Genomic DNA, 113144 nt, shown 5'->3' on the forward strand with positions numbered 1-113144 from the left:
CCGTAGCGAATTGCTTCTGGTTATATTAGGGCACGACGTTGACCATCGGTTTGGCCGTCATCTGCACATAGCGAGCGCCAAAGCCAATTAGTGAAGATTTGATCCCCCATACCGCCCCCGTCGTAATCGCCGTTTCCGGCGCATCCCCGAGCCCTACTTGCGTTACCCAACGAAGTCTTGTGCACTCCAATCGCGCGAGGGTTTGCTTCAGCCAACTGTGCCAATTCAGCGTGTGCACCAATAAATCCTTCGCTTCCTTGTAGAACTCGATAATTTTATCCTTTGTGATATGGTCCTTCCGCTTGTCTTTCAAGTCCACCTTTGCTTCGTTCACCGTCTCGGCTTGAAAGAAGATGCCGCGCGTAAAACCTCGAAATTGAATAATCGGGATGACAAAACGGTAGCGCACCAGCCCGAACAAAGCGCGTACCTCAATAGACAGCGTATCGTTATCCTTCACTCTTGAAAAATAAAATTCCCCGCGGATCCAGCTGAGTAAAGCCAGTACTATTGCGGCCGCGACAACGATACAGACGATTCCAACCCACAGCAAAGCCACAATCTCCTCCCTAAATTAAAAAACTCCATTATGAGAAACCATTCTCATCCATGGAGTTAGTATAGCCTGCAATAGGAAATGAGATGCATGACTGGAAGTGCCGCATTATACTTCGTCGCTCTCCAGTTCGTTCAAATCTTCCATCGTTAGCTGCTTCTGATCGTTCATCCGATCAAACAGCATGCGCGTCTCTTCTTCCAAATCGAAGTCGCCCTGGAAATTCGCCGAATCCGGCAATTCCTGAATCGAGTTCAATCCGAAATATTCTAAAAACTGCTTGGATGTTCCGTACAAGATCGGTCTTCCCACCGCATCTGCCCGGCCGACTTCTTCGATCAGATCTTTGCTGACCAGCGTGGCGAGCGCACGGTCGCATTTGACCCCGCGGATCTCTTCGATTTCCACGCGCGTTATTGGCTGCTTGTACGCTACAATGGACAGCGTTTCAAGCGCAGCCTGGGACAGTGTAGAACGGGCAGGCGTATACGCGAGCCGCTCAAAATAAGGCGCATGTTCGGCCAGCGTCGTGAGCTGATAGCTGCCTGCAACCTCCACGATTTTGATGCCGCGACCTTTGCGTTTCCAATCCGTCCGCATATCTTTGAGCAGATCCTTCACGATATAGGCGTCGATCTCCATCACTTCCGCGAGCTGTTTGGCATCCAAGCCTTCATCGCCCGCCGCGAAGAGCAGGCCTTCAATAATCGATTTCATCTGTTGTATACTCAGTGTCAATGTTCCCTGCAACCTCCTCTTTCGCTTGAATGACAATATCATCAAACAACCGATGCTGATGGCACATAATCACTTTCATTTTCATTAGCTCAAGTATCGCCAAAAACGTCACGACGATTTCCTCGCGTGTCATTTCATAGTCGAACAGCTTGGAAAACAGCAGCTTTCCGCCGCGTTCTTTCAACAGGCCGACGACTTCTTTAATCCGATCCTTAACGGAAATCTCGTCTCTGCGAATCCGGGTCACCACATTGCGGTTCACCAGCTTGCGCAGTGTGCGGCGAAAGGCATAGAGCAAATCCGCAACATCCAGCCCCTCGACGGGATTTTCCTGCAAAACCTGCATGAACGGCGTCAAATCCTCCGGTTCACGCGTGAAAACGAGACTGCGTTCCACTTCCTTCTCCCGAAGCATATCCGCAATCGATTTATATTTCCGGTACTCAATCAGCTTGGCTACAAGCTCTGCACGCGGGTCATAGTCGTCATCCATATCGTAAAAATCTTCATCAAATTCAATGACAGGCGGCTTCGGCAGCAGCATCTTGCTCTTGATCGACAAAAGCGTCGCGGCCATCACGAGAAACTCACTCGCCACTTCCAGCTCAAGTTCCTGCATCGCTTGAACGTAGTCCATGTACTGCTCGGTAATCTCTTTAATCGGAATGTTATAAATATCGAGTTCGTTCTTATCAATAAGATGAAGCAAGAGATCAAGGGGCCCTTCAAATGCTTCCAGCTTATACGTAACTTTCATGTCGTTCTACCCCTTGTCAAAGTGAATAAAGGTACATAATGACCTGTGCAACATACGGATAGCCATGGCTTAGCAGCCATTGTCCAACCGGGGTAATCATGAGAAACAGCACAAGCACAAGCGCATGCCGCTCGTACTGCGCCAGTTTACGCTGTTTGCCTGGAGACAAAAAGCCTTTCCAAATCGCCCAGCCATCGAGCGGGTACAACGGCAAGAAATGGATAAGACCGAGCATCACATTGACAATAACGGCGTACTGCAAGTAGACGCGCCACATTTCCACGTCCAGCGTTTCCATCCTGGCGCCGAACGTTTCGGGAAGCGTAAAATTCAGCCACCAAAAGACGATGCCAAGAAACACATTCATAAGCGGACCGGCCGCATAGACAAGTGTGTTCGCCAGCCTTGGCCAACGGAGAAATTGGCTCGCCTCAATCGGCAGAGGCTTGGACCAACCGTAAGGACCGAACAGCGTCATCGCAAGCCCCAGAGTGTCAAGACGCCCCAAGGGATTGATAGCGGCTGCCATGCCGCGCTTGAAAGCGCGATTCCCAAGAAGCCATGCGGCCCCTAGATGTGCGGCGTCATGCAGCGCCATCGCCACAAGAAAGGCACACAGCCGGGGCAGCAAGGTTTCGAGATGGAAATACAATAACATTAGGACTGGAATTGTTTCGACAAATTCGCCATTTCAATCGCGGTTGCCGCAGCTTCCCAGCCTTTGTTGCCCGCTTTCGTGCCTGCACGCTCAACAGCTTGTTCAATGGAATCCGTCGTCAATACACCGAAAATCGTCGGCACACCGGTTTTCAAATTGATCGCTGCCACGCCTTTGGCAACTTCGCCGCACACGTAGTCAAAATGAGGCGTTGACCCCCGAATGACGGCTCCAAGCGTAATGACAGCGTCATATTTGCCGCTTTCCGCCATTTTTTGCGCGATCAGCGGGATTTCGAATGCGCCCGGTACCCAGGCGATGTCGATTTCGTCTTCTTGCACGCCGTGGCGCTTCAAAGCGTCCTGCGCGCCGCCGAGCAGCCTGGATGTAATAAACTCGTTAAACCGGCCTACGACGATCCCATATTTTAAATTCTGCGATACTAAATGTCCTTCAAAAATCGTTGCCATGTTCGTTCGTCTCCTTTTCCGGTTAAAAAAATCTTCTATGGTTTAGATGCCGCTGCCAGAATCGATGAAAGTCAGCATGTGGCCCAGCTTTTGCTTTTTCGTTTTGAGATAGTTCAGGTTGTGCTTCTTGCTTTCCATTTGGATCGGCACCCGTTCCGCTACTTCCAGACCGTAGCCTTCAAGGCCTTTGATTTTGCGCGGATTGTTCGTTAACAAACGAAGCTGGGTAATTCCGAGATCTTTCAAAATTTGCGCGCCGATGCCGTAATCCCGAAGATCCGGAGCAAACCCAAGCTTAATATTCGCTTCCACGGTATCCAATCCCTGCTCCTGCAGGGCATACGCCTTCAATTTATTGATTAATCCGATGCCGCGGCCTTCCTGACGCATATATAATAATACACCATTGCCCTCTTCATCAATCTGTTTTAACGCCGCTTCGAGCTGCGGACCGCAATCACAACGGTGAGAATGGAAAATATCGCCAGTCAGACATTCCGAATGCACGCGCACGAGTGTCGGCTTGGAGGGATCAATGTCTCCTTTGACCAAAGCGACATGCTCTTTGTTATCAAGCTGATTCGTATAGGCAATCGCCCGGAACGTGCCAAAATCGGTCGGAAGCTGAATCTCTACTTCCCGCTGTACGAGCTTCTCCCGCTGGTTGCGGTAGTGGATCAAATCCTGAATCGTAATGATGCACAGCCCGTGCTTCGAGGCAATGTCCATTAAGTCAGGCACGCGAGCCATGGTGCCGTCCTCTTTGATGACTTCACAAATGACGCCGGCCGGATAGGAGCCGCAGAGCACGGCTAGATCAACCGCTGCTTCCGTATGTCCAGCTCTGCGCAGGACGCCGCCTTTTTTCGCAATCAGTGGAAAAATATGACCCGGTCTGCGGTAATCCTGCGCCTTTGTTGCAGGGTCGATCAGGCTGAGCACCGTTTTGGCCCGCTCGTGTGCGGAAATGCCCGTGCTTGTCGTCACGTGGTCGACAGATACGGTAAACGCAGTCCCGTGGTAATCCGTGTTCCGCACCACCATCGGAGGCAGATCCAGCTCCTGCGCACGTTCCTCGGTAATGGGAGCGCAGACCAGCCCGCGGCCAACTTTAATCATAAAATTGATAACGTCCGGCGTCGTTTTGTCGGCCAGCGCGATAAAATCGCCTTCATTCTCGCGATCCTCATCATCGACGACGATAATCACTTTGCCTTCGGACAGTGCCGCCAGTGCTTCGTCAATCGTATTAAACGTATAGGTTTGTTCCATGGTATCCACCTCATCTGCGCGTTAACCACACGCGAAAGTTCATTTGCCTGATTGAGGGCTTACAAGAAGCCGTTGTCTGCCAGAAAAGAAGATGTTAGTCCGCCGCCCTGCCGCTTGCCGCTCGCTGCTTCGGGCCCCGCTGAACCGAACTTCAGCAGTCTCTCCATATATTTGCCCAGGACATCGCATTCAATGTTAACCGAGTCTCCCGGTTTTTTATCTTGCAGCACAGTCTGTGCCAGCGTATGCGGAATGATAGAGACCGCCACATCCTGGTCGGTCACGTCGACAACCGTCAAGGAAATGCCATCGATCGTAATGGATCCACCCGGTATGATATAGCGGAAAATCGCGGCTTTGGCCGGTTCGAACCGGTAGACGACCGCATTTTCCTCGGGGACGCGGGACGTGATCATGGCTGTCGTATCGACATGCCCCTGCACGATATGACCGCCGAAACGGCCGTTCGCCGCCATCGCCCGCTCCAGATTGACGCGCGCCCCGGTTTGCAGCGAGCGCAAGTTCGTTTTGCGGTACGTTTCCGGCATCACGTCCACCGCGAACGACTCCTTGTCGTAGGCGATGACCGTCAAGCAAACGCCGTTGACGGCGATGCTGTCGCCGAGATGCACGTCTTCGAGCACTTTCTTGGCCGCGATGGTCAGCACCATCGCCTGCCCTGCGCTATGAATGCGGCGCATCTGGCCGATTTCTTCAATGATGCCCGTGAACATGCGGCACCTCCTCCTTGTACATCGGATAGCCTGTTAGGCATACATCCGGTCCGAACTGCTCAACCTTCAGCCGATCCAGCTCGATGGCGTCCGCCATCTTCGCGAAGCCGGCGAAATCGATGTTCACCGGTGCTGCCGGTCCGCCGCCGATAATTTTCGGCGCAAACATCAGCACCATCTTGTCGATCAGGCGCTGCTCCAGCATCGCGCCGTTGAGCCGGCCTCCACCCTCGAGGAGGATGGAGCCGATCTCGCGCTCGCCGAGCTGCCGCATGGCGAGCCTGAGGTCCACCTGCGGCCCGTCGCCGCAGGTGAGCACCGTGACGCCGCGCGCTTCGAGCGCGGCTCGCCGCTCTGCGGGCGCCTGTTCGCTCGCGAGCAGGATCGTCGGTTGACGATCCTGCTCCGAGAGCACGCGGGCGCCCGGCGGGATGCGCAGCTGCGAGTCCGCGACGATCCGTACCGGCTGCACAGCCGGTACGTCGCCGCGCGCGCTCAGCTGCGGGTCGTCGGCGATGACGGTGTCAACGCCGACCATGATCCCCTGGTGCCGATGGCGCAGGGTATGCACAAAGGCGCGCGACGCCGGTGACGTGATCCACTTGCTGTCGCCGGTCTTGGCGGCGATCCGGCCGTCCAGCGTGCTCGCGGTTTTCATCGTCACGAACGGCAGCCGCGTGACGATGTACTTCACGAACGCCTCGTTCAGGCGTTCGGATTCCTCGGCGAGCAGCCCGGTCGTGACATCCACGCCGTGCTCGCGCAAGCGCGCAATCCCGCTGCCCGCGACGAGCGGGTTCGGGTCCGTCGCCGCCACGACGACGCGGCGCACGCCGGCTTCGATCAGCCGGTTGCTACACGGCGGCGTCTTGCCGTGATGGCTGCACGGCTCAAGTGTGACATAGGCTGTGCTGCCCCGCGCTTCTTCGCCCGCCATCTGCAGCGCAAGCACCTCCGCGTGGCCCTGTCCGCGCTTCAGATGCGCTCCCATGCCCACGATGCGGCCGTCGTTGACCAGCACACAGCCGACGACCGGGTTGATGCCGGTTTGGCCGAGCGCGCTTTGCGCGAGCTGCAGCGCGAGTCGCATGTAAGCTTCATCATTCAACACGTCCATGGTGATCACCGTTCCTTCTCTGCAATACATGCAAAAAGACCCCCATTCCGAATACCGGACGGGGGCCAGAGTTGTTAGAATACACGAATAAGCTTCAGCCATCATGCCTGCTGCATTTTTAAACATCTCAAACAAGACCGGTGGACATGCCTAAATAGACAGGTCTGCCGAATTTCAGGTGAATGTGAAAAAATGAACAAGCATGCAAAGCGAATCAACCATTCGCATCTTCCTTCTCCCATCCAGACTATACTGTCGGTCCCAGAGTTGCACTGGGTCAGCCGTAGCGAAGCTGTTGTCAGGTACCGCTAGCTTCACAACGGGTCACGGACTGATCGTACCCTGCCAGGTGGCATAGGCCGAATCACCGCCGGTGTGGAATTTCACCACGCCCCGAAGGTTTTGCATACTGGTAAAGAAATCGACAGTTTGAACTGTACATTTCTTTATTACTGAAAAATTTAACACTCACGTCTCGAAAATGCAAGGCCTTTTTTCATCCACCTGGCCACCTCGAAGAATATACGTTCCTCTATACGACAAAAAAACTGCCCGAACACCAGTGTCCAGGCAGCTCTTGAATGCAGCTTATGCTTCCACAACTTCGACTTTCGCCATTTTGTCTCTGCCTTTGAATGCGTCGACGTGCTCCATGCCTTTTGCCACTTTGCCGAATACGGTGTGTTGACCGTCCAGGTGAGGCTGCGGCTGGTAGCAGATGTAGAATTGGCTTCCGCCTGTGTTGCGGCCGGCGTGTGCCATTGCAAGTGTACCGCGCTCGTGCTTGTTCGGGTTGATTTCGCAGTTGATTTGGTAGCCAGGACCGCCAGTACCTGTCCCGGACGGACAGCCGCCTTGTGCTACGAAGCCAGGGATGACGCGATGGAAAACAAGTCCGTTATAGAAGCCGGAGTTTGCCAGTTTCTCAAAGTTTGCAACCGTGTTAGGCGCATCTTGGTCGAACAGGTCGATCAGGACCTCGCCGCCGTTTTCAAGTGTGATTTTTGCTTGTTTTGCCATGTGTTGTCACTCCTTTAGGAAATAATATCTTATTCTACTAAAAATGCCGCCAATACACAAACTTGGGGAGACGCCTACGAAAGAAGAAAGTGAGGATACGAGAACGGAGAGCTTCTGCTGTTTGAGAAAAAGTAGAGAAGCGGAACGTAATGACGCTATTTTCAAAAATCCGACGAATTTGTTTCATTTGGGGAGCGAGAGGCCCTTATTTGGGCTATTTTAAGCAAAATGGACGGCTAAAAGGCCGAATAAGGGCTCCTCGTTCCGCTTCCCGGCAGAATATTGTGAAAAACATCGAAATAGTTGCGTGTAGTTCCGTTATTCTGGCTGTCGGGGAAAAACTGGCTGCGACATGGCGGCGGCGGTGGCGGTGGCTCCCCCTGCGCTTCCCCAGGCACTCCCTACGTGCGGCACTCGCACCCTGCATGCTCCCCATGGTCTCACGCTGCCCCGTGCACGCTCTCCATGGTCTCACGCTGCCCCCTGCACGCTCCCCCATGGCCTCACGCTGCACCCTGCGCGCTCCTTCACCTCACTCGGGCACATTGCCACGCCTCCTAGCTTGGTCCCGTGTCCGCCCCGCGCCCTTCTATAAAAAAACACCCCTTCGCCACAACGCGGCTTCAGGGGCGCTCCTCTTTATGTTAGCACGTCTTCGACACTTGCTTCATCCGGTTCGGGATCACATCGTTGCCGACGATTTGCTCGAACGATTCGCGTTGGACGACGAGGTCGCTCTCGCCGTCTTTGACAAACACGACGCCCGGTCTGCGAATCCGGTTATAGTTGCTCGCCATCGCATAGTTATATGCGCCCGTGCAGGACACGGCCAAAATATCGCCAGCCTTCACCTTCGGCAGGTTCACGTCCCAAATGAGCATGTCGCCGCTCTCACAGCATTTGCCCGCGATGGAGACGACCTCTTCCGGCGCTTCGGCAGCGCGGTTCGCGAGCCCAGCTTCATAGACCGCCTCATACAGCGCAGGGCGTGGATTGTCGGTCATGCCGCCGTCGACCGCGACGTATTTGCGGACGCCCGGAATGTCTTTAGCGGAGCCGACGGTGTAGAGCGTCGTGCCGGCATCGCCGACGATGCTGCGGCCCGGCTCGACCCAAATTTCCGGCAGCGGATAATCATTCTGTCCGAAGTTCGATTTGATCGCGTCCGTAATCGCCTTGACGTAGACCGCAACCGGCAGCGGCGTATCCTCGGATACGTAGCGGATGCCAAAGCCGCCGCCCAAGTTGATGACGCGGAACGTCACATCTAGCTCGTCGCGCACTTGCACCGCGAACGACGCCATTTTCTCTGCTGCCATCGCGAAGCCTTCGACCTCGAAAATTTGCGAGCCAATGTGCGAGTGGATGCCGAGCAGATCAAGATTCGGCAACGCGGAAGCCTGCTGAATCGCTTTGTACGCCGAGCCGTTGCCCAGATCGAAGCCGAACTTGGAATCCGTCTGCCCCGTGGAGATATATTCATGCGTATGCGCCTCAACACCAGGCGTAATCCGCAGCAAAATGTTGACCTTTTGACGCTTCTCGCCGGCAATCACGTTCAGCAGCTCCAGCTCCGTGAAATTGTCCACGACGAAGCAGCCGATCTTCGCATCGATCGCCATCTCCATCTCCGAGATCGTCTTGTTGTTGCCGTGAAAATGGATGCGCTCCGCCGGAAAACCCGCTTGCAGCGCTGTGTATAATTCGCCGTCCGAGACGACGTCCAGAGACATACCTTCATCTTCGACGATCCGGCACATCGCCATGACGCAGAAGGCTTTGCTGGCATACGCAACTTGGAATTTCAGACCGGACGCCCGAAACGCTTCCACAAATTCGCGGCAGCGCTGGCGAACGAGCGCCTCGTCGAATACGTACAGCGGCGTGCCATACTCTGCGACGAGCTCGAGTGTATCGACACCGCCGATCTCGAGGTGGCCTTGATCGTTGATTTTACTGGTTCCATGTAAGTACATTGCTGGATGTTCCCCTCTCGCTTACCCATTGTCATGCCGTCATTCGCCTGATTGGATACATGCATTTCTATTTAAAGTATCATAGGGGACGACGTTTTGACAATACATGTACGGACCTTCACATACAAAAAGGGCTGGCGTCTACCAGCCCCGGAACAGCGCTTATTCCGGCTGCCTTGTTCCGTCGATCGGTTTCGTGATGCTGAGCCTCGTTTTGGATGCAAGTACCGGTTTGCGCATGATGATGGAGAAAAAGCTTTTGGCGTTGAACGGCAGGAAGGGCCACATATAGGGAGCTCCGTACGATTTACGACTCGCCAGGAAAATCAGCCAAATCGTGCTGCCGATTACCATGCCCGGCACGCCAAATATGGCGACGGTAACGAGCAGGCCAAGCCGGATAATCCGGTTCGCTAACCCCAGCTCATAGCTCGGCGTTGCGAACATCCCGATCGAAGCCAATGCGAGATACAGGATGACTTCATTAATGAATAATCCGGTCTTCACCGCGATGTCCCCGACCAGAATGGCAGCGACGAGTCCCATCGCTGTAGCAAGCGGCGAAGGGGTATGAACGGCGGCCATCCGCATCAGGTCGATTCCGATATCGGCAAGCAGGAACTGCGTCAGCAAGGGCAGGTGTCCTTCTTTTTGCGGTCCCAAAAACTCTAGGCCTGCCGGCTTCAATTCCGGATGCGCCACGATCAAATACCAGAGCGGCAGCAGGAAGATCGACATCAGGATGCCGGCAAACCGTACCCACCGCAAATACGTCCCGATAAATGGCGTTTGACGATACTCCTCCGCATGCTGAACATGGTGGAAAAACGTCGTCGGCAAAATCATGACCGAAGGCGACGTATCCACGAATACGCAGACGTGGCCCTCCAGCAAATGCGCGGAGACGACGTCCGGCCGCTCCGAATACCGCACCATCGGATACGGGTTCCACCCTTTATTCACAATGGCTTCCTCCAACTGCTTCTCACCCAGCGGAAGTCCGTCAATCTGCACCTGTTTCATGCGATCCTTGATTTCCTGCACTAGTTCGCTGTTGGCGATATCGCTGATGTATGCGACGCAGATGTCCGTCTTGGTTCGTTTCCCGATCTGCGAAATTTCCAGCTTGAGCCGTTCATCGCGAATGCGCCGCCGGACAAGCGTCACGTTCTGTAGCAGCGTTTCGGCAAAACCATCGCGCGAGCCCCGCACGACGCGCTCCAAATCCGGCTCGCCGATCGAGCGAACCGGATATGTTTTGGCATCGACGGCAATCGCTTCAGATTCGCCTTCGATAAAGAATCCGGAGCCGCCCATCAGCACCTGGCCGACGATCTCGGACATTTTCGCATACTTCTTGACCTGAACGTGCGGAATCAGTTCAGCAAAGAACGCCTCCAACGTGTGATGTTCAACCGCCTCTTCGCCGGCATACGATAACCGGGTAATAATATCCGTCAACACGGTATCTTTCACAAAGCCGTTACAATAGAAAATACCGACACGCTTGCCGCCGAACACCATCTCCCGCATCACCAGATCAAAGCTGCGATTCAGCCCGACGCGCTCCTCGAGCACACGCTGCACGTCGTACAGGTTCTGCGGGATGTGCTCCTGTTCTTTCAGCGCCTTCTCCTTCTCCGTCACCTGTGTTATCGGATTGTACGGAGACAAGTTGCCTTCGGCGTCGATGGCGAGCTTGTCCTGCTGCGCCTGCCCCTCGCCAGCCTTCTTCTCATCAGCTCCGCCTTCGGGCGCCGGTTTCAAAATAAATTTCATCTTCTCGCCTCCCTCGTTAATGCAATTAGTAGAACAACCATTCAAATAACGAACCGAACACTTTGCCAAAAATCATCGCCATCAGCAGTACGATGCGATACGAATCCAACCCCACCCGCTTGGCGAGAATCGGAAGAACATTGATAATCTCTGTCAGTGCCGCCGCCAGCATGCCAACGAAACAGCCGGCAAACAACCCTACGAACGCCGAGCCAAGTGGAAACAAATGAAAATGCGCATCGCTGAAATCGACCCAGGTAAACAGTAAGGAGCCGAGCACAACTGCGCCTTCGTACAGATGAATGCTGGTGAAAGATCGGGTGAGCTGCGCAAGCCTGGGGATAATGTCCAGTACGACGAGAAAAGCCACCATCCCGCTCCCGATAGAAATGCCGCCCGCCAAACCGATGAATGCGATCAAGCAGGCTTCCCCTACGGCCGCAATCACTGATTGTCACCTTTTTCATGAATTTTGCTGTACTCTTCGGTAATGACGTAATGGTTGACGCTTTCCTGGTACATGAACATTTCCACTTCCAGCGGACTCGGCTCTTCATTAAATTTCTTTTTAAACAAATGGTTGAAAAAGAGGACCATCCCCACGCCGATGCCGAGCGAATACGGGATTTGCAGTATAAGCGGATGCTCGACTTTCTTACCTGTCATAAGCTCATAGATACGTTGATGCACGTCCAGCATGGACACATCCGCGTGGAAATTCATAATGGTAAGGCCAGAACCGATAAACAGCAGCAGCCATACCAACGCAATTAGCAGCGGATTCGCCTTTCGATTATCCGTCGTAATTTCCAGCAGCACATGCGGCTCTCCATAATGCTCAATTTGCAGGTCGGGGAATCGCTCTCTAATTTTACCGATAATCAGCATCATGTCGAGCAGTACGCGATTGCCGTCCTCCTGCTGCGGCTGGTGAATAATCAGTTCATGCAGATCCTTTTCATACACCGGGTCCACGATCAATTGGGCAATCTGCCCCAGCTTGACGACTTGGCCTTTGCGCACGCAAGCCTTCCGCTGAAGGCGAATGTACATCACTTTGCTTGTCGGAAACACCATCGCTTCACAACTCCTTTCAGGAAGCCCGGAACGACCGTCGGCCGCCTCAATGGAAATCATCCAGCTATGATCGTAGTATGCAAAATGTTTCCTTGGCATAAACAATTTCCCCGGTGGTAAATTCTCCATGCATAATCCGCTTTCGCTCTTGGCATAGTAACGTTGAGCACCGCCAACTTCATCCAAATAAAGAAGGTGATAACATGGCAAAATTCGCGTTGACGCTCGTCATTATCGGCGCGCTGAACTGGCTTCTCGTCGGATTGTTTGAATGGGACCTCGTTTCAGCGATCTTCGGCGGCGATTCGCACCGGGAATCCTCCTGGCTCAGCCGCGTGGTGTATACGCTCGTCGGTCTTTGCGGCTTGGTGTGCATCAGATTTTATTCCACAAACCGCTACGCCCGCTAAGATCAAGCAGTTTGTGTAGGCTGACAAGCCGCTTCACCCCGCCACACCGGGCAACAAGCGGCTGCGGACTTATTCTCCCTACCGAGTAAACAACGAAAAACCGTCCTCCTTGCGGAGCACGGCTTGTTCGCATATACGTATTATTGAGCGATTTGATCTTTGATCGACTGCAAAATTTTCTTCTCCAGACGCGAAACCTGCACTTGGGAGATGCCTAACCTGCTCGCAACCTCCGATTGGGTCTGATCCCGGAAATAGCGCAGATAGACAATCAAGCGTTCCCGTTCGGATAGTGTACCGATGGCTTCGTTTAGCGCCAGCTTCTCAAACCATTTCTCGCCGGTCTCGTCTGAAATTTGATCCATCAACGTAATCGGATCCCCGTCATTCTCAAACACCGTCTCATGAATAGACGAAAGCGGTTTATTCGCCTCTTGCGCGAAGACAACCTCCTCCGCGGTAATCATCAGTTCTTCAGCGACTTCCTTAATCGTCGGAAGCCTGCCAAGCCTCTTCGAAAGCTCGTCTTTCGTTTTCCGAATCTTATTCGCCAATTCCTTCAGCGAGCGGCTCACCTTCAAGGTGCCGTCATCCCGCAGAAAGCGTTGGATTTCACCGATAATCATCGGAACCGCATATGTCGAAAACTTCACATCGTAGGATAAATCGAATTTATCCACGGACTTTAGCAGCCCAATACAACCGATTTGGAACAAGTCTTCGGCTTCGTATCCCCGGTTCAAAAACCTCTGAACCACGGACCACACCAATCGGATATTGCAGCTGACAAGTGTTTCTCTGGCGAGTCCATCTCCGGATTGGCTGAGCGCGATGAGCCGTTTGACTTCCGAATCGTCTAAATAACTATGAGAAGCATGCTTCAGATCAACATCCATAGATCCTACTCCTAATTGTATAAAGCTTTTTTAGATTCAATTCGCTTCAACATGTTTATTTTCGTTCCGATGCCAACAGCCGTCACAATATCCACTTCGTCCATGAAATTTTCCATGATCGTAAAGCCCATGCCCGAGCGCTCCAGCTCCGGCTTCGACGTGTACAGCGGCTCTTTTGCCTGCTCCAAATCCGCAATGCCCGCACCCTTGTCCTCGATCGTCAAGCGAACCAAATCCCCCTCGATCTCGGCCGAAATCGTCACAATGCCATCCGGCTTACTATCATAACCGTGAATGATCGCATTCGTCACGGCTTCCGAAATGACCGTCTTGATATCCGTCAATTCATCCAGAGTCGGGTCAAGCTGGGAAATAAAAGCAGCGACAGCCACACGCGCAAAGGCTTCATTCTCCGAACGAGCGGCAAACTGAAGTTGCATAAAATTACGTTCGCTCATAGCGCAACCTCCAGACTGGACATTGCATTACGTTCATTTTCATGAATCGCGACAATTTTGAACATGCCGGAAAGCTCAAACAATCGATAGACGGCCGGAGAAACGTCACAGACGACCATTTTACCGCCTTTGCTCGTAATTTGCTTATAACGGCCTAGAATCACGCCGAGACCTGAGCTGTCCATGAAGGAAAGATCTTTCAAACTGAGGATGACGTGCTGCGTCTGCTCTTTGGCAATCGCTTCCTCCATCCGCGCTTTCACACTTTCCGCCGTGTGATGATCCAACTCGCCTCTTAATCTAACAATTAGCGCTCTTCGGCCTTGCTCGAATTCAATTTGCAGGCTCAACCAGTCCACTCCCTTCACAGTCATGAACATAGGTTTCTACAGTCGGGGAGACATTTCCTGCCCCCCGACAAAACTAGAAGAAAAGCGCTAAAAGTAGGTAAAATACGCGAGATTTCGCCGTCAGTCAGTATGGAAGAGTGAAGACGTCGTCCGTTTGAAGAGCTTCCACCAGGACGCTTTGGCCACGTCGGCCGGCGATTCCAGCGGGTATTCCGCAATGACGGCGTCGCCGTTGTAGACAACGATTTTACCAATCGGCTGACCTGTGCGAACCGGCGCTTTGATAGACGTATCCAGCACCAGCTCATGTCGGATATTCGCAGTATCGGTGCCTTTTTTCATCAACATGCTGTAATTTTGCTTCGCAGTGAGCGGCAAGGAGGAAACCTCGCCTTTATTGATCATAAATTCGCCGAGCTGATCGCCGGTTTTAAAGATCGGGTAGTTCATATATTGCGCAAACGCATAATCAAAAAGCTTCGTGACTTCTGCATTCCGTGTTTTCGTGTTCGGCTCGCCGAGCACCACGGCGATAACGCGCAGATTGTCGCGTTTGGCTGTGGCGGACAGGCAGAACTTGGCTTCGCTCGTGTAGCCGGTTTTGAGGCCGTCTGCGCCGCTGTAGAAGCGTACGAGCTTGTTCGTATTGACCAGCCAGAACGGCTTCGGCGAGTCTTTGCGCAAATAGTCCTGATACGCGCCTGTAAAGCTCGTAATACCTTCATGCTTGAGCAGCTCCCGCGACATAATGGCGATGTCATTCGCCGTTGTATAGTGATTCGCCACCGGCAAGCCGTTGCAATTGGAGAAATGCGTATTTTTCATGCCGAGCTGTTGCGCGCGTTCGTTCATCATGCTGACAAAATTTTCTTCCGAACCTGCGATTTTCTCCGCCATCGCAACCGACGCATCGTTGCCGGAAGCCATCGCAATGCCTTTGAGCATCTCTTGTACGGTCATCTGCTCGCCAGGCTCCAGGAAGATTTGCGAGCCTCCCATAGAAGCTGCATACTCGCTGACTGACACTTTCTCGTCCATTTTGAGCGAGCCTTTGTCGATCGCTTCCATGATGAGCAGCATCGTCATAATTTTCGTGATGCTGGCCGGCGGCAGCTTGACATCCTTGTTTTTCTCGGCGATGACCGTCCCCGTATCCGCATCCATGAGCACGGCGGATTGGGCGTTCGGCGTCAAATCGACAGGTTGCGGCTTACTTTCCGCAGCGAAGACAGACGGCAGCACCAGCATCGCACACAATTGGAAACAAATGAAACTTAACAGCCCTTTTTTACGCATAGCAATTGTACCCCTCCTGAGATGTATCACATGTTAGTTTTGGCAGTTGCATCAAGAATGACTGCTATTCAGTTTGGACGATTTTCCTGCAAAATATTCCAAAACATGCAAAAAACCTTCCGGTTTCCCGGAAGGCTTCTGCTCTGGCTAAACAATCACATCATAAATCAATTGCAGCGGAGCCGGCTTCGCCTCCGCGATTGCATAGGCGCCTCGAATCATCGCCTCGACTTCCCGCACATCCTCCCGATTCGCATGAATGGTGCAGATCGACTCACCTGGCGCGACCTTGTCGCCGATCTTCTTATTCAGCGTCAGCCCGACCGCGTAATCGATACTGTCTTCCTTCTTGGCACGCCCCGCGCCAAGAAGCATAGCGGCAATACCGATCTGCTCGGCATTAATACGAGAAACGTAGCCGGTCTCAACCGCAGCCACTTCGAAGCTATAGCGCGCCGTCGGCAGCAGCTCCGGGTGATCGACCACCCGTGCATCGCCGCCCTGGCTCGCGACGAATCGCCGGAACGCCTCCACAGCTTGACCGCTGAGAATGACGTCCTTCACCTTATTCCGAGCCGCTTCATAGTCCGTGTCGCCGGTGCCCAGCATGATCATATAGGCGGCGACCGCGACCGCGACTTCCGTCAGCTCCGCATCGCCGGTGCCGCGCAGCACCTCCAAAGCCTCGCGAATTTCATTCGCATTGCCGATTTCACGGCCGAGCGGCTGCTCCATGTCCGTAATCATCGCAATCGTCTTCCGATTCAATCGGTTGCCGATGTCCACCATCGTCCGCGCAAGCACCCGCGCATCCTCGACCGTCTTCATGAACGCGCCCGAACCGATCTTTACGTCAAGCACGATGGCGTCTGCGCCAGAGGCGATTTTCTTGCTCATGATGGAACTCGCGATCAGCGGAATCGAATCCACGGTTGCGGTGACGTCGCGCAGTGCGTACATTTTTTTGTCCGCCGGAGCGAGGTTGCCGCTCTGCCCGACGATAGCAATTTTGTTCGTATTGACCGCCTGAATAAAGGCTTCGCTCGACAGCTCGATCTGGAATCCGGGAATCGACTCCAGCTTATCGACCGTGCCGCCTGTGTGGCCAAGGCCGCGGCCGGACATTTTCGCCACGGGAATGCCAAGCGAGGCCACAACCGGCCCGACGATCAGCGATATTTTATCTCCGACGCCCCCGGTAGAATGCTTATCGACCTTGACTCCTTCAATAGCCGACAAATCCACTCGATCCCCGGATTCCACCATCGCCGACGTCAAATATGAAATCTCTTCATTTGTCATACCATTTAAAAAGGTCGCCATCAGGAACGCCGACATCTGATAATCCGGCGCGCCGCCGTGAGTATATTCCTGGATCACAAACGCGATTTCTTCCTGGGTAAGCGCTTCGCCTTCGCGCTTTTTATGTATGACATCCACCATCCGCATGTCGATTCCTCCTTCTATAACTGACCCTTGTATTATAACCTGCGAAAAAGAAAAAAGGGAGCTGCAGGAGCCCCCCCTTTAATTTCTCTTATTGTACGACCAGCTTTGTTTTCATCGTCGCGTGACCTTCGCCGCATGGAAGCACGCACTCGATTTCATATGTACCCGGTTTATCGAATTTTACTTCTTTGGAAGGATTCTCTTTGTCCAAGTGGATGTCCAGACCTTTAATTTCAACTGCATGGACGCCTTCTTTCAGTGACAAGGAAACCTTGGTTGTTTCTCCGGATTTCACTGTGTAATTCGCATTATCAAATTGCCAGTTCGATGCTACAATCTTGAGTTGTGGCAATTTGCTAGCTGCAGCCTCTGCTTCCTGTGCCTCTTGGCGTTCGGAAATATCTTGAAAGAGGACCCCAAGCCCTAACACGCCCGCAAGTATAAATAGTACGAAGAAAATCCACTTTTGCATGCTTATCCCCCTCATAGGTTGTTCACTTCATCTATTCTACCTAACATCCGCGTAGAATCCCATAGCCAGTTCGTGGCAAAATGTTGACTGTTTTGTGACAGAATTGTGAAACCTCACTGGCTATAGGGTTGCCTAATCTTGACGAATATACACGGATTCGCTTGTCCGATTTTAGGAAGAAGTGAGCGGTACTTCCCGTACGAAGGCTTTGACAAGCGCAATAAACTTCGGTTTCGTGCGATTTGCAACCGCAACGACCTGCTCGTGCGTTAATGGCTCGAGTTCTTCGCCAATCGCCATGTCGGTGATGCAGGAGATGCCGAGCACCTTGAGGCCTGCATGACGCGCGGCGATCACTTCACCGACCGTCGACATGCCGATGGCGTCACCGCCGATGCGCGCGAGCATCGTCAGTTCGGCCGGCGTGCAATACGTCGGCCCGGTAATGCCCGCGTAGACGCCTTCCTGCAGTTTGAGCGGCACGCCGTCTTCGCCCACGACCGAAGCAGCCAGTTCATGCGCCAGCTTGCGGTAGAACTTGTCATACGCCTCGGACATGTCCGGGAACCGTACGCCGAGCTCATTGTGGTTCGGCCCGATCAGCGGGTTGGCGCCCGTCATATTCAAGTGGTCGCTGATCACCATCAGATCCCCCGCTTGAAAAGAACGGTTCATCCCGCCGGCGGCGTTCGTCATCACGACCGTCTGCACGCCGATCGCTCTCATGACGTAGACGGGGAATACCACCTTTTGCATGTCGTACCCTTCGTAAAAATGAAAACGGCCCTGCATCACGATGACCGATTTGCCTTCGAGCGTACCCGCAACGAAACGGCCCGCATGGCCTTCCACAGTCGATACCGGGAAATGCGGCACCTCGTTGTAATCAATGGCAATCGGATGTTCCACCTGCTCGGCCATGTCGCCGAGACCGGAACCGAGCACGAGCCCGATCGCCGGTTTAACACCGCCCAGTTTCGATTGGATAAACTGCGCCGCTTCTTGAATTTGTTCTATGTAAGTTGGTGCCATGATTGTTGAACTCCTTTTCTATAACGCACTGATAATACCGAGTACGAGCTTCAGGAACTTCGGCTTCACCCGCTCCGTCGTCTCCATCACTTCCGCATGGGACAGCGGTTGGTCGAGTATGCCCGAGGCCATATTGGAAATGCAGGAGAAGCCCAGCACTTCAATGCCGGCATGGCGCGCAACGATCACTTCCGGCACGGTCGACATGCCGACGGCGTCGCCGCCAAGCGTACGGAACATGCGAATTTCGGCCGGCGTCTCGTAGTTCGGCCCGAGCAAGCCGACATACACTCCCTCTTGCAATTTAAAATCCTGCGAAGCCGCCACATCATGCGCCAATTTGCGCAGACGCTTGCTGTACGCTTCCGACATATCCGGGAAGCGCACGCCGAGTGCCGGATCGTTCGGGCCGATGAGCGGATTTTTAAACGTCAGATTCAAATGATCCGCAATGACCATCAGATCGCCGACTTGATACGATTCGTTGATGCCGCCTGCCGCATTGGTTACGATCAGCGTCTGAACGCCGAGCGCCTTCATGACGCGCACAGGGAACGAAACCGTCTCAGGGCCGTAGCCTTCATAGGCGTGAAAGCGGCCTTTCATGATAATGACCTGCTTGCCTTCGATCTCGCCGACTACAAGCTCGCCGGCATGTCCTTCAACGGTAGACACCGGGAAATGCGGGATGCGGGCGTAGTCAATAACGATCGGCTGCTGGATCAAATCAGCCAGTACGCCGAGGCCCGAACCAAGAATTAGTCCGATTTGCGGAGTGATTTTTGTTTCTCGGGAAATAAAATCCGCCGCTTCTTGAATTTGCGCGATCAAAGATGATGGGGTTGTCATCGTCGTGGTTCCTCCTCAATATGTAAATTGCGCCTCCCGCGATTCGGGGGCTACTTTAATACATGCAAAAAGCTTTCACCATGTCCCGTATACGTCACGATGAAATTGTCGGCGATCGTCGCGCCCAAATCCGCAAATGTCGCGCGAATGCCTAGCGAAGCCGGCTCACCCAGGCTTGGACTGTAAATCAGAATCGGCACATACTCTCGCGTATGGTCGGTACCCGGATGAATCGGATCATTGCCGTGATCAGCGGTAAAAATCAGCAAATCGTTCGGACCGATGCCCGCCTTTAGCTGTGGCACGGCGTTATCGAATTCGATCAAAGCTTGACCGTAACCCTCCGGATCGCGGCGATGGCCATAAAGCGAATCGAAATCAACGAGATTCGTAAACGCGAGCCCTTTGAACGGGGAGGCTATCACTTCAATCGTGCGCTGAATGCCGTCCATATTACTTTTCGTCGTATAGGACTTCGTTACGCCCTCGCCATCGAAGATGTCGTTGATTTTACCGATCGCAATGACATCCAGGCCGGCATCTTTCAAGTGATTCATCACCGTTGGCTCCGGCGGCTTCACCGCATAGTCATGCCGGTTCGGCGTCCGCTTGAACGCGCCGGGCTTGCCGACATAAGGCCGTGCGATGACCCGCCCGACGGAGAATTCGTCCTGCATTGTCAGCCTTCTGGCGATTTCGCAAGCCTTGTACAGCTCTTCGAGCGGAATGACGTCCTCATGAGCCGCCAACTGAAACACGCTGTCCGCGGACGTGTACACGATCCAGCTGCCGGTCTTCATTTGCTCCTCGCCGAGCTCATCCAGAATCTCCGTTCCGGATGCCGGCTTGTTGCCAAGCACCTTGCGGCCGGTCTCCTGCTCGAACTGCGTGATAAGCGCCTCCGGAAACCCGTTCGGAAACACGTTGAACGGCGTGGTCATTTTGAGGCCCATCAGCTCCCAGTGGCCGGTCATCGTGTCCTTGCCGACGGACACCTCCGCCATTTTGCCAAAGTAAGCTTCCGGTGTATCCGTCTGCGGCACGCCTTGCAGCGGAGCAATGTTGCCGAGCCCCATCTTCGCCAGATTCGGCAGTGCGAAGCCGTTCACCCGCTCGGCGATATGTCCAAGCGTGTGGGCGCCGACATCGCCAAATTCCCCGGCGTCCGGCAGTTCGCCAATGCCCACACTATCTAAAACGATGAGACTGATTCGTTCAAAACGCATATGCTTTCCTCCAAATCTTACCGAATCGTATAAGTGTAGCAGCACTCTACATTATCGCATTTCCGCCCCCTGAATGCAAAACAGCAGCCTTCCGTAGGAAGCGCCGCTGCTGGGGACTATAAATGCGCTCTCGGATGAGCGTTTGTATAGACGTCCTTCATTTTCTGCTTCGACATTTGCAGATAGCGTTGCGTTGACGAAATGTCGGCATGGCCGAGCATTTCCTGCACGCTTCGCAAATCCGCGCCGTTCTCGATCAGGTGCGCGGCAAACGAATGCCGGAGCGTATGCGGCGTGATCTCCTGCGTGAGCTGAAGCTGCTGGGCGTACTGCTTCACAATTTTCCAGAACCCCTGCCGCGTCATGCGCGTGCCCAAGTGCCCTGGGAAAAGCGCCTGCACACTGCGCTCTCCCTTCGTCAGCTTCGGCCGTCCCTCGTCCAGATAGGCGCGAAGAACTCGAATGGCGATCGGGCTGAGCGGGATCATCCGCTCCTTCTCTCCCTTGCCCGTGCAGCGGACGAAGCCGAGCGGCAGGTACAGGTCGTCCACATCGAGCGAGACGAGCTCGGTTACCCGAATACCGGTCGCGTAGAGCAGCTCCAGCATCGCTCGGTCCCTGAGGCCTGCTGCATGCTCGTCCGACGGCGCCGCCAACAGCCGCTCCATATCGGCAATAGGAAGCACGGCAGGGGCCCGCTTGTCCGGCTTTGGCGCTTCGATAAACACCGTAGGATCGATATCCGCCAAACGCTCGCGCACAAGAAATTGATAGAACGCACGCAACGACACGCGGACCCGGGAGAGCGTCGCCGCTGCTCTGCCGGCTTTTCGCAAGCCGCCAATATAACCGGTCAACTGCGCTTTGCCCACGGCTCGCCAGCCAGCTACGCCCTGCTCATTCAAATACTGTTTAAATTGCACAATGTCCCGTTCGTACGATTCCAGCGTACTCGGGGACAATCTCTTCTCTGTCGTCAAATAATGAACGAAAGCGTTCAGTTCCTCCGTCATGCCGTCTAAACTCCTTCATGCTAGCTAGCAATTCCTGCCTACCTTACTAGCATTCCACGAGCACGCAACGATCTCCTCTATTTTTATTCCCCGTACCAGTAAAAGAAGCGCAGGCGCTCACTCATCGACCCGGTGTCAAACTTGGTGGTGATCTCTTCATGACCAAACGCCTTCACCGATTTACCTGTCGGCGTCTTGTATTTGTTTACAGGCTGTATCCAGTCCGTCACAACGGACATGACTTGATACAGCACGATTGTAAGGGCGATAAACAGCAGGATATATTGCAAACGAACGATCAATTTGCGATAGGAGAAGATCATGGGGGCCCGCCTCATTTCCATTCCGTTTTAGAGGTGGTTCAAAAAGTCGTCTTTTGATCACGATGTACCCCATGAAGCGGACTCGACATCGAATCTTGCGTTCACCTTCGAAGTCCGGTACTCATGTAGGTTTTGCCTACACTCCGCTCCTCCTTCTTCAGGTTCTCGCAATCTTCTCGGTGCTGAAAACCCGACTTTTTGAACTCGCACTTGTAGAAACAGAATATGAGGCTTGCCCGCCAATTATGACAACTCGGACAATGCGGTATACGGCTTGCCCAGCGCTTCCGCCACCGCAGGATGCGTGATGTGGCCCTGGTACGTATTGACGCCCAGGGAGAGCGGCACACTTTGGCTCACGGCCTGTTTGAAGCCTTTGTTCGCCAGATCGACGGCGTACGGCAGCGTCACGTTCGTCAGCGCCAATGTCGACGTGCGCGGCACCGCGCCCGGCATGTTCGCGACGGCGTAATGCAGCACGCCGTACATCTCATACGTCGGATCGCTGTGCGTCGTGATGCGGTCGATCGTCTCGATCGAGCCGCCCTGATCGACTGCGACATCGACGATGACCGCTCCCGGCTTCATGCTTTGCACCATGGAAGCCGTCACCAACCGCGGCGCCCGCGCACCCGGGATGAGCACGGCGCCAATAAGCAGATCTGCCTTCGCCACGGCGCTGGCGATATTGTAAGGGTTCGACATGAGCGTGCGCAGCCGGCCGTCGAAAATATCGTCGAGCTGCCGCATGCGGTCGGCGCTCCGCTCAATAACGACGACGTTGGCGCCCAGCCCCAACGCCATCTTGGCGGCGTTCGTGCCGACGATACCGCCGCCGAGAATAATGACGTCGGCCGGCGGCACGCCCGGCACGCCACCCAGCAAAATGCCGCGCCCGCCGTACATTTTCTCGAGATATTGCGCGCCGATCTGCACCGACATACGACCGGCCACCTCGCTCATCGGCGTGAGCAGCGGCAGTGAGCCGTTTGCAAGCTGGATCGTTTCGTAGGCGATGCCCGTCACCTTTTTATCCAGCAGATGGTTCGCCAAATCCCCTGCCGCCGCCAAATGCAAGTACGTAAACAGCATGAGGCCTTCTTTGAAAAAGCTGTACTCCTCCGGAATCGGCTCCTTGACCTTCATAATCATGTCGCTGCCCGCCCAGACTTCCGCTGCGCCGGCGACAATCGTCGCGCCTTCCTGGCGGTAATCCTCGTCCGTAAATCCGCTGCCAAGGCCCGCTCCGGCTTGCACGAGCACTTGATGGCCATGCATGCGCAGCATGCCTGCACCTCCCGGCGTAAGCGCGACGCGGTTTTCGTTATTCTTAATCTCTTTGGGAACGCCGACAATGATGGCTTCTTGTGTCATAGGCTCTACCCGCTTCCTTTACAAGGTAACTCAAAAAGTCGTCTTTTAATCACGAAGCAAATCAGGAAGCAAATTCGGCATCGAATCTTGCGTTCAGCTTCGAAGGAAGGTAGCCATGTAGGTTTTGCCTACACTCCGCTCCTCCTTCTTCAGCTTCTCGCAACCTTCTCGGTGCTGAAAAGCCAACTTTTTGAGCTTTCATTTGAACTCTACTCATAATGTACCCCAGCTTCCAAAGCAATTATGTGCTGCGCTGCCGATCCTTGGTTCTCCTTCAGTATATGAAGGCGGACGCAAAAATGCCTGTATGCACAAGGGGTGCTTACAGGCATTCGGGCATATAAACCGCTTCTAGCCAGCGATTTTAGTGGGATTTGTCGGATTTGTCCAATGCATCCGGTTTTCCTCGTTCATTGCAGCGATAGCAGATGCCTTGGAAATCCAGCCGATGATCAAGGACTTGAAAGTGGAACAGCTGATCCAGTCGTTCTTCAAACGGCCCCAGCCAATCCTCCATAATCTCGTCGACAGCGCCGCATTGGACGCAAATGAGATGGTGATGATGGTGACTGGAATTGTCGTCGCGGAGGTCGTAACGGGCAACGCCGTCGCCGAAATTCATTTTTTCCAAAACATGAAGTTCGCTCAGGAGCTCTAGTGTACGATAGACAGTCGCAAGACCGATCTCCGGCGCTTTATCTTTAACCAGCATGAACACTTCTTCCGCGCTCAGGTGATCCTGTTCATTCTCTAGCAAAACACGCACTGTCGCTTCCCGTTGAGGTGTCAGCTTGTACCCCTGGGACTGCAGCTGCTGTTTAATTTTCTCGATTCTTGCTTCCATATGCCTCCCCCTCAGAGAGTGGGCGTTACCGCCCATTTTCGCCACTCTTTTTATTATAGGGGGAGCTTGCTGACAAAGTCAAACATATTCATACATCATTTGGCTATCCAATCGTTACAGCGCCAGCGCGACCAACATGGGGGTGACCCATTTCATCATGATTTGCGACACATAACCTTCGAGCAGCGCCGCACCGAACAAACAAACAGCCATCGCCAGTGTAATCGTTGTGTACCGCATAAAAGGCTGGTAAATCGCCCCGCTGCGGCTCATGATGCGGTGCTTGATCATATAAATGGAGAAGGACATCGCCGCCACGCTGCACAGGAGAATCGCCGGAATGACGATCAAGTTCTGGGGCGCGACCGCCACCAGTGCGAACAGCATGCCTTTCCAGGACATTTGCCCGACGAGATAGCCGACGGTAAAGCCGATCAGCACCCCTTTCAGAAAATCCAAGACAAGGATCAGCGGCAATCCGATAATGGAAAGCCCGAAAAGCCAGATCAGCAGAATCCACTTCATATGCATGCTGAACGCCTGCGAGAACGACTGCTGGCTGTCCATGTCGGCCCCTTCGTTAATCTCGTGAAAAAAACTGCTCAAGTGGCGCGTCAGCTCCGTCTTCTGATCCATCGAAAGCGCATTGACCATCACAGCCCCGAACACAACCCCGATGACAAAGAGCACAGAGACGAAAATGAATAAGGGTACGTTGTCTTTTAAAAATTGTTTCATCGTCAGGTTCCGGTTCACGCTCGCCGCTCCTTCCTTGTAAAGCCTCTACAAAGACAAGCTTATGAGCTTTCCGCCGAAACTATGAATGATTTTTCACCCGGCCGTACTTTCCGCCGCCGCCGACTTCGAGTTCAAGTTGACCTGCCCTGGCAGCAAGGAGATAGGCGGCAATGTCCGCTCCGACCGCTTCCTCAAGCGCCTCCGGCGCAGCATGATGCAGTACGTTCATCTCCGTCCCGAACCTATCCAAGAGCAGCGTGAGTTTCTTCGGACCGAGTCCCGGAATATATTCCATTGGCACCTGAAAATGATACGGAGGCCGATACGGTGGATAGAACGGTTCCGTCCGGTCGGCGATCGCAAGGATGCGGTCCATGACCCCGCGCACCATTTTAGGGCTGCCGCATTCCGGGCAGCGATCGATGACGATCGTCTCGTCCTCCAGCACCTCGTGGCAAACGCTGCAGTACGTGCGGTGGTACTTGCCGAGACGGGGATTCAGCCCGTAATTGGCTTCCACAGCGCGGCCCTCTTCGCGTTTCAACGCCTTGACGACCTCTTGAAAGGTCGGCTCCTCCAGTTTCAGCTTGTTGTACTCACGGCCGATTTTGGGAAGTGAATGGGCGTCGGAGTTCGTGACGAATGTGAACGGGTCGAGTTCGGCAATGAGGCCCGCCATCGCCGAATCGGCGCTTAAGCCGAGTTCAACGCCGGCAAGCTGCGAGAGATCGAGCAGCTCCGCCATATGCCGCGTGGCGCTGCCGTAAACGCTCTTATGCGGCGTAAAAATATGCGCAGGGATCATGACGCCTCCCCGGCCGATGACTTCCTCCTGAAGATTGCTAGCCGTCACATAAATACGCTGCGAGCTGAGCTCCACATTTTTCATATGGCGCTTCATCCAGCCCGTAAAATCCTGCATCGCCGCTAGCGTCGGCAAATAGGCGAGCAGGTGTGCCGGGCCCATGCCCGGATCGCGCACCTCGATTTCGCTGCCGAGCAGAATCGTCGTATTGCGGTAACGGATGCCGCCGCCTTCAAGCTCGACCATCTCGCCCCGTGAGAGATTGTCCATAATCTCCTCCTGCACGGATGGCGAATGGCAGTCGATAATCCCGACCACGTCCATCCCCTTGCGGACAGCCGACTCGTGCGCGATGTTGCGGAACGTCAAATTGTTCGCAGCACTAATTTTTACAGCTTGACCCTTTTCCGTCCTTCCGATATGGATGTGCAGATCGACGAAGAACGATTTCATCAAATTTTCCCAGTCAACTTGTACAGCTGCCAAGCGTAAACCGCCATGATCGTTTTCGCATCGGAGATGCGCCCATCGCGCATGTACTGCTGCGCTTCCTCCAACGTAATGGCTTCGCATTCCAGGAACTCGTCCTCGTCCGGATTCGCGTCCCCTTTCACCAGATCCTCCGCTATATACAGATGAATGATTTCATCCGCAAACCCCGGCGACGTATAAAAGGAACTGACCAGCCGAATGTTCGCCGTCCGATAGCCCGTCTCTTCCTCGAGCTCGCGCAGCGCCGCCTTCAGCGGTTCTTCCCCCTGATCAAGTTTGCCGGCCGGAATCTCCACCTGACTCTTCTCAAGCGGTTTGCGGTACTGCTCGACGACGATCATCTTGTCCCCAATCAGCGGAATGACGGCAACGGCGCCAGGGTGCTTCACAATTTCCCGCGAGGCCGTCTCACCGTTCGGTAGCTTGACCGTATCTACCTGCAAGGAAATGATGCGGCCTTCGTAAATCGGCTTACTCGAAACCGTTACTTCTTCAAATTTTTTATGCTGTGTCATAGCTCCACTCCCTGATCTTGAAATTTGGTCTAACTTGTCCACGTTCGGCATACCCATCATTATACCAAAAAATTTCCTGAAATGAGGGGCTCGCATGAAAAGCTATATCGGAGACGGTCAAATTCGAATTGTAGGCAAAGCCTGGGAAGTCAAGCATCAACTCCATAAAATGATGCGGCAAGCCGGCGAAGGCGCAACCGTCGCCGAGTATATCGGCGCCCTTCATCGCGGCTCTTCTAGCGGGCGATCCGGGTCGGCCGGCCGGACGCTGCCGTTTCCGGGACGTTAACGAAATACAAACATAAAACAAGCGATGCCATCAAGGCCATCGCTTGTTTTATTATGTCCCAATTATACGTTTGCCGCTTCTTTCACCAGTGCCACGACAAGCTCCGCTGTTTTCACGAGATCGGAGACCAGAATGCGCTCCTTCGTCGTGTGAATATCCTCGTAGCCGACAGCCAAATTCACGGTCGGGATGCCCATCCCGTTGAAAATGTTCGCATCGCTGCCACCGCCGGAATGGAACGTTCTGGACGTGAGACCCAGCGTCTTCATCGCGCGGGACGTCAGCTGCACAACCGGCGTCTCATCGTTATGCATGAAGGACGCATAGACGATCTCCGCGTTGAACTCGCACGTCGTGCCCGCTTCCGCCGCCGCCGCTTCGCACGCTTCCTTCATGGACGCGATCTGCGCCTCAAGCTTATGCTGCACAATGCTGCGCGCTTCCGCTTCCATCCGCACGCGGTCGCAGACGACATTCAGCGGCCCTACACCGGAGAAGCTGCCGATGTTCGCCGTCGTCTCTTTATCAATGCGGCCGAGCGACATACGCGCAACGGCTTTGCTTGCCACTTGAATCGCGGAAATGCCGTCTTCGGGATTCACCCCTGCGTGTGCAGACTTCCCATTGAAAATAATTTCAATTTCCGCGCGGCCCGGCGCCGCGACGGCGATATCGCCGATCTTGCCGTTCGAATCAAGCGCAAAACCGAACTGCGCTTCCAGCAAGGCGCGGTCCATCGCACGCGCGCCCTTGAGGCCGCTCTCTTCGCCCACGGTAATAACAAACTGAATGCGACCGTGCGGAATGTTCTGCTCTTTGAGCACTTTAATGCCTTCAAACATCGCGGCAATGCCTGCTTTATCATCAGAGCCAAGAATCGTCGTGCCGTCGCTGCGAATGTAGCCGTCATCACCGATTTGCGGCTTGATGCCTTTGCCTGGCGCCACGGTATCCATGTGGGACGTAAAGAAGATCGTCGGAATCGCAGCGTTCGCGTCCGTCGCTTCCAAAGTGCAGATCAGGTTGCCTGCGCCGTGCCCGCTTCGACCCAACGAATCGTCTTCGAACACATTCAGTCCGAGTGCGCCGAATTTTTGTTTCAGCACTTTGCAGATTTCCGCTTCATATCGCGTTTCGCTGTCCACCTGAACAAGCGAAATGAACTCTTCCACTAACCGCTCTTGCTTAATCATAGCTTTCCTCCCATACTCACTTTGGGTTACAATAATAGCGTACAAGCCTTCTTGAAAAGGAGTGAACCTCTTGCTGCAAAATAAAAAGATATTCAAAGTCGTTATCTACATTATGCTCATTGTCATGCTATTATCCAGCGTATTATTTACCGCAGGGCTGTTTCTCGATTCGTAACCCTTAATAAATTTTCGTATCGGCGTTGTAGCTTTCCAGGTTTTCTTTGACACGCTGTAGGAAGCGACCGCAGATAACCCCGTCCAGAATCCGGTGATCCAAGGACAAGCACAAATTCACCATGGAACGCACCGCGATCATATCGTTAATCACGACAGGCTTCTTCACGATCGATTCAAAGGTCACAATCGCCGCTTGCGGATAGTTGATGATCGGGTAAGACAGAATCGAACCGAAGGAGCCTGTATTATTGACCGTAAACGTACCGCCAACCATGTCGCTCAGCGCAAGTTTCCCCGCCCGCGTCTTCTTCGTCAATTCATCGATTTCCCGCGCAAGGCCCGCGATATTTTTTTGATCCGCTTTCTTGATGACCGGCGTCATAACCGAATCTTCTGTACCGACTGAAAGCGAGATGTTGATGTCACGCTTCACGATAATTTTATCGACCGCCCATACCGAATTGATGATCGGATAGTCTTTGATCGCATTAACGACCGCCTTTAGCATAAAAGCCAGATATGTCAAATTGATGCCCTCGCGGCGCATAAATTCATCCTTCACTTTGTTCCGCAGCACGACCAGATTGGTCACATCGACTTCGATCATCGTCCAAGCGTGCGGAATTTCCGTCACGCTCTGACGCATGCGCGTAGCGATGGCGTTGCGGATCGGCGTCACGTCGATCAGATGCTCGTTGCGCGTATCGGACGCAAGATCCTCCGCTTCAATCAGCGGCGTCTGCGGATTCGCCGACAGGTGAATGCCCGTGCTGCGCACCGGCAAATTCACCGGCTGCTCGGCGCCGATCGCGCCGGACGGGATCGCCGAATCGGCCGGCTTCACAACGGGCGCAGGCGCGCTGGCCTGCGCCTGCGGAGCGGCCGCTTTCATTGCGTTCGCTCCGCCTGTGGCGACGAACTGCTCTATATCCTTGCGGGTAATCCGCCCGCCAAGGCCTGTACCGGCAACGCGCGCCAAGTCGACGCCGTTCTCCTGCGCCAGCCGCTGCACGGCCGGCGAGTAGCGACCGCGCATGCTTTGGTCGCCTTCGAGCTCAACCGCAGCCATTGGGGCTGCTGGCTCCGTCGAAGGCGTTGCGCTGCCGGCCGAGCTGCCCGGCTCCTCGATCACGCAGATCGCTTCGCCGACTGCGGCCGTTTCACCGTCGCCAACAATAATTTTAACGAGCGTGCCTTCGATGGGCGATGGCATCTCGGTATTTACTTTTTCAGTAAAGAGCTCACACAGTACGTCATATTGCTCCACATAATCGCCGGGCTTCTTCAGCCACTTGCCGATCGTAGCCGAAACGAGGCTTTCCGCCAAATGCGGAACCGTCACCTCGGTGAGGCGGCTGGTTTGGGTCATGTCAGGGTCCTCCTAATATCGAAAAATAAATCGACTTCGTGCTCGTTCGGTCTAGAACAAAGCAAGCTGGCGCATTGCTTCCTTCACTTTGTCCGTGTTGAGAAGGAAGAATTTCTCCATCGGCGGGTTACTGCCTACCGCAGGCACGTCAGGTCCGCAAAGCCGCGCGATCGGCGCATCGAGTTCAAAAAGCAGCTCTTCCGCGATGATAGCGGAAACTTCTGCGCCTACGCCGCCGGTTTTGTTATCTTCATGGGCGACGAGCACTTTGCCTGTTTTGCGAACAGCTTCGAGAATCGCTTCTTTGTCCAGCGGTTGAATGGTGCGCAAATCGAGTACATGTGCGGAAATGTCCTCTTTCGCCAATTCTTCGGCCGCTTGCAGCGCATAATTAACAACCATCCCGTACGTGATCACAGTAATGTCCGTACCCTCGCGCTTCACGTCGGCTTTGCCGATCGGCACGATGTAATCCTCGTCAGGCACTTCGCCGGAAACGCCGAGATAAGCTTTTTTATGCTCAAAATAAAGCACAGGATCCGCGTCGCGGATCGCCGCTTTCAGCAACCCTTTCGCGTCGTACGGGTTGGAAGGCGCTACGATTTTGAGGCCCGGCGTTCCAAAGAACACCGATTCCGGACATTGAGAGTGGTACAGCGCGCCGCCGCCAGTCGCCCCATAAGGCGCACGGATGACGATCGGGCAGTGCCAATCGTTATTCGAACGATAGCGGATTTTGGCCGCTTCGCTTAGGATTTGGTTGGATGCGGGAAAAATAAAGTCCGCAAATTGAATTTCAGCAATCGGCTTCATGCCGTACATCGCTGAACCGATGGCGACACCGACGATCGCGGATTCCGCAAGCGGCGTGTCCAGCACACGCTCTTCGCCGTACAGGTCGCGCAGCCCTTTCGTCGTGTTCAGCACGCCGCCTTTGCCAACGTCTTCACCCAGTACGAAAACGTTGTCGTCCTGTCCCATTTCCTCCTGCATCGCGGAGCGAATGGCTTCAATATAGGTGATCACCGCCATCAGTTGTTCTCCCCTTCCGCGTATACATGAAGCAGCGTGTCTTCCGGCTTCGGATATGGAGCCTGGTCGGCATACTTCGTCGCTTCATTGATCAGCAGTTTTTGCTGCGCATCAAGCTCAGCATCCTGCTTTTCGCTCCACAAGTCGCAAGCGATCAAATACTCTTTGAACTTCTGAACGCCGTCTTTCTTCCGGTTTTCTTCGACTTCTTCCTTCGTTCTATACAGCATGTCGTCATCCGACGTGGAATGAGGGTTAATGCGGTAGCACATCATTTCAATCAAAGTCGGGCCTTCGCCGCGCAGCGCTCTCTCTCGCGCTTCTTTGGTCACGCGGTACATTTCGAGCGCATCGGTGCCGTCGACTTGAATGCCCGGGAAGCCGTAGCCCAGCGCACGATCCGCGATTTTGCCCGCCACCTGTTTGTGAATCGGTATGGAAATCGCATATTGGTTATTTTCACAAACGAAAATAACAGGAAGCTTATGCACGCCCGCAAAGTTGCAACCTTCATGAAAGTCCCCTTGATTGCTGGACCCTTCGCCGAAAGTCGCGAGCGTGACGAAATCCTGCTTTTTCATTTTCGCGGCAAGCGCGATGCCTGCGGCATGCGGAACCTGCGTTGTCACGGGGGACGAGCCGGTTACGATATGATTTTTGCGATCGCTGAAATGACCGGCCATTTGGCGGCCGCCGCTGTTGACGTCCTCGGCTTTGCAGAAAATGGACAGCATCAAATCCCGCAGCGACATGCCCACCGCCAGAACAAACGCGTAATCCCGGTAATATGGCAGAAAATAATCTTTATTCGGCTGCATCGCAAAAGCCATGCCGACTTGTCCGGCAAACTGGCCTGCGCCGGAGACGTGGAACGGAATTTTTCCTGAGCGCTGCAGCATCATCGCACGCTCGTCGTATTTGTTGGCAAGGCACATCACCGCATACATTTTCAAGGCATCGTCATCCGATAAACCCAAGCTTCTATGCTTATAAAGTTGACCAATGGACATGGAGGCTGCCTCCTTCTCAATATTAGAATGGCTGGGATAAATTTATTACCTGGTCCTAGTACTTGACTCTATAAGCATATTATAAACGGAAACGATTATGATTACAATTTTTATCCGTTTATGGACATGCCGTCGACGGCCAGCATCGCTTCTCCGAGTGCCTCCGAAAGCGTAGGGTGCGGGTGAATCGTTTGTCCCACTTCCCAAGGCGTTGCATCCAACAGCTGGGCGAGAGCCGCTTCCGTAATGCTGTTCGTTACTTGTGGTCCGATCATATGGACGCCCAAAATATCGTTCGTCTCACGATCCGCCACCACTTTGACAAAACCGTCCGAGTCTCCATATACGAGAGCCTTCCCTATCCCTTTGAAGCTGAATCTGCCTATTTTTACTTGATGTCCCTTCTCTTCCGCCTGCTTTTGCGTGTAGCCTACGCTCGCAATTTCAGGCCGCGTGTATGTACACTTGGCAACGAGGTGCGCATGAAGCTCATGCGGCGTCAGCCCGGCGATATGCTCCGCAGCAGCAATTCCCTCATGTCCGGCCATATGCGCCAGCATGAGGCCGCCGATGACATCCCCAACCGCATAAATATGGGATTCACTCGTTTGCATGAAGCGATTGACGCGAATGACGCCTTTGTCAACAACGACATCGGTGTTCTCCAGCCCCAAACCTTCCACATTCGCGATGCGGCCCACAGAGACAAGCACTCTCTCGGCTTCCAGCGCTTGCACCTCACCATTTTTCTCCACATTCAATTTGACGCCGGTCTCGCCCACTTCCACTTCATTTGCCAGCACTTTGGCTCCGGTAACAATCTCAATGCCGCGTTTCTTAAAAAGCCGCTCCAGTTCCTTCGACACATCCTCATCTTCTTGCGCCACGAGATGCTTGTCCAGCTCGACGATCGTCACTTTTACGCCAAAATCGTTCAGCATCGACGCCCACTCCACGCCGATCACGCCGCCGCCGACTATAATGATCGACGCCGGCAGACTTTCCATGCGCAGCGCGTCTTCGCTCGTCATAATCATCCGCCCGTCCGCTTCCAGCCCCGGAAGGCTGCGCGGTCTGGAGCCCGTCGCGATAATCAGATTGCTGTTCAGCAGCATCTCGATTTCGCCGTCTTCCCGCTCCACGGAAACCGCTCCGCTGCGCGGGGAGAAAATCGAAGGTCCAATAATACGGCCCTGCCCGTGATGCACCGTGATTTTATTTTTCTTCATCAAAAATTGCAGTCCTTGGTGGAGCTGATCCACGATTCGCTGCTTGCGGCTTTGCACGAGGTCAAATTTCAAAGAGACATTCTCCGCGGCGATGCCGTACTCTTCGCTTTTATTCATAGAAGCGAACATCTCTGCGCTGCGCAGCAACGCCTTGCTCGGAATGCATCCTTGATGCAGGCAAGTGCCGCCCATTTTTTCTTTTTCCACAATGGCTACGTTCTTCCCAAGCTGCGCCGCCCGAATGGCTGCCGTATATCCGCCGATTCCGCCGCCGAGCACGACCACGTCATATTTATATTCACTCATGCTATGTAAGCCTCCCTGTCACTCATTTTACAAGTTATTCACATATGTGCATCTCTATTATATTACCCTTTTTTATATTCGAAGTCATAGTCTTATTTGTGAACCTCTTGTTTACGAAATAGACAGTGCCGCGGTTTCAAGGTATGATAAGAAAAGACTATTTCCGCGAGGTTAGGAGCAGCTATGAAAGCACCTTTTTACCGCTTTATTGCCATCATGATGCTAGTTATACCGGGATTAACCGCGACCTATGGATTTCTTGCGATGAAAGATGCGTTCTTCGCACAGTTCGGTCCGGACAACCATATGCTTTGGGGCAAATTTATCGTTGGACTCATTCTTTTCCTGCTGGGGGTCGCCTTCATTGGAGGCTGGACGTTCTTCCGGGACCGCAAACGCAACTATGTCGCGCCGCGTTTCAAAGCCAAACGCAAAAAATAGACCAGGACCTTTGTCCCGGTCTATTTTTTTACTCGCCAAAGCCAATCCGCCAGACGGCATGGGCTGCACGCTTCACAATCCAGTGCAACTGAAGCACGGCAAAGCCGATAAAAAGACCGCTCACCAGCGCCGTCGTCAACGCTTCTTTCGTCCATCGGCTGCTGCCGCTGGGCAGCGGTAAGCTGCGCACATCGATCAGCCTCGCGCCGAGCTGCAGGCGCACGAGCAAAGCGCTGCCCATGTCTTCGCCGCCCTGCTGCACCCAGTCGGCCAGATCAACCGGCAGGCCTGCCGTGATCAAGCTCGCTGCCCGGTGATGATAAGCGAGCAGCAGCGCCGCATCACTTGTACTCGCTGCACACGACAGCTTATGAACGCGTCCCGCTCGGGCAAGATCGCCAGCTCGAGCCTCATCCCCATGTTCGTCTGCATGCACGACGATCTCAGCTCCGCTGGTCAGCATGCCGGTCGTGAGCTGCTTCGCTGCAGCCACGATCACATCCGGCACGACGCCTTCCCGCAGCAGCTGATCTGCGCCTTGGCCGATGCCGATCACAACCGGCTGATGCTCAGCAATTAATCGCTTTATCTTGCTCAGGATACGATCGCGCTCTTGCCCGTCTTCGAGCTCCGCTGTGAGCAGAACCGGCTTGTCCGCCATCCCGGTTTGCAGCAGCAGCTGCGGGAACGGCTGCAGCACAGCTTTCTCCAGCGCAGCACGGGCCAATGTACGGTCGATGAATGCTTCCCAACGCTGCGCAAGCGGCTCTTCCGTTAGCTGCTGAGCCCGCAGCCAATCCGCTTGGGTAAAGGCTTTACAGGGAAGTGTCTGCTCGCCTGCGAGCAGCACGTCCGGATATATTGTCAGCTCCTCTTGCGAAGCAAGCAGCGTATAGTTGGCAGCATCGGTTTCCCAAATCGGGATACCATGCTGAAGCAGCACAAGCGGACTTTGTGCAAGCCGATCACCGCTCATGAGCATGCCGCAATGAACGACAGCGAGCACGTTTCCTTGTACCCACGCAAGCGCCAACGCCTCATCCAGTTCCCCGCCTTTCAAGACGATGATTGCGTTTGTCAGCGAAAGATCGGACCTATCCCGCTTCGTTCCTTCTCTCACAGCGCCTTTCACAACTGGCACAGGTTTCATCGCAAACCAAGACAATGCAGACCAATTCATGTGGCAGTACTCGACTCCCCTTCTGTTCGCTAGTGTCTCCCTAATTTACCCACCGGCTGAATTTGTATGTATAAATTCGAGTCTGGATGGCAAGATTTGGTTTATACTTGCAGAGAGGAGTGGAAACGACGATGGAGCTAAACATGAGCGCAGAAGACGTACTCGGCCACATTGTACAGCTTCATAACAGCGGAGAATCACTGGCCAAAAAAAATGTAAAAAAGCAGCATCCCGATCTGATGAAAAACGCGCTGTACTATTATCCTAGCTGGGAACACGCGATTCAAAAAACAGGCGTCGATCACGCCCACTAACCAGATGAACTACAGCCTTCGACCCTGGAAGATTTGGCTTCCGGGGCTTTTTTTCGCTAATCCAGCACTTCCCATTCCACGCGCACGATGCGGTCGATCCACGTCCGAACCTTGATTTCAATGGCCTGTTCAATCTCTTCCTCCGTCATCTCGCCGAGTTTGTGCTCCGGAATTTCAAGCATATCCTGCTTCGTTACTTGTCCGTCTACGTCCAATTGAACCTTAATCCGCATAGGAATCCCGCCTTTTTTTATTATGAATAAACCTTTCCATTGCGCCGCGGCTAGTTCTTATTTACAATAGAATTATTATATAAATGAAAAGAGGTCATGCACATGTCCCGTTCCCATGCCCAGAAAATGCGTCAGCGCCTGCTGCGCGAAGGCAAAACGGACCCCGGCCAGCAGCGGCTTACCTGGCACGGCATACATCCCGTTACCAAAACGACGCCAAGCTTGGCGGAATCGAAAACCAAACAACAAAATAAGCACAAGTTAAGGAATCTGATCCACGACAGCGGAGCGGGTTCCTTTTCTATTTGCCGTGTTTACAGGCAGGCAACGCCTTGCTCCTTCATATAAGCCAGAAGCGCAGCCTTCTCAGCTTCACTAAAGCTGTATTTGCAATCAAAACCGTTGTAATACAATTCCCACAACCGCGCCGCTCCTTCGGCGCCGATTTCAACTCTTGCTACGTACAGGGAATCCGGTTCGTCCTCGAACTGCAGTCCGACATGTGCAATGACCACCCCATCCTGCTGCTCCTGTTCGCAGTAGTCCAATTTCATCTGAGGTCGCCTCCTATTGAATTAATTGTTTTTTATTTATATAATATACTAATGCTTGTCAGAGTAAAACTCTAGGAGGAAGTACATATGGCCTACGATCCGCAAGTCGTTGATGCAACAATAGTAAGTGACAATCCGAAGAATGGTCTGTTTGAAGTTGTCGTCTCCTTGAAGGACCGCAGCAAATGCCGTCTATTCTTTGAGCGCGACGCCGAAACAGGCGTAGGACGCGTAACCAACCTGAACCGCTTAATGAAAGAACCGTGCCCGATTTGCCGCAAAGACTACTTGTGCAACTGCCTGGACCGTTACAAGAACTCCATTGCAGATCAAGCGATGTCTCTTATTAAATAGCGCAACGCAAAAACCCCTTTCGCCGCGAAACCTCGCAGCCGAAGGGGTTCTTCTTTTGTATACGATCATTCACTCGTAAATGGCCTTATATAAGCCTTGCAGCAAGCTCGTGTAGTTTGACTTGTCATAGGTAATTTCAGTAAATGAAACATGAATCACTTTATTGCTTGTTTTGACTATAAAAAAGCTTTCATCCGTATTCATAGGATCGATATACGTATAGCATTCCAGTTGAGTACTTCCGGTTTGCTGCCGCAAGAATGCGGTCGCTTCCTCACTTGCTTGCGCAAATTTAGGCATGGACTTGTTCCTCCCCTATTGTCAGACAGGATTCGTCTTTATTTCAAACGCGCTCGCTTCTTCTTTAAGGCCATGTAACCGCCCAGCATCGATACGGGGACAATCGCAATAAAGCCAAGAAGCTCGTACCAGAGCGGAACAGATTGATCCGTGAGCATACTGTCGAACCCAATCCCGGCACCGATAACCCCGATGATCGCCGCATTGAAAATCTCCGCACGCCGCGCAATGCGAGCCGTCATATAGCTGCCGAACAGCGTCCAGGACAACCCCATAACGAGCAGCAGCAGCATAAGTCCCACATTATCATACAGCTTCTGCAGTTCACTGTCGCTCAGCGTGCTATCTGCAAAAAACAGTGAACCGATCAACCCCGACGTCAACAGTGTGCCGAAATTGTCGATGCAAAGTCCGATTAACACTCCTATGAAATGGAATTTGCGCTCCCTCTTTTGTTCACCTTCACTCATAGACTAACCTTCTCTCCTGATCCCATCGCTCTCACAATCTTCCCCATCATATCATGTGAAAAGAGGCATCGCCAATTTTAAGTACCGGCTTTCCACCACACTGGCTTTAACTCCCGCAAAGCTTGCAGGGACAGCGTTTGGCCGATCCGCGGCGTCACAATTCGTATTCCTTTGCGTGCAGCCGCAGCAAACGCCCGCTCAACAGGCTCCGTCCAGCTATGAACGGATAAGGTGAAAGCACCCCAATGGATTGGCACTAGCACATCTCCACGCACATCCTCATGTGCCTGCACCGTCTCCTCCGGCAACATGTGAATATCCGCCCATCTTCTGTCATACTGCCCGCATTCCATTAGGGTAAGATCAAACGGGCCATACTTTTCGCCAATTTGCTTAAAATGAGGCGTATACCCGCTGTCGCCGCTGAAAAAGACGGCATGCGACGCGCCTTTGATCACCCACGAACACCACAGCGTCGCGCCGCGGTCCGTTAGGCTCCGGCCGGAGAAATGGTTAGCCGGCGTACACGCCAGTTCCAGCCCTGCGTAACTCGTCTCTTCCCACCAGTCGTGATCCTCGATCCGATCTTCCGATACACCCCAACGCCGCAAGTGCGAGCCGACGCCAAGGGGGACGATGAACTTGCCTACTTTATGCTGAATGCGCTTGATCGTGCCATAATCGAGATGATCATAATGATCGTGCGATAAAATGACAGCATCTACGCGCGGCAGTTCATGAATGTCAAACGGCAGCGTACCGCTGTAACGCGGCTTCCCAAACCACGGAAACGGCGACGGCGTGCGGCCGAACATCGGATCAAGCAGCAGCGTCTTGCCCTCGATGTGAAGCATAGCTGCGGAATGACCGAACCATGTCAGCTTCAGTTCTGAGGCGTCTGTCGACTCGAGCGCAGGCCGATCCATCTCTAGCGGCCGGGACGGCCTAATGCTCGGCGATGCCATTTCCCGCATCACCTTCACCATTTCCCCTACATTCATGTTCATATTCGGCGGCACCGGATTTTCGAATTTTTTGCCGGTAAATTGCCGCGAGCGCACAATCGCAGCGCTCTTCTGCCCGGCAGGTTTGCGCCCGAATGGCGGATATAGCCGCATAAAGCCCATAACCGCCAAAATGACGATAAGTATCGCGATGATCCAAACTGCTATCATTTTCTGTACCTCCATGCTGCATCGTCGTTCGTCCGCCAATCCCAATTCTTCTGCCATGGATTGCATAGACTAGATGTAATAACGTACAAAAGTCGGGCTTGGTTCCAAATATAATTTCCCTTGATAATCGGGACACCAGCACAATCCATCGCTTCGCCCAAACATTCCGCGAAAATGGTCATAAGCTATCATCGAAACACCAATCAAATAACACTTTGGAGGCTGATTTGAATGAGTTGTGGAACTGGTTATGGTACTTCTGCGGCGGCTGTATTGGTACTTTTCATCTTGCTTGTTATCATCACAAGTGCTTTTGTTTGGTAATTAAACCCGATACAAAGAGCCTGCCTGGTGAACCAGGCAGGCTCTTTGACATTAAAACCACTGTTTTTCAATCTCCTTCACGGATCTGCCATCAGCAAGATGCTATTCTTCCTGACTGACATTAAAAACCCAATAAATCTTATAGATTTATTGGGTGAGACATGAAAAGCTTATAGGCCTATTCTTCCCGCTTTCAAGACACCTTATGCTCAATCCGCAATTTATCCGCCACCATAGCGATAAACTCCGAATTTGTCGGTTTCGACTTCGAAATATTAATCGTATAGCCGAAAATAAAGGAGATGCTGTCGATGTTGCCGCGCGTCCAAGCGACTTCAATCGCGTGGCGGATGGCGCGTTCGACGCGGCTAGGCGTCGTTTTGTATTTTTCCGCGATGGCCGGATAAAGCGTCTTCGTGATTGCCCCCAAAATTTCGATGTTGTTATACACCATCGTAATCGCTTCGCGTAAATACTGGTATCCTTTAATGTGTGCAGGCACACCAATTTCGTGAATAATTGTCGTAATATTGGCGTCAAGGTTTTTGCCTTTCGGCATTTGCACGACGTTTGCCCGCGGTGCCGAAGAAGATGAAGGCGCAGACATCGCCAACGAAGGGTTACCCGCCAATTGGCGAATACGATTCGTGAGGGTTTCCATATCAAAAGGCTTCAGTATGTAATAAGATGCGCCAAGCTGTACAGCTTTTTGCGTAATATTTTCTTGGCCAAATGCGGTCAGCATAATGATTTTCGGCTGAGATGGCAGGTTCAGTTCGCGCATTTTCTCCAATACACCGAGTCCATCCAGATGAGGCATAATAATATCTAAAATGAGAACATCCGGTAACTCCCGTTGTTCTTCGAGAAAACGAAGCACTTCGTTGCCATTGTAGGCAACGCCGACAATTTCCATGTCCTCCTGTTCACCGATGAACTCTGATAATAAATGGATGAATTCGCGATTATCATCCGCAAGAAGCACTTGAATTTTCCGCAAAATAATATCCTCCTTTAGCATTCTAACCTGTTGGATTATTTTTCTCTCTTATGTAACGTATTCGACACTTCGTTTTAAAATCCTTCTGTCGAATATTATTTTTCTTTTCTTTTCTTAGATATTCTTATATAATAAAATATTTGTAGTTCATTCAACATTATTCGACAAATTCACTGCAATCTCGCTTGACGATTGTAGAATCCGCTAAAGAAAACATTAAAGAATCAAAGGCTTTAACTCGCCTTTGATTCTTTGAAGGAATCCTCTGCCGAAGGACGAAGGATAATACCGGAATCTTGAAGCATCCACTCAATAAAGCAACCATATCCGCTCGTTGGATCGTTTACGAAGACATGCGTCACTGCACCGATCAGCTTGCCGTTCTGAATAATGGGGCTTCCGCTCATGCCTTGTACGATTCCGCCGGTTTTCTCAAGCAGTCGCGGGTCGGTAATTTTAATGACCATGCCTTTCGTACCTGGAACATCCTGCTTTGAAACATGCACGATTTGAATATCGAATTTCTCCACTTTCTGCCCTTCCAACACGGTATAGATTTGCGCAGGACCTTCTTTGACTTCTTCTGCAAAAGCGACAGGGATCGCTTCCTTATCTAGACTATGGTCGGGAGCGCCATACATTTTGCCGAAAATACCGAATGCCGTATTGCGCTCAATGTTGCCAATCACTTTGCTGTCTTTATACAGCGTGGCATGTTTTTCTCCGGGGTCGCCATTATGGCTCTTGGAGATCGACGTCACATTCGAATAGACAATGTCACCGTCGCCCACTATAATAGGTGTCTGCGTATCCATATCCGTTATGACATGTCCTAGCGCTCCATAAACGCCTTGATCGGGCGCATAGAACGTCAAGGTGCCTACGCCGGCCGCGGAATCACGGATATAGAGGCCTAGTCGGTAGGACTTGTCCACAACATCGTAGACAGGCTGCAGCTTAATTTTCATTTCTTGATTATTGCGCAAAATCAACAACTCAAGCGGTGTCTTGCTTTCGCCGGATTTGGCGACCAGATCAGCGACCTTGCTGACGTCCTTGGAATCCTTACCGTTGATTTTCATAATCATATCGCCGACTTGAATTTTTGCTTCTTCCCCCGGTGAAACTTTTTGGTCTGGGGCAACAGTAACCAAGTGATGGCCCACGACCAGAATGCCGGCGGACTTAATCTTGACGCCGATTGTCTGACCGCCGGGAATCACTTTCAAGTCCGGCACGACGTTGACTTTTACTGTTTTGATCGGAATAGCTCCGAATAGCTTGAGTTTCATTTCGGTTTGACCGGAACGGTCGGATTGCAGAGAAATCGGCTCGTTCAAATTAACTTGAAATGAGTGCTCGGCACTGCCGTTAACTTTAACGATATCCGGATCTTTCACCGTGACTTGGGCGCTGACCGGCATCGCTAGCTGAAGCTGCTTACCTTGACCGCTAAATAAGCGAAGTTCCTGGGGGAAGGAGGCAAAACTTTGAAAAGGTGGGGACAAACTGACCAAACATACGAGAAAGACGAGCAAGAGTCCGAACAATCTTTTTCTTTGGCCTGACTGCACTATGATCACGCTCCCTCACAATTCCTTGAGCCCTGACGAACATCCTCGTCAAATGCGTACCTATAAGTTAACCCCAGTCCCCCTGTTTTATAACTGAAAATGATGCCTAACTATACTTTCATGTCCTTGCTTTCTTGTTTTTTGCCATGGTGAGCATTTCACCCGCATGATGAAGCGTCGTTTCCGTCACTTCCACTCCGCCGAGCATTCTCGCCAGCTCTTCGATCCGCCCGCTCTCCGGCAAATCCTGAACCCGCGTAAATGTGCGCTCCTGGTCAATCTCCTTGCGAATATAAAAATGAACGTCCGCAAAGCTCGCCACCTGCGGCAAATGCGTGATCGAGAACACTTGGCACGCTGCCGAAAGCACAGCCATTTTCTCCGCAATGGCTTGCGCTGCGCGGCCGCTAACTCCCGTATCGACTTCGTCAAACACCAAGACAGGAATCTGATCGATCCGAGCAAAAATGGCTTTCATCGCCAGCATAATCCGCGACAACTCCCCGCCGGAGGCAATCTTGCTTAAGCCGCGAAGCGGCTCCCCAGGGTTCGGCGCCATCATGAACTCGACTTGATCGATGCCCTGGCGGTTGAAGCGGACCCTGACACCATCAACTTCAATGCCTCGCTCGTCCGGGATTTGATCGATTTGTACGCTGAACTGCGTGCGTTCCATCTGCAAATCCCGAAGCTCATGCTCGATTTGTCGAGCCAAGTCTTCCGCAATGCGTTTGCGCAGCTTAGACAAATCCAACGCATGGGCGGCTAGCTCCGCCCCCGCCGCGGCCAGCTTCTGCTCGAGCTTTTGCACATATTCATCTTTATTCTCAATCGTGTCGACTTCCGCCTTAATCTTCTCTAAATACGCCAGAATCTCCGGAATATTCTCTCCGTATTTCCGTCTCAGTGTCGTGATCGAATCGAGCCGCTGTTCGATAAAATCAAGCCGAGAGGGATTAAACTCAATCTCATCACGATAATCCCTTAATTGAAAGGCCGCATCCTCCAATTGATAAAATGCGGTCTGTGCCTGCTCCAAAAGCGGGGCCAATTTCGCTGGATCAAGCTGAACGATGTCTTGTAGCCGGGAAACGGTTTTCCCTGCGGAATCCAGGGCACGATTCGTCGCATATAGAAAATCGTAAGCCTCCGACGAGCTTTGATACAGCTTTTCGGCGTTCGCCAGCTTGCGTTTCTCTTCGGCCAGCGCTTCGTCTTCGCCAACCTTCAGCTTGGCGCTCGAGATTTCATCAATTTGAAAACGGTATAAATCCAGCATCTGCAGCGCCTGCTTGCTCGTCTCCTGCAGATCGCGGAGTTCTTTCTCAATCCTTATATAAGCATTATAACTTGCCTCATAAGCGGCTTTGACCACTTCAATTTCCTCATCCCCGAAAGCATCCAGCGAATGAATATGCTCCTCGACTTGCAGCAAAGACTGATGCTCATGCTGGCCGTGGATGTTGACCAACCACTCCCCCGTTTTGCGCAGCATCGTCATATTGACCAATTGCCCGTTGATGCGGGAAGAGCTTTTGCCTGTCGCCGTAATCTCCCGCCGAATCACGAGATGCTCCCCTGGATCACCTTCAATCCCGAGCTCTGTGAGCGTCGCCCATACCGGATGATCCGAAGGCAGCTCGAACATTGCCTCAATCTCCGCTTTATCCGCACCGTAGCGGACCAACTCTGAAGAGCCTCGGCCTCCGGCAACGAGTGTCAACGCATCAATAATAATCGACTTCCCGGCGCCGGTTTCCCCGGTTAGCACATGAAAGCCGGATTTAAACCGAATATGTACATGTTCAATGACCGCTAAATTCCGAATGGATAACTCTGTTAGCATGCCCGCCTCCTGGAACATTTATGTATGTTAGTGTCTCAAGTTACTTCAAATTATGACCGAACACAGGTTCGGTGTCAAGGGAACAATTTCGAGAAATGAGGGCTACAATAGGAGCTGAAAGCGAGAAGAATATGCTCGAGAGCGAAAGAATCGAAGGCACGACAAATAAGGTCATGAGGGGGATCGCGAGGTTGCGTAAGTTGGACAATCGGGAGGGCCAAAGCCCTCCCAATTTGAGGAAAGTATGAATCTGCTACGCTAATAAAGACATGATCTCTTGCATAAAGGTTGTGCTGTTTTCTTTGCCGCGGCAGATCACAAGAATGGTGTCGTCACCGCAAATCGTTCCCATCACGCCGCTCCACTCCAAACTGTCAAGCAGGGCGCAAATCGTGTTCGCGGTGCCCGGCAAGCATTTCATCACGACCAGATTATCCGTATAATCAATCGAGACAAAATGGTCGCTAAGCGCCCGGCGCAGCCTCTGCATCGGATTGAAACGGGAGTCGGCGGGCATCGAGTACTTGTATCTGCCGTCATCGAGCGGTACCTTGATGAGATGAAGCTCTTTAATGTCGCGCGATACCGTCGCTTGCGTCACATGAAAGCCTGCGTCGCGCAGCGCTTCGACCAGCTCGTCCTGCGTTTCTATTTCATAGTTCGTAATGATTTCCCTGATTTTGACATGCCTCTGACCTTTCATCCTACACCTCTATGTGAAAAGTGATTTTCTTGATTTTTTGCACAGCCATATCCACGTAAAGGATGCCTTCGGCTTCCGGATACATCAGGCTGTACGGCAGCAGCATCTCGCGCACACCGCTTCCGGTCATTTCCAGCGGTTTGCGTTCTCTTGCCACTTTGACTAGCAGGAGCTGCCCATCCTTTTCTGCGAAGTAGTCGATAAACAACCGGCTTTCCAGTACGTCACGGTCGTTAATCGTCATGGTGATTGGAATTTTCGTTTTCCCGGCAAGCACATCGAACCCTGCACCTTCCAGAAGCTCGACCACGTCATCCTGCGGCACATTGGCATCGCTTGGCACACGAACTCGCTTCGGCATCGGACCCTTGAGCCATTTATTGAACCGCCAGAATAGAAAGCCCACGAAAATGATAAGGATTAACAAAATGACTTTGACATCGCCTTGTTCCACGTCCCTCACCTCGCCTAACTATTCGAGGGTGCGGATGAAAAATCCTTTTTAATCGGAAAAACTCATCTCCGGGCGCTCCAAACAAGCAGTCCCATTGATGAGTTTATTTGCCGTGCAATTTCTGCGATTCCTTCACAGTCTCAGCAATGATGACGTTCAGGTCAGTCGTTGCGGCGAGCGATTCCTCTTCGGAATTGCCCGCCCAATATGCGAGAAATTCAATATTGCCTTCTCCCCCGGTAATGGGCGAATACGTAAGGCCTTTCAGACGGAAGCCAAGCTCCTCCGCAAACGACAGAATCGTCCTCAACACGTCGATGTGAACGTCCGTGTCGCGCACGACACCCGATTTGCCTACCTTTTCACGGCCCGCCTCAAACTGCGGCTTAATCAGGGCCACAACCTGTCCCTGCTGTTGCAAGATCTCCTTCAGCGGCGGCAATATGATGCGCAGCGAAATGAATGAGACGTCGATGCTGGCAAAGTTCGGCCGCGGTCCCCCGAGATCTTCCGCTGTCGTGTATCGGAAATTCGTCCGTTCCATGACGCGTACTCGCTCGTCGTTCCGTAAGGACCAGTCGAGCTGGTTGTAGCCGACATCGACAGCGTAGACGAGCGACGCGCCGTGCTGCAGCGCACAATCGGTAAAGCCGCCTGTTGACGCCCCGATGTCAAGCATGACTGCCCCGGCAACGTCAATGCCGAACTGCTTGAGCGCTTTCTCCAGCTTCAACCCGCCCCGGCTGACGTAAGGGTGAATCGCGCCTTTGACTTTCAATGCCGCTTTGCGGCTTATTTTCATCCCGGGCTTATCCGCAGGCTCTTCGTCTGCAAAAACAAGGCCAGCCATAATGGCGGCCTTGGCTTTCTCTCTGCTTTCGAAATAGCCTTGCTCCAGGAGCAATACGTCTAACCGTTCTTTATCAGATGACATACCTGCTACGAGTCTCCTATTCGAATGCCCGCAAACGTCAAACGCGCTGACGCTTGCGCGGCGTTAATGACTTAACTTCAGCGACAAGGTGCTCTACCGTCAGGCCGACTTCCTCGCGTTGTTCTTTCACACTACCATGCTCTACAAAATAATCCGGAATTCCCATGACAGTCACATGCATGTTGAAATGCCGCTGCAAGGCATAGTATTCCATCACCGCGCTGCCGAAGCCGCCTTGAATCGCACCTTCCTCCATCGTGATGACCGGCAGCTCCTCTATCGCGAGCTGCTGCAAGAAAGACTCATCAAGCGGCTTGATGAAACGAGCATTGACGACGCGAAGCTGAATGCCTTCTTGGGCTAGCTGCTCTGCCGCTTCAAGCGCGATTTGCACCATCGGGCCTACGGCCAATACGGCGGCATGACCGCCTTCACGCAACGTTTCCCAGGTGCCGATAGGAATCGCCTTCGGCGGTGCTTCGATCGATACACCGGTTCCGCTGATCCGCGGATATCGGTAAGCGATCGGGCCATCGTTGTATTCTAGCGCCGTTTGCATCATATCGCGAAGCTCTTTCTCGTCCTTGGGCATCATGAGCACCATGTTCGGCAGTGATCGCAAGAAAGCGATGTCGTACACCCCTTGATGCGTCTCCCCGTCAGGGCCGACAAAGCCCGCGCGGTCGATGGCGAACACGACGTTCAGCTTAGGACGACAGATGTCGTGCACAACTTGGTCGTATGCGCGTTGCAAGAACGTCGAGTAGACGGCGAATACCGGCTTAAGTCCTTCGCTCGCCATCCCCGCGCACAGCGTTGCCGCATGCTGCTCCGCAATGCCGACATCGATCATGCGATTCGGGAAATGTTTCGCGAACTTGAGCAGCCCGGAACCGCCCGGCATTGCAGGCGTGACTGCGATAATACGTGAATCCTTTTCCGCAAGCTCGATCAGCGTGTTGCCGAAAACCTCCGTATACATCGGCGGCCCAGCGCTCTTGAGCACTTGGCCGGATTCAATTTTGTACGGTCCAAGGCCATGCCAAGTATGGGAGTCCTGCTCCGCGGGCGAGTAGCCTTTGCCTTTGGTCGTTACCACATGCACAAGCACGGGGCCGTTTATTTTCTCCGCTTGCTTGAGCGTATCCATCAGCACAGGAAGGTTGTGGCCGTCAACCGGGCCGATGTACGTAAAGCCGAGCTCTTCAAACCATACGCCGTTCAATACAAAATATTTGAGACTGTCCTTCAGCTTCTCCGCGGTTTTGGCCAGCGTGTCGCCGATGGCAGGGATTTTCTTCAGTAAATGTTCGACTTCTTCTTTCGCTTTCAAATAGTGACGATCCGAGCGGATTTTGCTCAAATAATTATGAATCGCCCCGACGTTGGGCGCAATCGACATCTCGTTGTCATTCAAAATGACAATAATATTTTTCTTCTCATGGCCGATATGGTTCATCGCTTCAAGCGCCATACCGCCGGTAATCGCGCCGTCGCCAATGATGGCTACGACTTTGTTATGCTCGCCTTTCAGATCCCGGGCCATCGCCATCCCCATCGCTGCGGACAGCGAAGTCGAGCTGTGTCCGGCTTCCCAGACGTCATGCTCGCTCTCGGAGCGTTTGACGAACCCGCAAAGTCCCTTGTACTTCCGCAAGGTGTCGAATTTGTCTCTGCGGCCGGTTAAAATTTTATGCACGTACGCCTGATGGCCCACGTCAAAAATCAGTTTATCATACGGGCTGTGGAACAGAGTGTGTAAAGCGATCGTAAGCTCAACCACGCCTAAGTTAGGAGCCAAATGGCCACCTGTGACGGAAAGCTTTTCAATTAGAAATTGACGTATTTCACCTGCCAACGTCTCAAGCTCCGACATCGATAACCGCTTCAAGTCCTCAGGCCGATTGATTTGTTCGAGCAGCACGCTTGTTTCCTCACTTTCTCCTCGTGAAAATGCTAAGATTTCACCATTATATCATAAAATCGCTATTACGTATAAAATCGTGCTGTAACCAGGGCAATTTGTGAATTCCCCTAGCTTTAATGGTCGCGTTTCATGAGGTAATCCGCGAGCTGCAATAGCCGCTCCGCATTCGGCAGCTTCGCTTCCTCCAGCGCTTGCTTGGCTTGCGAAGTTAAGCTGCGCACCATGTTTTCGGAAGCTTCCATGCCAATAAAGTATGGATACGTCACTTTCATCTGCTTCTCGTCGCTCTTCACCGGCTTGCCGAGCTTCGACTCGTCGCCGATAATATCCAAAATATCGTCCTGAATTTGAAAAGCAAGACCTAGCGCGTCGCCGAATGCCGTAAGTGCGTTCAGCTGCTCCGGCGTCGCGCCTGCAATATGACCGCCTGCACGAAGCGAAAACACCATGAGATCGCTCGTTTTGTGCCGATGAATAAACGTTAGTTCCTCCAGGCTCGTGATGCCTTGCTCACCCAGCATATCCGCCGCCTGGCCGCCGACCATTCCTCTCGCTCCCGCATAGGCCGCCAGCTCCTCGGTAATCGCCAACACCCGCTCGGCAGGCGCGCCATGCACCTTGTGGGCCAGCGCGACGCTGTAGAACGCCTGCGTCAGCAACGCATCCCCGGCCAAAATAGCCATCGCCTCTCCGTACACCTTATGATTCGTCAGCTTCCCTCGGCGATAGTCGTCATTGTCCATCGCTGGCAGATCGTCATGCACCAACGAATACGTGTGCACCATCTCAATCGCCAAGGCGACCGGCAGTGCCGCAGCATGGGAGCCGCCAAACGCTTCAGAGGCGGCCAACACGAGAATCGGTCTAAGCCGCTTCCCGCCGGCCATTAAGGAATAATTCATGGCTTCCCGCAAAAGGGCTGGCACCTGCCACTCCGCCGGCAAGGCGAGGAGCAGTTCCGATTCAATTTGTTCGGCATGGGATGAGATATATGTATGAATGTCGGACGTCGTTTTATTCAAGCTTAATTCCCCTTATCTTCCAAGACCGCTTGGAAAGGCTTGCGCGTTACGCCAGCTTCCCCTTCCACCAGCATCTCGATTTTCTTCTCGACTTGCTCCAGCTTCACACCGCACAGGTGGGACAGCCGAACACCTTCCTGATACAGCTCTATCGCTTTCTCCAGTGGCACATCACCGCTCTCGAGCTGGGCAACGATGCGCTCCAACTGCTCGATCGCCGTTTCAAAGCTTTCTTCGGTTTCTTTAATCGACATCCTTGTTCTCCTCCATCCCCGCTACTTGAACATGTACGCGTCCATCCTTCAATCGAAGGGTGAGACGATCCCCGATCTTCACCTGCTTGACCGACCTGACGAGCTCCGTCTCCCCCTCGTCATAGGCCAAACTGTAGCCCCGCTGCATAATCTTCAGCGGGCTCAGCGCGTCCAGATGACGGACGCGGCTCTGCCACTCCTGCTTCTTCGCTCGCAGGAGCGTCTGCATGGCCGTGTGCATCTGGCGGCTGGCGGTACCCAGCCGCTGGCGCGCATGCACGGCCTGCTCGGCCGGGGAGACGCCGGAGAGTCTGCGCTCCAGCTTCAATCGGCGCTGCGCCAGCTCCGCGAGGCGCTGCCGCATCCGGTAACCGAGCTGCTCCGCCAGCCGGTCGAGCCGCTCCGCAGGCTGCTGTAGCAGCTGCCTGCGCGGGTTCGTCAGGAACGGCGAGCGCTGCGCGCGCGCGAGCCGTTCCTGCTTGCGCCGCAGCTGCTGGAGCAGGCCATAGTGCGAGCGCTGCGCGAGCTGCGACAGCTGCTGCTTCAGCTCGAGGTGGTGCGGCACCGCGAGCTCGGCCGCGGCCGTCGGCGTCGGCGCCCGCAGATCGGCGACGAAGTCCGCGATCGTGAAGTCCGTCTCGTGGCCGACGGCCGAGATGACGGGGATCGCGGAAGCGCCGATCGCCCGGGCTACGGCTTCCTCGTTGAACGCCCAGAGCTCCTCGAGGGAGCCGCCGCCGCGGCCCACAATGAGCACGTCGGCTTCACCGAGGCGGTTCATGGCTTCGATCGCCTTGACGATCGAAGGCGCCGCTCCTGTGCCCTGTACGAGGACAGGGTACAGAAGAATCGGCACCGCGGGGAAGCGCCGCTGCAGCGTGATCATAATATCCCGCACAGCCGCGCCCGTCGGGGACGTAATGACACCGATGGCCCGCGGAAAACGCGGGATCGGTCTCTTGCGCTCGGCAGCGAAGAGCCCTTCGCCTTCCAGCTTCTTTTTCAGCTGCTCATACGCTAAAAATAGACTGCCGATGCCATCAGGCTGCATCGACGTCACGTAGAACTGGTACGCGCCATCTCGTTCATAGACGGAAATATTGCCGCGTGCCAGCACCTTTGTGCCTTCCTTCGGGATAAAGCCGAGGCGCTGATTGTGAGATGCGAACATGATGCTCTTGAGCCGTCCATCCGCGTCTTTCAGCGTAAAATACATGTGCCCGCTGGAATGATGCGTGAAATTGGATATTTCCCCGCGCACCCAGACGTCCTGCAGGCGAAAGTCGCCTTCCAGGAGCAGCTTGATATAGCGGTTGACCTCCTTGACGGAGAAAACCTTCGATTCGTTCCTCGCCATCGGCCGCTTATACGCTCACGCTGACGCCGGCTTTGCGCGCGGCCGCATCAACCGTGTTGCGCAGCAGCATCGTGATCGTCATCGGACCGACGCAGCCCGGTACAGGTGTAATGGCACTTGCGACTTCTTTCACCGCTTCAAAGTCGACATCGCCGGTCAACTTGCCGTTCTCCGGACGGTTCATGCCGACGTCGATGACGACAGCACCCGGCTTTACATGGTTCGCGCCGATCAGGTGCGCTTTGCCGACCGCGACAACGAGAATGTCCGCTTGTTTCGTAATCTCTTCCATGTTCGGCGTGCGGGAGTGCACAACGGTCACCGTTGCATGCTCGCGCAGCAGCAGCATCGCCATCGGCTTGCCGACGATATTGCTTCGACCTACGACAACAGCGTGTTTACCGGCAATTTGTACGCCCGTCCGCTTCAAAATCTCGATAACACCATGCGGTGTACAAGGCTTCATACCGTCTTTGCCGATCATCAGGTTCCCCACGTTAACCGGGTGGAAGCAATCCACATCTTTCGCCGGATCGATTTCGTCGACGACCGCTTCTTCATCGATGTGCTTCGGCAGCGGAGACTGAACGAGGATGCCATGAATTTGATCGTTACGGTTAAACCCATGAATTAACTCGATCAGCTCTTCCTGTGTCGTCGATGCCGGCAGCGCGTGAACTTCCGAATAGATGCCCACTTCATCGCAGGATTTGGCTTTGTTACGCACGTATACTTGTGAAGCGGGATCTTCCCCGACAATAATGACGACGAGCCCGGGCTGATTGCCCTTCGCCGTTAAGGCAGCCGCATCCGCTTTGATTTCCTCACGAATGGAACCTACTAATTCTTTCCCGTTGATCACTTGCGCTGACATGTGTTTCTCCCCCTAGACCGGATTAATTTATAATAAATACAGGATGAATGACAGCATAAACGCTTGGATTACTGCGTGCGAAGCACTTTGCCTTTCAGCGTCTCGACTTCTTTAATCATTTTGCCCAGCACACCGTTAACGAACTTGCCTGAATCGTCAATGCCATAATGCTTGGCGATCTCGATGGCTTCATTGACGACAACTTTAGGAGGAACATCGTCGCGGTATAGCATTTCATACGCAGCAAGACGCAGCACTTCCCGATCGATGCGGGACAGCCTGTCCATCGCCCAACCTTTTAAATATTCTTCCAAAATTTCATCAATAAGCACTTTATTGCGGGAGGTGCCGTCCACCAGCTCCATCACATACACGGGTTCGATCTTCGTCCCGGCTAGATCCAATCCGGCCTCATTATCGTGCTCAGCCTCGAAAATCGAGATCCGCACCGCATCTTCGGCCGAAGCTTCATTCATTTGAATTTGGTATAAACTCTGTACTGCCAGTTCACGTGCCACTCTGCGCTTCATTCTGTTCCTCCTAAAAGTGAGAGTTCAAAAAGTCGGGTCAATAGACGACTTCTTGAACTTCCTCTTAAAAACTCTTTCTCCTAGTATACGTCAAATTGAACCCAATCCAAACAAAAAAATCCATGGATGAACCAGGGATTTTAGCGAAACATTCTCCATTTTTGGGTGAGATAGCGCCAAATGTCTTCCAACATGAAAAAACTTTCTTTCCGATCCAGTTTGTAGCCGACATAAAAACCGATCAGCACAATAAAACCGAAAATCAACATATCCCAGAAGCCAAAAAATAAATAGATGAATCCGAAGAAAATACCTGCTGCGACGCCGATCACTTTACCCCTATGGAATTCCCACAGCTCATTCCACATCTTGTGGATTCACCTCTATTCGACTCGGCTTTTAAACGTAGGTGCGGACTGCACGATGTTGGCTACGAATACGGTTACGGCAGCTACAGGAATGCCCGTGATCTCTTCGATATAGCTTTTCACAGTCCCCTGCATCTCTTCCGTCAATTCCGGAATCGAGCTTTCGCCGTCGACGATGGTTCTGATCGTAATTTCCAGACCGGCTTGGTTCACCCGTACGCGCGCGCGCAAATCTTTGGTCCCTTTGGTGCGTCCCGCCGCTTTGAGCGACAAATTCTCGACCGTTTCAATCGAGATGCGGATATCCCCGAAGTCGGTTCTCTGGTCGATGGAAGGCACTTGCGCACGGCCAGGGCGAAGGGTCAAAATAATGAAGCGCACCGCAATCAGCAGCACGATCACGCTGACGATAATCGCCGCATACGCATAGCTTTTGTCATAGTAAAAGTTGTGAAGCGTCTGACTTGCCTGTTCAAGAGGGATCCAGCTGGACGCTGTCACCAATACGAAGATCGCTGCAACGAAAATAATGAGGCTGAAAATTAACAGCAAGAGCCTGTCCACAATTTTACCCACGAACGTTGTCCCCTTCCAAGTTAGGAAACCCCCTGCAACCTGTAGGGGGTTTCCATGGTCCTTATGGCTTGCGGCTTCTGCCTACTTCACACGACCGGCAGGAGCAACTTCTTCTTCCGACGGCTTATCCGCCTGTTTGAAATGTACATCGTGAATGTGGACGTTGACCTCAACAACACTCAAACCCGTCATCGATTCAATCGCTGTCTTCACGTTATTTTGAATATCGCTTGCAACCTCAGGAATCCGATTTCCATACTCAACAATAATGGAAACGTCGATGGCAGCCTCACGTTGACCAACATCCACCTTTACGCCTTTGGACAAATTCTTGCGTCCAAGCAGCTCAGCAATGCCTCCGGCCAATCCACCGCTCATTCCCGCAACGCCCGGCACTTCCACTGTTGCCAAGCCGGCAATGATTTCGATAACCTCGGGGGCAATCTGAATGCTGCCCATGTCTGTTCTGACGTAATCCGGAGCGATTGTGCTCATTGTGGCACCTCCTAAGATTTATTCAAACCTATGATGAACAATTTGGAAAAGCTACCTTAATTCATTAGTATAGCATTTTGGCAAAATTATGACAAATGGTTGTCTCTATTCCGAAACATTCACATTGTGTTCTTCAAGGAACTTAATGTCGTGGTCCCCTTTGATGAATTTCGGATGCTCAAGCAGCTTCAAGTGGAACGGGATCGTCGTATTGACGCCGTCAACCGCAAATTCGGTAAGCGCGCGTTTCATACGCTGAATCGCTTCGTCGCGCGTACTTCCCCACACGATCAGCTTTGCCACCATGGAATCATAGTGCGGCGGAATCGTATAGCCCGGGTATACCCCGCTGTCGACGCGAACGCCGAAGCCGCCAGGCGGCAGGTAAAACTTCACTTGACCCGCAGATGGCATGAAATTGCGGCTTGGATCTTCCGCATTGACACGGCATTCGATCGCCCAGCCGTTAATTTTCACATCCTCTTGCGTAAAGGAAAGCGGATGGCCTTCCGCGACGCGAATCATTTCCTGGATGATGTCGATGCCCGTAATCATTTCGGTCACGGGATGCTCTACCTGAATCCGCGTATTCATTTCCATGAAATAGAACTTGCCGTCCGGTCCAAGCAAGAATTCGAGTGTGCCAGCTCCGGAGTAGTTCACGGCTTTCGCCGCGCGTACCGCCGCTTCGCCCATCGCCTTGCGCGTCTCTTCCGTCAGAATCGGGCAAGGCGCTTCCTCGACCAGCTTCTGTCTGCGGCGCTGCACCGAGCAGTCACGCTCGCCAAGATGCACAACATTGCCGTGCTTGTCGGCCAAGATTTGAATTTCGACGTGCTTCATGCCCGTCAAATATTTCTCAAGATAAATACCGGCGTTGCCGAACGCGTTCTGCGCCTCCTGCTGGGCAGCCGTGATCTGTTGAACGAGCGTTTCTTCGTTCTCCGCGATACGGATCCCTTTGCCGCCGCCGCCGGCTGTCGCCTTAATAATGATCGGATATCCGATGTCGCGAGCAATCGTCACTGCATCCTCGACATTCTCCACCAAGCCGTCGGAACCCGGAATAATCGGCACGCGTGCATCCTTCATCGTTTGCTTCGCAACCGCTTTGTCGCCCATGCGAGAAATCGCATCTGGCGACGGTCCGATGAACGTAATATTGCAGCTTTCGCAAATTTCCGCGAAGTCCGCGTTTTCAGCAAGGAAGCCGTATCCGGGATGGATGGCATCGCATTCGGTAAGCGTTGCAACGCTCATCAGATTCGTAAAGTTCAAGTAGCTGTCCTTGGACGCCGTTGGCCCGATGCAGTAGGCTTCATCCGCCAGACGCACATGCAAAGCCTCACGATCTGCTTCTGAGTAGACTGCAACGGATTCAATGCCCAACTCGCGGCAGGCGCGAATAATCCGGACCGCGATTTCACCGCGGTTCGCGATAAGAATTTTATGAAATGTCATGGATTTGCCCTCTATTCTGGCCGAACCAGGAATAATGGTTGTCCGTATTCTACAAGCTGTCCGTTCTCGACGAGCACTTCGACGATTTCGCCGCGCACTTCCGCTTCGATTTCGTTCATGAGCTTCATCGCTTCCACGATGCACACGATTTGCTTGTCATTCACTTTAGAGCCGACATTTACGAATGGCGCCGCTCCCGGAGAAGCCGCTGAGTAGAATGTGCCGACCATCGGAGAAACAATCTTATGTAAAGACGGGTCTTCTTGTTTGGCTTGTCCTGCAGCAGGCGCAGCTGTGCCCGCTTCCAGAGCAGCCGGAGCCGCGCTTGCGATGCTCGCTTGCGGGATCGGCGCGAAGCTTTGATGCGCAACCGGAGCAGTTACATAAACAGGCTCGGATTTATTCGGTTTACGAATGGAAAGGCGTGCACCTTCATTTTCAATTTCAAGTTCGTGTAAAGAGGATTGATCGACGAGTTTGATTAACTCTTTGATTTCACTCAGTTTAAACATTCCTGTCACTCCTTTAGGCGTTGGTGAACCATTAAAAAATGCGTTTTCATAGCCGCAACGTATGTATTATACCTATAAACGCAGGAAATGGAAAGAGTCCAGTTTGCCCGGACCCTTTCCACTACGTTTCCAAGCGGCTTAGGTTTCGCTATTGACTTATGGACGCACGTATTGAATTTTGACGTTGTCCGGCGTTGTGCCAAGCTCTTTCACGACCATATCGACGATCGTCACGCCTTGGCTTTTTTCCAGTTTATCCGCTTGCACCGTCACTTTCCATTTGTTGTTGTCCTGACTGATCACCGCTTGCGGATAGTCCTGAATCAGCATGTCTTGCAGGTTTTCAATCTTATCTTGCAGATCGCTCAGCGCGGACAAATCGTTGGTTGCTTTCGCTACGTCTTGCGGCGATTTTTTGGCGTCGACGATGATGTTCATCAGATCCGTGGAGGCCTTTGTGAAGTAGTCGTTCTGCTTCATTTGCTCGTTTGTGAAGTAGTCGCTGGCGGACGTCGTTTTCGCTTGTTCTTCCATTTGCTTCAGCACTTGATCATCCGTTTTAGCCGTATTGGAGGATGCCGTTTTTCCGTCAGTCTTTGTCGAAGTTTGCGTAGAAGATTGCGTTGTTGTCGCCTTCGTATCCGTTTTTGTCGAGGTTTGCGGAGCCGTTGCTTTTGTGTCTGTTTTCGCATCTGTGCCTGTTGCAGCTTTCACATCTGTTTTCGCTCCTGTCACTGGATCCACTTGACTCATATCAATTGTAACTGCCTGAGAGCCGCTTGTTTGCTCGGTCGTTGCCAAATCGAGTTTGTTGACGTCTTCGGTGAACAAGTAGTAAGCCGAGAGCACTACCATCAAGCTGAGCATCGATACGAGCCAAATCGTTTGTCTTTTTGCGTTCATTTTCAATTCCTCCTTAGAATGGTTGCATGTTTTTCGTTTCTTTATTCCCCTGTTTTGCGAGGTAAAATCGATATCCGGCTGGCCTGCACGTCAAGTCCGCGCTCGACCGCTTCGGTAATCATTTTTTTCACGGTTAAATTTTCTGCGCCTTTGGCAACGACGATGACACCGCGAATTTTCGGTTTGATGTATTTGAGCACCAACGGCTTCTGATCTCCGGACACCTGGTAGATCACCACTTCGCCGCTTCGCGTTACTTGGGAAATATTACGGCTCGCCCCGGCATTGTCTTTTTCCGTCGTCATTTGCTGGCTGTCGTTGTAGTTTTTGTCGACGGTCATTTCCTCCGTAGATTCAATAGTGACGAGCACTTCCACTTCGCCGACGCCTACGATTTTTTGCAAAATACTTTTGAGCTGATTCTCGTAGGCTTGTTCGTACTCATGAAAGTTTGAATTTTCTTTACTCCCGCTGCCGGCAAACGTTTCCTGGCTGGAAGGAGGAGAAGCGCGCCCCGTATTGATGGGATCAACATCTTTGACAGTCATAAATGTATTTAGAATCATCAGCGCAGCGCCCGTCAGACCGATCAGCACCACCCAAAGCAGCGTGTTTTTGCGTTTCGGTCCACCCGGTCCTCCGCCGAATTTGTGCTCCATCCATTGCAGCAATGTTCCCATCGATTCACCTCGCGATCCATCCTTTCGGCACTTCGAGTTGAAAATCCATTTGCTCTTTATGCACGAGCCAGTTCTGCGTCAGCACGCCCTGAAGCTTCGTCAGTTCGTCCTCTGACAACCGCGGGGTTCCCTCATCGGGAACCGTCGCCGGCTTAACGCCAGTCGAGGGATCACGATCGATGCGGATCGGCTCAACCGGCTTAACCGGCTCCACTGCGGCAATGCTCCGGTCGCCCGGCGCCGTTTTCTTCCCAGCTTCTATATCATCAAGGGTTACCTTCACCATCTGAATGGCGGGCTTCCCGTTATTGTCGATCTGAACTTGCACGGCGACATCCTTGACACGGCGGTTCGTCTCTTTCTGCAGCTGCTCTTTCATTGCGTTTGCGAGCTGGGTCTGGACGAGGAGCTGCGTTTGCTTTTGCTCCGCATTTTGCAGTTTTTGAGCATCTTGCTGAATCACATTCAGCGCCGGCATTGAAGCCGAACCCCCGATCCCTTGCGCAAGCGCTGCGCGTGCATTTTGCTGGCTCTCCGCTTGCCCGATCAGACGATCGAGGTTCCAGTCCTTCTGGAACAGCTGGAGTACGGGCGACAGCAGCGTCAGCAGAATGAACAGGCTGAGCACGGTTTTGACGTAGCGCTGCATCGTGTTGCTCGGCAGCAGCAGGTCAACGAATGTGGCGAGCATAATGACCATGATGACCGTTTTCAGCCATCCGGCTAACCAATCCATAAGCACCCTCCTTTCACCGCATCATGACGGAGACGTTGCTGATCGTTATCATGATCGTCAGTGCGAGAAAGAACATCAGACTGACGGCGGCGAGTGCGGCGAACACGTAAATCAAGCTTCGGCCGATCGTTTGCAAGCAGGAGATAATCGGGCTGTCGCCGAGCGGCTGCATCAAGGCGGCCGATAAATTATAGATAAAGGCGAGCGTTAAAATTTTGATCGCCGGGAATGCGCACAAGATGACCAGAATGACGACGCCGACGAGGCCGATCGCATTTTTCACCAATAAGGAAGCGCCGATGACGGTCTCCGTCGCATCCGAGAACAATCGCCCGACCACCGGAACGAAGTTGCCGGTAATATACTTTGCCGTCCGGATCGCTACGCCATCCCTGACCGCGCCTGCTGTGCCTTGAATGGAGATGACACCGAGAAAGACGGTGACGAATACCCCCAGCAAGCCTAAACTTACCGTTCGCAAGAGATTCGCCAGCTGCGTAACCTTGTACTTATCGCTGAGCGAGCTGACAATGTGCAGGACGGCGGAGAAGAACAGCAGCGGGAAGACGAATACATAGATTGCCGTGCCTACCGTATGAATCATGAACACAATGAGCGGATGCAGGATCGCCAGCGACGTCACATTCCCCATAGAGGCCAGCAATGTCAGCATCAGCGGCATAATCGCGATCATGAATTGGATCATGGAAGAGATGGCTGTTTTCGCATACCCGATGGCGACACTGAAGGAGTTGATGGCGATGATGATGAGCACCATATAGGTAATCGCGTATCCGAGTTTGCTCACCGTATTGCGTTCGAAGGAGCTTTGCAGCGTCTCCAGAATCATGCTGAACACCGTCAGAATCACGATGGCTGCGAGCAGCTTGCCATTGATCAAGATTTCGTGAAACACGTAGGAGAGCAGCCCTTTAAAAATGCTTTTCATGTTGATGCCTTTCGTGCCAAGGAGGATCTCCATGAAGCTCGGCGTCTTGCTCTCGGGAAAATAGCCCCCGTATTCCTTCATGAGCTTGTTCCAATACTGCTCGACAGGCTCCGTATTCAAATGATTGACCTGCTCCTTGATCATCGCATCGGTCGGCGTTTCGGCGGAAGAGCCCGTTGCCAGACCAAGCCATGCGCCGATCATCAGGATAAGGATCAAGACCCAACGGTTGTTCAGCTGCTGGTGCGAATAGGATGGATGCATGCGTGTCACTCCTCAGGTCCTTCTTTAGGCGGGAAGCAATTTAACCACCGTCTCGATTATGACGGTTATAATGGGAATCGCCATCACCATGATGAGCACCTTGCCGGAAAGCTCAATTTTGGAGGCGATCGATTCCTGCCCGGCATCCCGGACGATTTGCGCACCGAATTCGGCAATGTATGCGACGCCGATAATTTTTAGAATTGTTTTAAGAAACACCATGTTGACGTTGGACTTGACGGCTAAATCTTCCAGCACGCCGATGACGGCAGAGATTTTGCCGATCAGGAACAAGAAAATGGCGATTCCCGTAAAAGCCGCTAGCAGAAAGGCGAACATCGGCTTTTGTTCCTTGATGATCAGGGTCAGAATCGTGACGAGAAGTCCTAGTCCTACGATTTGGATGATTTCCATCAGGCTACCTCATTGGAATAGGAAAATGGTTTTGATTTCCTTAAATAAATTATCCAGCATGCTGACGACCATGAAGAGGACGACAACGAAGCCGATGACCGTGACCCAATGGGCCATATCCTCTTTGCCCATCTGCTTCAGCACCGTGTGGATCATCGCGATAATGATGCCGATGCCGGCAATCTGAAAGATGGCGTTCACGTCAATGTTCATTCCTGGCACCTCAACCCTCCGTCAATACATTAAAATCACAATCAGAGCACCGACCAGGACACCGAGGCTTTTCCACATTTTCTCGTAGCGGCGCTGCTCTTCCCGCGATTCCGCCTCTTCGGCCTGAAGCTGGGAGATGGCCAGTCGCAGATGCTTCATCTGATCGCTGCGGTCGGATTGACCAAGAATCGTCCCCAGGCTGAGCACCACTTCCTGTTCCGGGCGTTTCATCGAGGTTCGCGCCCAGACTTCCTTCACCGTCGCTCTCCACACTTCGTTCATCGACAGCTCATAGTTCGCCAACAATCTCTCCGAGGACAATCGGAACAGCGTTGCCAGCGGCTCGGCCACTTGCTTCCCCAGCGAAGCGAATGCTTCGGGCAGTGGGGTAAGCCCGTATGAAATTTCAGTCTCCATGCGCCCCAAAGCGCCGATCAAGCCTCGGATTTGCTGCGGTCGCTTCGCGTAATGGGAAGCTTGCAAAAATCCCAGCAGCGTTCCCGCACCGATAATGAGCACACCGCCAAGCAGTTTAAACATCACATTATCGCCCTCTTTCAGGCTGCCATTCGAACGGCTTGCCGGTATGGTCCAGGATGCGAAAGCTCGCCTGTGCGCCCTTTCTGCGCGAAAGGATCACATGCTTCATAAAAACGCCGTCTGCGATCAGCTCGCGCAGCACCGGTCTTCGGCGAATGTCCTCGTAGGAGGCGCCATGCGCAGTTGCCAGCACGCGGATGCCGGAGTGCACCGCTTCGTGGATGGCGACGGCATCTTCGGCGCGCCCGATCTCATCGACGACAAGCACCTCGGGCGACAGCGAGCGGATCATCATCATCATGCCCTCCGCCTTCGGGCAGCCGTCCATCACATCAGTTCGCGGGCCCAGATCGAAGCGGGGAACGCCTTTATGACTGGCGGCTAGTTCAGAACGTTCATCGATAATGCCGACCTTTTTACCGGTCAAATGCGCGTACCGACTTCCCCATTCTCCCCGGGAGATGAGTCTCGCGAGATCGCGGATCAGCGTGGTTTTCCCCTGCTGCGGGGGAGAAATGATGAGCGTATGGTGCAGGCTCCCAATCACCGGATCCACCAGGCCGGGAAGGATGTCCCTACCGACTCCGTGAATTTCCTTGGCGATTCGAATGTTGAAGGAGCCGACATCGCGGATTTGCTTCACATGCCCATTCTCCAGGATTGTCCTGCCCGCAAGCCCAACTCGATGACCGCCGGTCACGGTGATATACCCTCGTTTTAGCTCTTCCTCGAAGGTGTACAGCGAATGATTCGTTAGCATCTCCAGCAGCGCCATACAATCCTGTCTTGTCGGCCTGTAAGCGGCCGAATCGTCGTTTACCAGCCTGCCGGTTGGACTGACAAAGGCGTACCGGTCCTCCCAACTGATTTCCAGCGGGCGCGACTCTCTTACTCTTATTTCTTCTATGCTAGCTTGTACGTTTCCAGGCAGTTCGCTAAGCAGCGATCGCAAGGAATGGGGCAATAAGTAGAGCACACTGGCAAGCATCTGCAGACAGCCTCCCCAAGTTGTCCAGTCTTCTATATTTATTACTATGCTTACTAGAAAGAAATATGACCGATTACTTTTTCAGAATCCCGATAAATAAACAACTCACGCCTGCGATAATCCAGAGCATCTTGCCAAGTGATAGTTTCTCGGCGATGCCTACCAATCCAACCGTCGTTGTCGTTAATAGAACTAGAGGACCTACTAGAGCCAGACCGGCGTTCACCAGCAGCGCTTTTTCCACGGTTGCAAGCCGGAGCATCAGTATGGCTGCAATTAATTCGAGCGATCCCGAGAGCACGCGCAGCGAAGCCATCGTCATGACGATTTTGTTCAACGCATTCCACCTCCTTGAGCCGTAGAAGACAGCTTATCCTTTTTACCTAACGTATGCGGGCCCGTCTCATTTTAGGCATGCTGGGCACCACCAAAAGTGCGGATGCATATGCTGAACACATAACTTGGCGCGATCAAAAAGCAAGAGACCCTTTATTGATTGCGCATTGATCCTTCGAAGGAAGATGAGGAGATTTACCGATGGAAGTGACTTCTCAGTTGCAATGGAACCCCGTTCTTGCCGACCCTACGGGCGTCAGAGAGGCGAAACCGAGAACGCTGGGGAAAACGATGGTAATGGATAAAGGACTTGGCCTACTCGCCTTCCAGGATTTGCTCCATACCTCGGGCGAGCATATCGATATGATTAAGCTTGGTTTCGGCACCTCCCCGCTGTACCCGTTAGCTGTGCTGAAAAGCAAAATCAATCTGGCCAAGGAGCACGGCATCTGCATTTATCCCGGCGGCACCTTCTTGGAAGTCGCCGTGCAGCAAGACGCGGTAGATTCTTATTTTGACACGATTATGGCACTCGGGTTTAACGGCGTGGAAGTATCGGACGGCACCATTCAGATGGAACGTCGGCTGCGCAATGAACTGATAGGTAAAGGGATTGCGGAAGGATTAACCGTTGTGACGGAATATGGCAAAAAAGGATGGGGGTCGACCATCGAATTGAATGAGCTCATCGAGACCGTTCTGATTGATCGTGAGCTCGGTGCGTCGCTGGTGACGATTGAAGCCCGGGAAGCTGGCAGAGGCGTCGGCATTTTTGACGAGGATGGTAACTGCAAGGATGAAGAGCTGCAGCAAGTGCTATCCGCGATTTCGAACCGGATTCTGCTCTGGGAAGCCCCAATGAAGAGCCAGCAGGTCCACCTCATTTCGATGCTCGGTCCCGGTATCCATCTTGGAAATATTGCGCCTGAGGAAGTGATTGCCCTGGAAGCGCTGCGGAGAGGATTGCGTTCCGACACGCTTGCTTTAGGTGCGAGGAAGGAATAAATCATGCATATCGAAGTTGTCGCCAACATCGGCGAAGCCAGAAGCGAAGAGTTTCTTCATAAAACGGTCGTTGTAGTGGACGTCCTCCGCGCAACCAGCACCATCATCACGGCACTCTCGAACGGCAGCCGCGGAATCGTTCCCGTCGAAACCGTTGTGAAAGCCAAGGAGTTGTATCGGGAAGGGGATTTGCTGGGAGGCGAGCGCTTTTGCAAAAAAATTCCCGGGTTCGATTTCGGCAACTCGCCCTTGGAGTACACCCGCGAGGCTGTGCAGGATCGGCGCATTATCTTGACGACGACCAACGGAACGCGCGGCATTCAGAAAGCGCTCAAAGCCTCGCATGTGCTCGCTGGCGCCTTGATGAACGGCCGCGCCTGCGCCGATGCCGCGATTCAACTAGGGCGAGACACCGTCATCTTGTGCGCAGGCACCCAGGATGTATTCTCCCTGGAGGACGGTTTGTGCGCCGGGCTTATTATGCACGAAATCATTCAAAAGCTCGGAGCCGAGCACGTGCAAGCGAACGATTTCGGCATGGCGATGCATAGCGCTTATTTGACGTGCAAGCATCGTCTGCTGGACCATCTGCTCTCTTGCAGCAATGGGAGAAAAATGAAAAAATCCGGCTTCCTCGCGGATATTATTCTATGCGCGCAAGCGAATATTTCCGAAAGCGTGCCAATTCTCGAGAACGATCACATGGTGCTGCTGCCGCGATAGAAAGCCGCCGCAGCACCGGCTTCCGTTCTAAATACAAGCCCCCCTCATACAATAAAATGAACAACCTGAGGACAAGGGGTTATGGGGATGAATGGAGATTTGCTGTTAGTGCTTCTGATCATTATCGGATTGATTGGCCGGTCTCCCATCATCACGACGGCAGCTTGTATTTTGCTTGCCGTGAAGCTGATCGGGCTTGACCGGTTTTTTCCTTCCATGGAGCGCAAAGGCCTGGAACTTGGCCTGCTCTTCTTGACCATCGGCGTTCTGGTCCCTTTCGCCAGCGATCGAATCTCGATGAAGGACATTATATCCGTCTTCACGACATGGCCAGGCCTCATAGCCTTAGTGGGCGGCGCGGTCGCCACCTATATGAATGGCAAAGGCCTCGAACTACTGAAAATAGACCCACAATTAATTGTGGGTCTTGTCATTGGTTCGATCTTCGGAATTTTGTTTATGCGCGGTATCCCGGTCGGCCCATTGATGGCTGCCGGCATCACCGCATTTCTATTAAAAGTCGCTTATTTTATCGCGGACAAGTGGCACTGATTAACGGCGATCTTGCGGGCCGCCGACAAAGGCCTGTTCGGTTGTGTCAAGACCGTACGCCGAGTGCAGCGCGCGAATGACGTCTTGCAGCGGAGCAGCGTCGATGACACAAGACATTTTGATTTCGGACGTGGAGACGAGGGAAATCGAGATGCCCAGGTCGGAGATAACTTTGAACATCGTAGCGGCAACACCCGGCGTGCTGACCATACCGGCGCCGACGATGGATACTTTCACGAGGTTCACTTCGGACGTCACTTCGCGGAAACCGATTTCGCCGCGAATTCGTTCCAGAACGTCAAGTGCTTTTTCACGGTCGTTCAAGTTTGTTGTGAACGAGAAATCTGCGGAACCGTTGATCACACCGCTTTGAACAATGATGTCTACGTCGATTTGCACGTCTGCGAGCGCCAGGAACACCTTGGCAAGCTGCCCAGGCTTCTCAGGGACACCCAAAATACTGACTCTTGCTACGTTTTTGTCATAAGCGATGCCGCGGACAACGATTCCTTGCTCCATCACTGCTTCCTCCTTCACATTCGTTCCTTCATTATAGGTAAAGCTCGAACGCACCACGAGGGTCACGTTGTAGTTCTTTGCATATTCCACCGCACGCGGATGCAAGACGGCTGCGCCCAAGTTGGCCAGCTCCAACATTTCGTCGTAGGAGATTTCGTTCAGTTTTCTTGCGACTTTCACAATACGCGGATCAGTCGAATATACGCCGTCTACGTCGGTATAAATTTCGCAGAGGTCCGCTTTAATCGCTGCCGCAAGCGCAACCGCCGTCGTATCCGAACCGCCGCGGCCCAGCGTCGTAATCTCGCCTTCTTGCGTCATACCTTGGAAGCCAGCAACAATGACGACATTCCCCTGCTCGATCGCGTTCAGGACGCGCTCAGGCTGAATGTCGGTAATTCTTGCCTTGCCATGCACAGCTTCTGTATAAATCCCGCTCTGCCAACCTGTGAACGAAACGGCTTGCTCGCCAAGATTATGTATCGCCATGGACAACAGCGCAACCGAAACTTGCTCGCCTGTCGTCAGCAGCATATCCATTTCACGAGCCGCCGGAAGCGCTCCGTCATTAATTTGATTGGACAAGTCGATCAAATCGTCCGTTGTATCTCCCATCGCAGACACGACAATCACACAAGAATGTCCTTCACGCTTGCGTTCTACGATTCTTTTTGCAACACGCTTCATTCGCTCCGCATCACCGACAGAGCTTCCGCCAAATTTCATCACTATAAGAGACAAAGCTGACCCACTCCCAACGCATACTATTACACTCACTATTACATAACAATTCAACATTATAACATAATTCGCGCAAGCTGTGGCAACAAATTATACGTGCGCCAAAAAGCCCCGAAGCGCTCTCTTCCGAGCGTATCGGGGCTTGTCTGATTAAAGCTTAGGCACGGGAGATGTATTTGCCGTCATCCGTGTCGATTAGCAGAACGTCGCCTTCGTTGATGAAAAGCGGCACCATCACGTTAAGGCCGGTTTCAACCTTCGCGTTCTTCAGTGCGCCCTGCGAAGTGTTGCCTTTTACACCTGGCTCTGTTTCAACAACTTTAAGCTCAACGCTTTTCGGCAGGTTGATCCCCAGGATTTCACCTTGGTAGCTCATGATCTTGATGTTCATGTTTTCTTTGAGGAAGTTCAGTTCCCATTTCAGTTGATCATGGGACAAGCTCGTTTGATCGAACGTTTCGTTGTCCATGAACGTGTACTCGTCGCCTGCAGCGTAGAGATACTGCATTTCACGGTTCTCGATGTGCGCGCGGCCTACGCCCTCGCCGGCACGGAACGTACGCTCAACGGTGTTGCCGTTGCGCAGGTTTTTCAGCTTGGAGCGAACGAACGCCGCGCCTTTACCCGGTTTTACGTGTTGGAAATCAAGCACGGTGAAGATGTCGCCATCCACTTCGATCGTCAAGCCTGTTTTGAAATCATTTACAGAAATCACTTGTTATTCCCTCCGCTAATCAATAATAAGAAAATCTTTGGTAGAATGCGTAAGTATTTTAATGCCGGTGTCAGTAATTACAACGTCATCCTCGATTCGAACTCCGCCGAAGCCGGGGAGATAAATGCCAGGCTCAACCGTAACCACCATACCAGGTGTTAAAATCGTATCTTCGGTTTTCGACAAGCGCGGCGACTCGTGAACTTCCATCCCCAGCCCGTGTCCGGTCCCGTGACCGAAATAATCGCCGTAACCGTGCTTCACGATCACGTCTCTTGCATACGCGTCGCCTTCGCGGCCCGGAATGCCCGGTTTCAGGTTCGCCAGGCAGTTCAGCTGAGCCTCAAGCACAATATCATAAATCTCTTTATGCTTGTCTGTCGGCTTTCCTAGCATAACCGTTCTGGTGATGTCCGAGCAATACCCTTTATAATACGCGCCAAAATCCAATTTGACAAATTCGTTCCCTTGAAGAACGCGATCGCTTGCTTTCCCGTGCGGGAGCGCGGAGCGTTCGCCCGACGCCACGATCGTCTCAAAGGAAGTCGACGTGCCGCCATTCTTGCGAATGAACGTCTCGATCTCGAGGGCGATGTCCAGCTCTTTCACGCCCGGCTTGATGAAATTCAAAATATGGCTGAACGTCTGGTCCGCCAAATCGGCCGCTTCCTGCATCACTTGCAGTTCGGCGTCGTCCTTCACCATGCGGATTTGCTCCACAAGGCTTGCGGTCGGAACGAATTCTACGCCTGGCAAACCTTGCTGGTAGCCCAGGAAGTCGCCGTACGTCACGTCCGCCTGCTCAAAACCAAGCTTGGTAATCCCTTGCTTTTGCAACAGTTCCAGGACGCTTTCGATTACTTTCGGCTTATGTTCTACCACTTCAAACAGTTTCGCTTGCTGAGGGGCTTGCGTCATATAACGGAAATCAGTTAGCAGGATGGCACGTTCCCCCGTAATCAGAACATAGCCGGAGGAACCCGTAAAGCCAGTCACGTATGTACGGTTGTATGCGTTCGTGATGAGCAAAGCCGGCAGTTCTTGTTGCTGCATAACCTGACGAAGACGTTCAATTCGTTTCTCCTGCATCCAAAATCACCATTCTTTCTTACAATGTGTGTTCAAAAAGACGCCTTTTTGAACTTCCTTTACAAATGAGGCAGTAATGCACGTAATCCAAGCTCATAGCTGGCAGCGCCAAAGCCGCAAATTTGTCCGATCACAACCGGTGCGGTAACCGAATGATGCCGGAATTCTTCGCGCTTATGAATATTGGAAAGATGCACTTCCACGGTTGGAAGCTGAACCGTCGCGAGGGCGTCGCGGATCGCATAGCTGTAATGCGTAAAAGCGCCCGGATTAATGACAATTCCATCCTTGGTGCCGTAAGCTTCGTGAATTTTGTCAATCAGTCCGCCTTCGTGATTCGACTGAAAGCATTCCAACTCGATGTCGAGCTGCGCAGCGAGCACCTCCAGATTCTGGATGATGACCGGCAGCGATACCGTGCCGTATACGCCGGGCTCTCGCATACCGAGCATATTCAAATTCGGGCCGTTCAGAACTAGCACTCTTTTCAAAAACGATCACTCCCGATACGTGCAGCATCGTCAAATAGCGGTTCAAGCTATTTAACCCGTATATTTTACCATAACTTTCATGTCTTGTGTATAGGATGTGTGAACCGGCGATCGGTATATTCAATCGCAATGGAGTACCCGATAAACATGCCCCACACCAAAAACAGGCAAAAGTCCGTAATGTTCGTATAGAGCCCAAGCTCCCAGCTCCAATACGTCATTCCTGTATATGGACCAACGGCCAAATAAATGACCGCCCACCAGACAGCTCCATAGGCGACGCCCCACCACGGGCTGCGAAGCTTCCACATTGCCATCATATAGAGGACAGCCGCGATAATGGAAAATCCGATAAAGAACACCCAGCCGACGAACAACCCTGCCCATGTGTCAAAAAAGCTATGCTTGAAAAAAGGTTCGGCGATAAAGCCGATCGACACCGTTGTAAATTTGAAATAATGCTCCACGATTTTGACTGCGCCCCAAATGCACCCTGCAAAAAAACCGATATAAAGCGCGAATTTCCACCGACTCGTTAAAAATCCTCCCGTATGGGTTGCCTGTTTTTCCACCTAGTATCTTCCTTTCTCTACAGGAGCTGCTTCATTTACCTAAGTCATTCCTAGTATGTTCTGTCGCTATCGGTAGCATTCAATCTGTGAATCCGTTACAATGAGAAAGAATCAATCCGAATTCGATAAGGATAAGAAGGTGAATCTTGTGGCAGAACAAAATAGTATTTACGGCGGACAAGCCGTCATTGAAGGCGTCATGTTCGCAGGAAAAAACGTGCATGTGACCGCCGTGCGCAAAAAAGACGGTTCACTTGATTTTTTGGAAGTGCCTCGCAAAGACATTCCTTGGGTGCAGACGCTCAAAAAAATTCCGCTCGTCCGCGGGATCGTCGGGATTATTGAATCCAGCGCCAAGGGCGCGCAGCATTTGAATTTCTCAGCGGAATCGTTTGCCGAACAAGAGAATGAGGACGGTTCGGTGCAGAAAGAAGACAAACAAGGCGTTTTCTCGAACATTTCGATGATTCTCGGCGTGGCCGTGGTCGGGGTGCTTTCCTTTTTATTCGGGAAATTCGTCTTTACGCTTGTGCCGGCGGTAATCGAACAGTTTTTGTTCCAGCATGCATTCAGCAATCAATTTCTTCATAACCTCTTAGAAGGTGTTATCAAAATTATTTTGCTGATCGGATATATTTATTTCATCTCGCTAACGCCGATGATCCGCAGGCTGTTTCAATACCACGGCGCCGAGCACAAAGTGATTTCCGCCTATGAAGCCGGCGTCGAATTGACGGTCAGCAATGTGCAAAAGTTCAACACGCTGCACTACCGCTGCGGCAGCTCGTTTATCGTCTTTACCGTTCTGATCGGCGTTGTGATCTACTCATTCCTGCACTACGACGGCTATGTAGAGCGTATTGTACAGCGGCTCATTCTGCTGCCTGTGGTCATCGGTGTTTCTTATGAAGTATTGCGTTTTACGAACTCGCTGCGCGAAGTGCCGGTTTTGCGATATCTGGGCTATCCCGGCTTGTGGCTGCAGCTCCTGACTACGAAGGAACCGGAGGACAGCCAGGTCGAAGTTTCGATCGCCTCATTCAACCGCATGCGCGAAGCGGAACAACGAATTATGGAGGGACGGGTATGAGACGAAGATTTACTCCTGTTGAGATTGCCATCGGCGTGCTCCTTGCGATCGGACTGCTGGTCAGCCTGCGCACCTTGTTCATTCCGATCATCGTGCTCGGTGTCATTTTCCTGCTTTACAAGTTTCCACCTTCCAGTTGGAAGAAGGTTCAGGTCCGCCCTGGGCCCGGCAAGGGAAAAAACACGAAAAACGCGAAGTTTCGCGTGATCAATGGAACGAAGGATACCAACAATTCGGACGATTTCCCGAAATACCACTAAGCCGCAAGGCTTTATGGCTTTTTCGGGCGCATGACGAATTTCTCGTAATTTTGTTCGTACACCTCGGCACTCCAGTGAGCAAAATAAGCCTCCGAGGCTTTGTAACCAGACTCGTACAGCGACATGCCCAGTTCCTTTGACAAGTTGAACTGGGTGTTGCTAATGCCGAGCGTCGGGATCTTGACGGTCCTGAACCGGTTCTTCTGCTCGATATAACGCTCATCATGCGCACTCAACATCGTGCTGAACAACGCCTCGAGCATCGTCACCGGCCCCCGTATCGTATGCACGGGGGTCTCGTTTTTCCCTACGAGCTGGAAGCCGATGACAGGGAGTGCTTTGTTCCGGGATGTGGCTTCGCTATCGAAAATCCAGAGCGGAAAGTTGCTGAGAAGCCCTCCATCCACGATGTAGTTGAATTGCTCCGCGAAAGGCACCGCCTTCGCGGAGCTTTTTATATGTCGACGAATGCGAACAGGGTCGAAGAAATAAGGGATGCTCGTGCTCATGCGCACGGCCTTCGCAACCGCCAGCTTGCCCGGTTCAATGCCATACTGCGCAATGTCGTTCGGGAGCACGAGCAGCCGGCCCTGTGTAATATCGGACGCGATAATACGCAGCTGGTTCGGCTTTAAATCGCCGAAAGTGCGGACACCCTTGGCAGCCATCAGCTGCGCGACCCAGCTTTCCAGTGCCTCCCCGGCGTACAAGCCTTTCTTGATCAACAGCCGCGCAGCCGGTCCGATTATTTTCGTATTAAAAATCGCGGAGCGCTGCATGAACGACTTGAACGGCGTTCGAAGGATGATTTCCCGCATTTCTTCCCCCGTGTAGCCTGCCGCCAGCAATGCCGCTACAATCGAGCCGGAGCTTGTACCGGCCACTTGGTGAAACATAAAGCCCTGGCTCTGCGCGGCGCTGACCGCTCCGGCGAGCGCAATGCCTTTGACACCGCCGCCTTCGAACACCCCATTGATTCGCATAACCGGCTCCCTCCCCTCGCTTACTTTGCGCTTCATAGGTATGTATGCGGAGGCAGGTTGTTTGCATGACACAAAAAAGCAGAGATCCGCTCCGCGGTCTCTGCCTTAGCTTTCAGCTTCCAGTTCTTTGCGTACTTCCAAGAGGTCGTCCATCCGCTGTGGGCTCCGTTTAAAGTACTCCACCAACGTCTCGATACATGTGATGGAATCCCAGCTCAGATGGTGCTCAATGCCCTCTACGTCCTTATATATATTGTCCTCGTGAACACCGATCAACGTTAAGAAATTTTCAAGCAGCTCATGCCGATCCATCAGCCGCTTGCCCATTTTCTTCCCTTTCGGCGTTAAAATAAGGCCGCGATATTTCTCATAAATCAAATAATTGTCTTTGTCGAGCTTTTGAATCATTTTCGTAACGGAAGATGGGTGCACCTCTAGCCCCTCAGCAATGTCGGAAACACGAGCGTAGCCTTTCTCATCGATAAGCTTGTATATTCTCTCCAAATAGTCTTCCATACTCGGCGTAGCCATTGCTTGATATCCCCCTGCTTGCGAATTTCCTTCGAACGTACGGCTTGTTGCTTCCCTATCATAATGCATCAACCCTTACGCGGTCAAATCTCCCATGGTTCAAGTAAGGCAAGAAATCACACACTACATAGCGTATTTCATTATCTCGGCTTAAAAAAAGGAGACGACTATGGCCATCGATTTGCTGTCCCGTCCTGCCGCACCTGCGCCCAATACAGCCGTTTTTATGCCTGAGCTCGTATACTTCGAGCCGGATGCGCTCCTTTACCCCAAGGGCGAGCAAATCCTTGCTTGGGCCAAAAAACAAGGTCTCGACATTCATATGACAACGTCGCATAATCAAATTCGCGATTTGCCCGGCGAATCCGAACTGGAGAAATACCGGATCGCCAAGCGCACGCTCGTCGTCGGCATTCGCAAGACGTTAAAATTCGAAACGTCCAAGCCATCTGCCGAATATGCCATTCCCATCGCAACGGGCTGCATGGGGCATTGCCACTACTGCTATTTGCAGACGACCATGGGGGCAAAACCTTACATTCGCGTCTATGTGAACATGAACGACATCTTACATGCTGCACAAGGCTATATCGACGAGCGGGCACCGGAAATTACCCGTTTTGAAGCGGCCTGTACGTCCGATCCGGTAGGTTTGGAGCATATTTCAGGCTCCCTGAAGCAGGTCATTGAATTTATGGGCCAGCAGGAGTATGGGCGGCTGCGGTTTGTGACCAAGTACCACCACGTCGAGCCTCTTCTTGACGCCAAACATAACAAGCGTACGAGGTTCCGTTTCAGCGTGAATGCCGACTATGTGATCCGAAATTTTGAACCCGGCACATCCAAGTTTCATGAACGTATTGAAGCCGCAGGCAAAGTGGCTAAAGCGGGCTATCCGCTCGGGTTTATCATTGCTCCGATTATTTGGCACGAAGGCTGGGAAGACGGCTACGCGGCGCTTATGGAGAAGCTATATCAAGCTCTTCCGCCAGAAGCGACAGAAGACCTGACGTTTGAAATGATTCAGCACCGTTTTACGAAAACGGCAAAAAACATTATTGCGCAGCGCTATCCGAAAACGAAATTGGAAATGGATGAAGAAAAGCGGAAATACAAGTGGGGGAAGTACGGAAGAGGCAAATACGTCTACCCGGACGAGCAGGCCACGGCGTTAAGGGAATTTATCACAGAGCGTATCTTCGATAAATTCCCTCAAGCGAAAATTGAATATTTTACGTAGCCTCGTGCCGTTAAAACTTTAAAAAGTCGGGGGTAATCGTGTTCAGCCACAAGGTGATTTGCGTCATTTTGCCGGTATACAGCAGGATGGCGATGACAATCATGAGGCCCCCGCCGATTTTCATAATCAAGCTTGAATAACGCAAAATCCATTTCGTGGAACCGATGAAAAAGGAGAGCACGAAGAACGGAATCGCGAAGCCGAGCGAGTACGCGGTCGTGAGCTGCGCCCAAGTACCCGGCTCTGTTGCTGCAAGCGCGAGAATGGCTGACAGAATCGGGCCTACGCACGGCGACCAGCCTGCTGCAAAGCCCATACCGACGAAGACGGAGCCCACGTATCCGGCAGGACGAAATTTAATGCTAAACTTACGTTCTTTCATCAGCCATTGCGGTTGAAAGATGCCGAGCAGGAACAGCCCCATGACAAAAATCAAGAGCGCTGCAATTTGTCTTAACAAATCGCGATAATCGATAAAAAAATTGCCGATAAAGCCTGCGGTTAGCCCAAGCGCGAAGAAAATAATCGAAAAGCCTACGATAAAGCTGAGCGTATGGAGCATCGTTTGCGTTCGGGCCTGCCTGGAGGTTTTACCCGATTTCAGCTCACTGACCGAAATGCCCGTTATGTAAGAAAGAAATGAAGGGTACAGCGGCAAACAGCAAGGCGAGATGAACGAAGCGATTCCCGCCCATAAAGCAATCCACATGTTTACGGAATCCATGTTATCTACTCAATCCCCGTTTTAGTATAATGCCGAACAAAATCACGATGAGGCTGAGTACAACCGTCCCTCCGGGGGCCAAATCCCAAATGCCCGCAATCACTAATCCTGCAATAACAGCAACCTCTGAGAACAGAATTGCCAGAAAAACAGAATGCTTGAAGCTGCGCGCAATGAGCAGGCTGCAAGCGACGGGAATCGTCAGCAGCGAAGAGACAAGCAGTGCTCCCACAATCTTGATCGCGACGGAAATTACGAGCGCCGTCAGCATTGTAATCATCATATTATAAAATTTGAGTGGAAGTCCACTTACGCTCGCCGCGTCCTCATCGAAGAACATGAGGAAAAACTCTTTGAAATGAAGCACAATCACGCCCACCACGAGCAGACAGACGATCAAAACAACCCATAGATCGCCGTAATCAAGCGTATAAATACTCCCGAACAGATAGCTCATGACGTTCATATTGAAGCCTTTGCCGAGCGTAAACAACAGCGTGGCGAGCGCAACGCCGCCCGACATAATAATCGCAATAGAAAGCTCTGCATACGTCTTATAGGCTTTGCGCAGGCGTTCAATCGCAAATGACGCAAGCAGGGCGAATACGAGCCCAACCCCTACCGGGTACACGTTGATCAGAAAGCCTAATGCGACCCCGGCAATGGAAACATGCGCAAGCGTATCCCCGATCATGGACAAACGTCGTAGAACCAGGAATACGCCCATCAGAGGCGCTGTTAAGCCGATTAGAATGCCGCCTATCAAGGCCCGCTGAAAAAAATACTCTGTAAAAATATCCAAAACGCCCGCTCCTTATTGAACCCCGATCATTTCTCGGATTTGATCCAGCGAGTGCGTTAAATTCGTCTCGCGGCAATCCTCGGGATCGTGAGTATGCTTGACATAGAACTTGATACCTCCGCTAACCTGCTTCGGTTCTGTACCCAAATATGATTGCATCATATCCATGTCATGGGAAACCATAATAAATGTCATATGGTGATGCTGATGCATATGGCGAATCATACGGAAGAAACCGGCTTGCGTCTCGGCATCGATGCCGACAGTCGGCTCATCCAGAATGAGCAGTTCAGGATTGTTCACAATCGCCCTGGCGAGAAACGCCCGCTGCTGTTGGCCGCCGGACAGCTGGCCAATGCGACGCTCCGCCAGGTCTTCGATGCGCATCGCCAGCATCGCGTCTTCCGCTTTTTGCTGCTCAGCTTTCGTGAGCCTGCGGTAGATTCGCTTTTTGGAGTACATACCGGAAAGTACGACCTCTCTTACCGTTGCAGGAAACAGCGGATTAAATGCATTTTTTTGCGGGACGTAGCCGATTCTCTCCCAGTCCTTGAAGGAAGAGAGAGGCTTATCGAATAGCCGAATCTCCCCACTCGTCGGCTTCAGCAGCCCGACCAGCATTTTCAGCAGCGTCGTCTTGCCAGCGCCGTTCGATCCGATCACGCCGACAAAATCACGCTCCAACACGTTAAACGCGAGGCGATCAATAATCTTTTTATGATCGTAGGCAAAAGATACTTCATCCAGCGTCACAATACTTTGATGGCAAATTAAACTACCGTCTGCTTCCATCGTCTCCATCTCCTTTATTGCAATGCCGTTACGAGATTTTTCAAGTTTTTATCCATAATGGAAATATACGTTTCACCGGCTTCTAACTGCTCATCGGTCAGACCCTCGAGTGGATTCAAGACGAGCGTTTGCGCCCCTGCATCCTTCGCAAGCGTCTTGGCCAGTTTATCGGAGACAAGCTCCTCAAAGAAAATATATTTCAGTCCATGTTCTTTAATGAATGTATTCATTTGCTTCAAATCCTGCGCAGTCGGTTCCGCATCCGGCGTCAGTCCCATTAGCGACATTTGTGTCAACCCGTAATCCCTGCAAAGATAAGCAAAAGCATGGTGAGAAACAGCAATCTCTTTTTTGCTCGTTTTGGCCAATTCTGTTTTATAGCGCGTATCTAGGGCTGTTAACGCTTCTGCATATTTTTGATAGTTTTGCTCATAGGCATCTTTGTGTGTCGGATCGACCGCAATTAAAGCCTTCTTAATATTATTAGCCATTTGTTTCGCATTTAACGGACTAAGCCATGCGTGCGGATCAAATTGTTCCTTATTTTCATCTGTTTTCAGCAGATTTGCCCCTTGGCTGGCTTCAACAACCTTCACCTTCGCCTCCGCAGACAGGCTATCGAGAAAATCGCCTACCCATCCCTCAAATCCGGCACCTTGATAGACGAACACTTGCGCATCCGTCAAATTTTTAATATCACGGCTTTTGGGCGACCAATCATGCGGCTCAACTCCCGCCGGAACGAGGTTAATCACATTCACATAATCCCCGCCAATCTGCTTTGTAAAGTCATAGAGCGGATAAAATGAAGTTACCACATTCACCTTTCCCTCCACTAGCTTTGCCTTGGGACTCCCGCAGGCCGCAAGACTGGCAAGTAGAAAGACTGCAAGGCATATATATATCAGTCGTTGTCCGATCACTTTCATTCGATTTGCCCCCACCGATCTTATTCGTAATTTTTTTTAATAACGAATTTGATTATACGAATCCCTCTTCAGTAAGTCAATACGTGAAATCCGCAAAATAAAAGGCCCGCTGCGAAAGTTCACAGCCTGGCCATTAAATAATATCAATTGTCGGAATAGCTTTCATCCTCCGAATCTTTTTTGGTAGTATCGTCTGAAGAACTGGATGAGGTGTCCTTGGATTTATCGTTCGATTGATTACTGGATTTGCTGCTTTGTTCTTTCAGCTTTTTATACCGTTCCTCCGTCTGCTTAGCCATATTTGCCTGTTGATCCAGCCTATATTTCAATATTTCATGGTACATATCATATTGCTTCTTGAGTTCCTGATTGATGATACTCTGATCCCCAGTGCTCTGCGCTTTCGTCTGCTGCTCCTTTTGCTTTGCAGCTTCTTCATCTTGTTTGGCTTTGCCCCCAAACAAGGAACAAGCGGATAAAACCATGACCAATACCCCTACCACCGCAAATTTGCCTGCACGATATATTAGCATTGTTCTCACTCCGTGTTCCGTTTTCCTTAGCATGTCCGGGAACGCAAAAGCCCTCTCCCTGTAAATCATGGGAGAGGGCTTTGCCGTTATTTCACGATGGCGCCGTTCGGCATACTGTCAGGCACGGTCGCCAGCGTCAATTGATCGCCGTGCGAAGCGGCGAGAATCATGCCTTGGCTCAGCTCGCCGCGCAGCTTGGCGGGCTTCAAATTCGTGACGCAAATGACTTTGCGTCCAACCAAGCTTTCGGGCGAATAGAACTTCGCGATGCCCGAAACGACCTGGCGCTGCTCGTACCCGAGGTCGAGCTGCAGCTTGAGCAGTTTGTCGGCGCCTTTCACAGGCTCTGCCGACACCACTTGCGCGACGCGCAGCTCCACCTTGGCGAAATCGTCAATGCCGATTTCGTCCTTCGGCTCCGGCGCGGCGACGACCTGACCGGCAGCTGGCGCAGCCGCTGCCGACTTCGTTTCCTCGGCGCTTGGCGCAGCAGCGCCGCCGCCCATAGCCTGGACGATATAGGCCACTTCGGCCTCCACGTCCAGACGCGGGAACATTGGCTCTCCCTTAAGCACTTTCGTGCCCACAGGGAGATGCCCAAACGACTGCACGCTTTCCCACGCAGTCAAGCGCGGCAGATCCTCGGCAGCAAGCCCAAGCTGCTGCCAAATTTTTTCCGGCGTCCGCGTCAAGAACGGACGCAACAGCACCGACGAAATGCGCTGGGATTCCGCCAGCACATACATCACAGAGCCCAGCGTGTCGCGCTTGGCTTCATCTTTCACCATCGACCACGGCTGCGTCTCGTCGATGTATTTGTTCGTGCGGCTGATCAGCTGCCACACGGCAGACAACGCGATGGAAAATTCCATCTTATCCATCGCTTCTTCATACTTGGCAACGGTACTGCTCACCGTTTCCAGCAACCCGGCGTCAAATTCCGTCGCCACGGGGATATACGCCGGAATTTGACCCGCAAAATACTTATCGATCATAACAATCGTCCGATTCAGCAAATTCCCCAAATCATTCGCCAAATCATGATTGACTCGCTCCACAAAGCTCTCAGGCGTAAACGTACCGTCCGCCCCAAACGGAACCTCGCGCATCAAGTAATAGCGCAGCGCATCCAATCCGTAACGGTCAATGAGCGTCACAGGGTCGACGACATTGCCCTTCGACTTGGACATTTTACCGTCTTTCATCAGCAGCCAGCCATGCGCAAAAACCTTCTTCGGCAAAGGCAAATCAAGCGCCATCAGCATAATCGGCCAATAAATCGTATGGAAGCGCACAATTTCCTTGCTCATCAAATGTACGTCAGCCGGCCAATACTTGTTGAAAACGGACTCGTCTTCAGATCCATAGCCAAGCGCCGTAATATAGTTGGAAAGTGCATCGATCCATACGTAAATGACATGCTTCGGATCACCCGGCACCTTAATGCCCCAATCAAACGTCGTCCGCGAAACCGCCAAATCTTCCAGACCAGGCTTAATAAAGTTGTTAAGCATCTCATTCTTCCGAGATTCAGGCTGAATAAACTCGGGGTTTTCTTCATAGTACTGCACCAAACGATCCGCATACTTGCTCATCCGGAAGAAATACGTCTGCTCCTTCATCTTCTCGACAGGGCGCCCGCAATCCGGACATTTGCCGTCAACCAGCTTACTTTCCAGAAAAAAAGATTCGTCCGGAATGCAATACCAACCTTCGTACTCTCCGAGATAAATATCACCTTGATCCAAAAGCTTTTGAAAAATTTTCGAAACCGCCTGCTTATGCCGCTCTTCCGTCGTACGAATGAAATCATCATACGAAATATCCAGCTTCGCCCAAAGCTCTTTAATGCCGGCAACAATGTCATCAACAAACTGCTGTGGCGTCGTGCCCTTCTCTGACGCTTTCCGTTCAATCTTCTGCCCATGCTCATCCGTACCGGTCAAATAACGGACATCGTAGCCACGCAGCCTTTTGTATCGGGCCATCGCATCGCCGGCAACCGTAGAATACGCATGGCCGATATGCAGCTTATCGCTCGGGTAATAAATTGGCGTAGTAATATAAAACGTTTTTTGTTTGTCAGACATCCAAGTAGCCCTCCAATAACCAATTTTGAAAACACAAAAAGCCCTCATCCTTTTGGGACGAGAGCTTAACTCACGCGGTACCACCCAGATTCCCCTGTCTTTCGCAAGTGCAGGGCTCAGCAAGTCTTTCGACTTCCCCAATAACGCTGGGACGCGAGACCAGCTCACCCTTCCGAAGGGAAGCGGCTTGAAGGCCTGTTCTCCGGGACCATATTCCACACTTCAACCTATACCGGCTTTCACCTGACCCGGCTCTCTGATCATAGGCACTCCGCATGTACTTATCCGTTCATCGAAGCAAAATATCGTATTAAGCACAATATATCGAAAAGCATCCCCGCATGTCAAGCGGGCGAGTGCCTCAGCTAGCACAAGGCTCTAGTAATGTAATACTTTAGCGAACGCGATGCTTCTGTCCTAAGCTCGCCTCGTCTAGCTGGAATGACGCGGCGGCACATGGTCTACGCCGCCAGGGTGAAAAGGATGGCATTTACAGATGCGTTTTACCGCAAGATACGTCCCTTTTGCAGCGCCGTGCACTTCAATGGCTTCCAAAGCATATTGCGAACAGGTCGGATAAAAACGGCAAGTCGGCGGCTTAAGCGGCGAAATAAACTTCCGATAAAAATGAATCGGAACCTGGAGTACCTTCTTCATGGTACAGCCCCTCTCGGTAATCAAAGTAAACCTTGATTCCCTCATCATGCCTTAAAACCCAAACCCTCGTCAAATCATGCCCAAGTTCAGCCCAATTGATAGCACTTAAAAAAGGTCGTATACAAATAAACCGAAACCATCTTCCTCACGATATCCCACATAATTGCCGTATTTGTCGTAGTTGCCGCAGATGAAGCTGTTCGCTGGGAATTTCGAGGATCCAACTTTTCCGCAATTTGCGACGCTCTACTTCTTCCTTTAACTATTCTTCCTCTTTCCCCCTGAAATTCAAGATAAAAGCGTTGATAGACACGTCTAGAAATCGCATAGATCGTAGACAACGACTTGCTTTTTGCAACAACATTCTGAACTATTTCTTGCGCATCGCAGACTGCCTTTTGTAAATCAGTACTTTCAAATGCTTGGCTGCTTTCGGTGGTTGGGGACACTTTTTTATTTTTAAGCTGTTTGAAAGCTTCGAGTCTATTAAATTCTATTTGAAAAGCATAACAAATTTTTTGCATCAAGAGCTTAGCGCTTCTGTAATTGATACGAAGTAAGATGGCAAGAGAGTATGCGGAGGCATCGTTGCCGTTTTGAAACAAAAACTGGATGGCACGAAACCAGGTGAGCAGCGGCAGCTTTGATTTGTGCATAACTGTACCTGCAGTGATCGACACTTGCATCCGGCATGCTTTGCACTCCAAAAGCGTTCGAGATCGGATTTGAAATGCTTCGTCATGATCGCAGCGCGGACAATGATATCCATTCGCCCACCGGATTTGAAATAGAAAATCTTCACAATCCTTTTCCGTCTGCCAAGATGTTATGTCCTGCGCAATTGCTTGAAGAAGCATGTGCTCACCTCGCCTACTTTTTCTCACTTAAGATGATTTTACCAAACATACGTTCTTGTGTAAACGGAAAATTAGCTAATTGTTAAATTTCACCTGGGCGAGGAGTGATATATTTGCTTTTCCCGAATTCTGAGATAACTACAAGACAACTAACGACTGCACCTTCAATAATTCTCGATCCTACAGTGAAAAGAGCGATCAAAGAAGAAATGGTGACTAAGCGGCGCCAGAGCTCTGTGCGGATAACAGCTGCCAGTACGATCTGCAGATAGGGTAAGATGTTCGAGACCGAGAAACACTCTCCACCTAAAACTGCCAGGTACTATTAAGTAGGATTGAAAAGTACAAGCTGACTCTAATTGCTATCGTGCCGGTCTGGAAACAAAACATGCCTGGCAGTTCAACTAATACAACTTGTAGATACCGAAGAAATCGCAATACGCAGATATACGTCTCTCGAGAAGCTGCAAGATTTTATCCGCTAACCTCCAACGAAGAACGTTACGAATTGCCGCTATTTGCTGTGAATCCCCCTACCCGACTATACCGACTTGCAGATACCACAGAATTTGCTTATTGGCATAATACAGCCCTTTGAAGGTACTGTTGAGGTTCCTCCACTTTCCGTGCGGATCGTCAAAATAGCTAGCGTGACAATTAGATCTAATGGGTTATAATGAGTGATGGCGAGTATGTTGGCCGGAACAAGTCTGAACGGTTCAGCCATGCGGGCTGCACATGATTAAATAGGAGATGTGATAGGCATGTTGATTGAGATTTTTCAAGATGTGGTATGTCCTTGGTGCCGGATCGGCAAGAAAAATTTGATGGATGCGCTTGAACAGTTTACGGATGAACCAGTTGAGGTGCGTTACCGGGCGTTTCAGCTTGATCCGAGCACGCCGCCTGAAGGGGTGCCTTTTCAGGAGATGATGCGCACGAAGTTCCGCGCAGGTCAGGAGCAGTTGGACGGAATGTTTCAACAGGTTACACAAGCCGGTAGAGCGGCGGGTCTTCATTTTGATTTTGCCAAGGTAGGATTTATGCCGAATACGTTAATGGCGCATCAGCTTATTGCCATCGCTCCGCAAGACATTAAACGCGAGTTGGTTGATGCTCTGTTTAAGGCCAACTTTGAAGATGGCCGGGATGTTGGGAATATCGACGTCCTGCTCGACACGGCAGCTTCTTTGGGGATGGAACGCGAAGCGACCGCCGCTAGATTAGATGCGAAGGCTGGACTTGAAGAGGTCGAGGACGATCTTGATTTTGCCCGTCAGGCTGGGGTTACCGGTGTTCCCTTTTTCGTCATTAACCAAAAATATGCTCTGACCGGCGCGCAGCCGACGAACACGTTTCTGCAAGCACTGAAGCAAATCAGAGCAGAGCAAGAAGCCTAGACAGGAGTTATCTTCATGAGCCGTTTTCTACATGTGCTGCGTTATTTACCCACTCGGGTTATGGTGATTGTGCTGCCGTTTGCCTTAATGTGTTTGGTTGAGTATCTGGAACGCGGGTCATACGCGGATTTCCGGCAATGGACAGGGGATCATCCATTCGCGATGCTGCTCGCCTATTTTGTGACGGGGGCTTTATATTTCGTGCTGATTGCCTTGACGGGCGGGGTGCGTGTGTCGTTTTGGCTGCTGTGCGTTCTGCTTCTTCCACTCGGTGCGATCAGCGGCAGCAAGTTAAAGGCGATCGGCGCCCCGTACTATCCATGGGACTTGTATTTTCATAATGAAATTATGGAATCTGGCCGCTTCATGAAAGGCTATCTATCCACTTCGATTATTCTGGTTGTTTCGATTTTTGTAATACTTGTTGCCGTTCTATTTCATATAATTCTGAGAAAACGACGGCTGCGCTTCCACTTCGCGGAGAGAATTGTGTACGGGGTTATTGCGATTGTTCTGGCTGCGAGCCTCGGTACGGACAAGCCGATTTCGTTTACCAATCTTTACGGGATGTATACGGTTCCTTGGGACCAAACGATTACTTACGAGGATAATGGCTTTTTGTACTCGACGGTGCAAATGCTCGGGTTTCTGGACGTGGCCAAACCGGAGGGCTATAGCAAAAAAGCGATCACGTCGCTCGTCGATTCGATCCCTGACAAACCCGCGGCGGGTACTGTTAAGCCCAATATTATTGTGATGCTGGGCGAGTCTTTTTTTGATCTGACCGAGATGAAAAATGTCACGTACAGCCGGGACCCGATCGCCCATTTGCATGCGCTGTCCAAAACGTTTACGAGCGGCAAAATGCTTTCGCCTCAGTTCGGCGGAAGCACGGCGAATGTGGAGTTTGAGGTGCTGTCAGGCAACTCGATGCGATTTTTCGGAAAATCGCCGGATAAAATTATTCCGTACATCGAATACATGAACCACGGCGTTGATTCCTTGGCCAGTATCATGACACGTCAGGGGTATACGGCGACGGCGATTAATCCGTTTTTCAGCTACTTTTTTGACAGCAGAAAGGTCTATAAGCACTTTGGCTTCTCGCGATTCATTGCCAGCGAGTATTTCCCGAACGATTTTGAAGGACCGAATTATGCGGATCGCGCTGTCGTGAATAAAATCACGGAGGAGACGGAGAAAAGTCCTGGACCGGACTTTGTATTTGCGAACACGATGGAAAATCACCATCCGTACAAACCCGGCAAGTTCCCCAAAAATACGATTGAGGTGACAGGCGACATTTCAGCAGAATCCAAGGGAATCCTGGAAACGTATGCGCAGGGCATTTCGGCGACGGATGAGGCGCTCCAAGCTTTGGTCGATTATTACAGCAAAAAAAACGAGCCAACGATTATTTTATTTTTCGGGGATCACTTCCCTTTCTTTGAAGACGATTACAAGGTGTACCGCGACGCGAAATATGTGCTGCCGAACGATCCCGACCTGTATGTGAAGACGCATTCGACGCCGTTTTTGATTTGGAACAATTTTTTGGCGGGGGATCAAGAGAAGCAGAATTTAACGTACAGCCCTTCGTTCCTCGGGCCGCTTCTGCTTCACATGGCGGGTGTCCAAGGCAGTTATTATACGAATTATTTGTATGATCTCTCGCAGAAGATTCCGGTTATTCCACCCCAAGAGATGTGGGCGAAGTACGGTATTCAGGAAAAGGATCTGCTGGATTACGAGCGGATGCAGTACGATAATTTGTTTGGTGAGCGGTATGGGTATGCAGCGAAGGGCTACAAGGATACGATTGTCCAGCCGAACTATATCCTCGGTTACGGAGATCCTGTCATTACGAAAATTGAGCCAAGCGAATCGACAATTAAGGTGAAGGGGCTTCGATTCTTTTCTTCCTGTGAAGTCTACATCGATGGCGTCAACTACAAATCGAATTTCGATGGCACGGATACGCTCTATGTCGACCTGGCTAAAAATCCGAAGCTGGCGCCGGGCAAGGAGCATCAGGTTGAAATTCGGGTGTACGACGATAAAAAAATGAAAATCGGGCAGTCGCCGATCTTTCCTCTCCCTGCATCATGAGCAAAGCCCCTTGTGAATAGGATGAACTATAATCCTATCCGCAGGGGGCTTTTGTGTGGCTTTTTATATTCCGCCGGCTCATGTGCATTTCTTCAAAACTACAACCTCCGATACGCTAAAGCACCACCACGTGCTGCGCCTGTATACATTCAGTGTCAACGGAACGTCCTATGACCAGCATGTGCATCAGTTTCAAGGCATCTCTGGGATTAAGTACGGACATTATCATGCTTACTATGGCGTAACTGGTCCACCTATTCCCTTGCCCAACGGCAATCACATTCATCTGCTCTACGGAACCGTCGATCCCAATCTCTATAATACCGGACGCAGTGGCGCTTTGGCCAAATCCGCAAAGATGGAAGGCTATATTAGTGAAGTTCACCAGCATACGTTTCAGGGGTACTCGACCATCGGGTTTGGCTACGAAACAGAATAATTTCTTGAAATGTTGTCCACTTACAGCTTCTCTACATGAAACTCCCAACTGAAACGGAACGTATCGCCTGCTTGCAGAGCCACTGCGCCTGATTGTTCCGCTGGAAAAGTTTCATTAAACACGTTCATGATGCTCGTGTACGGCTCAAGTGAAACGGCATTCGTCCACGGAGCCGTGAACAGTACATGAATCGGGAATTTATCTCCCATGTAGAACACAAGCTTAGTGCCGCGTGCCTCGTAGTGGAGCTCGCAGGTCTGGTCACCCGGCTCCATACTCAGCAGCTGCGAGCCGCCGGGGTAGCCCGGCAAGGACGTGACGGCCGCGCCTTCTTTCAGCGCGGCGACGAGCGGCGACGGCGACGGACCGGCAGCGGCGTAGCCGCCTTCGGTGAGCGGCCACTCAGCCACCGCGGGAATCACGACCCGCACGCGGCTTGCTTCGCCGTCCGCGAAGGCAAAATAAGGGTGAAAGCCCAGGGACAGTGGCATCGCTTCGCCGCTGAGGTTGGCAATTTCACCGGTAAGCGACAGCGTGCCGTCCTTTAGGCGGTACGTGAAGCGAAAGCTGGCGGCGTGCGGATAGTACGCCAGCACTTCGGGGTGCTCCGCGAGGTTGAACTCCGCGGAGACATACGCTCCGCCAGCCGCGTCCGCGCCGCTGGCGACGACTTTCCACGGCCGCTCGCGCAGCTCGCCGTGGGCGTGATCAGGCTCCCGGTTGAGCGGGAGCCGGTATTCGCGGCCTTCGAAGGTGAAGGCCGCCTGTTTGACGCGCCCCGGCGGGAACAAAATGGGCACGCCGTAGCGCGAGGACTTGACGCGAAGCTCGGACAGGCTGTCCGGCTTCGCGATATAGCTTTCGTTCCGCACATCGAAGCGGAACAGGTGCAGACCGACGGCCGGGATGATTTCGGCCGTTGCTTCCGCCGCATGATCGACAAGCACCAGCGTCCGTTCCCCTTCCCATTCACTATGTATCAGTTCATAGGGATTCATAGATGATTCCTCCTTGCAGATGTAAGTCTCAATATATGCTTTCTCTGATAATAGTTATAAAGCATCCCCACGCTTAGAACAAGCACGATCGTCGTCAGAATGCTTCCTTCTGCGCCGAATGCGCCACCGGAGACGTAGCTGGAGCCTAGCGGCTCAGCGGTGAACACGGACGTCAGCGGCATCCCGGACACGTCGAAACCGAACACGCAGCCTTGGATAAAATTCCAAGACACGTGCAGGCCGATCGGCAGCCACAGGCTGCCAGAGTATTCACGGCACAACCCAAATAGCAAGCCTGCTAGCAATAAATTAAGCAGCGGCATCACGGAGCTCCACATGCCCGGATTTTTCGCGTGGAGCAGCGCAAAAACAATCGTCGAGATGGCGATCCCCCATCCCGCGCCATACTCCCGCTTCGCGAGACCTTGCAGGTAGCCTCGCGCAAACAGCTCCTCATTGACGGCTACGCCAATGAAGAGGCACAGCCCCCCGATCAGCGCCGGCAGCTGATCGCCGCTCCCCGGCAGGCGCGTGAACGCCACGCCGCCGACAAGCCAAATGCCGAGCACGCTGAGCCCGATCAGCGCACTGCCAAAAAGCAAGCCGCCTATGGTTTTACGCAAGGCGCGGTTCGGTTCGAAGCCCAGGCGCCAGCCCCTGCGCTTCTCAAACAGCATCCATGACAGGAGCGTGCCGCCGATAAATCCGGCGATTTGCGCCCATAAGGATGCTTGAGCAAAAAAACTGTCCGCCACGACGTCGGACATCCCAGCTCCCGGCATTCTGCGAAGCGTGATCACCGCTGCCGCGACCAACAACAACACCGTCATGACTGTGATCATGACGAGCGTCAAAGCGATTTTGCCCACCATCACCAGGATCGGCAGCAGCTTTCGTTTCACGTCGGACACATGCGCCCTCCTTCCCTCTTCCCTCCATGTATTCGTGAGGTGCGGGCCATCTCCTGCCACATCTTGGATAATGCCACTTGTGCAAATGAAAGCGCCATGCAACAATAAGATTATCTCTTACCGTATGGAAAATGGAGGCTGGCATGCTCTTTGTCTTGATCGCGCTATGGCTGATTGCCGGCGCTTTATGGCTGATCGATCCGAAATCCTCTACGATGCGTTGGATGAGCGCGGTCGCCCTCGCCGGCGGCTTCGGCGCGCTTGCCGCGGTGATATCCAATCACACGCTGCCGTACGTTCAGCAGCAATGGCCACATTCGACGGTCGGCATCTACCTGTATCGTCTCATGAGCACAAGCTCACTCTTGTCCTATTACGGGCTGCCGTACGCTTTTGCAAGGCTTGCTCTCGCTTATAATACCGCTTGGCCTGCGCCTCGGCTGCGAACGTGGCTTCCGCTGGCGCTGCTGGTTCCGCCGATAGCCTGTTGGGCGCTGCTGCCCGGCTACACCGAGGAAATGCCCATTCAGTTCAACGTTGTGGCGATCTGGGCGTTTCCTTACATCTTGTGCGGCGCCGTGCTCGTCGCATTCAAAAAAGAGCAGCTGCCCGCCATGAAGCGCACGCATATCTTTACCTGCCTGTCGATTCTGCCGCCGATCCTGAGCCTTGGCGTGATGAACTACGTCATGCCGAGCTTTGGCTTCTATCGGCTTTGGGTTTATCATAGCTGGATTCTGGCGTTTGTGATTCCGTTTTTTATTTTTACTTTTTTCCGGTACGGCTTTCTGGGGATGCAGCTCCTGATCGAACGGCGTAAAATGGATTCTACACTTCGCGCCATTACATCCGGTACCGCCATCCTCAACCATGCCATTAAAAACGATATCGGTAAAATGCGCCTCTTCCTCGATAAGATCAGGCAGCATGCCGAAGAAACCGGTCAAAAAGAGCTTCTGCAGGATCTGCAAGTCGTCGTTAGCGCGACGGCGCATATTCGCGATATGATTTCCCGCGTCCATGAGCAGACGCAAGAGTTGCCCCTCCGTAAGGGCCAAGTGGATCTCAAGCGCCTGCTGGAGGATGTGATTGGCCAGCTTCAAGGCGAGCTTGCACAAGTTGAACTGGACCTTCAACTACCTGACGAGCTGGTCGTTACGCTGGATGAGGTTCAGATTGGGGAAACGCTGACAAATCTTCTGCTGAATGCGGTTGAAGCGATGCCGCACGGCGGCCAGCTGTCCATTCGCTCTTTTAAACAGAAACGCAAAATCGTATTGGAAATTCGGGATACCGGGACAGGTATGGATAAAGCAACGTTAAAACAGGCCGTAGACCCTTTCTTTACAACAAAAGGAGGCAAGCGTCTGAATTTCGGGCTCGGGCTTGCCTATTGCTACAGTGTGATGAAAAAGCACGGGGGCAGTCTCGAAATGAGCAGCAAGCCCGGCGAGGGCACGAGTGTCTTTTTATCTTTCCCTGTGTCATCATGAATAATTATTACATTGGAGGGCATTTCGAAGTGGACTTCATTCGCATTTGCATCGTGGAAGACGATCCTGACTGGCTGCGCGGATTAACCGACTATTTGAACCGCCAACCGGATATGAAGGTTGTCACCACGGGAGGAAGTGCCGCTGCGGCACGAGCGCTATTCGAGCAGCCGAACGTCCTGGCTGACGTCGTATTGATGGATATTATGCTGCAGGAGGAACCGGCAGGCATTGGCCTTGCCGAGCAGGCTTTGCTCTCTTGGGGAGCCAAAGTCATCATGCTGACGTCCATGGCTGAAAAAGAGTTTATTTTTCGCTCGTTTCAAGCGGGCGCGATTGATTATCAGATCAAGGCGCAGTTCGAGGAGCTCCCTGCTATTATTCGCGCTGCCCACGCCAAGCAGTCGGCCATCGCTCCAGCGGTTGCGGAGCAAATCCGCGAGGAATTCCGCCGGCTGAAGAAGCTGGAACACAGCTTCAAAGTCAAGGAAGTACGCGATCTCATCACTCCGACTGAGCTGCAAGTGCTCGAATTGATCGATCGCGGGCACACGCAGACGGAAATTGCGGACCGCTTCTTTATTTCGCTGCGCACGGTCAAAATTCATGTTGGTCATATTTTGAAAAAGCTCGGCAGCAAAAGCTCCAAAGAAGCAGCGCAGAAAGTGCGCGATCTGGGACTTTTCGAAGGGAATGACCCCGAGAAACGGGAGGAATGACAGTCACGTCATTTAGTGAATATCCCGCTTCTTGAAGCGTCCTCCCTTGACGTCGTGGATATTGCCGACAGCCAGGAACGCTTTGGGATCGAGCTCCTCGACGATGGACTTCAGCTTTGCTTCTTCAAGACGCGTGATGACGCAGAAGATCACTTTCTTGTTGTCACCCGTGAAGCCGCCTTCTCCGTCCATATACGTGACGCCGCGGCCTAACCGATCGATGATCGCCCCGCCAATTTCGCGAAAATTGTCGCTGATGACCCAGACGGATTTCGACTCGTCAAAGCCTTCAATGGTGACATCAATCATTTTATAGGCGATAAAATAAGCAATTAACGAATACATCGCACGATCCCAGCTGTAGACGAATCCTGCGCTGCCTAGAATAAATACGTTAAAAAACATAACGATTTCGCCGACGGAAAACGGCATTTTTTTGGACACCAGAATCGCAACGATCTCCGTCCCGTCGAGCGATCCCCCGAAACGAATGACAAGTCCGACGCCAACCCCCAATATAATGCCCCCAAAAACGGCTGCAAGAAGCGGATCGCTAGTCAATTCCTTCACCGGGTGCAGGATTTCCGTTCCCGCGGACATCACAAGTATCGCAAACAGGGTCGATAGCGCAAAGGTTTTACCGATCAGCTTGTAGCCAATAAAAAGAAACGGAAGATTGAACAAGGTGAGAAACAATCCGATCGGGAGTTGCGTCAAATAGGAGACGATGATTGAAATCCCTGTAATGCCGCCGTCAATAATTTTGTTCGGCACCAGAAAAATTTCCAGTCCCACTGACATCAGGACAGCGCCGATAAACAGAAACAAACTTCGACGCAAAAACATGATTTTTGTCATTTTTCGGTGCTGCATTTGGAAGGCCGCTTCCTTCCTCAATTGGATCTGTTCTTTGGCCATCGAAGGCCTCCTTTCTATGATTTTATCTATGAAAATAAATTCGAGATCGCAGTCTTATTTTCCTGCATTGTCACAGTTATTCCACTCGACAACCATCGAAACTTGTCGAACGGCGTGATATAATATCCCTATTCTATCAACCATTTCTCAGAAACTCGTACAGGAGACACTATGAAACCCTTATCATCCCGCATTCTTTACCATTTGCGCCAGAAGCTTCCGCTTTTGATTCTGGCCCTTGTTCCAGTTCTTATCATGGAAATTTTAAGCCGCGGTCACTACCTCGACATGATGTCCTGGACAGTCAAGCATTTCTTCGAGCTGATTTTTAACGAGTGGATCGTGCTCAGCGTGCTGCTTTTCTTTACCGCTGTCATTGGCCGGACACGCATTGCCTACTGGGTCACGGCCGCGGTCTTCATCATTATGGCGCTGATCAGCGGCGTGAAGCTGAAAATTCTCGGCGTACCGCTCACCCCATGGGATCTCGTGATTGCCGGCGAAGCATCGGACATGGTGAAGTATGTAACGAACATTTTAACCTTCCAGGTGCTGTCCGTCTTTGTCCTATTCGGAGCGGTCAGTTATTTCTTACTCTATCGTACGCCCCTCATCTTGAAAAAAGTCGCATTAAAAGAAAGAATCGCCTATGGCGTTGTCGGTCTATTGATGATGCTGGCGGTTTATCAGGATGCGCCGCTGCCTGTACAGAAATGGTTGGGTATTCAAGCTATGGTATGGAACCAGGCGCAGAATACCACTACGAACGGCTACGCGCTGGCGACAGTGCTGAATACGAAAGTCATGTTTTCGGATAAACGCGAGGGCTATGATGATAAAGCGATTGAGGCGATTGTCAGCCACACGCCTGAGCCTCCGGTTAAAGCCGGAGATTCGCCGAATCCGATCAAGCCGAATGTGATTGTCATTCTCAGTGAAGCGTTCTGGGATCCGACGCAGATTCAAGGCGCTACCTTTAGCGCAGACCCGGTTCCGTTCTTCCATAAGCTGCAGCGGACGGGAACGAGCGGTACGATGCTTTCCCCGCAATATGGCGGCGGTACAGCCAACGTAGAATTTGAAGTGCTGACGGGCAATTCGATGCGTTTCCTGCCGCAAGGCTCGGTTGCCTACAACCAGTATATTTCGAACGAAGTCGACTCGTTAGCGAGCATTTATGCGCGGCAGGGCTACACGTCAACCGCGATTTCGCCTTTTTACAACTGGTATTTCAACAGTAACAAGGTATATCAAGATTTTGGGTTCTCCAAATATATTCCGATTGAATATTTTAAACCAAATTATTCCGGGCCATATATCGCGGACAGCGAGGTTGCCGCTAACATTATCAAAACGACTGAGCAAAGCGACGGCGCCGACTTTGTCTTCGCCAATACGATGGAAAACCATTTCCACTACTACCCAGGCAAATTCCCGAAAAATACGTTCGACGTGACCGGTGACTTCTCCCCTTCCTCCAAAGGCATGCTGGAGACGCTTGCTCAGGGCATAAACGGAGCCGATCGGATGCTGCAGCAGTTAGTGGAGTACTACGAGAAAAAAGGTGAGCCGACGATCATCGCGTTCTGGGGAGATCATCTTCCTGCCCTAGGCGACGATTATGCCACGTACATTGATACGAAATATATCAGCGGCAAGGACGATCCTGACTTCCTGAAAAAGATGTACAGCGTACCGTTGGTCGTGTGGAACAATTTTGACACTCGCAAGGATCATCTCGATATGAGTCCGAACTACCTAGGGCCTTATTTAATAGAATTATCCAAACAGCAAGGCAACTACTATACCAGCTTCCTGAGCCAATTGAAGAAAAAGATCCCAGTTATTCCGCCTAAAGACTATTACGCAAAAATGAATATCAATGAGAACGATTTGAAGGATTACGAAACGCTGCAATATGATATTCTGTTTGGCGAACGTCATGCGTATAAAGATTACACCAAGCCGATCATCGATCCGAACTACCATCTCGGCTACGGTCCGATCACGATCGACAAAGTCGATGCGGATTCCAAAGACATTTCAGGCCGCTCGAACATCACACTGACAGTGGAGGGCAGCAACATCCCGCCGCTCGGTTATGTCACCCTGAATGGCAAAGCGCTCACGACTACGTGGGTAGATGAGCATAAAGTGACGGCCGTCGTCGATGGGCAGCTGCTCAAAGCGGGACTATGGGACATCCAGATTCTTGACAAAGACTCCAAAGAAACGGTGGTCGGCAAGTCCAACTCACTGTCGATTGAGATTGGCGGCAGGTAAAAATTGTACAATGTAAAAAAGGGTTGCTCACAAGGTTCGAAACCTTGTGAGCAACCCTTTTTAATTTTATACTACAAGGAAATTACTTTGCCTGTCGCTTGCGAATCGAAAGCAGCTAGAATGACTTTTAAAGAGCGAGCGCCTTCCTCGCCGGAAATGCGCGGAGCCTTGTTGTTCACGATACAATCTACAAACTCATCGATGACGCCGCTTGTCGTTTGTTTTTCGTTAGTCGCCATTGCCCCGACTTTGTAGCGCTCGACTGTACCGTTGCGCAGTTCCACGATAACTTGATCATTAGGGTCCGTGTCGATTTTAATTACACCGTTCTCGCACCAGATTATCGTCGAGTTGTCTCCGCCTTTGTAGTACGTCCAGCTAGCTGTCAACGTACCGATGGCTCCGCTTTTCATGCGCAGCAAGCAAGTGGAATTGTCGTCCACATCCGTACCTTCTTTATGGACAGTGCCGACAAAAGCGGCAACTTGCTCAACTTCATCGTCAAGCAAATGACGGATCAGGTCGGATTTGTGTACGCCAAGGTCGCCCATCGCGCCCATGATCGCTTCTTCCTTGCGGAAGAACCAGCTCTCGCGGCCGTCCACGCTCCAGCCTTCAGGACCAGGATGTCCGAACGCCGTACGGAACGTGATGACTTTGCCCAGCCGCTTGGAATCCAAAATCTCTTTGGCTTTCAGATGCGGAGGCATCAAACGTTGGTTATGACCAACCATCAAGTAAACGCCATTTTTCTTAGCCGCTTCAATCATGGCTTCCGTTTCTTCGATCGTTCCCGCCATCGGCTTCTCAACCAAGACGTGTGCTCCAGCGTTTGCCGCGGCGATCGACATTTCAGCGTGCAGATAATTCGGTGTGCAGACGCTAACTGCGTCAGGCTTGATTTCAGCCAGCATCTCGGTGTATGAAGCAAATGCTTTGCCGCCGTGCTGCGCAGCATAGTGCTCAGCGCGCTCGATCACCGGATCGACGAATGCAACAAGCTCCACGTTCGAATTGCTTGCATATTCGGGAATATGTCTATGTTTTGCGATAGATCCACAGCCGATAACGGCTACACGAATTTTGCTCATTGGAATAATAGCTCCTTTAAAAATAAATTAGTTATGAACGTTTAAATAATTCTCTTTCACCCAGTTGAAGCTGTTCTCGATGCTGGTGAGCGGAGCTTTCTGACAATGGTCTTGTTCAACGACAAGCCATTCGACGCCGGCTTTTTCAGCTGCTTTGATAACGTCTTTCAGAGGCACTTCGCCAAGACCGAGCTCCAGCGTAACAAGCTTGCCTTCCGCATCTTTCGTAAAATCCTTAAAGTGCACGAGCGGCAGACGACCTGCATACTTCGCGATATAAGCCAGCGGGTCCTGACCGGCAAATTTCACCCAGCATACATCCATTTCAACGTTGATGTCACTGCTTGCTGCATACATAGCGTCAAAAGCAAACTGCTCGTTCACTTTTACATAGAATTCAAAATCGTGATTATGATAAAGGAATTTCAATCCCTGCTTCTTCACTTCGCCAGCAATGACAGCAAGCTCGTTGATCAAAGTTTGCCATTGTTCAGCATTTGCAAGCGTTTTAGAGTCTACCCATGGGCAGATCGCGTATGTAGCGCCAATGGTTTTCAAGTAATCAATTTCACCTTGCAGATCGTCGCGGAATCTTTGCAGGGAAATATGACTGCCGAATGCTTTCAGGCCAAGCTCGTCAAGCAAACCTTTCAGCTTATCCGCAGGCATATCGTAATATCCGGCGAATTCTACGCCTTCATATCCGATCTTCGCAACTTGGCGAAGCGTGCCTTCCATATCGCGAGCCATATCGTCACGCAGCGTATACAATTGAAGTCCAATACCTAAACGTCCCATATTCCTGCCTCTTTTCTATGAGTTATTCCAACCAATGGTTTTAGTATATACGAACCTAGCTTAGTATGAACATTCACGATATAATCAAAACATCTCTTATTTTGCTACGAAAGGTGCGGACAGCTATGCATGCAAAGCTAATTACCTGCGGTTATTCGTTCCATCACGAGCCGTTCGATGTCAGCGCCAAGTCCGGCCTTCATACTTATCTTTTTCGTCTGCAAGCCGAAGGAAAATGCGAAGCGCTTGTGCACGGGGGCATGCGTGAAATTGAGGCGGGCCATTTGCTGCTTTTTAAACCAGGAGACCCGTATGAACTGCGCATCGAGCAGACTATGGCGGGACCCGACGGAAAAATCGCCAGCGGTGATTATTATTTATTTTGCAGCGGGGCGTGGATTGATCAGTGGTGGAACCGCGGTCCGAAGCTGCCATGCACGAAAATCGACCTCGATCCTCGCCTGATCTCGCTTTGGCGGCAGCTTATTCTGGAAAAACGTCGCATGGAAGAGGAAGACGAAGAACTGAGCAGCTATTTGTTGCAAGCGCTCTGCCTCTCGCTTGAACGTGCCGCGAAAGAAACCGTGACACTGCAGGGCAAGCCTTTTACCGGCACCCGGATGAAAAGGTTTATTGAAGCGCATGCGACATCGGCCTTTAAAGTCGAAGATGTTGCGGATCACGTGGGACTAAGCGTCTCGCGGGCAGTGCACTTATTTAAGGAATGCTTTGGCAAGACCATGATTCAATATGCTACGGAGGTTCGGCTTACCAGCGCGGTGGAGCGCATGCACGACCGTTCCATGTCCCTTGAGCAAATCGCGCTCAGCTGCGGGTTCGGTTCGTACCCTTATTTTCACCGTGCGTTCACGCAAAGATTCGGGATTTCACCTAAGCTCTATCGGCAAAATTCGCAAAACACGTAACAACCCTATATCTTTTCACATAAAGTTCAAGAATCATGCAAAACTTATGAAACATTTTTGCTTCCTAATTCGTATTATCTACGAAGACGCCTTACATAGGGAGCTACTTTATTTCAGGAAGTCTCCATAGATTACTAATTTTGAGGCAAAAGCACTATGAAAAAGGTTAAACATTTGTTTCAAAATTGTAAAACTATTTTAAGGTTCTCTTAATACTCCTACCTTATGCTTAATATATCCAATTCTTAGGATGGTGAAGATTATGGTTATGTTTATCAAGATCAACAATAAAGCCGTGCCCGTCTACTCTGATGAGAAAAATAAAAAGAAATACAATCTATTAAAATCCGCAATTGATTCTAAAATTACAAAAGGCAGAGCAACGATTAAAAAATGTCTCGACTCTATCATTTCGATTGAAATTGTCGGCTGCGAGGCGATTCTGCACTCACTGAACGAGCGAGATTCGCTGGCTCTGTCCTTATATTAAGTTGTGCGACCGGGAATTGCACAGCGAATGAAGTAGGCCTGCCTGAAGTGGCAAGGCCTATTTTTTATGCAGCGGGCAGGCGGGGCTGGAGCGGATATCGGCAGCCAACAGTCGCAGCGGCGGAAGTTTGGCGGTAGTGGCGGACGATTCCTGCTTTTTGGCAGGCTTGTTACTAGATCCGCAGGCTTTAAGTTAAATGAAAAAAGACGGGCAGCTTAATGCTGCTCCGCCCTATCCAACTCACGAAATGTACTACAAGTACCGCTCCTTCAAAATATCCAAATGGTGCTGCGCGTGTCCAGCGATAATGTATGCCAGCGCCCGTGCCGTAACGGCCCGCCCGCTAGCCGTGCCTTGGCGCAGCCAGTGGCTCTCAGCGATGGACGGCAGCAGCGAGAATGTCGACGTGCGAACAGCCTGCCACTCCTGCAACCAGGCAGAGAGTGGAATCGAGTCAAAAGACGCGTTCTCGATAAAAACGTCCTGATCGAAGCCTGGCAGGATCGTCGTATCACCGCGGGCAACACGCAGCAAACGGTAAGCCATAATCCGCTCGGTGTCGGTAATGTGCCACAGCACTTCCTTCACACTCCACTTGCCCGGCGCATAGCGCAGAAGCCCTTTCTCTTCCGAAATCGATGCAGCTAGCGTTCCGACCTCCTGCGCTTGCTGGCGTAAAAAGGCAATCACGTCGCCATCCGGTACCTTGGCAATGTATTGTGCAAAATAAGGCGCAAATTCCTCAGCGTTCGGTCTTGTCAGCATCCAATCGAACCTCCCACAGCTCTTGTCTCTTCTCCTAAATTATACGCGATAGAAATGAGAATTGGGAAGTCTTGGCGTTTAAAAATTGACCAAAGGTAACTAACCGTATTTATAGGTCATGCCGTGCCCGCCCTTCGGATATACCCAATCGATATTATAAGAAGGACACGCAATCCGGCATGTGCCGCATTCGATGCAGTTTTCATAGGCAACCGTTGTGATTTTCAATTTTTTCTCCCACGCATACACATCCGACGGGCAGAAGTAATTGCAATCCTTGGTCACGCAGCTCAGACACGTCCCCGTATCTTTAATAACAAGATGCGATTTGTCGTCGCATTTGTAGCGAATGGTAAAGAGCTTATCTGTAATGTCGCTTGCACTCATCCGTTCATCGCCCTCCATCCTTTATACCCCAGCTTCATCAGGTTGACTGTGCCGCCAGCCGCATTTTTGATGAGCTTGACGGCCATTTTTTGTTTCTCGGCCTTCGGCGTGCCGTCGACCAGGAACATGTTGTACGCCGCTTCATTGAGTGCCTTCGGCAGCTTCGAGAAGAGCAGCTCGGGATCCTGATCGCGCAGGAAGCCGTGCATGCCTTGATATTTTTGCAAATCCTTATGCACAAAAGAGGCGCGAATTGCGGTGTCGTACGCCTTCAGCGACGGCGCGGAGTAATCGCCGCGCGCTTTGGCCGCGACGATAGCTTCGCCCGCCAGCCGGCCGGACGTCATCGCCAGATTCGTCCCCTCGCGGTGGACGAAATTGACGAGCTGCGCGGCATCGCCGCAGACGCACCAGCCGTCGCCGGACAGCGGCGGGATCGAATGAAAACCGCCTTCTGGAATGAGATGGCCGGAGTATTCCTTCGTCTCGCCGCCCTGGATCAGCTTCCGAATCATCGGATGCTGTTTGACGGCGTCGAGGACGGTGTAAGGCTTCACCTTTTTATCCCGCAAATGGTTCACCATGACGCCGACGCCAAGCGAAATCGTTTCCTTGTTCGTGTACAGGAAGCCCATGCCCGCCATGCCAAGCGACGTCTCGCCCATGAACTCGATCGTCACGCCTTCGTCGCCTTCCAGACCGAAGCGATCTTCAATCTTCTCGCGCGGAAGGGCAATCACTTCCTTGACGGCAAGAGAAACCTCATCGGGCATCCACTCTCGATGAATGCCCATCGCCTTGCCGAGCAAAGAGTTGACGCCGTCGGCAATGACGACGACATCGGCGTACAAGTCGCCGTCCTCGCGGTCTGTGCGCACGCCGACGACTTTCTCCCCTTCTCTGATGACGTCCAAGGCTACGGTCTCATAAACGGGGATCGCTCCCGCCGCAACCGCCTTGTCCGCGAACCATTGATCGAACTTCACGCGCAGCCCGGTAAAGCAGTTATACGGCTCCTTGTACGCCTCGTTCCGGTGGCCGAACGTCACCATCGACTCCTTTCCCATCATCCAGATGCGCTGCTCCACAATGTAGCGCTCCATGGGGAAGTTTTTTTCCGTCCAGAATTCGGGCACCAGCTCCTCGATCTGTTTGCGGTACAGGACGCCGCCGAAAATATTTTTGGCGCCGGGGAACTCGCCCCGCTCCAGCAGGACGACGGACAGCCCCGCCCGCGCCATCGTCAGCGCCGCCGCTGCGCCAGCCGGTCCGGCGCCGACGACGATCGCATCGAATTTTTCGTTCATTTGGCTTCACTCCTCTCGCGGGCATCCGCGTCTGCCGCTTGCGTTTGCGCTTGCCGGGCGTGCTCCGGCGCCTTCACGCCGAACAATTGCCGGCGCTCCTTAATCGCCTGCGTCAGCGCCGGCACGAGCTTGAACAGGTCGCCCACGATCCCGTAGTGGGCGAATTGAAAAATCGGCGCGTTCGCGTCCCGATTGATCGCCACCACGACGTCGGCCCCGCTCATGCCGACGGTATGCTGGACAGCGCCTGAGATGCCGACGGCGATGTACAGCTTTGGGCGCACCGTCGCACCGGTCTGGCCGACCTGGTGCTCGTGCGTGATCCACCCCGCGTCCACCGCCGCGCGGGAAGCCCCTACGACGCCGCCGAGCGCATCCGCAAGCTCGGCGAGCAGCCCGAACGCGTCCGGCCCGCCCAGGCCGCGTCCGCCGGCAACGATAATCTCGGCTTCCTCGAGATTGAGCTTGCCCGTTTCGCGCAGGAAGTCCAATACCTGCGCGGCAATCTCTTCCTCCCGCATAGGACAGTCCATGCGGATGATCTCGCCCTCGCGTGCCATGTCCTTCGGCAGCGCCTGAAACACTCCGGCCCGCGCGGTCGCCATCTGCGGCCGGTACTGCTTGCAGAGGATGGTGGCCATCATCTTCTCGGAAAAAGCCGGGCGGCTAGCCAGCAGCAGCCGTGACGGCGGCGGCTCGACGTCAAGCTGCGTCGTATCCGCCGTCAGCCCCGTCGGCAGGTGCGTCGCTATCGCACCTGCGAGGTCGCGCCCCGTTGCGGTCGCGCCGAACAGCACGATCTCGGGCTTCGCTTCCTCGATCAGCTTCAGGCAGACCCGGCTGTACGGCCGGGTCCGGTAGTCGCGAAGCTCGGGGGCTTCGCATAGATACACCCGGTCGGCGCCGTACTGCACGGCCTCTTCGGCGAGATGTGCCACATGCTCGCCGAGGACGAGCGCCATGAGCGGCACCTCCAGCTTCGCCGCCAGCTTGCGCCCTTCGCCGAGCAGCTGCCAGCTGACCTTTTTGGCCGCGCCTGCCCGCTGCTCGACCACAATCAACACGCCCCGATAGGCCGACCAATCGGGCATTTCATCGTTATGCTCCTTTGCCATTCCCGCATTCCTCCCTTTCCTCGCGCTGCCGTCGCACCGCGCTTGGCCCTCTTACGCCTCCAGCACCGTCTGCAACTCTGCGTGCCCAAGCAGCTCGCCTGCAAGCTCGCTGGCCGTCGCCTCCGACGTATCCAAGGCGATCATCTTCGTTTTGACCGACTTCACTTCCGGCACCCACGTCTTGGCCACGATCGTCGGCGAACCTTTCAGCCCGATTTTGGCCCGCTCCAAATCCGGAAAATCCGCCGTCGTCCACACGACCGGCTTATACCGGGCCGCGTGGATCATGCCCGGCAGCGACGCCCGCCTCACTTTATTCAGCTCCTTCAGCGCCGTGATCAGTACAGGCATGCTTGTCTCCACCACTTCGACGCCGTCCTCCAGCAGCCGGTGCACCCGCACCTTACGATTCTCCTCATCCACTTGCACCACTTTATTCACATAAGTGAGCTGCTCCAGATCCAACCGGCATGCGACGCCAGGCCCGACCTGCCCCGTGTCGCCGTCGAGCGTCTGCTTCCCGCAAAACACCATGTCGACGGGGCCCCACGTCTCCGCAATCTTGCGAATCGTCCGCGCCACGACGTACGACGTCGCCAGCGTATCTGCACCGGCAAAGCCGCGATCCGTCACAAGCACCGCCTCGTCCGCGCCAAGCGAGATGCATTCCTTGAGTCCTTTCTCCGCAGGGGGCGGCCCCATCGTCACCACGGTCACACGCGCGCCCTGCTCGTCTTTAATCCGCAGCGCCTCCTCCAGTCCATGCATATCATAGAAGTTCACAATGCTCGGTACGCCTTGGCGAATCAACGTATTGTTCTTCGGATCGATGCGAATTTCGCGCGAATCCGGCACCTGCTTGATACAAACGACAATATGCAGCATCTTTTCACTCTCCTGCTCGAAGCTTGTCATCATTGTGAAATTTGTCACTTAAATGGTAGTAAGTAATCGTTTTCAAACGTATTTATCTCAATATATGCAGGAAAGAAGTAATCATGCTACTCAGAAATCGTCTCAAAATAAACAAAGCGCACGCTCACACCTGTGTGAACATGCGCCCCGCGTATTGTCTTTTAAAGCTGCCAATCCAACGTCTGAAACATGCCGGTTTTGGCGGATTGCTGCGCTTTGATGCACAGCTGTGCGCTGACCAGCCCATCGGACAAGTTCGAAATCGATTCTCCCCTGCCATGCAGCAGCTCGGCAAAATTCGCTGCCAGCAGGTCGTCCCCGCCGAAGTGGTTACCCCCGGGCGCCAGCTCATACGTCTCAACACGCGATGTATGATGCATGTGAACTTTAACAACGCCTGTGTAGAAGTCAAAATCGACTGTGCCTTTATACCCCATAAACCGAGCACCCCGCTGTGCTACCCCTTTGCGAATAAAAAAGTTCTGCGAATACGACACGTGCATGCCGCTCTCGTAACGAATCAGCGCGCTGCCGGAATCCTCGTTGCCGGTATCCTCCGCATAACAGCAGTACTGCCAGGTCGGCTCGATGTCGTCTTTGAACGTTACGGTGCTTTCCAGACACGTTCGATTATCCGAGCAGTCGACGCATTTTAAACCAGCGGGCTTATTGCCCCTGAACACCTGCTTCGACGTCATCGCGCAAACCGCGCCAGGCTTTTGCCGGAGCACAGCTTGAATATAGTCGAAATCGTGGGTCGCTTTTTGCAGAAACAAACCGCCAGTCTCTGCTTCATCACGATACCAGTTTTGAAAATACACCCGGCCGTACGGCACATTGTTAACCGCCTGCACGTGCTCCACGGTTCCGATTTTCCCGGAGTCAACGATTTCCTTCACCAGCTGCACCAGCGACGTTACCCGCAGCGGAAAAGACACCACGACCGGTGATCGGGATCGCTCGGAAGCTGCTTTAAGCTTCAGCAAGTCCGCCATATCCGTGGCGACCGGCTTTTCCAAATATAACGGCAGCCCCTTTTCCAGCACTTTTAGCGCCATTGGCGTATGCAGCGTACAGCGCGTGCCGACCATGACACCGTCCATATGTTCAGCCGCAAGCATTTCATCTACCGTATCGTAGTAGGCAATCCCTTCCCACCCTTTTTCGGCAACGCGTGCCTCAACGCCCGCTCGATTGACATCCACAATAGCGTTGACGCGCACACTCGGGTCCTGCTGCAGCACTTTATCCACAACCGATCCCATTCTTCTCCCATAACCGATAACCCCGATATTCACAACGCTTCCTCCTTTATGTTCCCTCATGTACCCTCATTATAGGAGCAAAGCCTTGCACTTTCTTTGTCATATCCACCGATTTATTTGTATTTCTGCTATAGTAGATAAAGTAATCATTCAATTCATAACTTGGAGTGACTATAACCGTGGCAAGCTCAGATCAAGCGCAAACGTTTACCTATCAACGGCTTTCATTGCCGCCGATCATTTCCATAACCAATCTGATTACCATGTATTATTTCGAATATGGCAAAGACTACGTCTTCCATGGAGAAAAGCACGATTTCTGGGAGCTGCTCTACGTGGATCGCGGTGAAGTCGAAGTCCATGCGGACGAGACGACGCATATTCTTCAGCAGGGCACCATTATTTTTCATAAGCCGAACGAATTTCACAGCTTCTACTCGCTCAAAGGCAAGGCGCCGAACCTGATCGTCATTACGTTCGATTGTCTCTCTGATGCCATGCACTTTTTTGAAAATAAAGTGATCTCTCTGAACAGCCAGGAGCGCAACCTGCTTACGACCATAATTGCGGAGGGTCAGCGCATCTTTCCGTTTCCTTTCCAATACCCCTTGGCGCGGCGCCATGACGCTCCACCGGGCAGCGAGCAGCTTCTCCGCAACTACCTGGAGATTTTGCTGATTCGACTTCACCAGCGAATGGATCGCGACGAATCCGAAACGCCGTTAACGACGATGGCTCAGGAAAGATCGATGGGCGAACTCGTCTCCAAAATCGCCGCTTATATGGCCGATCATTTACACGAGCAGCTATCGGTTGCTGCGCTTGCCCAGCTTTTTTGCATAGGAAGAAGTCAACTGGCCGATTTATTTAAAAAGCAAACCGGCTCCTCGCTCATGGAGTATTTCGCCAAATTAAAAATCAATCAAGCGAAAATCATGATTCGCGAGGAAACGTACAATTTTACCGAGATTGCCGGGTTGCTCGGGTTCAGCTCCGTCCACTATTTCTCCAAAGCGTTCAAAAAAGCGACCCGCATGAGCCCCACCGAATATGCCCGTACTGTGAAGTCGCGGATGCCAAGCTAACGCGGTTTTCCATCGAAAAAGGGTGCCACACGCCGTCGCCATGACGATCTGGGGCACCCTTTTCATCTACTGCCTAATCCTCTTCTTCCTCTTCCTCAATTTCATACGTGCATAGAAACCGCTCTACACCCGGATATTTCTCGCCAAGGCTGCGAACGACAAAGCCTACGCTCCGATAAAACTCTACTGCTTCCTCATCCGTCTCCACCTGAATCCGAGTTGGGCTCATCTCCTCGATCACCTCAAGTAGTAAGCCGCGGCCAAAGCCGACGCCTCTGCTTTCTGGCTCAACCGCTAGATGGCGAATCGTCATTTCTTGTCTCTCATTCAGATCAAAGCCTATAATCCCCACATACACGCCTTCGGACTCGTAAGCGAACAACCAACTGGCATCTTCCTGCTCGTAGTAAGCAACCGCCTTATGAACCGCTTCAGGGTCCGGGAATACGCTGTAACTGAGCAGCTCCTGAAACTGACTCTCTGTGATACGGGCTTTCACATTCATTAACATGGCTATCACACACTTCTTTCTGTATCTGCTTCCCCCATAATCTAACAATGCAGCGGCGCTGTCAACTTTGGCATGCTAGATAATGCCGCCTATCCGGCATTTATCCCACTCCGCAAAATTTCTCTTTACAAGAGGCTTCGAAGTGTACTAATATTAATCCAATAAGTTTAGTCGGTATTTGAAAGGACATGACAACATGACTTTAAGTATCATTTTAATGGGCGTTCTGGTCGGCTTCCTTGTCGGACTGACCGGCGTCGGCGGCGCTTCACTGTTAACTCCGATTCTCATTCTGATCGGCATTCATCCTTCGATCGCGGTTGGAACAGACCTTCTGTACAACTCCATCACCAAGCTGTTCGGCACCATTCAACACTGGCGGCAAAAGACGATCGATTTCAAGCTTGTACGCGTACTCGCGATGGGCAGTATTCCAGGCGTCATTCTGGCCGTCATCGTCCTGAAGATGTTCAACTCCTTTTTCAATAACCAAGAAGACATCATCAAGCACGCACTCGGTTATGTGCTGATTCTCGTGGCATTTGCGACGCTGTTTAAAGTATTTTTCGGGCATAAAATCAAGGAAAACCGCTGGCAGCTCCGTTCGCTCCAAGAAAAGCGCGGCCTCACCATCACCATCGGTGCTGTCCTCGGATTTGTCGTAGGTTTAACGTCGATCGGCTCCGGCTCCCTTTACGCGATCGCGATGCTCTACTTCTTCAGAATGAATCCCGCGCAGCTCGTCGGTACGGACATCGCCCATGCGTTCTTCCTGGCTTCAACCGCCGGCATCCTTCACGCGAGCCTTGGCAACGTGAACTATTCGCTCGTGCTGAACCTTTTGATCGGTTCCATTCCGGGCGTTCTCATCGGCTCTATGCTTTCTACCAAAGCGCCTACGCTCGTGCTCCGCACAATCATTGCAAGCCTCGTCTTAATTAGCGGGATTAAATTAATTGGCTAATACACGGAATATATACGAGACAGCTCGTCAGGATGATCTCCTGAGCGGGCTTTTTTTTGTCGAGTCGTGCGGTTCCCCGGGAAATATTCCGGCATTTCCTGAGCGGCAGCCAGCCCAAATTCCGCTGCAGTAGGCCTGCGCCTACGACAGAGGGCTGCCTCCCTCATACGCTAAGTAGAACCCCATGTGATAGAAAAGGAGCAACTGCACATGCAGCGACTAATGTGTAAAGGCAAAATCCACCGTGCCACCGTCACAGAAGCCGATTTGAACTATGTCGGCAGCATCACGATCGATGGTTTACTTATGCGCAAGGCGAACATCCATCCTTACGAAATGGTACAAGTGACGAGTTTGCGAAATGCGACACGTTGGAAAACATATGCCATCCCCGCACCGGAAGGCAGCGGTAAAATCGGTCTGAACGGTCCGCCGGCCCATTTGTTCTCCCCAGGCGACCTTGTCATTATTTTAAGCATGGGACTCATGGAGGAAGAGGAGATTGCGAAGCTCAAGCCGCAGGTTGTGTTCGTTGATGAACGCAATCAGGTTCTGCGCGTCGAAGAGCACGATCTCGTTATTCAGCAGCAAGAAGCGAAGCGCCATGGCTAAACTTACAACTAGCAAATGGACGAAACACAAAATTCTTCGCCGCATGGAATCGCTCCGCACACATTTGCCTGATACGGCTTGGCTCTCAGACACGACACTGTGGAGCATGCTCGACAAGTACAATCAGATCATCATTAAGCCAACAGGCAGTTATGGTGGCCATGGCGTCATCCGAATCAGCAAAGTCGAAACGGCCTCATATGAAATTCACAATGGCGCCAAGCGTACTTTGCTCATCGATAAATCCGCCGTATCCCGCTATGTAAGAAAAAAAGCGGGCCGCAACTACATCGTGCAGCAGCGCGTTCACTTAGCGACCGTAAAAGGCCGCCCCTTCGATCTGCGCGTCATGGTGCAGCGGCGCCCCGGCGGACCATGGCAGGTAACCGGCAAGCTGGCAAAAGTGGCAGGGCGCGGCTATATTGTGACGAACGTCCGGCGCAGCCACGGCCGGGTCGTTTCGCTGCCTTATGCCCTCCGGCACTCGGAAGTTGGCGGCATGAGCGCGGAGCTGACCGCAAAGGTGAATCAAGTCGCGCTTAAAGCCGCGAGACAGCTTCATCCCTCCTATCGCTGGGTCAAAACGATGGGCGTGGATATGGCCATAGATAAAAAGGGGCATGTATGGATTATCGAAGTTAATTTTGCCCCAATGCTGGAACTGTTTCTAAAACTGGCCGATAAGTCTACCTACCGTACAATCAAATCATTTCATGCCAGCAGGAGAAAACAAAATTCCCTGCGCTGAGGCAGAGGAGGTCCTATCATGAAACAACGGGAGCTGATCTGCTCGCGATGTTCGGTTCGGCAGCCCTTCCGCTATCACAACATGAAATGCGTTTGCGGCGGCACTTTATTGGTGGACTACGACATCGAACAGATTGCAAATACGTTTTCGAAAACCGCTTTGCCCTATCGCTCCCCGTCCATGTGGCGGTATCATGAGCTGCTTCCCGTCTTGGATGAAGCGAACATCGTCTCGCTTGGCGAAGGTGGGACACCACTGCTGCGCATGCCAGCGTGGGAGCGCAAGCTTCCGCTGGGGCAGCTTTACCTGAAACGAGAGGAGCAAAACCCGACCGGCAGCTTCAAATCGCGCGGCTTCTCCGCCGCGGTGTCGCTGCTGAAGGAAGCCGGCGTGCACAAAGCCGCTGTGCCTTCCAACGGCAATGCGGCCGGCGCGCTGGCCGCTTATGCGGGGCGGGCGGGCATCGAAGCCTACGTCTTCATTCCGCAGGACTGCCCGCCGCTGATTGTTCAAGAGTGCCCCTTGTACGGGGCACATACCTTCTTGGTCGACGGCTTCATCCATGACGCCGGTACGATCATCGAAGCCGGCGCCGCCGAGCAGGGCTGGGTCAATGTCGGAACCCTGAAGGAGCCCGGCCGGGTCGAAGGCAAAAAAACGATGGGCCTCGAGCTCGCCGAGCAGCTCGGCTGGACGTTCCCGGACGTGATCATCTATCCGACCGGAGGGGGTTCCGGCATTATCGGCATGTGGAAAGCCTACCGCGAACTTAAAGCGTTGGGCTGGGTGTCCTGCGACATGCCGCGCTTCGTTTGTGTACAAGAAGTGGGCTGTCAGCCTCTTGTTGACGGTGTCTCCTCTCCGGCCGCGGATCCGTCGGGCACAGCTGATACGGCTGCTGCCGCTTTCAAGCAGCCCGTCGCGCCCAACCCGACCGGTATGCGGGTTCCCGCGCCGCCGGATTTGCCGCTGCTCTTGGCGATCGTTCGAGAGAGCGGCGGCACCGCCGTCGCCGTCTCGAAGGAAGAGATCGCCGAAGCGACGCGGCAGCTGGGCGCCCAGGGCATTTCCGCCTCGCCGGAGGGCTCGGCCACCTGGGCGGCCATGCTCCGGCTGTGCGATTCGGGCTGGCTGCGGGGGCAAGACCGCGTCGTGCTGTTTAACACTTCGCACGCCATGAAATACGCGCAGCCTGGCGACGCCGCCCGCAGCCTGCCCGTGCTTCGCAGCTACACTGACTTCGTGCAGCAGCAAGGGCAATAACGCGCTCACGAGTCCCTGTTCGCTCGCCGCCGTGAAAAGAGTGAATAATTAAATAAGTGACAACTGGAAAAACTCCAACTTTTCGGCCATACTTCGTGCGTACTGCAATCGAAACGCCGAGATCAGCGGGAGTTTTTCCTGGTTTGTCTTGTCGATCCTGGATAAGATATATTGGGCGAGAACAAATTCTGAGCTACCTACAAGTGTCGTTAAATATTCTGACCCGTTCAGTCCTGCCTTCTTGAGCAGCTATATTGGAGGGGAGAAACATTCTGAGACACATACAAGTGTCGTTATTTCTTACGGCCCGTTCAGCGTTGCTTTCTTAAGCAGTGAATATTGGAAGAGATCAAATTCTGAGACACGTACAAGTGTCAATTTAACTTCTCCCCTTCTTGCACATACTACAGATTCCGCTCTTCACCGATACATATGCTCTCCGAGCGCCTCCTGCCGCTCCGACCTCCACCTTTAAATTCCACCACTCGCGCGCTCTTGCACATATCACAGAATCCGCCCTTTCACTGATACATAGCTCTCCGGACGCCTCCTGCGATTCCCTCCTCACCTCTAACTTCCACGAAAAAAAGAAGGCACCCTCATGGGTACCTCCTTCATCAACTTACGCTTCCGACGCGCCTAGATTGTTTTCCTCGTACAAGCGATACATTGCTTGGATCATCGGCTCGGCCGGGTCGCGGTTCAGCAAATATAAGGTCATTAAATATTGCAGCGGCAGCGCACAAGTATTGTTGCCGTCTACAACGGAGATAAATCCGCACTCGAGTACGGGACCGTGTTCTTCGTGAAGCTCCAAATCGACGTAGATTTTCTGGTCGGGGAACTCTTCACGCACCGCATTCGCGCAATATGGCACGATGTGCTTGTCCAGCAATTCTTTCGCTTCGTCTTCGGATTGCGGCGGGTTCGGCAGCACATGGCTTTGTTCGCTGCGCAGCAGATCTACGAAGAATGAGGACATCCAAAGACCGGCATTCGGGTTCGTTTGGAAGTTGCGCATCAGCTCGTTCAAGAAAAAACCGACGGCCGTCGATTTCTCGTCTTTTTTCAGTGTAAACGCAAACATAGGACCGTAATTCGGATTGTTGCCGATTTGGCCTTCCACTTCGTATTCAGGAAATTGCTCCTTCACGACTTCGTTCGTGTGCTGAAACCACGTGAAGATCAGTTGGGCTTTCTCGCGTTCGATGTCTTCCTCGGATGGCGCTTGATTGTCGGGCACTTGAGTTTCCAAATCTTTATCTGTCATGGTCGTTAAAGCCTCCTGCATCTTTCATAATGGCACGTATACCCCTATTGTAACGTATTTGGCTGCATACAGAAAGCTTATGTTGAATTTTGCTACTCACCCAGTCAAATTCAGGAAGCGACGACCTTCAGCAAAAGCATGCCGATCATCGCAATCGCCAGCCCGGACTGCTCGAGCCGCGAAAATTTATCTTTCACGATAAATCGCGTGTACAGCAATACAATCAGCACGTTCAGCGCGGCAACGGCCGAGACGAGGCCTGCTTTGCCGTGGTCAAAGCCGTGAATAATCATGACCATGCCCACGACATTCGTGATGCCGACGAGCATGCCGATCAAAAATGTCCGCTTCGCTGGCCAAGCGTCCGGCGAAGCAGCGGTCTCCTGTTGGTTGCGTTTATCGCGCCACCACCAGAGCCCGAAGCAAATCGTGCCCGTCGTGAACATACAGACTAATGTTGGAAACAGCGGTGCGTCGGCTAGTGTCGTCCATTTGCCTGAAAGATCATTACCCGCAAAGAGGAAAAGAGCGAGCAAGCCCCACCCCGCGCCTTGCAGGTTGCCCAGCGAAATGTCGTTGGAGTAGCGCACACACAGTATACCGATCACAATGACGCCGAAAGCCAACGCCTGCCAAAGATTCAGCTTTTCTCCCCATAAAAAGTAAGCGAATACCACGACCACAACTGACGGGAGTCCGGTTAAAATCGCAACCAACGAGGCTTTGCCCACGGCAAAGCCTTTGAACATGCTGGCGTTGCCGCCGAACGAAAACAAGCCCATCTGAACACCGATCAGGGCCGACGTCGTCCATTCCGCACCCGTGATCAACGCGCAGATAAGACTGACAACCGCCCCCATGAAGAAGGTGCCGCACAACAACACATTTCGATTCAGCGACTGCTGGCTCGTATAGTGATACAAAATGCCTCGCAACCCAAAACACAGGGCCGCGAGGACGGAATATAGTAGCCACATAAGATGTCTATACCTCTTTCTACTTCACTCGCCTTAGCTTTAGTTATCAGAGACGCCCACGAGAATCGCGTCACCGCTTGCGGAAATTCGGGCTTCCGCATATTTTACTTTCCCTTCGTACTCCCGGCCGCTGCCTTCGGGAATAAAGTACGATTCGATCCCATACTCGACCGTGTCGTAGCCGTTTCTCTTCCCATTCAGCCGCACCTCGCCGGGCGCCAACGTCTCGCCCTTCTGATACATGCGTTTGTATTCATATATGCCTGTCGCCGAATTCGGCCCAAGCACAACCGCCAGCTTTCCCTTAAATGGACGGCCTTCCACATAGCCGAGTCTCCCTTCCGGCTCGGAAATCGCATAATGCAGACGAATGTAATCGCCTTGTAGTATCGACCGCGGATCAAGCGGTTGAAGCTCCAGCTTCACCAGGGTGCCGTGGGAGAGCAGCCACTCGCTTTTTCCTATTTGCAGCCCTAAGCCGACCACCTGGAGCAAAATCACGACGCCGAGCAGCAGCGGTTTCACGGCAAGCGCGTAAGGTGCTTCCACCGTCTCGTCTTGGTCCTCGCGCTTCCGCTCCAACCACACCGTAACCGCGAGGATCAGCGAGCCGATAATGGCCAAACTAATTGATTTATGGAGAAGCTTCCACGCCAAATCGTAATATTTGTACACGAGGAACGCCGTCCAGAATCCGATCGACCAGACGTACATCCAGTTGAGCTGCCGCCCTTTCGTCCAGATCGCCGCAGCCAGCACCAGGACGAAAAAGACTGCGTTCACGGCATAATACCAGCCGCCTTCAGTAATAAATGTCAGAATAAAGAGCAGCAGCAGAAAGGTCGGAAAACTGCTGTATAGCAGCGGCCGGCGCAGTACATCGCGCCTGATCAGCGCGCCGGCGCAGAAGACCGCCAGGACCAGCACGGTCAATAGGCTGACGACGGTCACACGGCTCCGGAAAGCATCTGCGAGAATGAACGCAGTCATCAATACGGCTGACTCGAAGAAAAATATCCGCTGCAGAAGCCCGCGCTGCAATGCAAACGCCACCACGATGAGCAGCAGCAGAACGTACAGCATAGGCGAATTGTTTTTGATTAACGCAGCCCCTGTCGCAATCAGCATGCCGCTGATCATGACGGTATATCTGGCAAGGCTATTAAACTTGTTCAGGAACAGCATCGCGATAAAAGCGGCGATACCGTAACCCATGAGCAGATTTTCCGGTTTCTCGATACTGAGCACGACCGTCACAAGGCCGACTAACGTCACGGTGCCGAGCAAAGAACCGATGATAATGACAGCGACAGTCAGCACGTGCACGACCCATTTCGTAAAATCGGACGTACGGCGCTTCCCGGCGCTTCCCTCCTGAGGAAGTTCTTCCTCAGCCTCCGACTGTACACCGCTCGGTTGCCACTGCCGAATATAAGTCATGAACTTCACATTCGCAAAAATAAACACGATAACAAACAGCAGGCTGAGCAGGAAAAACCACTCGTTATGGTAATTCATGACCAACTCGAAGTATTTGACGACGATCGCCGCGGACACCCACAGTCCTGCAAACAGTAGATTCAACTTGCTGGCGGCACGATGTGCATACCAAACCGCAAGAGCAAGCACAGCAGCGAGCGCCAGGTTCATCCAGATTCCATAATCCTCAAAAATCCAAGAGATTGAAACGATTAAACAAGCGCATATCGCAGCTTGGAACGCAAGCCATTTGAGCAGAGGCGAACGCAATTTGCCCTTTTCCATCAATGCAAACAACACGCCGTTGCCTAAAGTAAAGCCCAACCATACAAGCACGTACATACCCTCGTCTTCGCTGACTCCACCCCAGCGCGGCAGGAAATACAGGCCGTAACTGATATGCGCAAGGATATAACTCAATACATAAAACGGCTGCCAGCGTGTAAACACGCTGAAAAGCAGCGCGGGGATCAGCCAGATTGCAAACAGCCCATAGCTATCGGCGTGGGAATTGTACGTTTGACCGACAACGGCCACCCCGACGCCGAACGTGATACAGCTGGCAAATAAGCTTAATTTGCTAAGAAAGGCTCTGCCGGGCTTCCGCGACAACCATATATGCAAGCCGTAGAAGCCCAACATGAGCACGAGAATTGGCGTAATTTTATTAAAACGATTCAGAAGCCCCCAGTTGGAAGCGTAGAAATAGCCGAGCGCCGTCAGCAGCGCACTGGCACCTAACACATAACCAAGTTGGATCATGACCTTCCCAGATTTCATGCCAATTTCCTCCTCTCGACTTACTTCCTATTGTAAGCGAAAAGGACGAAAAGAAAAGTACTATCTATTCCTAGTACCTGATCATTAGCCTAGGCTGGATAGTCGATTCGGCTCTGTTTCCGCGTGCGCCAGATGCCCTTGTGAGTGCAGATAAAGCTGCTCGTAATAGCCCTGCTGCGCAAGAAGCTCGGCATGATTGCCCTCTTCGACGATGCGGCCTTGACTCATGACAATGATGCGGTCTGCGTTCATGATCGTTGAAATGCGGTGGGCAATAACCAGCGTCGTCCGGCCTTCCGCCACGATGTGCAGCGCTTCCTGAATGAGCTGCTCCGTCTTGGAGTCGAGATTCGCGGTCGCTTCATCCAGAATGAGCACTTTCGGCTGGAACACAATAATCCGTGCAAAAGATATCAACTGCCGCTCCCCGGCGGACAGCCCGCTTCCCCGCTCCGAGATTCGCGTCGCGTACCCGTCCTTCATGCGGCTGATGAGCGCATCGGCGCCGACCAGTCGGCAAGCCTCCATAACCTGCTCCTCGCTAATTGCCTCATCGAACATGCGCACGTTATCCAGGATACTGCCCGCATACAAGTAAGGCTCCTGTTGCACCAAGCCAATCGTCCGGTGCAAATCCGCCTGCGCGATATCCCGAATGTCGATGCCATCGAGCAGGATGCTGCCCTTCTGCACATCGTAGAAGCGGCATAGTAAGGAGATGAGTGAGCTTTTGCCTGCCCCTGTCGTTCCGACAATGCCGATCATTTCGCCGGGGCGGATATGAAGCTCAAGGTCCGAAATCACTTCCGAATCCTGCAAATAGCCAAAATGCACATGGTTGAAATGAATTTCCCCTTGAATGTCCGGCAACGGCTGGAGCTGCTCTGGCGCTTTGTCGGATACTTCCGGCTGTGCCGAGAACACCGTCCAGATCCGGTTCAAGGACACCGTCGTCGACTGCAATGTGTTCCACTGCTGGGTAATGTTGTTGATCGGCTGAAAAAACTGCCGAATGTACGTGATGAATGCATACAGCACGCCGAATTCAATCGCTTTGTCGAAAACCGCGATGCCGCCGATCCACGTAATGAAGGCGACGGATAAATTGCCGAGAATGTCAAATGAACGGTTGAACATCACCGACATCCGGATTTCGCGCAAATTTGCCCGGAGATAACTCATATTTTTGTCAGCGAACCGGTCCATCTGTTCCTTTTCCTGGTGAAAAGCTTGAATCAAGTGCATGCCTGACAAATTCTCCGCGGTAAAAGCGACCATCTGTGACAGCTGCGTGCGGGCGTATTGATACGTTCTGCGAATGTATTTGCGAAACAGCACGGCGATCAGCACGATGATCGGGATGACGATCATGCTGTACAGGGTAAGCGTCGGGTCCAGATGATACATCATGACAATGATGAAGACGAGCGTCATGCTGTCACGAACGAGACTCAATAAGACCTGGGTAAAAAATGTGTTGATCGTTTCCGTATCGCTGGACACGTGCGTAATCAGACTGCCGCTCGGCGTGCGATCGTAGTAGGACATCGACTGCTTGAAAATGTGCGCGAACAAATCTTTGCGGATTTTGGCGACGATGCTTTGGCCGGCAAATTGCAGCAGGTTGTTTTGCAAATATGAGAAGAACAGGGAACTGAGCGACAGCCCTGCATAAAACAAGCAGATCATCACAATCGCTCGGTAATCGTTTTTTCCGATCATCAAGTTGTCGTCTATGGCGATTTTGACGAGGTAGGGCTGGAACAGATCGGCCGCGATGCCCAGTAACGCACAAGCTACGACACCGGCAAACGTCCAACCGTGCGGCTTCGCATATGAAGCCAGGAACCGGAACGAACTTCCCGCTTCTTTGAAACTTTGAGCATCGGGTTTATTCCGCTTGGACATCTTCAGCCCCTCCTTCTTGTATCGCGTAGAGTTCAGCATACAAGCCGTCTTGGGCGAGCAACTGCTCGTGCGTGCCGCGCTGAACGATGCGACCCTCATGCAGCACGATGATTTCATCCGTATGCTTCAAGGCAGAAATACGATGGGCAATCCAGATGGTCGTTTTGCCCTTCCGCTCCTTGCGAATCGACTCGATAATATGCTTCTCCGTCACAGAGTCGACAGCGCTGACGCTGTCGTCGAGAATCATGAGCGGCGAGTTTTTGATAATACCGCGCGCGAGACTTGTGCGCTGGCGCTGGCCGCCGGACAAGGTAACGCCGCGCTCCCCGAGTTTGGTGTCAAATTTTTCCGGAAACGATTTGATGCTTGGTAAAATTTGCGCTTTCTTCGCGGCCCGTTCCACGGATTCGAGCGGCAGTTCTCTTTTATAGAACGCGATGTTGTCTCGGATGGTTGTTGAAAACAGGAAGCCCTCCTGCGGCACATAAGCGATTTGATTCCGCAAGCTCTCAACCGTCACATCGCGGATGTCGCTGTCGCCGATGTACACCGTTCCTTCCGGCGGGTCGTAGATGCGCAGCATCAGCTTCATCAGCGTCGATTTGCCGCTGCCGGTTTTGCCGATGATGCCGATCGATTTGCCGGGCTCAATCGTCAAGGAAATGTCGTGCAGCACTTCATCCTCGTCATCCGGATAGGCGAAAGAGAGATGCTCGATGCGAATCTCCTCTTGGTCTAGATGCGTTGGCAGCGCATCGTCCTTTTGCTTGATTTCCGGCTCCATCGTGAGCAGCTCGTTGATTCGCTCCAGCGAAGCTTTGGAACGCTGCAGGGCGTTAATGACGCGTCCAATCTGCTGCAACGGGTTTACCATCATCCGAATGTAAAGCGTCAGCTCGACGAAAGCGCCGATGGTAATGCCGCCATGAATCGTCAAGTAGCCGCCGAACGCGATCGCCACGATGAGGGACAGTGCGCCGAGAAACGGAATCAGCGCTTCGAACAGCGAAGAAAGCCGCACCAGCCGAAGCTGGTTATCCCGAATCCGGTCGACTGTCTCTCCGAAGCGGCGCTTCATGATGTTTTCTACTGCGAATTTTTTGGTGACGCGAATGCCGCCGAACTGTTCTTCGGCCGATTCCGTCATTTTGCCCAAGGATTCCTGAACCCGCAGCGAACGCTCCTTGATCACCGGTTGGAATTTTACGGACAGCACCGGAATAAGCAAAAGCGGCAAAATGCTGACCGCGATGACATAAAGCGGAATTTGGCTGAACAGCATCGTCACGATCACCGCCCCGATCAAAATGACCGAGTTGACGATCTGGTTAATGCCCATCGAGATGGACTCGCGAACAACGGTGACGTCGTTCATCACGTAGCTGAGCAGCTTGCCGACCCCGTTGCTGGAATAGAACGTCGCACCTAGCTTCGTAAAATGATCGAACAGTCGGTTCCGCGCTTCGAACTCAAACCGTCGGCCGCTGCGCATGATCAAATATTGGCCGATCGCCACCAGGATTCCGTAAGTCAAGCCGATCAGCAGCAGCTGCAAGCTATAGCTCACGATGAGCGACTTGCTGAGCCCGCCCTTTTGAAGCTCGTCGGTAAACGCGCCCAGCAGCTTCGGATAATACGAATGCACGATATTCCCGATCGAAATGAGTAAAGCTGCTGTCACATACAACGGCCATCTTTTCAACAGAAAATCGATAAGTAACCGTGTAGGTTTCAAAGGTCATCACTTCCTATGTTGGTTTATGCTCTTCGTCACTCGTACTGCCTCCCGCCTTGAAATACCCTTTCAGTATACGCCGATTTATAGGCACTTCCTATATCAGAAATTGACGTTATAATAGGATAAATAGCGTATCTTTACTTAGGCATTTGCAGGGAGGAGCCTTCACATGGAATTTATTTTGGACCGGATGGAAACGAAAATCGAATGGTTTCAAGCCTATGATCTGCGCGTGGTCGAGCGTCAAATTAACGAGCAAATCGAGAACAATAAAGCGCTGCTGCTGGACGTACATGCGATTTCGCACCAGGTCGTCTTTGACCCGAACGCCGGCAAAATGCTGTACAGCGCCGTTGTGCATTTTAAAGCGAAATCGGCCGTGTAGCTGAAAAAGCGCGCTAAAAGACCACTCTCGTCTCAGAGAGTGGTCTTTGCTTTTTAAAGACCCATCATGAACTGCATCGTGATTTCGCTGAAGCCAGGCAGCCCTTCATGACCGAAATCCGGATAAATCTCGAGGCGTTTCGGCGCCGTAATTTTGTTGTAAGCCGCAAACTGCGTGGACGGCGGGCACACCGTGTCGACAAGGCCGACCGCCATGACAACCTCACCTTGGATGCGATTCGCCAAATTTTGAATATCGATATAGCCAAGCTTGGTAAAATATTCCTCTTCCCGTTTATGCTGTGGGTCGTGGCGGCGGAAGAAGTCCTTGAGCTCTTGATATGCGTCCTTCGCCAAATCCATGTCCCAGACGCGTTTGTAATCGCTCAGGAACGGATACACGGGTGCCAAGCGCTTGATGCGTGGTTCCAATGCCGCACAGGCAATCGTCAGCGCACCGCCTTGCGAACCGCCCATAGCGCCTACGCGTTCCGGATCCACTTCCGGCATACGCATCGCGATGCCCGCAAGCTGGGCCGTGTCCAGGAAAATGTCACGGAACAGCAGGTTGTCCGGATGGTCGTCGAGTCCGCGAACGATATGGCCGCGCAATGTGGTGCCTTTGACGCCGCCCACATCTTC

Annotated in this window: 126 protein-coding genes and 1 riboswitch (1 of these 127 running past the window's edge); of the genes, 27 read left to right on the forward strand and 99 right to left on the reverse strand. The window is 52.4% G+C overall.

From position 1 onward, the window contains the following. Positions 1-25 precede the first annotated feature (25 nt). The 13 genes from EJQ19_RS10400 to EJQ19_RS10460 all read right to left on the reverse strand — a co-directional run bounded on the left by EJQ19_RS10400 (position 26) and on the right by EJQ19_RS10460 (position 12154). On the reverse strand, positions 26-553 hold the full coding sequence (locus EJQ19_RS10400; protein ID WP_206438397.1) for a DUF2953 domain-containing protein: 528 nt from the start codon (positions 551-553) through the stop codon (positions 26-28). 111 nt (positions 554-664) lie between these two features. Further along, the gene (scpB, locus tag EJQ19_RS10405; RefSeq protein ID WP_126141292.1) at positions 665-1288 is read right to left on the reverse strand and encodes an SMC-Scp complex subunit ScpB; all 624 of its coding nucleotides are present in this window, start codon (positions 1286-1288) and stop codon (positions 665-667) included. Continuing rightward, a complete protein-coding gene (locus EJQ19_RS10410; RefSeq protein ID WP_126141154.1) occupies positions 1257-2051 on the reverse strand; it encodes a segregation and condensation protein A in 795 nt (264 codons plus the stop codon). Before EJQ19_RS10410 ends, scpB begins: the two co-directional genes overlap by 32 nt. Before the next feature lie 16 nt (positions 2052-2067). Beyond that, entirely contained in the window at positions 2068-2709 is a 642-nt protein-coding gene (locus EJQ19_RS10415) for a M50 family metallopeptidase (protein ID WP_206438398.1), read from the reverse strand. Next, entirely contained in the window at positions 2709-3179 is a 471-nt protein-coding gene (gene ribH, locus EJQ19_RS10420; RefSeq protein ID WP_126141156.1) for a 6,7-dimethyl-8-ribityllumazine synthase, read from the reverse strand. Before ribH ends, EJQ19_RS10415 begins: the two co-directional genes overlap by 1 nt. 42 nt (positions 3180-3221) lie before the next feature. Next, the gene (locus EJQ19_RS10425) at positions 3222-4451 is read right to left on the reverse strand and encodes a bifunctional 3,4-dihydroxy-2-butanone-4-phosphate synthase/GTP cyclohydrolase II (RefSeq protein WP_126141157.1); all 1230 of its coding nucleotides are present in this window, start codon (positions 4449-4451) and stop codon (positions 3222-3224) included. A gap of 59 nt (positions 4452-4510) precedes the next feature. Beyond that, a complete protein-coding gene (gene ribE, locus EJQ19_RS10430; protein WP_126141158.1) occupies positions 4511-5185 on the reverse strand; it encodes a riboflavin synthase in 675 nt (224 codons plus the stop codon). Next, complete coding sequence (gene ribD, locus EJQ19_RS10435) at positions 5166-6302, reverse strand: bifunctional diaminohydroxyphosphoribosylaminopyrimidine deaminase/5-amino-6-(5-phosphoribosylamino)uracil reductase RibD (protein WP_126141159.1); 1137 nt, start codon at positions 6300-6302, stop codon at positions 5166-5168. Before ribD ends, ribE begins: the two co-directional genes overlap by 20 nt. Before the next feature lie 226 nt (positions 6303-6528). Then, a riboswitch (FMN riboswitch) is annotated at positions 6529-6707 on the reverse strand. A 183-nt stretch (positions 6708-6890) separates the two neighbouring features. After that, positions 6891-7322 (reverse strand): peptidylprolyl isomerase, encoded by a 432-nt coding sequence (locus EJQ19_RS10440; RefSeq protein WP_126141160.1) that lies wholly within the window; start codon positions 7320-7322, stop codon positions 6891-6893. A gap of 644 nt (positions 7323-7966) precedes the next feature. Next, positions 7967-9298, reverse strand: a complete 1332-nt coding sequence (lysA, locus tag EJQ19_RS10445) for a diaminopimelate decarboxylase (RefSeq protein WP_126141161.1) — start codon at positions 9296-9298, stop codon at positions 7967-7969. A 162-nt stretch (positions 9299-9460) separates the two neighbouring features. Continuing rightward, a complete protein-coding gene (locus EJQ19_RS10450) occupies positions 9461-11077 on the reverse strand; it encodes a spore germination protein (protein ID WP_126141162.1) in 1617 nt (538 codons plus the stop codon). A gap of 25 nt (positions 11078-11102) precedes the next feature. Continuing rightward, positions 11103-11450 (reverse strand): stage V sporulation protein AB, encoded by a 348-nt coding sequence (locus EJQ19_RS10455; RefSeq protein ID WP_126141293.1) that lies wholly within the window; start codon positions 11448-11450, stop codon positions 11103-11105. Positions 11451-11521: 71 nt separating this feature from the next. Further along, positions 11522-12154 (reverse strand): stage V sporulation protein AA, encoded by a 633-nt coding sequence (locus EJQ19_RS10460; RefSeq protein WP_126141294.1) that lies wholly within the window; start codon positions 12152-12154, stop codon positions 11522-11524. A 203-nt stretch (positions 12155-12357) separates the two neighbouring features. On the opposite strand from EJQ19_RS10460, the gene EJQ19_RS10465 reads away from it, so the two are divergent. Next, entirely contained in the window at positions 12358-12564 is a 207-nt protein-coding gene (locus EJQ19_RS10465; protein ID WP_126141163.1) for a DUF378 domain-containing protein, read from the forward strand. A 140-nt stretch (positions 12565-12704) separates the two neighbouring features. Here the strand turns inward: EJQ19_RS10465 and sigF are convergent, their stop codons facing one another. The 16 genes from sigF to EJQ19_RS10550 all read right to left on the reverse strand — a co-directional run bounded on the left by sigF (position 12705) and on the right by EJQ19_RS10550 (position 26696). Then, positions 12705-13460 carry an RNA polymerase sporulation sigma factor SigF gene (gene sigF, locus EJQ19_RS10470; protein WP_126141164.1) on the reverse strand — a complete coding sequence of 252 codons (756 nt, stop codon included), beginning with the start codon at positions 13458-13460 and terminating at the stop codon, positions 12705-12707. 11 nt (positions 13461-13471) lie between these two features. Beyond that, the gene (spoIIAB, locus tag EJQ19_RS10475) at positions 13472-13918 is read right to left on the reverse strand and encodes an anti-sigma F factor (protein WP_126141165.1); all 447 of its coding nucleotides are present in this window, start codon (positions 13916-13918) and stop codon (positions 13472-13474) included. Beyond that, positions 13915-14268: an anti-sigma F factor antagonist gene (spoIIAA, locus tag EJQ19_RS10480; protein ID WP_126141166.1), complete on the reverse strand. Its 354-nt coding sequence runs from the start codon at positions 14266-14268 to the stop codon at positions 13915-13917. Before spoIIAA ends, spoIIAB begins: the two co-directional genes overlap by 4 nt. 120 nt (positions 14269-14388) lie before the next feature. After that, positions 14389-15564, reverse strand: coding sequence for a D-alanyl-D-alanine carboxypeptidase family protein (locus EJQ19_RS10485; RefSeq protein ID WP_126141167.1), 1176 nt, complete (start codon positions 15562-15564; stop codon positions 14389-14391). Positions 15565-15711: 147 nt separating this feature from the next. Further along, positions 15712-17013, reverse strand: coding sequence for a pyrimidine-nucleoside phosphorylase (locus EJQ19_RS10490; protein ID WP_126141168.1), 1302 nt, complete (start codon positions 17011-17013; stop codon positions 15712-15714). An 88-nt stretch (positions 17014-17101) separates the two neighbouring features. Beyond that, positions 17102-17485, reverse strand: coding sequence for a cupredoxin domain-containing protein (locus tag EJQ19_RS10495; RefSeq protein WP_126141169.1), 384 nt, complete (start codon positions 17483-17485; stop codon positions 17102-17104). Between the two features lie 171 nt (positions 17486-17656). Then, positions 17657-18517, reverse strand: a complete 861-nt coding sequence (locus EJQ19_RS10500) for a purine-nucleoside phosphorylase (RefSeq protein WP_126141170.1) — start codon at positions 18515-18517, stop codon at positions 17657-17659. Positions 18518-18535: 18 nt separating this feature from the next. After that, positions 18536-19366, reverse strand: a complete 831-nt coding sequence (locus EJQ19_RS10505) for a purine-nucleoside phosphorylase (protein ID WP_126141171.1) — start codon at positions 19364-19366, stop codon at positions 18536-18538. 50 nt (positions 19367-19416) lie between these two features. Next, on the reverse strand, positions 19417-20592 hold the full coding sequence (gene deoB, locus EJQ19_RS10510) for a phosphopentomutase (RefSeq protein ID WP_126141172.1): 1176 nt from the start codon (positions 20590-20592) through the stop codon (positions 19417-19419). A gap of 116 nt (positions 20593-20708) precedes the next feature. Next, on the reverse strand, positions 20709-21605 hold the full coding sequence (gene xerD / locus EJQ19_RS10515) for a site-specific tyrosine recombinase XerD (RefSeq protein WP_126141173.1): 897 nt from the start codon (positions 21603-21605) through the stop codon (positions 20709-20711). Between the two features lie 83 nt (positions 21606-21688). Continuing rightward, positions 21689-21928, reverse strand: a complete 240-nt coding sequence (locus EJQ19_RS10520; RefSeq protein ID WP_164716451.1) for a DUF4227 family protein — start codon at positions 21926-21928, stop codon at positions 21689-21691. Positions 21929-22171: 243 nt separating this feature from the next. Then, a complete protein-coding gene (ald, locus tag EJQ19_RS10530) occupies positions 22172-23287 on the reverse strand; it encodes an alanine dehydrogenase (RefSeq protein WP_126141295.1) in 1116 nt (371 codons plus the stop codon). A 379-nt stretch (positions 23288-23666) separates the two neighbouring features. Then, complete coding sequence (fur, locus tag EJQ19_RS10535) at positions 23667-24146, reverse strand: ferric iron uptake transcriptional regulator (RefSeq protein ID WP_126141176.1); 480 nt, start codon at positions 24144-24146, stop codon at positions 23667-23669. Positions 24147-24260: 114 nt separating this feature from the next. After that, positions 24261-24884: a stage II sporulation protein M gene (spoIIM, locus tag EJQ19_RS10540; RefSeq protein WP_126141296.1), complete on the reverse strand. Its 624-nt coding sequence runs from the start codon at positions 24882-24884 to the stop codon at positions 24261-24263. A gap of 79 nt (positions 24885-24963) precedes the next feature. Beyond that, the gene (locus EJQ19_RS10545) at positions 24964-26142 is read right to left on the reverse strand and encodes an endonuclease Q family protein (protein WP_126141297.1); all 1179 of its coding nucleotides are present in this window, start codon (positions 26140-26142) and stop codon (positions 24964-24966) included. Further along, positions 26142-26696 (reverse strand): NUDIX hydrolase, encoded by a 555-nt coding sequence (locus EJQ19_RS10550; protein WP_126141177.1) that lies wholly within the window; start codon positions 26694-26696, stop codon positions 26142-26144. The genes EJQ19_RS10545 and EJQ19_RS10550 overlap by 1 nt, the downstream gene beginning before the upstream one ends. 94 nt (positions 26697-26790) lie before the next feature. Between EJQ19_RS10550 and mciZ the strand changes: the two genes are divergently transcribed. After that, complete coding sequence (gene mciZ, locus EJQ19_RS10555) at positions 26791-26985, forward strand: Z-ring formation inhibitor MciZ (protein ID WP_126141178.1); 195 nt, start codon at positions 26791-26793, stop codon at positions 26983-26985. 62 nt (positions 26986-27047) lie between these two features. On the opposite strand, the gene EJQ19_RS10560 is transcribed toward mciZ, so the two are convergent. Then, positions 27048-28178 (reverse strand): M20/M25/M40 family metallo-hydrolase, encoded by a 1131-nt coding sequence (locus tag EJQ19_RS10560; RefSeq protein WP_126141179.1) that lies wholly within the window; start codon positions 28176-28178, stop codon positions 27048-27050. A gap of 70 nt (positions 28179-28248) precedes the next feature. On the opposite strand from EJQ19_RS10560, the gene prli42 reads away from it, so the two are divergent. After that, complete coding sequence (gene prli42 / locus EJQ19_RS31785; protein ID WP_241242839.1) at positions 28249-28353, forward strand: stressosome-associated protein Prli42; 105 nt, start codon at positions 28249-28251, stop codon at positions 28351-28353. Positions 28354-28356: 3 nt separating this feature from the next. On the opposite strand, the gene EJQ19_RS10565 is transcribed toward prli42, so the two are convergent. From EJQ19_RS10565 to lpdA, 4 genes are all read right to left on the reverse strand, one after another. Beyond that, entirely contained in the window at positions 28357-29724 is a 1368-nt protein-coding gene (locus EJQ19_RS10565) for a dihydrolipoamide acetyltransferase family protein (RefSeq protein WP_126141180.1), read from the reverse strand. Between the two features lie 51 nt (positions 29725-29775). Next, complete coding sequence (locus tag EJQ19_RS10570; RefSeq protein WP_126141181.1) at positions 29776-30756, reverse strand: alpha-ketoacid dehydrogenase subunit beta; 981 nt, start codon at positions 30754-30756, stop codon at positions 29776-29778. Beyond that, entirely contained in the window at positions 30756-31766 is a 1011-nt protein-coding gene (locus EJQ19_RS10575) for a thiamine pyrophosphate-dependent dehydrogenase E1 component subunit alpha (RefSeq protein ID WP_126141182.1), read from the reverse strand. The genes EJQ19_RS10570 and EJQ19_RS10575 overlap by 1 nt, the downstream gene beginning before the upstream one ends. 110 nt (positions 31767-31876) lie before the next feature. Beyond that, entirely contained in the window at positions 31877-33301 is a 1425-nt protein-coding gene (gene lpdA / locus EJQ19_RS10580) for a dihydrolipoyl dehydrogenase (protein ID WP_126141183.1), read from the reverse strand. Positions 33302-33484: 183 nt separating this feature from the next. Here lpdA and EJQ19_RS10585 point away from each other — a divergent pair, with 183 nt between their 5' ends. Beyond that, entirely contained in the window at positions 33485-33742 is a 258-nt protein-coding gene (locus tag EJQ19_RS10585; RefSeq protein ID WP_126141184.1) for a DUF2627 domain-containing protein, read from the forward strand. Between the two features lie 28 nt (positions 33743-33770). Here EJQ19_RS10585 and steA read toward each other — a convergent pair whose 3' ends face one another. Next, a complete protein-coding gene (gene steA, locus EJQ19_RS10590; protein ID WP_126141185.1) occupies positions 33771-34922 on the reverse strand; it encodes a putative cytokinetic ring protein SteA in 1152 nt (383 codons plus the stop codon). A gap of 131 nt (positions 34923-35053) precedes the next feature. Here steA and EJQ19_RS10595 point away from each other — a divergent pair, with 131 nt between their 5' ends. Next, positions 35054-35236: a hypothetical protein gene (locus tag EJQ19_RS10595; RefSeq protein WP_126141186.1), complete on the forward strand. Its 183-nt coding sequence runs from the start codon at positions 35054-35056 to the stop codon at positions 35234-35236. Between the two features lie 56 nt (positions 35237-35292). Here the strand turns inward: EJQ19_RS10595 and EJQ19_RS31790 are convergent, their stop codons facing one another. Further along, a complete protein-coding gene (locus EJQ19_RS31790; protein WP_164716453.1) occupies positions 35293-35469 on the reverse strand; it encodes a hypothetical protein in 177 nt (58 codons plus the stop codon). A gap of 314 nt (positions 35470-35783) precedes the next feature. After that, the gene (locus tag EJQ19_RS10605) at positions 35784-36023 is read right to left on the reverse strand and encodes a hypothetical protein (protein WP_126141188.1); all 240 of its coding nucleotides are present in this window, start codon (positions 36021-36023) and stop codon (positions 35784-35786) included. Between the two features lie 87 nt (positions 36024-36110). Here EJQ19_RS10605 and EJQ19_RS10610 point away from each other — a divergent pair, with 87 nt between their 5' ends. Beyond that, the gene (locus EJQ19_RS10610; RefSeq protein WP_126141189.1) at positions 36111-36377 is read left to right on the forward strand and encodes a hypothetical protein; all 267 of its coding nucleotides are present in this window, start codon (positions 36111-36113) and stop codon (positions 36375-36377) included. A gap of 69 nt (positions 36378-36446) precedes the next feature. Here EJQ19_RS10610 and EJQ19_RS10615 read toward each other — a convergent pair whose 3' ends face one another. The 3 genes from EJQ19_RS10615 to EJQ19_RS10625 form a co-directional block, all read right to left on the reverse strand. After that, positions 36447-36677, reverse strand: a complete 231-nt coding sequence (locus EJQ19_RS10615; protein WP_126141190.1) for a hypothetical protein — start codon at positions 36675-36677, stop codon at positions 36447-36449. 38 nt (positions 36678-36715) lie between these two features. Further along, on the reverse strand, positions 36716-37147 hold the full coding sequence (locus EJQ19_RS10620; protein WP_126141191.1) for a hypothetical protein: 432 nt from the start codon (positions 37145-37147) through the stop codon (positions 36716-36718). 77 nt (positions 37148-37224) lie between these two features. After that, on the reverse strand, positions 37225-38322 hold the full coding sequence (locus EJQ19_RS10625) for an MBL fold metallo-hydrolase (protein WP_126141192.1): 1098 nt from the start codon (positions 38320-38322) through the stop codon (positions 37225-37227). Positions 38323-38553: 231 nt separating this feature from the next. Here EJQ19_RS10625 and EJQ19_RS10630 point away from each other — a divergent pair, with 231 nt between their 5' ends. Then, on the forward strand, positions 38554-38646 hold the full coding sequence (locus EJQ19_RS10630) for a YjcZ family sporulation protein (RefSeq protein WP_082595420.1): 93 nt from the start codon (positions 38554-38556) through the stop codon (positions 38644-38646). 193 nt (positions 38647-38839) lie between these two features. Here EJQ19_RS10630 and spo0A read toward each other — a convergent pair whose 3' ends face one another. The 26 genes from spo0A to EJQ19_RS10760 all read right to left on the reverse strand — a co-directional run bounded on the left by spo0A (position 38840) and on the right by EJQ19_RS10760 (position 60542). Next, positions 38840-39646 carry a sporulation transcription factor Spo0A gene (spo0A, locus tag EJQ19_RS10635; RefSeq protein ID WP_126141193.1) on the reverse strand — a complete coding sequence of 269 codons (807 nt, stop codon included), beginning with the start codon at positions 39644-39646 and terminating at the stop codon, positions 38840-38842. Between the two features lie 233 nt (positions 39647-39879). Next, positions 39880-41220, reverse strand: a complete 1341-nt coding sequence (spoIVB, locus tag EJQ19_RS10640; protein ID WP_206438399.1) for a SpoIVB peptidase — start codon at positions 41218-41220, stop codon at positions 39880-39882. Positions 41221-41338: 118 nt separating this feature from the next. Then, a complete protein-coding gene (gene recN / locus EJQ19_RS10645) occupies positions 41339-43066 on the reverse strand; it encodes a DNA repair protein RecN (protein ID WP_126141195.1) in 1728 nt (575 codons plus the stop codon). Between the two features lie 253 nt (positions 43067-43319). Then, positions 43320-43769: a transcriptional regulator AhrC/ArgR gene (gene ahrC, locus EJQ19_RS10650; protein ID WP_126141196.1), complete on the reverse strand. Its 450-nt coding sequence runs from the start codon at positions 43767-43769 to the stop codon at positions 43320-43322. A gap of 1 nt (position 43770) precedes the next feature. Then, a complete protein-coding gene (locus EJQ19_RS10655; protein WP_241242840.1) occupies positions 43771-44223 on the reverse strand; it encodes a hypothetical protein in 453 nt (150 codons plus the stop codon). Positions 44224-44326: 103 nt separating this feature from the next. Next, positions 44327-45157 carry a TlyA family RNA methyltransferase gene (locus tag EJQ19_RS10660; RefSeq protein WP_126141197.1) on the reverse strand — a complete coding sequence of 277 codons (831 nt, stop codon included), beginning with the start codon at positions 45155-45157 and terminating at the stop codon, positions 44327-44329. 37 nt (positions 45158-45194) lie between these two features. Beyond that, a complete protein-coding gene (dxs, locus tag EJQ19_RS10665) occupies positions 45195-47081 on the reverse strand; it encodes a 1-deoxy-D-xylulose-5-phosphate synthase (protein ID WP_126141198.1) in 1887 nt (628 codons plus the stop codon). 116 nt (positions 47082-47197) lie between these two features. Then, entirely contained in the window at positions 47198-48085 is an 888-nt protein-coding gene (locus EJQ19_RS10670) for a polyprenyl synthetase family protein (protein ID WP_241242846.1), read from the reverse strand. Positions 48086-48108: 23 nt separating this feature from the next. Beyond that, positions 48109-48360 (reverse strand): exodeoxyribonuclease VII small subunit, encoded by a 252-nt coding sequence (xseB, locus tag EJQ19_RS10675; RefSeq protein WP_126141199.1) that lies wholly within the window; start codon positions 48358-48360, stop codon positions 48109-48111. Then, the gene (gene xseA / locus EJQ19_RS10680) at positions 48350-49717 is read right to left on the reverse strand and encodes an exodeoxyribonuclease VII large subunit (protein ID WP_126141200.1); all 1368 of its coding nucleotides are present in this window, start codon (positions 49715-49717) and stop codon (positions 48350-48352) included. Before xseA ends, xseB begins: the two co-directional genes overlap by 11 nt. A gap of 7 nt (positions 49718-49724) precedes the next feature. Further along, entirely contained in the window at positions 49725-50591 is an 867-nt protein-coding gene (gene folD / locus EJQ19_RS10685; protein WP_126141201.1) for a bifunctional methylenetetrahydrofolate dehydrogenase/methenyltetrahydrofolate cyclohydrolase FolD, read from the reverse strand. A 68-nt stretch (positions 50592-50659) separates the two neighbouring features. Beyond that, entirely contained in the window at positions 50660-51121 is a 462-nt protein-coding gene (gene nusB / locus EJQ19_RS10690; RefSeq protein WP_126141202.1) for a transcription antitermination factor NusB, read from the reverse strand. 140 nt (positions 51122-51261) lie between these two features. Continuing rightward, on the reverse strand, positions 51262-51489 hold the full coding sequence (locus tag EJQ19_RS10695; RefSeq protein WP_126141203.1) for a DUF2273 domain-containing protein: 228 nt from the start codon (positions 51487-51489) through the stop codon (positions 51262-51264). 15 nt (positions 51490-51504) lie between these two features. Then, positions 51505-52065 (reverse strand): alkaline shock response membrane anchor protein AmaP, encoded by a 561-nt coding sequence (gene amaP, locus EJQ19_RS10700; RefSeq protein ID WP_126141204.1) that lies wholly within the window; start codon positions 52063-52065, stop codon positions 51505-51507. An 81-nt stretch (positions 52066-52146) separates the two neighbouring features. After that, positions 52147-52560: an Asp23/Gls24 family envelope stress response protein gene (locus EJQ19_RS10705; RefSeq protein ID WP_126141205.1), complete on the reverse strand. Its 414-nt coding sequence runs from the start codon at positions 52558-52560 to the stop codon at positions 52147-52149. 105 nt (positions 52561-52665) lie between these two features. After that, positions 52666-54021, reverse strand: coding sequence for an acetyl-CoA carboxylase biotin carboxylase subunit (gene accC, locus EJQ19_RS10710; protein WP_126141206.1), 1356 nt, complete (start codon positions 54019-54021; stop codon positions 52666-52668). 11 nt (positions 54022-54032) lie between these two features. Then, on the reverse strand, positions 54033-54533 hold the full coding sequence (gene accB, locus EJQ19_RS10715) for an acetyl-CoA carboxylase biotin carboxyl carrier protein (RefSeq protein ID WP_126141207.1): 501 nt from the start codon (positions 54531-54533) through the stop codon (positions 54033-54035). Between the two features lie 156 nt (positions 54534-54689). After that, a complete protein-coding gene (locus EJQ19_RS10720; RefSeq protein WP_126141208.1) occupies positions 54690-55436 on the reverse strand; it encodes a SpoIIIAH-like family protein in 747 nt (248 codons plus the stop codon). Between the two features lie 41 nt (positions 55437-55477). Beyond that, positions 55478-56116 (reverse strand): stage III sporulation protein AG, encoded by a 639-nt coding sequence (gene spoIIIAG, locus EJQ19_RS10725; RefSeq protein WP_126141209.1) that lies wholly within the window; start codon positions 56114-56116, stop codon positions 55478-55480. Positions 56117-56120: 4 nt separating this feature from the next. After that, the gene (gene spoIIIAF / locus EJQ19_RS10730; protein ID WP_126141210.1) at positions 56121-56852 is read right to left on the reverse strand and encodes a stage III sporulation protein AF; all 732 of its coding nucleotides are present in this window, start codon (positions 56850-56852) and stop codon (positions 56121-56123) included. A 13-nt stretch (positions 56853-56865) separates the two neighbouring features. Further along, on the reverse strand, positions 56866-58065 hold the full coding sequence (spoIIIAE, locus tag EJQ19_RS10735; protein ID WP_126141211.1) for a stage III sporulation protein AE: 1200 nt from the start codon (positions 58063-58065) through the stop codon (positions 56866-56868). A gap of 24 nt (positions 58066-58089) precedes the next feature. Continuing rightward, a complete protein-coding gene (spoIIIAD, locus tag EJQ19_RS10740) occupies positions 58090-58479 on the reverse strand; it encodes a stage III sporulation protein AD (protein WP_126141212.1) in 390 nt (129 codons plus the stop codon). A 9-nt stretch (positions 58480-58488) separates the two neighbouring features. After that, the gene (gene spoIIIAC, locus EJQ19_RS10745) at positions 58489-58692 is read right to left on the reverse strand and encodes a stage III sporulation protein AC (RefSeq protein ID WP_126141299.1); all 204 of its coding nucleotides are present in this window, start codon (positions 58690-58692) and stop codon (positions 58489-58491) included. 21 nt (positions 58693-58713) lie between these two features. After that, positions 58714-59232 (reverse strand): stage III sporulation protein SpoIIIAB, encoded by a 519-nt coding sequence (gene spoIIIAB, locus EJQ19_RS10750; protein ID WP_126141300.1) that lies wholly within the window; start codon positions 59230-59232, stop codon positions 58714-58716. Positions 59233-59236: 4 nt separating this feature from the next. Then, entirely contained in the window at positions 59237-60220 is a 984-nt protein-coding gene (spoIIIAA, locus tag EJQ19_RS10755; protein WP_126141213.1) for a stage III sporulation protein AA, read from the reverse strand. Positions 60221-60293: 73 nt separating this feature from the next. Then, complete coding sequence (locus EJQ19_RS10760; protein WP_126141301.1) at positions 60294-60542, reverse strand: YqhV family protein; 249 nt, start codon at positions 60540-60542, stop codon at positions 60294-60296. A gap of 215 nt (positions 60543-60757) precedes the next feature. Here EJQ19_RS10760 and comA point away from each other — a divergent pair, with 215 nt between their 5' ends. The 3 genes from comA to EJQ19_RS10775 all read left to right on the forward strand — a co-directional run bounded on the left by comA (position 60758) and on the right by EJQ19_RS10775 (position 62836). Beyond that, positions 60758-61561 (forward strand): phosphosulfolactate synthase, encoded by an 804-nt coding sequence (comA, locus tag EJQ19_RS10765; protein WP_126141214.1) that lies wholly within the window; start codon positions 60758-60760, stop codon positions 61559-61561. Positions 61562-61564: 3 nt separating this feature from the next. Beyond that, positions 61565-62284, forward strand: coding sequence for a 2-phosphosulfolactate phosphatase (locus EJQ19_RS10770; RefSeq protein WP_126141215.1), 720 nt, complete (start codon positions 61565-61567; stop codon positions 62282-62284). Positions 62285-62371: 87 nt separating this feature from the next. After that, positions 62372-62836: a DUF441 domain-containing protein gene (locus EJQ19_RS10775; protein ID WP_126141216.1), complete on the forward strand. Its 465-nt coding sequence runs from the start codon at positions 62372-62374 to the stop codon at positions 62834-62836. Here the strand turns inward: EJQ19_RS10775 and EJQ19_RS10780 are convergent, their stop codons facing one another. From EJQ19_RS10780 to EJQ19_RS10800, 5 genes are all read right to left on the reverse strand, one after another. Beyond that, positions 62837-64096, reverse strand: a complete 1260-nt coding sequence (locus EJQ19_RS10780) for an aspartate kinase (RefSeq protein WP_126141217.1) — start codon at positions 64094-64096, stop codon at positions 62837-62839. 157 nt (positions 64097-64253) lie between these two features. Then, the gene (gene efp, locus EJQ19_RS10785; protein WP_126141218.1) at positions 64254-64811 is read right to left on the reverse strand and encodes an elongation factor P; all 558 of its coding nucleotides are present in this window, start codon (positions 64809-64811) and stop codon (positions 64254-64256) included. Positions 64812-64826: 15 nt separating this feature from the next. Continuing rightward, complete coding sequence (locus EJQ19_RS10790; RefSeq protein WP_126141219.1) at positions 64827-65900, reverse strand: M24 family metallopeptidase; 1074 nt, start codon at positions 65898-65900, stop codon at positions 64827-64829. Between the two features lie 59 nt (positions 65901-65959). After that, positions 65960-66391, reverse strand: coding sequence for a type II 3-dehydroquinate dehydratase (gene aroQ, locus EJQ19_RS10795; RefSeq protein WP_126141220.1), 432 nt, complete (start codon positions 66389-66391; stop codon positions 65960-65962). Between the two features lie 77 nt (positions 66392-66468). Further along, positions 66469-66963: a YqhR family membrane protein gene (locus tag EJQ19_RS10800; RefSeq protein ID WP_126141221.1), complete on the reverse strand. Its 495-nt coding sequence runs from the start codon at positions 66961-66963 to the stop codon at positions 66469-66471. A gap of 199 nt (positions 66964-67162) precedes the next feature. Here EJQ19_RS10800 and EJQ19_RS10805 point away from each other — a divergent pair, with 199 nt between their 5' ends. Together EJQ19_RS10805 and EJQ19_RS10810 are read left to right on the forward strand one after the other, a co-directional pair. After that, the gene (locus EJQ19_RS10805) at positions 67163-68053 is read left to right on the forward strand and encodes a DUF1385 domain-containing protein (RefSeq protein ID WP_241242848.1); all 891 of its coding nucleotides are present in this window, start codon (positions 67163-67165) and stop codon (positions 68051-68053) included. Beyond that, positions 68050-68313: a hypothetical protein gene (locus tag EJQ19_RS10810; RefSeq protein ID WP_126141223.1), complete on the forward strand. Its 264-nt coding sequence runs from the start codon at positions 68050-68052 to the stop codon at positions 68311-68313. Before EJQ19_RS10805 ends, EJQ19_RS10810 begins: the two co-directional genes overlap by 4 nt. A gap of 11 nt (positions 68314-68324) precedes the next feature. On the opposite strand, the gene EJQ19_RS10815 is transcribed toward EJQ19_RS10810, so the two are convergent. Continuing rightward, entirely contained in the window at positions 68325-69296 is a 972-nt protein-coding gene (locus EJQ19_RS10815) for a patatin-like phospholipase family protein (RefSeq protein WP_126141224.1), read from the reverse strand. A gap of 105 nt (positions 69297-69401) precedes the next feature. Continuing rightward, a complete protein-coding gene (gene mntR / locus EJQ19_RS10820) occupies positions 69402-69827 on the reverse strand; it encodes a transcriptional regulator MntR (protein ID WP_126141225.1) in 426 nt (141 codons plus the stop codon). A gap of 169 nt (positions 69828-69996) precedes the next feature. Here mntR and splB point away from each other — a divergent pair, with 169 nt between their 5' ends. Then, complete coding sequence (splB, locus tag EJQ19_RS10825; RefSeq protein WP_126141226.1) at positions 69997-71067, forward strand: spore photoproduct lyase; 1071 nt, start codon at positions 69997-69999, stop codon at positions 71065-71067. A 10-nt stretch (positions 71068-71077) separates the two neighbouring features. On the opposite strand, the gene EJQ19_RS10830 is transcribed toward splB, so the two are convergent. From EJQ19_RS10830 to EJQ19_RS10865, 8 genes are all read right to left on the reverse strand, one after another. Next, complete coding sequence (locus tag EJQ19_RS10830) at positions 71078-71791, reverse strand: cytochrome c biogenesis CcdA family protein (protein WP_126141227.1); 714 nt, start codon at positions 71789-71791, stop codon at positions 71078-71080. A gap of 1 nt (position 71792) precedes the next feature. Beyond that, entirely contained in the window at positions 71793-72593 is an 801-nt protein-coding gene (locus EJQ19_RS10835) for a metal ABC transporter permease (RefSeq protein WP_126141228.1), read from the reverse strand. A 12-nt stretch (positions 72594-72605) separates the two neighbouring features. Continuing rightward, positions 72606-73394: a metal ABC transporter ATP-binding protein gene (locus EJQ19_RS10840; protein ID WP_126141229.1), complete on the reverse strand. Its 789-nt coding sequence runs from the start codon at positions 73392-73394 to the stop codon at positions 72606-72608. 5 nt (positions 73395-73399) lie between these two features. Beyond that, positions 73400-74203: a metal ABC transporter solute-binding protein, Zn/Mn family gene (locus tag EJQ19_RS10845; protein WP_338143327.1), complete on the reverse strand. Its 804-nt coding sequence runs from the start codon at positions 74201-74203 to the stop codon at positions 73400-73402. A 254-nt stretch (positions 74204-74457) separates the two neighbouring features. Further along, positions 74458-74847 (reverse strand): YdgH/BhsA/McbA family protein, encoded by a 390-nt coding sequence (locus EJQ19_RS10850; RefSeq protein WP_126141231.1) that lies wholly within the window; start codon positions 74845-74847, stop codon positions 74458-74460. Positions 74848-74933: 86 nt separating this feature from the next. Next, the gene (gene metG / locus EJQ19_RS10855; protein ID WP_126141232.1) at positions 74934-76937 is read right to left on the reverse strand and encodes a methionine--tRNA ligase; all 2004 of its coding nucleotides are present in this window, start codon (positions 76935-76937) and stop codon (positions 74934-74936) included. Between the two features lie 432 nt (positions 76938-77369). Beyond that, a complete protein-coding gene (gene yidD / locus EJQ19_RS10860) occupies positions 77370-77594 on the reverse strand; it encodes a membrane protein insertion efficiency factor YidD (protein WP_206438400.1) in 225 nt (74 codons plus the stop codon). Positions 77595-77680: 86 nt separating this feature from the next. After that, on the reverse strand, positions 77681-78451 hold the full coding sequence (locus EJQ19_RS10865) for a transposase (protein WP_126141233.1): 771 nt from the start codon (positions 78449-78451) through the stop codon (positions 77681-77683). Between the two features lie 764 nt (positions 78452-79215). On the opposite strand from EJQ19_RS10865, the gene EJQ19_RS10870 reads away from it, so the two are divergent. The 3 genes from EJQ19_RS10870 to EJQ19_RS10880 are packed head-to-tail and all read left to right on the forward strand — an operon-like array spanning position 79216 to position 82399. Beyond that, positions 79216-79851, forward strand: a complete 636-nt coding sequence (locus tag EJQ19_RS10870) for a DsbA family oxidoreductase (RefSeq protein WP_126141234.1) — start codon at positions 79216-79218, stop codon at positions 79849-79851. Between the two features lie 15 nt (positions 79852-79866). Beyond that, positions 79867-81960, forward strand: coding sequence for an LTA synthase family protein (locus EJQ19_RS10875; RefSeq protein WP_126141235.1), 2094 nt, complete (start codon positions 79867-79869; stop codon positions 81958-81960). Positions 81961-82015: 55 nt separating this feature from the next. After that, a complete protein-coding gene (locus EJQ19_RS10880; RefSeq protein ID WP_164716455.1) occupies positions 82016-82399 on the forward strand; it encodes a YmaF family protein in 384 nt (127 codons plus the stop codon). Positions 82400-82419: 20 nt separating this feature from the next. Here EJQ19_RS10880 and EJQ19_RS10885 read toward each other — a convergent pair whose 3' ends face one another. Beyond that, entirely contained in the window at positions 82420-83397 is a 978-nt protein-coding gene (locus EJQ19_RS10885) for an aldose 1-epimerase (protein WP_126141237.1), read from the reverse strand. Further along, positions 83394-84308, reverse strand: a complete 915-nt coding sequence (locus tag EJQ19_RS10890) for a CPBP family intramembrane glutamic endopeptidase (protein ID WP_126141238.1) — start codon at positions 84306-84308, stop codon at positions 83394-83396. Before EJQ19_RS10890 ends, EJQ19_RS10885 begins: the two co-directional genes overlap by 4 nt. Positions 84309-84451: 143 nt before the next feature. Here EJQ19_RS10890 and EJQ19_RS10895 point away from each other — a divergent pair, with 143 nt between their 5' ends. Beyond that, entirely contained in the window at positions 84452-85801 is a 1350-nt protein-coding gene (locus tag EJQ19_RS10895) for a sensor histidine kinase (RefSeq protein WP_164716457.1), read from the forward strand. 29 nt (positions 85802-85830) lie between these two features. Beyond that, positions 85831-86520, forward strand: coding sequence for a response regulator transcription factor (locus EJQ19_RS10900; protein WP_241242841.1), 690 nt, complete (start codon positions 85831-85833; stop codon positions 86518-86520). A 12-nt stretch (positions 86521-86532) separates the two neighbouring features. Here EJQ19_RS10900 and EJQ19_RS10905 read toward each other — a convergent pair whose 3' ends face one another. After that, on the reverse strand, positions 86533-87393 hold the full coding sequence (locus EJQ19_RS10905; protein ID WP_241242849.1) for a YitT family protein: 861 nt from the start codon (positions 87391-87393) through the stop codon (positions 86533-86535). Positions 87394-87609: 216 nt separating this feature from the next. Between EJQ19_RS10905 and EJQ19_RS10910 the strand changes: the two genes are divergently transcribed. Next, positions 87610-89721, forward strand: coding sequence for an LTA synthase family protein (locus EJQ19_RS10910; RefSeq protein WP_126141242.1), 2112 nt, complete (start codon positions 87610-87612; stop codon positions 89719-89721). Positions 89722-89792: 71 nt separating this feature from the next. Here the strand turns inward: EJQ19_RS10910 and EJQ19_RS10915 are convergent, their stop codons facing one another. Both EJQ19_RS10915 and EJQ19_RS10920 read right to left on the reverse strand, forming a co-directional pair. Continuing rightward, positions 89793-90812, reverse strand: a complete 1020-nt coding sequence (locus EJQ19_RS10915; RefSeq protein ID WP_126141243.1) for a Gfo/Idh/MocA family protein — start codon at positions 90810-90812, stop codon at positions 89793-89795. Positions 90813-90839: 27 nt separating this feature from the next. Next, on the reverse strand, positions 90840-91610 hold the full coding sequence (locus tag EJQ19_RS10920; RefSeq protein ID WP_126141244.1) for a sugar phosphate isomerase/epimerase family protein: 771 nt from the start codon (positions 91608-91610) through the stop codon (positions 90840-90842). A gap of 125 nt (positions 91611-91735) precedes the next feature. Here EJQ19_RS10920 and EJQ19_RS10925 point away from each other — a divergent pair, with 125 nt between their 5' ends. Both EJQ19_RS10925 and EJQ19_RS10930 read left to right on the forward strand, forming a co-directional pair. Then, the gene (locus EJQ19_RS10925; protein ID WP_126141245.1) at positions 91736-92536 is read left to right on the forward strand and encodes an AraC family transcriptional regulator; all 801 of its coding nucleotides are present in this window, start codon (positions 91736-91738) and stop codon (positions 92534-92536) included. Between the two features lie 262 nt (positions 92537-92798). Continuing rightward, on the forward strand, positions 92799-93026 hold the full coding sequence (locus EJQ19_RS10930) for a 3-dehydroquinate dehydratase (protein WP_126141246.1): 228 nt from the start codon (positions 92799-92801) through the stop codon (positions 93024-93026). Positions 93027-93278: 252 nt separating this feature from the next. Here the strand turns inward: EJQ19_RS10930 and EJQ19_RS10935 are convergent, their stop codons facing one another. The 6 genes from EJQ19_RS10935 to EJQ19_RS10960 form a co-directional block, all read right to left on the reverse strand. Then, positions 93279-93791, reverse strand: coding sequence for a DinB family protein (locus EJQ19_RS10935; protein ID WP_126141247.1), 513 nt, complete (start codon positions 93789-93791; stop codon positions 93279-93281). Between the two features lie 99 nt (positions 93792-93890). After that, a complete protein-coding gene (locus EJQ19_RS10940; protein WP_126141248.1) occupies positions 93891-94178 on the reverse strand; it encodes a ferredoxin family protein in 288 nt (95 codons plus the stop codon). Then, positions 94175-95485 (reverse strand): FAD-dependent oxidoreductase, encoded by a 1311-nt coding sequence (locus EJQ19_RS10945; RefSeq protein WP_126141249.1) that lies wholly within the window; start codon positions 95483-95485, stop codon positions 94175-94177. The genes EJQ19_RS10940 and EJQ19_RS10945 overlap by 4 nt, the downstream gene beginning before the upstream one ends. Next, positions 95482-96600 carry an electron transfer flavoprotein subunit alpha/FixB family protein gene (locus EJQ19_RS10950; RefSeq protein WP_126141250.1) on the reverse strand — a complete coding sequence of 373 codons (1119 nt, stop codon included), beginning with the start codon at positions 96598-96600 and terminating at the stop codon, positions 95482-95484. Before EJQ19_RS10950 ends, EJQ19_RS10945 begins: the two co-directional genes overlap by 4 nt. Before the next feature lie 51 nt (positions 96601-96651). Then, a complete protein-coding gene (locus EJQ19_RS10955; protein ID WP_126141251.1) occupies positions 96652-97485 on the reverse strand; it encodes an electron transfer flavoprotein subunit beta/FixA family protein in 834 nt (277 codons plus the stop codon). 191 nt (positions 97486-97676) lie between these two features. Continuing rightward, complete coding sequence (locus tag EJQ19_RS10960) at positions 97677-98813, reverse strand: Gfo/Idh/MocA family protein (RefSeq protein WP_126141252.1); 1137 nt, start codon at positions 98811-98813, stop codon at positions 97677-97679. Positions 98814-98959: 146 nt separating this feature from the next. Here EJQ19_RS10960 and EJQ19_RS10965 point away from each other — a divergent pair, with 146 nt between their 5' ends. Continuing rightward, complete coding sequence (locus EJQ19_RS10965) at positions 98960-99865, forward strand: AraC family transcriptional regulator (RefSeq protein ID WP_241242842.1); 906 nt, start codon at positions 98960-98962, stop codon at positions 99863-99865. Positions 99866-99938: 73 nt separating this feature from the next. On the opposite strand, the gene EJQ19_RS10970 is transcribed toward EJQ19_RS10965, so the two are convergent. Next, positions 99939-100376, reverse strand: a complete 438-nt coding sequence (locus EJQ19_RS10970; protein WP_126141253.1) for a GNAT family N-acetyltransferase — start codon at positions 100374-100376, stop codon at positions 99939-99941. A gap of 196 nt (positions 100377-100572) precedes the next feature. Between EJQ19_RS10970 and EJQ19_RS10975 the strand changes: the two genes are divergently transcribed. The 4 genes from EJQ19_RS10975 (at position 100573) to EJQ19_RS10990 (ending at position 103963) form a co-directional block, all read left to right on the forward strand. Continuing rightward, positions 100573-101340 (forward strand): sulfite exporter TauE/SafE family protein, encoded by a 768-nt coding sequence (locus EJQ19_RS10975; protein ID WP_126141254.1) that lies wholly within the window; start codon positions 100573-100575, stop codon positions 101338-101340. Positions 101341-101550: 210 nt separating this feature from the next. Next, entirely contained in the window at positions 101551-101952 is a 402-nt protein-coding gene (panD, locus tag EJQ19_RS10980; RefSeq protein ID WP_126141255.1) for an aspartate 1-decarboxylase, read from the forward strand. Continuing rightward, a complete protein-coding gene (locus EJQ19_RS10985) occupies positions 101945-102700 on the forward strand; it encodes a YheC/YheD family protein (RefSeq protein WP_164716459.1) in 756 nt (251 codons plus the stop codon). The genes panD and EJQ19_RS10985 overlap by 8 nt, the downstream gene beginning before the upstream one ends. 18 nt (positions 102701-102718) lie before the next feature. Continuing rightward, complete coding sequence (locus EJQ19_RS10990) at positions 102719-103963, forward strand: threonine synthase (RefSeq protein WP_126141257.1); 1245 nt, start codon at positions 102719-102721, stop codon at positions 103961-103963. A 622-nt stretch (positions 103964-104585) separates the two neighbouring features. On the opposite strand, the gene EJQ19_RS10995 is transcribed toward EJQ19_RS10990, so the two are convergent. The 5 genes from EJQ19_RS10995 to EJQ19_RS11015 all read right to left on the reverse strand — a co-directional run bounded on the left by EJQ19_RS10995 (position 104586) and on the right by EJQ19_RS11015 (position 112115). Beyond that, positions 104586-105233, reverse strand: a complete 648-nt coding sequence (locus EJQ19_RS10995) for a hypothetical protein (protein ID WP_126141258.1) — start codon at positions 105231-105233, stop codon at positions 104586-104588. Between the two features lie 110 nt (positions 105234-105343). Then, complete coding sequence (locus tag EJQ19_RS11000) at positions 105344-106210, reverse strand: DMT family transporter (RefSeq protein WP_126141259.1); 867 nt, start codon at positions 106208-106210, stop codon at positions 105344-105346. A gap of 39 nt (positions 106211-106249) precedes the next feature. Beyond that, positions 106250-108469 carry a GDYXXLXY domain-containing protein gene (locus EJQ19_RS11005; RefSeq protein ID WP_126141260.1) on the reverse strand — a complete coding sequence of 740 codons (2220 nt, stop codon included), beginning with the start codon at positions 108467-108469 and terminating at the stop codon, positions 106250-106252. 84 nt (positions 108470-108553) lie between these two features. After that, positions 108554-110377 carry an ABC transporter ATP-binding protein gene (locus EJQ19_RS11010; protein ID WP_126141261.1) on the reverse strand — a complete coding sequence of 608 codons (1824 nt, stop codon included), beginning with the start codon at positions 110375-110377 and terminating at the stop codon, positions 108554-108556. Continuing rightward, positions 110361-112115, reverse strand: a complete 1755-nt coding sequence (locus EJQ19_RS11015; RefSeq protein WP_126141262.1) for an ABC transporter ATP-binding protein — start codon at positions 112113-112115, stop codon at positions 110361-110363. Before EJQ19_RS11015 ends, EJQ19_RS11010 begins: the two co-directional genes overlap by 17 nt. Before the next feature lie 172 nt (positions 112116-112287). On the opposite strand from EJQ19_RS11015, the gene EJQ19_RS11020 reads away from it, so the two are divergent. Then, entirely contained in the window at positions 112288-112503 is a 216-nt protein-coding gene (locus EJQ19_RS11020; RefSeq protein ID WP_126141263.1) for a YrzA family protein, read from the forward strand. A 53-nt stretch (positions 112504-112556) separates the two neighbouring features. Here the strand turns inward: EJQ19_RS11020 and EJQ19_RS11025 are convergent, their stop codons facing one another. Then, on the reverse strand, positions 112557-113144 hold the 3' portion of the coding sequence (locus tag EJQ19_RS11025; RefSeq protein WP_126141264.1) for an acetylxylan esterase. 372 nt of this gene lie beyond the right edge of the window; 588 of the gene's 960 nt are visible here — the last part of the coding sequence; its start codon lies off the right edge, out of view; it ends in the stop codon at positions 112557-112559.

This window comes from Paenibacillus whitsoniae (genome assembly GCF_003955665.1).
Lineage (GTDB): Bacteria > Bacillota > Bacilli > Paenibacillales > NBRC-103111 > Paenibacillus_E > Paenibacillus_E whitsoniae.

Bases quoted from the DNA above. Each gene is read 5' to 3' on its own strand.
- EJQ19_RS10570 (WP_126141181.1), bottom strand. From the start codon at position 30,756: ATGGCGGTGATCACCTATATTGAAGCCATTCGCTCCGCGATGCAGGAG.
- EJQ19_RS10595 (WP_126141186.1), top strand. From the start codon at position 35,054: ATGGAGCTAAACATGAGCGCAGAAGACGTACTCGGCCACATTGTACAG.
- ahrC (WP_126141196.1), bottom strand. From the start codon at position 43,769: ATGAAAGGTCAGAGGCATGTCAAAATCAGGGAAATCATTACGAACTAT.
- EJQ19_RS10805 (WP_241242848.1), top strand. From the start codon at position 67,163: ATGTTCGCAGGAAAAAACGTGCATGTGACCGCCGTGCGCAAAAAAGAC.
- EJQ19_RS10605 (WP_126141188.1), bottom strand. From the start codon at position 36,023: ATGAAATTGGACTACTGCGAACAGGAGCAGCAGGATGGGGTGGTCATT.
- EJQ19_RS10465 (WP_126141163.1), top strand. From the start codon at position 12,358: ATGGCAAAATTCGCGTTGACGCTCGTCATTATCGGCGCGCTGAACTGG.
- EJQ19_RS10920 (WP_126141244.1), bottom strand. From the start codon at position 91,610: ATGGGACGTTTAGGTATTGGACTTCAATTGTATACGCTGCGTGACGAT.
- EJQ19_RS10495 (WP_126141169.1), bottom strand. From the start codon at position 17,485: ATGCAAAAGTGGATTTTCTTCGTACTATTTATACTTGCGGGCGTGTTA.
- ribD (WP_126141159.1), bottom strand. From the start codon at position 6,302: ATGGACGTGTTGAATGATGAAGCTTACATGCGACTCGCGCTGCAGCTC.
- metG (WP_126141232.1), bottom strand. From the start codon at position 76,937: ATGTCTGACAAACAAAAAACGTTTTATATTACTACGCCAATTTATTAC.
- EJQ19_RS10440 (WP_126141160.1), bottom strand. From the start codon at position 7,322: ATGGCAAAACAAGCAAAAATCACACTTGAAAACGGCGGCGAGGTCCTG.
- EJQ19_RS10995 (WP_126141258.1), bottom strand. From the start codon at position 105,233: ATGACAGATAAAGATTTGGAAACTCAAGTGCCCGACAATCAAGCGCCA.
- spoIIIAF (WP_126141210.1), bottom strand. From the start codon at position 56,852: ATGGATTGGTTAGCCGGATGGCTGAAAACGGTCATCATGGTCATTATG.
- EJQ19_RS10410 (WP_126141154.1), bottom strand. From the start codon at position 2,051: ATGAAAGTTACGTATAAGCTGGAAGCATTTGAAGGGCCCCTTGATCTC.
- EJQ19_RS10810 (WP_126141223.1), top strand. From the start codon at position 68,050: ATGAGACGAAGATTTACTCCTGTTGAGATTGCCATCGGCGTGCTCCTT.
- ribH (WP_126141156.1), bottom strand. From the start codon at position 3,179: ATGGCAACGATTTTTGAAGGACATTTAGTATCGCAGAATTTAAAATAT.
- EJQ19_RS10760 (WP_126141301.1), bottom strand. From the start codon at position 60,542: ATGACGATGGCTTCGCTGCGCGTGCTCTCGGGATCGCTCGAATTAATT.
- xseB (WP_126141199.1), bottom strand. From the start codon at position 48,360: ATGTCGATTAAAGAAACCGAAGAAAGCTTTGAAACGGCGATCGAGCAG.
- mciZ (WP_126141178.1), top strand. From the start codon at position 26,791: ATGAAAAGCTATATCGGAGACGGTCAAATTCGAATTGTAGGCAAAGCC.
- yidD (WP_206438400.1), bottom strand. From the start codon at position 77,594: ATGAAGAAGGTACTCCAGGTTCCGATTCATTTTTATCGGAAGTTTATT.
- EJQ19_RS10630 (WP_082595420.1), top strand. From the start codon at position 38,554: ATGAGTTGTGGAACTGGTTATGGTACTTCTGCGGCGGCTGTATTGGTA.
- EJQ19_RS10930 (WP_126141246.1), top strand. From the start codon at position 92,799: ATGGTTATGTTTATCAAGATCAACAATAAAGCCGTGCCCGTCTACTCT.
- EJQ19_RS10830 (WP_126141227.1), bottom strand. From the start codon at position 71,791: ATGGATTCCGTAAACATGTGGATTGCTTTATGGGCGGGAATCGCTTCG.
- EJQ19_RS10925 (WP_126141245.1), top strand. From the start codon at position 91,736: ATGCATGCAAAGCTAATTACCTGCGGTTATTCGTTCCATCACGAGCCG.
- spoIIIAB (WP_126141300.1), bottom strand. From the start codon at position 59,232: ATGTTTAAACTGCTTGGCGGTGTGCTCATTATCGGTGCGGGAACGCTG.
- EJQ19_RS10565 (WP_126141180.1), bottom strand. From the start codon at position 29,724: ATGACCCAAACCAGCCGCCTCACCGAGGTGACGGTTCCGCATTTGGCG.
- EJQ19_RS10955 (WP_126141251.1), bottom strand. From the start codon at position 97,485: ATGCTGCATATTGTCGTTTGTATCAAGCAGGTGCCGGATTCGCGCGAA.
- EJQ19_RS10585 (WP_126141184.1), top strand. From the start codon at position 33,485: ATGAAAGCACCTTTTTACCGCTTTATTGCCATCATGATGCTAGTTATA.
- splB (WP_126141226.1), top strand. From the start codon at position 69,997: ATGGCCATCGATTTGCTGTCCCGTCCTGCCGCACCTGCGCCCAATACA.
- EJQ19_RS10490 (WP_126141168.1), bottom strand. From the start codon at position 17,013: ATGCGGATGGTGGATGTCATACATAAAAAGCGCGAAGGCGAAGCGCTT.
- EJQ19_RS10610 (WP_126141189.1), top strand. From the start codon at position 36,111: ATGGCCTACGATCCGCAAGTCGTTGATGCAACAATAGTAAGTGACAAT.
- EJQ19_RS10990 (WP_126141257.1), top strand. From the start codon at position 102,719: ATGAAACAACGGGAGCTGATCTGCTCGCGATGTTCGGTTCGGCAGCCC.
- fur (WP_126141176.1), bottom strand. From the start codon at position 24,146: ATGGAAGCAAGAATCGAGAAAATTAAACAGCAGCTGCAGTCCCAGGGG.
- EJQ19_RS10505 (WP_126141171.1), bottom strand. From the start codon at position 19,366: ATGACAACCCCATCATCTTTGATCGCGCAAATTCAAGAAGCGGCGGAT.
- EJQ19_RS10545 (WP_126141297.1), bottom strand. From the start codon at position 26,142: ATGAAATCGTTCTTCGTCGATCTGCACATCCATATCGGAAGGACGGAA.
- deoB (WP_126141172.1), bottom strand. From the start codon at position 20,592: ATGCGTTTTGAACGAATCAGTCTCATCGTTTTAGATAGTGTGGGCATT.
- EJQ19_RS10975 (WP_126141254.1), top strand. From the start codon at position 100,573: ATGACTTTAAGTATCATTTTAATGGGCGTTCTGGTCGGCTTCCTTGTC.
- EJQ19_RS10910 (WP_126141242.1), top strand. From the start codon at position 87,610: ATGAAACCCTTATCATCCCGCATTCTTTACCATTTGCGCCAGAAGCTT.
- EJQ19_RS10945 (WP_126141249.1), bottom strand. From the start codon at position 95,485: ATGAACGAAAAATTCGATGCGATCGTCGTCGGCGCCGGACCGGCTGGC.
- EJQ19_RS10660 (WP_126141197.1), bottom strand. From the start codon at position 45,157: ATGTCATCTGATAAAGAACGGTTAGACGTATTGCTCCTGGAGCAAGGC.
- EJQ19_RS10895 (WP_164716457.1), top strand. From the start codon at position 84,452: ATGCTCTTTGTCTTGATCGCGCTATGGCTGATTGCCGGCGCTTTATGG.
- xseA (WP_126141200.1), bottom strand. From the start codon at position 49,717: ATGGCGAGGAACGAATCGAAGGTTTTCTCCGTCAAGGAGGTCAACCGC.
- spoIIM (WP_126141296.1), bottom strand. From the start codon at position 24,884: ATGAAACAATTTTTAAAAGACAACGTACCCTTATTCATTTTCGTCTCT.
- accC (WP_126141206.1), bottom strand. From the start codon at position 54,021: ATGACATTTCATAAAATTCTTATCGCGAACCGCGGTGAAATCGCGGTC.
- comA (WP_126141214.1), top strand. From the start codon at position 60,758: ATGGAAGTGACTTCTCAGTTGCAATGGAACCCCGTTCTTGCCGACCCT.
- EJQ19_RS10695 (WP_126141203.1), bottom strand. From the start codon at position 51,489: ATGTGGAATGAGCTGTGGGAATTCCATAGGGGTAAAGTGATCGGCGTC.
- EJQ19_RS10885 (WP_126141237.1), bottom strand. From the start codon at position 83,397: ATGAATCCCTATGAACTGATACATAGTGAATGGGAAGGGGAACGGACG.
- steA (WP_126141185.1), bottom strand. From the start codon at position 34,922: ATGAATTGGTCTGCATTGTCTTGGTTTGCGATGAAACCTGTGCCAGTT.
- EJQ19_RS10770 (WP_126141215.1), top strand. From the start codon at position 61,565: ATGCATATCGAAGTTGTCGCCAACATCGGCGAAGCCAGAAGCGAAGAG.
- EJQ19_RS10520 (WP_164716451.1), bottom strand. From the start codon at position 21,928: ATGATCTTCTCCTATCGCAAATTGATCGTTCGTTTGCAATATATCCTG.
- EJQ19_RS10560 (WP_126141179.1), bottom strand. From the start codon at position 28,178: ATGATTAAGCAAGAGCGGTTAGTGGAAGAGTTCATTTCGCTTGTTCAG.
- accB (WP_126141207.1), bottom strand. From the start codon at position 54,533: ATGTTTAAACTGAGTGAAATCAAAGAGTTAATCAAACTCGTCGATCAA.
- EJQ19_RS11000 (WP_126141259.1), bottom strand. From the start codon at position 106,210: ATGTGGCTACTATATTCCGTCCTCGCGGCCCTGTGTTTTGGGTTGCGA.
- EJQ19_RS31790 (WP_164716453.1), bottom strand. From the start codon at position 35,469: ATGCGGATTAAGGTTCAATTGGACGTAGACGGACAAGTAACGAAGCAG.
- EJQ19_RS10950 (WP_126141250.1), bottom strand. From the start codon at position 96,600: ATGGCAAAGGAGCATAACGATGAAATGCCCGATTGGTCGGCCTATCGG.
- xerD (WP_126141173.1), bottom strand. From the start codon at position 21,605: ATGACGGAGGAACTGAACGCTTTCGTTCATTATTTGACGACAGAGAAG.
- EJQ19_RS10620 (WP_126141191.1), bottom strand. From the start codon at position 37,147: ATGAGTGAAGGTGAACAAAAGAGGGAGCGCAAATTCCATTTCATAGGA.
- EJQ19_RS10985 (WP_164716459.1), top strand. From the start codon at position 101,945: ATGGCTAAACTTACAACTAGCAAATGGACGAAACACAAAATTCTTCGC.
- EJQ19_RS10875 (WP_126141235.1), top strand. From the start codon at position 79,867: ATGAGCCGTTTTCTACATGTGCTGCGTTATTTACCCACTCGGGTTATG.
- spoIIIAC (WP_126141299.1), bottom strand. From the start codon at position 58,692: ATGAACATTGACGTGAACGCCATCTTTCAGATTGCCGGCATCGGCATC.
- EJQ19_RS10485 (WP_126141167.1), bottom strand. From the start codon at position 15,564: ATGCGTAAAAAAGGGCTGTTAAGTTTCATTTGTTTCCAATTGTGTGCG.
- spoIIIAE (WP_126141211.1), bottom strand. From the start codon at position 58,065: ATGCATCCATCCTATTCGCACCAGCAGCTGAACAACCGTTGGGTCTTG.
- EJQ19_RS11010 (WP_126141261.1), bottom strand. From the start codon at position 110,377: ATGTCCAAGCGGAATAAACCCGATGCTCAAAGTTTCAAAGAAGCGGGA.
- ribE (WP_126141158.1), bottom strand. From the start codon at position 5,185: ATGTTCACGGGCATCATTGAAGAAATCGGCCAGATGCGCCGCATTCAT.
- EJQ19_RS10425 (WP_126141157.1), bottom strand. From the start codon at position 4,451: ATGGAACAAACCTATACGTTTAATACGATTGACGAAGCACTGGCGGCA.
- EJQ19_RS10940 (WP_126141248.1), bottom strand. From the start codon at position 94,178: ATGAGTGCAAGCGACATTACAGATAAGCTCTTTACCATTCGCTACAAA.
- EJQ19_RS10625 (WP_126141192.1), bottom strand. From the start codon at position 38,322: ATGATAGCAGTTTGGATCATCGCGATACTTATCGTCATTTTGGCGGTT.
- EJQ19_RS10450 (WP_126141162.1), bottom strand. From the start codon at position 11,077: ATGAAATTTATTTTGAAACCGGCGCCCGAAGGCGGAGCTGATGAGAAG.
- spoIIAB (WP_126141165.1), bottom strand. From the start codon at position 13,918: ATGAGCGAACGTAATTTTATGCAACTTCAGTTTGCCGCTCGTTCGGAG.
- EJQ19_RS10500 (WP_126141170.1), bottom strand. From the start codon at position 18,517: ATGGCACCAACTTACATAGAACAAATTCAAGAAGCGGCGCAGTTTATC.
- EJQ19_RS10850 (WP_126141231.1), bottom strand. From the start codon at position 74,847: ATGCTAATATATCGTGCAGGCAAATTTGCGGTGGTAGGGGTATTGGTC.
- spoIIIAA (WP_126141213.1), bottom strand. From the start codon at position 60,220: ATGCTTGCCAGTGTGCTCTACTTATTGCCCCATTCCTTGCGATCGCTG.
- panD (WP_126141255.1), top strand. From the start codon at position 101,551: ATGCAGCGACTAATGTGTAAAGGCAAAATCCACCGTGCCACCGTCACA.
- spoIIIAD (WP_126141212.1), bottom strand. From the start codon at position 58,479: ATGGAAATCATCCAAATCGTAGGACTAGGACTTCTCGTCACGATTCTG.
- lpdA (WP_126141183.1), bottom strand. From the start codon at position 33,301: ATGAGTGAATATAAATATGACGTGGTCGTGCTCGGCGGCGGAATCGGC.
- EJQ19_RS10550 (WP_126141177.1), bottom strand. From the start codon at position 26,696: ATGACACAGCATAAAAAATTTGAAGAAGTAACGGTTTCGAGTAAGCCG.
- EJQ19_RS10815 (WP_126141224.1), bottom strand. From the start codon at position 69,296: ATGCGAATCAATGGGGTGTTCGAAGGCGGCGGTGTCAAAGGCATTGCG.
- EJQ19_RS10455 (WP_126141293.1), bottom strand. From the start codon at position 11,450: ATGGTGGCTTTTCTCGTCGTACTGGACATTATCCCCAGGCTTGCGCAG.
- EJQ19_RS10970 (WP_126141253.1), bottom strand. From the start codon at position 100,376: ATGTTAATGAATGTGAAAGCCCGTATCACAGAGAGTCAGTTTCAGGAG.
- sigF (WP_126141164.1), bottom strand. From the start codon at position 13,460: ATGGATGTTGATCTGAAGCATGCTTCTCATAGTTATTTAGACGATTCG.
- EJQ19_RS10915 (WP_126141243.1), bottom strand. From the start codon at position 90,812: ATGAGCAAAATTCGTGTAGCCGTTATCGGCTGTGGATCTATCGCAAAA.
- EJQ19_RS10840 (WP_126141229.1), bottom strand. From the start codon at position 73,394: ATGGAGACGATGGAAGCAGACGGTAGTTTAATTTGCCATCAAAGTATT.
- EJQ19_RS10415 (WP_206438398.1), bottom strand. From the start codon at position 2,709: ATGTTATTGTATTTCCATCTCGAAACCTTGCTGCCCCGGCTGTGTGCC.
- lysA (WP_126141161.1), bottom strand. From the start codon at position 9,298: ATGTACTTACATGGAACCAGTAAAATCAACGATCAAGGCCACCTCGAG.
- EJQ19_RS10575 (WP_126141182.1), bottom strand. From the start codon at position 31,766: ATGTCCATTGGTCAACTTTATAAGCATAGAAGCTTGGGTTTATCGGAT.
- EJQ19_RS10905 (WP_241242849.1), bottom strand. From the start codon at position 87,393: ATGCAGCACCGAAAAATGACAAAAATCATGTTTTTGCGTCGAAGTTTG.
- EJQ19_RS10790 (WP_126141219.1), bottom strand. From the start codon at position 65,900: ATGCAGGAGAAACGAATTGAACGTCTTCGTCAGGTTATGCAGCAACAA.
- EJQ19_RS10870 (WP_126141234.1), top strand. From the start codon at position 79,216: ATGTTGATTGAGATTTTTCAAGATGTGGTATGTCCTTGGTGCCGGATC.
- mntR (WP_126141225.1), bottom strand. From the start codon at position 69,827: ATGGCTACGCCGAGTATGGAAGACTATTTGGAGAGAATATACAAGCTT.
- nusB (WP_126141202.1), bottom strand. From the start codon at position 51,121: ATGAAGCGCAGAGTGGCACGTGAACTGGCAGTACAGAGTTTATACCAA.
- EJQ19_RS10460 (WP_126141294.1), bottom strand. From the start codon at position 12,154: ATGGTGTTTCCGACAAGCAAAGTGATGTACATTCGCCTTCAGCGGAAG.
- EJQ19_RS11020 (WP_126141263.1), top strand. From the start codon at position 112,288: ATGGAATTTATTTTGGACCGGATGGAAACGAAAATCGAATGGTTTCAA.
- EJQ19_RS10865 (WP_126141233.1), bottom strand. From the start codon at position 78,451: ATGCTTCTTCAAGCAATTGCGCAGGACATAACATCTTGGCAGACGGAA.
- EJQ19_RS10935 (WP_126141247.1), bottom strand. From the start codon at position 93,791: ATGCTGACAAGACCGAACGCTGAGGAATTTGCGCCTTATTTTGCACAA.
- EJQ19_RS10775 (WP_126141216.1), top strand. From the start codon at position 62,372: ATGAATGGAGATTTGCTGTTAGTGCTTCTGATCATTATCGGATTGATT.
- folD (WP_126141201.1), bottom strand. From the start codon at position 50,591: ATGTCAGCGCAAGTGATCAACGGGAAAGAATTAGTAGGTTCCATTCGT.
- EJQ19_RS10705 (WP_126141205.1), bottom strand. From the start codon at position 52,560: ATGAGCACAATCGCTCCGGATTACGTCAGAACAGACATGGGCAGCATT.
- EJQ19_RS10615 (WP_126141190.1), bottom strand. From the start codon at position 36,677: ATGCCTAAATTTGCGCAAGCAAGTGAGGAAGCGACCGCATTCTTGCGG.
- EJQ19_RS10720 (WP_126141208.1), bottom strand. From the start codon at position 55,436: ATGAACGCAAAAAGACAAACGATTTGGCTCGTATCGATGCTCAGCTTG.
- recN (WP_126141195.1), bottom strand. From the start codon at position 43,066: ATGCTAACAGAGTTATCCATTCGGAATTTAGCGGTCATTGAACATGTA.
- spoIIIAG (WP_126141209.1), bottom strand. From the start codon at position 56,116: ATGGGAACATTGCTGCAATGGATGGAGCACAAATTCGGCGGAGGACCG.
- EJQ19_RS11005 (WP_126141260.1), bottom strand. From the start codon at position 108,469: ATGAAATCTGGGAAGGTCATGATCCAACTTGGTTATGTGTTAGGTGCC.